At 42.5% G+C, this 115,343-nt stretch carries 101 protein-coding genes and 1 tRNA gene (1 of these 102 running past the window's edge); 75 read left to right on the forward strand and 27 right to left on the reverse strand.

Annotation, left to right across the window (positions count from 1 at the left end; translation table 11 throughout):
* Both A3774_RS06505 and A3774_RS06510 read left to right on the forward strand, forming a co-directional pair.
* Window positions 1–560: chemotaxis protein CheW (locus A3774_RS06505; RefSeq protein WP_331709316.1), on the forward strand; the 560-nt coding region annotated here is incomplete at its 5' end.
* A 36-nt stretch (window positions 561–596) separates the two neighbouring features.
* A complete protein-coding gene (locus A3774_RS06510; protein ID WP_231867957.1) occupies window positions 597–998 on the forward strand; it encodes a DUF2802 domain-containing protein in 402 nt (133 codons plus the stop codon).
* A 9-nt stretch (window positions 999–1,007) separates the two neighbouring features.
* Here the strand turns inward: A3774_RS06510 and A3774_RS06515 are convergent, their stop codons facing one another.
* Window positions 1,008–1,337 (reverse strand): EscU/YscU/HrcU family type III secretion system export apparatus switch protein, encoded by a 330-nt coding sequence (locus A3774_RS06515; protein WP_067865005.1) that lies wholly within the window; start codon window positions 1,335–1,337, stop codon window positions 1,008–1,010.
* Window positions 1,334–3,190 (reverse strand): flagellar hook-length control protein FliK, encoded by a 1,857-nt coding sequence (locus A3774_RS06520; RefSeq protein WP_067865008.1) that lies wholly within the window; start codon window positions 3,188–3,190, stop codon window positions 1,334–1,336. Before A3774_RS06520 ends, A3774_RS06515 begins: the two co-directional genes overlap by 4 nt.
* Window positions 3,191–3,422: 232 nt before the next feature.
* Between A3774_RS06520 and ccmA the strand changes: the two genes are divergently transcribed.
* From ccmA to A3774_RS06590, 14 genes are all read left to right on the forward strand, one after another.
* The gene (ccmA, locus tag A3774_RS06525; protein ID WP_067865365.1) at window positions 3,423–4,058 is read left to right on the forward strand and encodes a cytochrome c biogenesis heme-transporting ATPase CcmA; all 636 of its coding nucleotides are present in this window, start codon (window positions 3,423–3,425) and stop codon (window positions 4,056–4,058) included.
* A complete protein-coding gene (gene ccmB / locus A3774_RS06530) occupies window positions 4,058–4,777 on the forward strand; it encodes a heme exporter protein CcmB (protein ID WP_067865012.1) in 720 nt (239 codons plus the stop codon). The genes ccmA and ccmB overlap by 1 nt, the downstream gene beginning before the upstream one ends.
* 12 nt (window positions 4,778–4,789) lie before the next feature.
* Window positions 4,790–5,548 (forward strand): heme ABC transporter permease, encoded by a 759-nt coding sequence (locus A3774_RS06535; RefSeq protein ID WP_067865015.1) that lies wholly within the window; start codon window positions 4,790–4,792, stop codon window positions 5,546–5,548.
* A gap of 10 nt (window positions 5,549–5,558) precedes the next feature.
* On the forward strand, window positions 5,559–5,738 hold the full coding sequence (gene ccmD / locus A3774_RS06540; protein WP_067865018.1) for a heme exporter protein CcmD: 180 nt from the start codon (window positions 5,559–5,561) through the stop codon (window positions 5,736–5,738).
* On the forward strand, window positions 5,735–6,196 hold the full coding sequence (gene ccmE, locus A3774_RS06545) for a cytochrome c maturation protein CcmE (protein WP_067865021.1): 462 nt from the start codon (window positions 5,735–5,737) through the stop codon (window positions 6,194–6,196). Before ccmD ends, ccmE begins: the two co-directional genes overlap by 4 nt.
* Window positions 6,193–8,148 carry a heme lyase CcmF/NrfE family subunit gene (locus A3774_RS06550; protein WP_067865023.1) on the forward strand — a complete coding sequence of 652 codons (1,956 nt, stop codon included), beginning with the start codon at window positions 6,193–6,195 and terminating at the stop codon, window positions 8,146–8,148. The genes ccmE and A3774_RS06550 overlap by 4 nt, the downstream gene beginning before the upstream one ends.
* Window positions 8,149–8,192: 44 nt before the next feature.
* Window positions 8,193–8,738 (forward strand): DsbE family thiol:disulfide interchange protein, encoded by a 546-nt coding sequence (locus tag A3774_RS06555; protein WP_067865026.1) that lies wholly within the window; start codon window positions 8,193–8,195, stop codon window positions 8,736–8,738.
* A complete protein-coding gene (locus tag A3774_RS06560; RefSeq protein WP_067865028.1) occupies window positions 8,735–9,208 on the forward strand; it encodes a cytochrome c-type biogenesis protein in 474 nt (157 codons plus the stop codon). The genes A3774_RS06555 and A3774_RS06560 overlap by 4 nt, the downstream gene beginning before the upstream one ends.
* Window positions 9,205–10,452: a c-type cytochrome biogenesis protein CcmI gene (gene ccmI, locus A3774_RS06565; RefSeq protein WP_067865036.1), complete on the forward strand. Its 1,248-nt coding sequence runs from the start codon at window positions 9,205–9,207 to the stop codon at window positions 10,450–10,452. The genes A3774_RS06560 and ccmI overlap by 4 nt, the downstream gene beginning before the upstream one ends.
* A 64-nt stretch (window positions 10,453–10,516) precedes the next feature.
* Window positions 10,517–12,352 (forward strand): cell division protein ZipA, encoded by a 1,836-nt coding sequence (gene zipA / locus A3774_RS16595; protein ID WP_067865039.1) that lies wholly within the window; start codon window positions 10,517–10,519, stop codon window positions 12,350–12,352.
* Between the two features lie 35 nt (window positions 12,353–12,387).
* A complete protein-coding gene (ligA, locus tag A3774_RS06575; RefSeq protein ID WP_082792377.1) occupies window positions 12,388–14,427 on the forward strand; it encodes an NAD-dependent DNA ligase LigA in 2,040 nt (679 codons plus the stop codon).
* Entirely contained in the window at window positions 14,424–14,987 is a 564-nt protein-coding gene (locus A3774_RS06580) for a transglycosylase SLT domain-containing protein (protein ID WP_067865053.1), read from the forward strand. Before ligA ends, A3774_RS06580 begins: the two co-directional genes overlap by 4 nt.
* Before the next feature lie 17 nt (window positions 14,988–15,004).
* Window positions 15,005–15,217, forward strand: coding sequence for a YheU family protein (locus A3774_RS06585; RefSeq protein WP_067865067.1), 213 nt, complete (start codon window positions 15,005–15,007; stop codon window positions 15,215–15,217).
* 57 nt (window positions 15,218–15,274) lie between these two features.
* The gene (locus tag A3774_RS06590; protein WP_067865069.1) at window positions 15,275–15,949 is read left to right on the forward strand and encodes a DUF4126 domain-containing protein; all 675 of its coding nucleotides are present in this window, start codon (window positions 15,275–15,277) and stop codon (window positions 15,947–15,949) included.
* Here the strand turns inward: A3774_RS06590 and A3774_RS06595 are convergent.
* Both A3774_RS06595 and mnmC read right to left on the reverse strand, forming a co-directional pair.
* Complete coding sequence (locus A3774_RS06595) at window positions 15,918–16,559, reverse strand: CBS domain-containing protein (RefSeq protein WP_067865071.1); 642 nt, start codon at window positions 16,557–16,559, stop codon at window positions 15,918–15,920. The genes A3774_RS06590 and A3774_RS06595 overlap by 32 nt on opposite strands.
* A gap of 73 nt (window positions 16,560–16,632) precedes the next feature.
* On the reverse strand, window positions 16,633–18,585 hold the full coding sequence (mnmC, locus tag A3774_RS06600; protein ID WP_197468021.1) for a bifunctional tRNA (5-methylaminomethyl-2-thiouridine)(34)-methyltransferase MnmD/FAD-dependent 5-carboxymethylaminomethyl-2-thiouridine(34) oxidoreductase MnmC: 1,953 nt from the start codon (window positions 18,583–18,585) through the stop codon (window positions 16,633–16,635).
* Window positions 18,586–18,843: 258 nt separating this feature from the next.
* On the opposite strand from mnmC, the gene tviB reads away from it, so the two are divergent.
* From tviB to A3774_RS06715, 23 genes are all read left to right on the forward strand, one after another.
* The gene (gene tviB, locus A3774_RS06605; RefSeq protein WP_067865077.1) at window positions 18,844–20,121 is read left to right on the forward strand and encodes a Vi polysaccharide biosynthesis UDP-N-acetylglucosamine C-6 dehydrogenase TviB; all 1,278 of its coding nucleotides are present in this window, start codon (window positions 18,844–18,846) and stop codon (window positions 20,119–20,121) included.
* A 23-nt stretch (window positions 20,122–20,144) separates the two neighbouring features.
* Window positions 20,145–21,089: a Gfo/Idh/MocA family protein gene (locus A3774_RS06610; protein ID WP_067865080.1), complete on the forward strand. Its 945-nt coding sequence runs from the start codon at window positions 20,145–20,147 to the stop codon at window positions 21,087–21,089.
* Between the two features lies 1 nt (window position 21,090).
* On the forward strand, window positions 21,091–21,672 hold the full coding sequence (gene wbpD / locus A3774_RS06615) for a UDP-2-acetamido-3-amino-2,3-dideoxy-D-glucuronate N-acetyltransferase (protein ID WP_067865082.1): 582 nt from the start codon (window positions 21,091–21,093) through the stop codon (window positions 21,670–21,672).
* Window positions 21,672–22,754, forward strand: coding sequence for a DegT/DnrJ/EryC1/StrS family aminotransferase (locus A3774_RS06620; protein WP_067865084.1), 1,083 nt, complete (start codon window positions 21,672–21,674; stop codon window positions 22,752–22,754). The genes wbpD and A3774_RS06620 overlap by 1 nt, the downstream gene beginning before the upstream one ends.
* A gap of 15 nt (window positions 22,755–22,769) precedes the next feature.
* A complete protein-coding gene (locus A3774_RS06625; protein WP_067865086.1) occupies window positions 22,770–23,738 on the forward strand; it encodes an NAD-dependent epimerase/dehydratase family protein in 969 nt (322 codons plus the stop codon).
* Window positions 23,731–24,918 (forward strand): DegT/DnrJ/EryC1/StrS family aminotransferase, encoded by a 1,188-nt coding sequence (locus A3774_RS06630; RefSeq protein WP_197468022.1) that lies wholly within the window; start codon window positions 23,731–23,733, stop codon window positions 24,916–24,918. Before A3774_RS06625 ends, A3774_RS06630 begins: the two co-directional genes overlap by 8 nt.
* Window positions 24,918–26,795, forward strand: coding sequence for an asparagine synthase (glutamine-hydrolyzing) (gene asnB, locus A3774_RS06635; RefSeq protein WP_067865088.1), 1,878 nt, complete (start codon window positions 24,918–24,920; stop codon window positions 26,793–26,795). The genes A3774_RS06630 and asnB overlap by 1 nt, the downstream gene beginning before the upstream one ends.
* Window positions 26,796–26,864: 69 nt before the next feature.
* Window positions 26,865–27,506, forward strand: coding sequence for an LbetaH domain-containing protein (locus A3774_RS06640; protein WP_067865091.1), 642 nt, complete (start codon window positions 26,865–26,867; stop codon window positions 27,504–27,506).
* Window positions 27,503–28,099, forward strand: a complete 597-nt coding sequence (locus tag A3774_RS06645; RefSeq protein ID WP_067865093.1) for a hypothetical protein — start codon at window positions 27,503–27,505, stop codon at window positions 28,097–28,099. Before A3774_RS06640 ends, A3774_RS06645 begins: the two co-directional genes overlap by 4 nt.
* Window positions 28,096–29,028, forward strand: a complete 933-nt coding sequence (locus tag A3774_RS06650; protein WP_067865095.1) for a ketoacyl-ACP synthase III — start codon at window positions 28,096–28,098, stop codon at window positions 29,026–29,028. Before A3774_RS06645 ends, A3774_RS06650 begins: the two co-directional genes overlap by 4 nt.
* 29 nt (window positions 29,029–29,057) lie before the next feature.
* A complete protein-coding gene (locus A3774_RS06655) occupies window positions 29,058–29,282 on the forward strand; it encodes an acyl carrier protein (RefSeq protein WP_067865097.1) in 225 nt (74 codons plus the stop codon).
* A 36-nt stretch (window positions 29,283–29,318) separates the two neighbouring features.
* Entirely contained in the window at window positions 29,319–30,395 is a 1,077-nt protein-coding gene (locus tag A3774_RS06660) for a glycosyltransferase (RefSeq protein WP_067865099.1), read from the forward strand.
* On the forward strand, window positions 30,388–31,800 hold the full coding sequence (locus A3774_RS06665) for an oligosaccharide flippase family protein (RefSeq protein ID WP_067865102.1): 1,413 nt from the start codon (window positions 30,388–30,390) through the stop codon (window positions 31,798–31,800). Before A3774_RS06660 ends, A3774_RS06665 begins: the two co-directional genes overlap by 8 nt.
* Before the next feature lie 124 nt (window positions 31,801–31,924).
* Window positions 31,925–32,326, forward strand: coding sequence for a polysaccharide deacetylase family protein (locus A3774_RS06670; RefSeq protein ID WP_067865105.1), 402 nt, complete (start codon window positions 31,925–31,927; stop codon window positions 32,324–32,326).
* Window positions 32,327–32,431: 105 nt separating this feature from the next.
* Window positions 32,432–33,550 (forward strand): glycosyltransferase, encoded by a 1,119-nt coding sequence (locus tag A3774_RS06675; protein WP_067865108.1) that lies wholly within the window; start codon window positions 32,432–32,434, stop codon window positions 33,548–33,550.
* Window positions 33,540–33,728 (forward strand): hypothetical protein, encoded by a 189-nt coding sequence (locus A3774_RS16760; protein ID WP_067865114.1) that lies wholly within the window; start codon window positions 33,540–33,542, stop codon window positions 33,726–33,728. The genes A3774_RS06675 and A3774_RS16760 overlap by 11 nt, the downstream gene beginning before the upstream one ends.
* 65 nt (window positions 33,729–33,793) lie before the next feature.
* On the forward strand, window positions 33,794–34,759 hold the full coding sequence (locus A3774_RS06685; protein ID WP_067865117.1) for a glycosyltransferase family protein: 966 nt from the start codon (window positions 33,794–33,796) through the stop codon (window positions 34,757–34,759).
* A complete protein-coding gene (locus A3774_RS06690; RefSeq protein WP_067865119.1) occupies window positions 34,756–35,838 on the forward strand; it encodes a glycosyltransferase in 1,083 nt (360 codons plus the stop codon). The genes A3774_RS06685 and A3774_RS06690 overlap by 4 nt, the downstream gene beginning before the upstream one ends.
* A gap of 63 nt (window positions 35,839–35,901) precedes the next feature.
* Window positions 35,902–36,990, forward strand: coding sequence for a non-hydrolyzing UDP-N-acetylglucosamine 2-epimerase (gene wecB / locus A3774_RS06695; protein WP_197468023.1), 1,089 nt, complete (start codon window positions 35,902–35,904; stop codon window positions 36,988–36,990).
* Entirely contained in the window at window positions 36,983–38,221 is a 1,239-nt protein-coding gene (locus tag A3774_RS06700; RefSeq protein WP_067865124.1) for a glycosyltransferase family 4 protein, read from the forward strand. The genes wecB and A3774_RS06700 overlap by 8 nt, the downstream gene beginning before the upstream one ends.
* 445 nt (window positions 38,222–38,666) lie before the next feature.
* Complete coding sequence (locus A3774_RS06705; protein WP_067865127.1) at window positions 38,667–39,635, forward strand: NAD-dependent epimerase/dehydratase family protein; 969 nt, start codon at window positions 38,667–38,669, stop codon at window positions 39,633–39,635.
* 7 nt (window positions 39,636–39,642) lie between these two features.
* Window positions 39,643–40,191, forward strand: a complete 549-nt coding sequence (locus tag A3774_RS06710) for a sugar transferase (RefSeq protein ID WP_067865130.1) — start codon at window positions 39,643–39,645, stop codon at window positions 40,189–40,191.
* 34 nt (window positions 40,192–40,225) lie between these two features.
* Window positions 40,226–42,139 carry a polysaccharide biosynthesis protein gene (locus A3774_RS06715; RefSeq protein WP_067865133.1) on the forward strand — a complete coding sequence of 638 codons (1,914 nt, stop codon included), beginning with the start codon at window positions 40,226–40,228 and terminating at the stop codon, window positions 42,137–42,139.
* 90 nt (window positions 42,140–42,229) lie between these two features.
* Here A3774_RS06715 and A3774_RS06720 read toward each other — a convergent pair whose 3' ends face one another.
* Window positions 42,230–43,585, reverse strand: coding sequence for a sensor histidine kinase (locus A3774_RS06720; RefSeq protein WP_067865136.1), 1,356 nt, complete (start codon window positions 43,583–43,585; stop codon window positions 42,230–42,232).
* Entirely contained in the window at window positions 43,582–44,241 is a 660-nt protein-coding gene (locus A3774_RS06725; protein ID WP_067865139.1) for a response regulator transcription factor, read from the reverse strand. The genes A3774_RS06720 and A3774_RS06725 overlap by 4 nt, the downstream gene beginning before the upstream one ends.
* A gap of 211 nt (window positions 44,242–44,452) precedes the next feature.
* Here A3774_RS06725 and A3774_RS06730 point away from each other — a divergent pair, with 211 nt between their 5' ends.
* The 10 genes from A3774_RS06730 (at window position 44,453) to A3774_RS06775 (ending at window position 53,526) form a co-directional block, all read left to right on the forward strand.
* Window positions 44,453–45,787 (forward strand): ferredoxin reductase family protein, encoded by a 1,335-nt coding sequence (locus A3774_RS06730; RefSeq protein ID WP_067865145.1) that lies wholly within the window; start codon window positions 44,453–44,455, stop codon window positions 45,785–45,787.
* Between the two features lie 79 nt (window positions 45,788–45,866).
* Window positions 45,867–46,256 (forward strand): PepSY domain-containing protein, encoded by a 390-nt coding sequence (locus A3774_RS06735; protein ID WP_075107922.1) that lies wholly within the window; start codon window positions 45,867–45,869, stop codon window positions 46,254–46,256.
* Between the two features lie 13 nt (window positions 46,257–46,269).
* Window positions 46,270–46,740 (forward strand): DUF2271 domain-containing protein, encoded by a 471-nt coding sequence (locus A3774_RS06740; protein ID WP_067865148.1) that lies wholly within the window; start codon window positions 46,270–46,272, stop codon window positions 46,738–46,740.
* A 22-nt stretch (window positions 46,741–46,762) separates the two neighbouring features.
* A complete protein-coding gene (locus A3774_RS06745; RefSeq protein WP_067865151.1) occupies window positions 46,763–48,985 on the forward strand; it encodes a PepSY domain-containing protein in 2,223 nt (740 codons plus the stop codon).
* A gap of 432 nt (window positions 48,986–49,417) precedes the next feature.
* Window positions 49,418–50,614 carry a tyrosine-type recombinase/integrase gene (locus A3774_RS06750; RefSeq protein ID WP_067865153.1) on the forward strand — a complete coding sequence of 399 codons (1,197 nt, stop codon included), beginning with the start codon at window positions 49,418–49,420 and terminating at the stop codon, window positions 50,612–50,614.
* Window positions 50,615–50,660: 46 nt separating this feature from the next.
* Window positions 50,661–50,921, forward strand: a complete 261-nt coding sequence (locus tag A3774_RS06755) for a hypothetical protein (protein WP_067865155.1) — start codon at window positions 50,661–50,663, stop codon at window positions 50,919–50,921.
* A complete protein-coding gene (trbJ, locus tag A3774_RS06760; protein WP_067865157.1) occupies window positions 50,921–51,703 on the forward strand; it encodes a P-type conjugative transfer protein TrbJ in 783 nt (260 codons plus the stop codon). Before A3774_RS06755 ends, trbJ begins: the two co-directional genes overlap by 1 nt.
* Before the next feature lie 2 nt (window positions 51,704–51,705).
* Window positions 51,706–51,921: a hypothetical protein gene (locus A3774_RS06765; RefSeq protein WP_067865158.1), complete on the forward strand. Its 216-nt coding sequence runs from the start codon at window positions 51,706–51,708 to the stop codon at window positions 51,919–51,921.
* 1 nt (window position 51,922) lies between these two features.
* Window positions 51,923–53,173 (forward strand): P-type conjugative transfer protein TrbL, encoded by a 1,251-nt coding sequence (gene trbL / locus A3774_RS06770; protein WP_067865159.1) that lies wholly within the window; start codon window positions 51,923–51,925, stop codon window positions 53,171–53,173.
* A 26-nt stretch (window positions 53,174–53,199) separates the two neighbouring features.
* Window positions 53,200–53,526 (forward strand): plasmid mobilization protein, encoded by a 327-nt coding sequence (locus A3774_RS06775; RefSeq protein ID WP_067865161.1) that lies wholly within the window; start codon window positions 53,200–53,202, stop codon window positions 53,524–53,526.
* Between the two features lie 392 nt (window positions 53,527–53,918).
* Here A3774_RS06775 and A3774_RS06780 read toward each other — a convergent pair whose 3' ends face one another.
* The 4 genes from A3774_RS06780 to A3774_RS16365 all read right to left on the reverse strand — a co-directional run bounded on the left by A3774_RS06780 (window position 53,919) and on the right by A3774_RS16365 (window position 59,782).
* Window positions 53,919–54,557 (reverse strand): hypothetical protein, encoded by a 639-nt coding sequence (locus tag A3774_RS06780; RefSeq protein ID WP_067865168.1) that lies wholly within the window; start codon window positions 54,555–54,557, stop codon window positions 53,919–53,921.
* A gap of 9 nt (window positions 54,558–54,566) precedes the next feature.
* Window positions 54,567–57,626: an HsdM family class I SAM-dependent methyltransferase gene (locus A3774_RS06785; RefSeq protein ID WP_067865170.1), complete on the reverse strand. Its 3,060-nt coding sequence runs from the start codon at window positions 57,624–57,626 to the stop codon at window positions 54,567–54,569.
* A gap of 1,048 nt (window positions 57,627–58,674) precedes the next feature.
* Window positions 58,675–59,463, reverse strand: a complete 789-nt coding sequence (locus A3774_RS06795; RefSeq protein ID WP_197468024.1) for a replication protein RepA — start codon at window positions 59,461–59,463, stop codon at window positions 58,675–58,677.
* 118 nt (window positions 59,464–59,581) lie between these two features.
* Complete coding sequence (locus A3774_RS16365) at window positions 59,582–59,782, reverse strand: helix-turn-helix domain-containing protein (protein ID WP_075107923.1); 201 nt, start codon at window positions 59,780–59,782, stop codon at window positions 59,582–59,584.
* 115 nt (window positions 59,783–59,897) lie between these two features.
* Between A3774_RS16365 and A3774_RS06800 the strand changes: the two genes are divergently transcribed.
* Window positions 59,898–60,905 (forward strand): hypothetical protein, encoded by a 1,008-nt coding sequence (locus A3774_RS06800; RefSeq protein WP_067865182.1) that lies wholly within the window; start codon window positions 59,898–59,900, stop codon window positions 60,903–60,905.
* A 515-nt stretch (window positions 60,906–61,420) separates the two neighbouring features.
* On the opposite strand, the gene A3774_RS06805 is transcribed toward A3774_RS06800, so the two are convergent.
* The 6 genes from A3774_RS06805 to rpsU all read right to left on the reverse strand — a co-directional run bounded on the left by A3774_RS06805 (window position 61,421) and on the right by rpsU (window position 67,572).
* Window positions 61,421–62,356, reverse strand: coding sequence for a type II toxin-antitoxin system PemK/MazF family toxin (locus A3774_RS06805; protein ID WP_082792379.1), 936 nt, complete (start codon window positions 62,354–62,356; stop codon window positions 61,421–61,423).
* A gap of 207 nt (window positions 62,357–62,563) precedes the next feature.
* Window positions 62,564–62,640, reverse strand: a tRNA-Ile gene (locus tag A3774_RS06810).
* 216 nt (window positions 62,641–62,856) lie between these two features.
* On the reverse strand, window positions 62,857–64,665 hold the full coding sequence (gene rpoD / locus A3774_RS06815; RefSeq protein ID WP_067865189.1) for an RNA polymerase sigma factor RpoD: 1,809 nt from the start codon (window positions 64,663–64,665) through the stop codon (window positions 62,857–62,859).
* 203 nt (window positions 64,666–64,868) lie between these two features.
* The gene (gene dnaG / locus A3774_RS06820) at window positions 64,869–66,827 is read right to left on the reverse strand and encodes a DNA primase (RefSeq protein ID WP_067865192.1); all 1,959 of its coding nucleotides are present in this window, start codon (window positions 66,825–66,827) and stop codon (window positions 64,869–64,871) included.
* A 32-nt stretch (window positions 66,828–66,859) separates the two neighbouring features.
* Window positions 66,860–67,309, reverse strand: a complete 450-nt coding sequence (locus A3774_RS06825; RefSeq protein ID WP_067865195.1) for a GatB/YqeY domain-containing protein — start codon at window positions 67,307–67,309, stop codon at window positions 66,860–66,862.
* Window positions 67,310–67,356: 47 nt separating this feature from the next.
* Complete coding sequence (gene rpsU, locus A3774_RS06830; protein WP_067865199.1) at window positions 67,357–67,572, reverse strand: 30S ribosomal protein S21; 216 nt, start codon at window positions 67,570–67,572, stop codon at window positions 67,357–67,359.
* Window positions 67,573–67,781: 209 nt separating this feature from the next.
* Here rpsU and tsaD point away from each other — a divergent pair, with 209 nt between their 5' ends.
* Window positions 67,782–68,810, forward strand: coding sequence for a tRNA (adenosine(37)-N6)-threonylcarbamoyltransferase complex transferase subunit TsaD (gene tsaD / locus A3774_RS06835; protein WP_067865202.1), 1,029 nt, complete (start codon window positions 67,782–67,784; stop codon window positions 68,808–68,810).
* Window positions 68,811–68,829: 19 nt separating this feature from the next.
* On the opposite strand, the gene plsY is transcribed toward tsaD, so the two are convergent.
* Window positions 68,830–69,417, reverse strand: coding sequence for a glycerol-3-phosphate 1-O-acyltransferase PlsY (gene plsY, locus A3774_RS06840; protein ID WP_067865205.1), 588 nt, complete (start codon window positions 69,415–69,417; stop codon window positions 68,830–68,832).
* 21 nt (window positions 69,418–69,438) lie between these two features.
* Here plsY and folB point away from each other — a divergent pair, with 21 nt between their 5' ends.
* Together folB and folK are read left to right on the forward strand one after the other, a co-directional pair.
* Window positions 69,439–69,795: a dihydroneopterin aldolase gene (folB, locus tag A3774_RS06845; protein ID WP_067865222.1), complete on the forward strand. Its 357-nt coding sequence runs from the start codon at window positions 69,439–69,441 to the stop codon at window positions 69,793–69,795.
* A complete protein-coding gene (gene folK / locus A3774_RS06850; RefSeq protein WP_067865225.1) occupies window positions 69,795–70,307 on the forward strand; it encodes a 2-amino-4-hydroxy-6-hydroxymethyldihydropteridine diphosphokinase in 513 nt (170 codons plus the stop codon). Before folB ends, folK begins: the two co-directional genes overlap by 1 nt.
* Window positions 70,308–70,315: 8 nt before the next feature.
* On the opposite strand, the gene A3774_RS06855 is transcribed toward folK, so the two are convergent.
* From A3774_RS06855 to lptD, 9 genes are read right to left on the reverse strand one after another with little or no spacing between them, the layout of a single operon-like run.
* Entirely contained in the window at window positions 70,316–71,047 is a 732-nt protein-coding gene (locus A3774_RS06855; protein WP_067865228.1) for a pteridine reductase, read from the reverse strand.
* On the reverse strand, window positions 71,047–72,147 hold the full coding sequence (locus A3774_RS17160) for a hypothetical protein (RefSeq protein WP_067865231.1): 1,101 nt from the start codon (window positions 72,145–72,147) through the stop codon (window positions 71,047–71,049). Before A3774_RS17160 ends, A3774_RS06855 begins: the two co-directional genes overlap by 1 nt.
* Window positions 72,147–72,467 (reverse strand): thiosulfate sulfurtransferase GlpE, encoded by a 321-nt coding sequence (glpE, locus tag A3774_RS06865; protein ID WP_067865234.1) that lies wholly within the window; start codon window positions 72,465–72,467, stop codon window positions 72,147–72,149. The genes A3774_RS17160 and glpE overlap by 1 nt, the downstream gene beginning before the upstream one ends.
* The gene (locus A3774_RS06870) at window positions 72,464–73,327 is read right to left on the reverse strand and encodes a symmetrical bis(5'-nucleosyl)-tetraphosphatase (RefSeq protein ID WP_067865236.1); all 864 of its coding nucleotides are present in this window, start codon (window positions 73,325–73,327) and stop codon (window positions 72,464–72,466) included. Before A3774_RS06870 ends, glpE begins: the two co-directional genes overlap by 4 nt.
* Window positions 73,328–73,351: 24 nt before the next feature.
* Complete coding sequence (gene apaG, locus A3774_RS06875) at window positions 73,352–73,738, reverse strand: Co2+/Mg2+ efflux protein ApaG (RefSeq protein WP_067865239.1); 387 nt, start codon at window positions 73,736–73,738, stop codon at window positions 73,352–73,354.
* Window positions 73,731–74,555, reverse strand: coding sequence for a 16S rRNA (adenine(1518)-N(6)/adenine(1519)-N(6))-dimethyltransferase RsmA (gene rsmA, locus A3774_RS06880; protein WP_067865243.1), 825 nt, complete (start codon window positions 74,553–74,555; stop codon window positions 73,731–73,733). Before rsmA ends, apaG begins: the two co-directional genes overlap by 8 nt.
* 3 nt (window positions 74,556–74,558) lie before the next feature.
* Window positions 74,559–75,557 (reverse strand): 4-hydroxythreonine-4-phosphate dehydrogenase PdxA, encoded by a 999-nt coding sequence (pdxA, locus tag A3774_RS06885; RefSeq protein WP_067865246.1) that lies wholly within the window; start codon window positions 75,555–75,557, stop codon window positions 74,559–74,561.
* A 5-nt stretch (window positions 75,558–75,562) separates the two neighbouring features.
* Entirely contained in the window at window positions 75,563–76,855 is a 1,293-nt protein-coding gene (locus A3774_RS06890) for a peptidylprolyl isomerase (protein WP_067865249.1), read from the reverse strand.
* The gene (lptD, locus tag A3774_RS06895) at window positions 76,845–79,724 is read right to left on the reverse strand and encodes an LPS-assembly protein LptD (RefSeq protein ID WP_067865252.1); all 2,880 of its coding nucleotides are present in this window, start codon (window positions 79,722–79,724) and stop codon (window positions 76,845–76,847) included. The genes A3774_RS06890 and lptD overlap by 11 nt, the downstream gene beginning before the upstream one ends.
* A 241-nt stretch (window positions 79,725–79,965) precedes the next feature.
* Here lptD and A3774_RS06900 point away from each other — a divergent pair, with 241 nt between their 5' ends.
* From A3774_RS06900 to djlA, 3 genes are read left to right on the forward strand one after another with little or no spacing between them, the layout of a single operon-like run.
* Entirely contained in the window at window positions 79,966–81,009 is a 1,044-nt protein-coding gene (locus A3774_RS06900; protein ID WP_067865255.1) for an aminoglycoside phosphotransferase family protein, read from the forward strand.
* On the forward strand, window positions 81,006–81,695 hold the full coding sequence (gene murU, locus A3774_RS06905) for an N-acetylmuramate alpha-1-phosphate uridylyltransferase MurU (protein WP_067865260.1): 690 nt from the start codon (window positions 81,006–81,008) through the stop codon (window positions 81,693–81,695). Before A3774_RS06900 ends, murU begins: the two co-directional genes overlap by 4 nt.
* Window positions 81,685–82,509 (forward strand): co-chaperone DjlA, encoded by an 825-nt coding sequence (djlA, locus tag A3774_RS06910; RefSeq protein WP_067865262.1) that lies wholly within the window; start codon window positions 81,685–81,687, stop codon window positions 82,507–82,509. Before murU ends, djlA begins: the two co-directional genes overlap by 11 nt.
* 39 nt (window positions 82,510–82,548) lie before the next feature.
* Here the strand turns inward: djlA and A3774_RS06915 are convergent, their stop codons facing one another.
* Complete coding sequence (locus A3774_RS06915; protein WP_067865265.1) at window positions 82,549–83,643, reverse strand: DUF3530 family protein; 1,095 nt, start codon at window positions 83,641–83,643, stop codon at window positions 82,549–82,551.
* Window positions 83,644–83,730: 87 nt separating this feature from the next.
* Here A3774_RS06915 and rpe point away from each other — a divergent pair, with 87 nt between their 5' ends.
* From rpe to A3774_RS07010, 19 genes are all read left to right on the forward strand, one after another.
* Complete coding sequence (rpe, locus tag A3774_RS06920) at window positions 83,731–84,405, forward strand: ribulose-phosphate 3-epimerase (RefSeq protein ID WP_067865268.1); 675 nt, start codon at window positions 83,731–83,733, stop codon at window positions 84,403–84,405.
* Between the two features lie 2 nt (window positions 84,406–84,407).
* Complete coding sequence (locus A3774_RS06925) at window positions 84,408–85,082, forward strand: phosphoglycolate phosphatase (protein WP_067865271.1); 675 nt, start codon at window positions 84,408–84,410, stop codon at window positions 85,080–85,082.
* A 628-nt stretch (window positions 85,083–85,710) separates the two neighbouring features.
* Entirely contained in the window at window positions 85,711–87,210 is a 1,500-nt protein-coding gene (gene trpE, locus A3774_RS06930; protein WP_067865273.1) for an anthranilate synthase component I, read from the forward strand.
* A gap of 693 nt (window positions 87,211–87,903) precedes the next feature.
* Window positions 87,904–96,072 carry a type I polyketide synthase gene (locus A3774_RS06935; RefSeq protein ID WP_067865276.1) on the forward strand — a complete coding sequence of 2,723 codons (8,169 nt, stop codon included), beginning with the start codon at window positions 87,904–87,906 and terminating at the stop codon, window positions 96,070–96,072.
* A gap of 138 nt (window positions 96,073–96,210) precedes the next feature.
* Window positions 96,211–97,572, forward strand: coding sequence for a beta-ketoacyl synthase N-terminal-like domain-containing protein (locus A3774_RS06940; RefSeq protein ID WP_067865279.1), 1,362 nt, complete (start codon window positions 96,211–96,213; stop codon window positions 97,570–97,572).
* Complete coding sequence (locus A3774_RS06945; RefSeq protein ID WP_067865293.1) at window positions 97,509–100,967, forward strand: acyltransferase domain-containing protein; 3,459 nt, start codon at window positions 97,509–97,511, stop codon at window positions 100,965–100,967. The genes A3774_RS06940 and A3774_RS06945 overlap by 64 nt, the downstream gene beginning before the upstream one ends.
* Before the next feature lie 48 nt (window positions 100,968–101,015).
* Window positions 101,016–102,080, forward strand: coding sequence for an alpha/beta fold hydrolase (locus A3774_RS06950; RefSeq protein WP_067865296.1), 1,065 nt, complete (start codon window positions 101,016–101,018; stop codon window positions 102,078–102,080).
* Window positions 102,077–103,525: a hypothetical protein gene (locus tag A3774_RS06955; protein WP_067865299.1), complete on the forward strand. Its 1,449-nt coding sequence runs from the start codon at window positions 102,077–102,079 to the stop codon at window positions 103,523–103,525. Before A3774_RS06950 ends, A3774_RS06955 begins: the two co-directional genes overlap by 4 nt.
* A 70-nt stretch (window positions 103,526–103,595) precedes the next feature.
* Complete coding sequence (locus tag A3774_RS06960) at window positions 103,596–105,998, forward strand: HlyD family secretion protein (RefSeq protein WP_075107924.1); 2,403 nt, start codon at window positions 103,596–103,598, stop codon at window positions 105,996–105,998.
* Between the two features lie 111 nt (window positions 105,999–106,109).
* Window positions 106,110–107,018: a sulfotransferase family protein gene (locus A3774_RS06965; protein ID WP_067865305.1), complete on the forward strand. Its 909-nt coding sequence runs from the start codon at window positions 106,110–106,112 to the stop codon at window positions 107,016–107,018.
* Window positions 107,019–107,043: 25 nt separating this feature from the next.
* Complete coding sequence (locus A3774_RS06970; protein WP_067865308.1) at window positions 107,044–107,463, forward strand: hypothetical protein; 420 nt, start codon at window positions 107,044–107,046, stop codon at window positions 107,461–107,463.
* A gap of 8 nt (window positions 107,464–107,471) precedes the next feature.
* Window positions 107,472–108,344, forward strand: coding sequence for an alpha/beta hydrolase family esterase (locus A3774_RS06975; protein ID WP_067865311.1), 873 nt, complete (start codon window positions 107,472–107,474; stop codon window positions 108,342–108,344).
* A gap of 64 nt (window positions 108,345–108,408) precedes the next feature.
* Window positions 108,409–109,920 (forward strand): efflux transporter outer membrane subunit, encoded by a 1,512-nt coding sequence (locus tag A3774_RS06980; RefSeq protein WP_197468025.1) that lies wholly within the window; start codon window positions 108,409–108,411, stop codon window positions 109,918–109,920.
* A gap of 56 nt (window positions 109,921–109,976) precedes the next feature.
* Complete coding sequence (locus A3774_RS16765; RefSeq protein WP_067865316.1) at window positions 109,977–111,281, forward strand: sulfotransferase; 1,305 nt, start codon at window positions 109,977–109,979, stop codon at window positions 111,279–111,281.
* A 252-nt stretch (window positions 111,282–111,533) separates the two neighbouring features.
* Complete coding sequence (locus A3774_RS06990) at window positions 111,534–112,118, forward strand: anthranilate synthase component II (RefSeq protein WP_067865319.1); 585 nt, start codon at window positions 111,534–111,536, stop codon at window positions 112,116–112,118.
* A 23-nt stretch (window positions 112,119–112,141) separates the two neighbouring features.
* Window positions 112,142–113,164, forward strand: a complete 1,023-nt coding sequence (gene trpD, locus A3774_RS06995) for an anthranilate phosphoribosyltransferase (protein ID WP_067865322.1) — start codon at window positions 112,142–112,144, stop codon at window positions 113,162–113,164.
* A gap of 3 nt (window positions 113,165–113,167) precedes the next feature.
* Complete coding sequence (gene trpC, locus A3774_RS07000) at window positions 113,168–113,977, forward strand: indole-3-glycerol phosphate synthase TrpC (RefSeq protein ID WP_067865325.1); 810 nt, start codon at window positions 113,168–113,170, stop codon at window positions 113,975–113,977.
* Between the two features lie 18 nt (window positions 113,978–113,995).
* Window positions 113,996–114,406 (forward strand): OsmC family protein, encoded by a 411-nt coding sequence (locus A3774_RS07005; protein ID WP_067865372.1) that lies wholly within the window; start codon window positions 113,996–113,998, stop codon window positions 114,404–114,406.
* A gap of 198 nt (window positions 114,407–114,604) precedes the next feature.
* A protein-coding gene (locus A3774_RS07010) for a cache domain-containing protein (RefSeq protein ID WP_067865329.1) crosses the window boundary here: on the forward strand, window positions 114,605–115,343 show its 5' portion. It continues 905 nt past the right edge of the window; only the first 739 of its 1,644 coding nucleotides appear in the window; it begins with the start codon at window positions 114,605–114,607; its stop codon lies beyond the right edge, outside the window.

Consider the following 115,343-nt stretch of genomic DNA (forward strand, 5'->3'; position numbering starts at 1 on the left):
AGCCAGAGCCAGAGCCAGAGCCAGAGCCAGAGCCAGAGCCAGAGCCAGAGCCAGAGCCAGAGCCAGAGCCAGAGCCAGAGCCACAAGCCGCAGCACGAGCACCGGAACATGCAGGTCTATCGGGTGCGACTAGCAGAGAGATCAACTGTGTCTTGGTGAAAATGCATGGGCTTAATTTGGCAATACCTTTTGATCATATAGAAGGTGCGGTGCATTTAAGTTCAGTAGCGCTGACTTTAGATGGTACTCATGATTGGTGTTTAGGACGTTTTGGTGGTGGCTTATCTGTTGAAACTAATGTTATAGATACTGCATTGTGGCTAATTCCGGAGCGCTACAAGCCGGAAATGGCAAAATACAGTGAGCTGATTATTTTACGAGGACGCCATTGGGCGCTAGCATGTGATGAACTGGTGAAGTCGGTTCGTATACCTGCAGATAAAGTGTCTTGGGCAAGTAGTGATAATCCACGCGCTTGGTTATGGGGAACATATATGGAAGAGCGTTGCGCTATTCTTGATATTCCAGAGCTTATGAAACAGTTTGATCAATCCTTTTGAATTGATAGTTAAAACAATGTTAGGGAAGCAATTAAAGTGTCTTGGTTGAGTATAGCGTCATTGATTGTTGCTATGGGAGCTTCTGCTGCCTGTTTCGTTTTATTTCGCCGTTTGCAGCAGCATGAACGTCGGCATCAAGCCCTTATTAATGTGCTCAGAAATGAGATACAAGCGATGACAAACAGCTCGATTGGTATGGGTCGCCGCTTAATTGGTGTCGAGCAGAAGCTTAATCTTACAGCGGATAAACAGCTAGAATTAGAGAATCGGGATCCAACCGCTTTAGCTTATAATCAAGCTACCCGTTTGATGGAGATGGGGGCTGATGTCGATGATCTCGTGCAGAATTGTGGTATTGGACGTCCAGAGGCTGAGTTAATGGCTCTTTTACATAAAGAGCTACACACTCCCCATCAATCTCTAGGGCGTGATGATTAGGTCCTAGGTTTATTTAATGTTCTGTTGAATTGCTTTGTTTATCATCTCTTGGTTGCCATGTTTTAGGCTGTAGGCAAATGCAATGACTTCAGCTATGGCGCGATACAGTGATTCAGGAATTTCATCTCCTAGTTCTAGCCTAATAAGAACTTCAACTAGCTCTGGGCTTTCGTGAATATGAATGTCGTTTTCTTCGGCTAATTTTATAATTTGTTCGGCAATATCTCCCATCCCTTTGGCAACGATGAGAGGGGCCTTTCCCGCACTTTGGTCATACTTTAGAGCGATGGCCTTCTTACGGTTTGTTTCGGAGTATTGATCGGACTTAGAAAATTTCATGTGTGTAGGTCCACAAGCTGTTTGTGGATAGTCTGTTTTTGTTCTGGCGCTGTTCCTTCGTGCCAGGTTACCTCTGTATTATCAAAACCACATTGGCGTAGGCGTGTAGAGAATTCTTCTGAGCGTTCGCGTAATTTGTCAGCAGTTTCTTTTAACTCACACCAAAATAGGGTGCTGATTTCATGGCCATCAGTTAGCCGTATCTCTGCATCCACTCCACCTTGCTCCTCTAAATCGAAATGTAAGCGTACGCGCCATACGGATATCATCTCTCCAGCTGCGTTGGTGCCTCCTTCTCTACTTAAACGCAACTCTAAATTATCCCACTGCTCCCCATTTTTGATCGGTAGGTCCAGTTGTAGTACACGTTCAAACCCACCATCCGGCATCTCTCGCCACTGCTGTAGGGAGTGGAGTTGTTGGCTGGTTACACGTGAATGTACACCCTGGAGTAACTGTTCTAAACGTTCTTTTTGCTCGGCAGGTAAAGAGTCCGCTAGCTTTTGAAGCTGTTGCAGTTGGCTTTTCATATCTTGAGGTTGCGGTGCTAAGCCTTTGCTTAAATTGTGCTCTGTGGATAACCCACCTAACTCAATGTTTTGTCTGATTTGATATGGCGCTTCTTGGCTTCCAGGTCGAACACCAAATAGCTGTAGCATCGATTGAACCACGCTGCTGATCTGTGTGGCTTGGCTTCCCTGTGCTTGGGCAGCGACTTGAGATAACTGGCTAAAAGCATCCGCTGTGGCTATTTGAGCAGGTAGAGCATTGCGTAAAGTCTCTTGTATTGCTGGTTTTTCTAAAGCGGAAGCGGGTGTGTTTTGTGGTTCTCTTATCTGCAATACTTGAGCTTCATTATTTGAAGTCTTAAATAATTGAAGTTGCGTGCCTTGTGGTAATGGACGGGGGGAAGTTAATTCCATCTTAGTACCGTCTGGCAGGGCGAGAGTTAATATGTGGTGTGATACAGATCCGGCTGAGCGGGTGATGTTATTAGCATTATTGGCAGATTTGGCATCAGAAGGAGCAACCGCTGTTTGTACCTCTTTAGGCGAATTTGGGTTTGTGCTTTTGTTATCTATAGGCAGTGGTGTTACTTGTGGTTCAATTTTACCAGATGTAACACCTACCGGTGGGGCTGTTTGAGTTGCAGTGTTTCCTTGAATAACTTGTTTAGGGCTCGTTGGGGGTGTATTCGTTGGGGTAGTATTTGTTGTGGCAGTATTGACGAGAGTTGATGTAGAGGCGTTTTGTGTTGTATTTGTCGCTACACTTTTTTGTCCTGCTATCTCTACGGTTTGGGTGTTCGCCGATAAGGTTGGTGTTAAGAGGGGCCCGCCGGTTGTTGGTTTAGGTACGCTATTGGCTGTCGTTGTTTGAGTGTTTTGCCCGTTATCGGTGTAAATAGGACGGCTACTAATCACCGCAGCAAGGGTTTTTATATCTACAGGCAGTTTTGCGCTGTTCTCTGGTGTTTGTATATTTAGCTTAAGGAGTTGCTCGTTTAAGCCTTTTTGTTGGGTGTTTGAGTTGGTTGAATTTATGTTTGCTTGATCTTGCTTGCTTGTGGTGTTTGGTTGATTGGGCAGTGTTATCTGAATTTGGCCATCGCTTTGGCGATTTACATTAATTTTCTGGCCGATAGGCAGTGCTTGAAATACTCCCATCTGAATTAATCGGTTGTTGACCTCTAACTTTAAACGAAAAATCTCAGGTTGAGTTTGATCTTTACTTACTGCAACAACAGTTGCGCTGACATTCCGGCCGACTGGCAAAAGCGTATTCAGATTACGGGATGAATCTGAACTAGCTTCGGTTGTTTGTAGCGGAATACCTGACAATTGAGGAAGCAAATTATAACCTATCTAAGTAATGGGCCGTCACATGATGAGCGTTAGGTATCAGAGTACATCTAAATGAGGAAGTGTTTCCAACTTTTAGAAAGCAATACAACAGTGCAGAGCTGTCTGATAATCGTATATAATCACTCGCTTATTAATCGGCCGATTTCAGTAAAAGTATAGTTTAAGGTGAAAATTTGCTCTGAAGTTTGGCTGTAGGTTGTTTATTATTTTGGAGAACGGTTTGAGTACAGCGCTGTTACATGTAGACAAACTTTATTGCGAGCGCGATGACCGTATTCTATTTGAGGATCTTAGCTTTTCAATTAATGCGGGCGAAGTGATCCAGGTCGAAGGGCAAAATGGTAGTGGGAAAACGACTCTTTTAAGAATTTTAAGTGGTCTTTCTAATCATTATGAAGGTGATATTTTTTGGAAAGGCGCTTTACTCTCAACAGTACAAGACGATTTTAGACGCGAAATCTTATATTTTGGACATCACCCAGGTGTTAAGGCCGTTCTAACGCCAGAAGAAAATCTTCATTGGTATGCGGCAATGCATCCATCTATTGATGGTAAAAAGATTGCTATGGCATTGGAGCAAGTAGGCTTAAGAGGGTTTGAAGACTCGCCTTGTCATACATTGTCTGCAGGGCAAAATAGACGGGTCAGTTTAGCTCGGTTGTATCTGACCTCTGCAAAATTGTGGATTTTAGATGAGCCTTTTACTGCAATTGATAAAAAAGGTGTCGCACAGAAAGAACAATTGATCTTGGACCATGCAGCTAATGGTGGATCTGTTATTTTAACAACCCACCATGAATTAGCGATTAGCGAAAAGGTTCGTCGTTTTAATCTTGATGAATTAGCGGGAACTTAATGGGAATAATTGTGACAAATGAAAGCGCTAATTCTGAGGGTAGTTCTGTCTTGAGTCTTTTTGGGGCGGTTTTAAAGCGGGATTTAATGTTGGCCTATCGCAAGAAAAGCGATTTGTTTAACCCATTGATATTTTTTCTAATGGTGGCGACTTTATTCCCTCTCGGTGTAAGTCCTGAGCCAGACTTTCTTGCTCAGATTGCTCCTGGCGTTGTATGGGTCGCCGCATTATTAGCGACGTTACTCTCTATGGAGAGCGTGTTTAAGTCGGATTTTGAGGATGGGACATTAGAGCAAACGCTTTTAAGCCCTCAGCCTTTATTTGTTATTGTATTAGCTAAAGTGTTAGCCCATTGGATGATGAGTGGCTTACCATTAACATTATTAGCACCGTTATTGGCAGTAATGTTGTTTTTGCCTGCAGAGGGTATGTCGGGCTTGATGTTAAGTCTCTTGATAGGTACGCCCACGTTGAGCTTAGTGGGCGCTATTGGTGCTGCGTTAACGGTAGGGTTACGTAAAGGTGGGGTGTTGATCTCGTTGTTGGTTTTACCGCTTTATATTCCTGTACTGATTTTTGGTACGAGCGCGGTTCAAGCAGCGGTTACCGGATTGCCATTGGCAGGTTTCTTTGCTTTGTTGGGGGCTATATTAGCACTAGGTTTGGTTTTGGCACCTTTAGCTATTAGCGCAGCATTACGAATTTCCGTGAGTGGATAAGTTAAGGTTCTTATGAGTGAGAAAAAGAATTGGATGCCTCGTTGGTTCTATCAACTTGCATCACCACGTTGGTCTTATGAAATCATGGGTAAGCTATTACCTGGATTTGCGATAGCCGCATTCCTGCTTCTTATTGCAGGAACCGTTTGGGCGTTGCTGTTTGCACCATCCGATTATCAGCAAGGCAATAGTTTTCGCATAATTTATATTCATGTACCTTCCGCTCTTTTGGCCCAATCGTGCTATATGATGATGGCGATTGCGGGCGCCATTGGTTTGATTTGGAAAATGAAAGTGGCTGATATGGTGGCCAAATCTTGTGCTCCTATAGGTGCCACTATGGCTGTGTTAGCACTAGCAACAGGGGCTATTTGGGGTAAGCCTACCTGGGGATCTTGGTGGGTTTGGGATGCACGTTTAACCTCTATGTTGATTCTTCTTTTTCTTTATTTAGGTGTTATTGCTCTTTATTCAGCTATTGAGAATGAGGCCATGGCTGCAAAATCTGCGGCGGTGTTAGCGTTAGTTGGATTGGTGAATATCCCTATTATTAAATATTCAGTGGACTGGTGGAATACACTCCATCAGCCTGCCACGTTTAAATTAACAGAACGCCCAGCAATGGCCCCAGAGATGTGGCTGCCTTTATTGGTAATGGTAATCGGTTTTTACTGTTTTTTTGCTGTTTCGTTGATGATGAGAACGCGGAACGAAATTCTTGTACGTGAACGTCGTGCAAGTTGGGTAAAAGAATTAGTTGAAAAGCAGTGAGGAAAATTAAGTGAGTTTTGATAGCTTTTCGGATTTCATTGCGATGGGAGGGCACGGTTTTTATGTTTGGCTGAGTTATGCCATCGCATTAGTTGTAGTTGTAATTAATATTGTTAATCCGGCACTACAGAAGAAGAAAATTGTTTCTAATCTTGTACGTCGCCTGCGCAGGGAGAACAAATCTTTATGAACCCTAAACGCAAACAACGTTTGATCATTGTTTTGTTTATTGTATTTGGTGTTGGTATTGCTGTGGGGTTAACTATGTTTGCTCTCAGCCAAAATATTAACTTGTTTTATTCACCTACCCAGATTGCGGCAGGGGAAGCGCCTCATAATACTCGTATTCGCGCCGGTGGTATGGTGGTCGATGGTAGCGTCAATAGAGATCAGCAGAGCCTGAATGTCACGTTTGATATTACTGATTATGATCAAACAGTGACTGTTCATTATAACGGCATTTTGCCTGATCTTTTTCGTGAAGGTCAGGGCATTGTTGCACAAGGTGAACTTGATTCTAATAACGTATTGCAGGCATCAGAAGTGTTAGCTAAGCATGATGAAAACTATATGCCTCCTGAAGTGGCTGAAGCATTAGAGAAAAGTGGCAATATGCCTAAGCCTGAAGCCGAGGTTTATAACAAATGATTCCTGAATTAGGTCAATATGCACTTATTCTTGCTTTATGTATGTCAGCGTTACTGGCGGTTGTCCCTATTCTAGGAACCTATAGTAATAATGCGTTATGGATGGGCTACGCTCGGCCGCTTGCTACAGGGATGTTTGCGTTCTTATTAGTGAGCTTGATTTGCTTAGGTTATGCTTTTGTAACCGATGACTTTTCGGTCGTTTATGTTGCTACCAATTCAAATACGGCATTGCCGATTTATTATAAAGTGAGCGCGATCTGGGGGGGGCACGAAGGGTCTCTTCTACTTTGGGTCTTTATTCTTGGCGGTTGGACTTGGGCGGTTGCACTGAAAAGTGATAATTTGCCTCAGGATATCGTAGCTCGAGTGTTAGGTATAATGGGTATTATTGGGGTTGGTTTTATCCTCTTTACCTTGATGACCTCTAGTCCATTTGAACGTTATTTGCCAGACTACCCTGTGGAAGGTGGTGATCTTAACCCTCTATTACAAGATATTGGTCTGATTATTCATCCGCCTATGCTTTATATGGGTTATGTGGGATTCTCTGTTGCTTTTGCTTTCGCTATAGCTGCGCTATTAAGTGGTCGTTTAGATGCTGCTTGGGCACGTTGGTCCCGACCTTGGACTGTTGTGGCTTGGGCTTTTTTAACTTTAGGTATCGCGTTAGGTAGCTGGTGGGCATATTACGAGCTTGGTTGGGGCGGCTGGTGGTTCTGGGATCCTGTTGAGAATGCATCATTTATGCCTTGGTTAGTGGGCACTGCGCTTATTCATAGCTTGGCTGTAACAGAAAAGCGTGGTGTGTTTAAAAGCTGGACGGTGTTATTAGCTATTTTTGCTTTTTCGCTCAGTTTATTAGGCACGTTTTTGGTTCGTTCGGGGGTTTTGACGTCGGTTCATGCTTTTGCGACAGATCCTGAACGCGGTTACTTTATCTTAGCGTTATTGGCGATCACTATTGGTGGGTCTCTTTTACTTTATGCAATTAAAGCTGCCCATGTAAAAAGTGAATCACGTTTTGAGCTGATTTCCCGAGAAACATTGTTGTTAGGCAATAATATCCTATTGGTTATTGTGGCTTTGATGGTGTTGCTGGGCACGCTTTATCCTTTGTTGATTGATGCATTAGGCAAGGGGAAAATATCCGTAGGACCTCCTTACTTTAATGCTTTATTTGTTCCGTTAATGTCTGCTTTAGTGGTGTTAATGGGCGCAGGTATAGTGTCTCGCTGGAGACAAACTAAAGGCAGCTATATTGCCAAGCAATTACTGATCCCTATGCTGGTTAGTGTTGTCTTAGGTGCCAGTTTTTCTGTTGTCTATGGTGATCAGTTTGATTGGAGTGTGACGCTGGGAATGGTGCTTTCCTTCTGGGTTGTTTGTGTTTCCGTCAAAGATATTTGGAATAAGGTGTCTCATAAGGCTAACCCTTTCAAGGGGTTAAGAAATCTTTCAAGAAGTTATTATGCGATGGTTCTGGCACACATTGGTGTGGCTGTAGCTATTGTCGGGATGACCTTGGTGACGGTTTATAACGAGGAACGTGATTTAAGAATGGCACCTGGTGATACTTTAACCTTTAAACAGTATGAGTTTATCTTTGATGGTGCTCAGGTTGTTCAAGGGCCTAACTATCAGGCCGATCAAGCGCAGATTCGTGTACTTAAAAATGGCGAACCTTATGGTGCTTTACACCCTGAGAAGCGTTTTTATAAAGCGCGTGGCAATGTCATGACTGAAGCAGATATAGATCCAGGTTTAACTAGAGATCTCTATGTCGCATTGGGTGAGCCTTTAGATGGTGGAGCTTGGGCTGTCCGAATTCAGCATAAACCTTTTGTCCGTTGGTTATGGTTAGGTGGGTTGTTGATGACAGCCGGTGGTTTGTTGGCAGCTACAGATCCTCGATATCGTAAACAAGCTAAACGTAAAGTTAAAACTGTTTAATCGTTGGTTAGGGTTTTTATACCTGCGCTGTTTGGAGATTCATTGTGCGTCGATTTATTTTATTTATTCCGCTTGCCATTTTTGTTGGTATGGGGCTGTTTTTATGGAAGGGACTTCAGCTAGATCCTACTGAATTGCCGTCGGCGTTGCTTGATAAGCCACTGCCTGTCTTTGAATTGCCTTCGCTTTTAGATCCGGAGCGCAAAGTTACAGAAGCTGACCTGAAAGGCGAAGTTGCTTTGGTGAATGTGTGGGCGACTTGGTGTCCTTCATGTAAGGCGGAGCATGCGCAATTGAATCGTATTAAGGCAGAAGGTTATAAAGTTATTGGTATCAATTATAAGGATGAGCGTGAAAAAGCGGATACTTGGTTAAAGAAATACCTTAATCCATATGCCCTAAACATTTTTGATGATAAAGGTAGCTTAGGCTTAGATTTGGGGGTTTATGGTGCACCCGAAACTTATGTTATAGATGCTAATGGCATCATTCGATATAAGCATGTGGGTGTTGTAGATCAGCAGGTCTGGGGGACTTTAAAAGCCATTATGGATCAGCTTAAAAGCGATAAGCAGGTATTGTCACAATGAGATATATAGTAGCGCTGATCGTTATTTTTATTCCTCTAAGTGTGTTTGCGGCTATAGATACATTTGAGTTTAAAGATGATGCAACCCGAGATCGTTTTAATGAGTTAACCTTTGAACTGCGTTGCCCTAAGTGTCAGAACCAAAACCTTCAAGATTCTAACTCGCCGATTGCTGCCGACCTTAGAAATGAAGTTTATAAAATGGTTCAGGATGGTAAAGGTAATAATGAAATCAAAGATTTCTTAGTTGCCCGTTATGGGGAGTTTGTTCTTTATAACCCTCCTGTAAATGAGACAACTTACATTTTGTGGTATGGCCCATTTGGCTTAGTCGTCATCGGTATTATTGTTTTAATCGCTGTTTCGAGAAAGCGTAAGCGTAGTGATCAAAAGGATGACTCAGAAACTCACCTTAATAATGACGAGGCAGAAAGGTTGAACGATATTCTAGGTAAAGGTGAGCAAAAATGATCGAGTTATGGGGTGGAATTGCGGTTTTAACGGTAATTGCGGTCGCATTCGTTTTTCTTCCTTTTATTCGTGCTAAGCGCGTTGTAGAGGTTGAATCGGCAGAGAATCGCGGTCAACAGAATATAGAAATATTTCGTGAGCGCTTATCTGAGCTGGAAAATGAAAAGTCTGCTGGCAATCTAGATGAAACTGATTTTGTTACTTTAAAAACGGAATTAGAGAGAAATTTGTTGTCTGATGTGGAAGACGCAGGTTCAAGAGCCGGTAAGTTACAGCTGACAACTCAAACATTAGTGACGGTTACACTGCTCGCTATGTTGATTCCGGTGGCTGGCCTCGGTTTGTACTCTGTCTATGGTCGTTCAGCGGATTTAGATATAGCTTTGCATCAACCTAACGATCCTTTCAATGGGGAAAAACCTACTCTTGAGCAAGCCGTTGCTCAATTAGAGAGAGAGTTGCAGCAAAATCCTGATAATCCTGAAGGGTGGTTTTTACTATCGACTACCTATATGAACCAAGGGCGATACGCAGAAGGAGCGGAAGGTTTTAAAAAGATATTAGAGCTTCTACCGTCTGATGCGCCCCAGTATTCCAGCGTTAATGGTCAATATGCACAAGCATTGTTTTTTGCTGCTGATAGTAAAATAACAGATGAAGTTAGAGCGCAAATTGATAAAACATTAGCTATTGAACCATTGGAAATAACGGCTTTGGGGCTTTTGGGTATCGAAGCCTACGAAAAACAAGATTTCGAAGCGGCCATGGAGTATTGGTTGACGGCCCTACGAAACGCTGAAGGCGCTACAGCGGAATCTCTTCGTTCTGGTGTTCGTAAGGCTCGGGATGAATTGATTGCTCAAGGTAAAAACGTCCCCGATATTCCGGAGCTGCAAATTGCATCTGTGACCTTACAGGTTGATCTAAGCCCAGAGTTCAAAGAGCAAGTAACACCAGAGCAAACGATTTTTGTGTTTGCGAAAGAGATTGGTGGGCGAATACCATTGGCAGCGGTTAAGCTAATGGTGTCTGATCTACCTACTCAGGTAGTATTAGATGATACAATGGCAATGAATCCTCAAGTAACTTTATCATCGGTTGCTGAAGTTGAAGTGTCGGCCAGAATTTCTTTATCAGGTCAGCCGCAAGCTCAAAAGGGTGATTTGTACGGTATTATCTCGCCTGTAGAGGTGAGAGGGGGGGAACTACCATTGATGTTGGTTATCGATAAGGTTGTCGAATAAAACCAGCTCTTTTATAGTTGTATGATTATCGATAATTACAAAAGAAAGGGGCGCGACTAGGCACATGGAAATCGGTCTGCGTGAATGGCTGATTGTTGGCGGAGTAATATTAATCCTGCTGATAATTATAGACGGATGGCGACGCATGCAAAGCGGGCGTAATCGTCTAAAAATGAACATCGATAAAAACTTTGTTGATGCTCCTCCTGTTGAACCGCAGTCGTTTAATCCGGAGTTGCCTGGTGGTGGGGCTCGTCGGGTTTCATTAGACAGCGATCCTCTTTTTTCTGATCACCGGCCTGAACTTGCACCTGATAAGGATGGTGCATTTTCTGCACATACCGAAAATAATTCACCGCTCGATAAAAATGATCCCTGGGATGATAGCTTATCTTTAGATGAAGGGATTGTTAGCCCTGCAAGAAAAGTAGAATCAGAGCCGGTTGATGATATCAGTCTTCCAAATGATTTTATGGAGGAGGGCGTCTCTACTGTTGAAAATGAGTCGTCAGACTTTGGTGCTTCTGATGATGGAATTTTAGGCCCTGCACGAGTGGTACCTGCACCCTCTATTGAACCAGAACCAGAACCAGAACCAGAACCAGAACCAGAACCAGAACCAGAACCACCGTTATTAGTGGTAGATAGAGAACCTTCTGATTATGCAGAGGTCGTATCTGAAGATGAAGACACAGACGCAAATGCTGTCGAGGCTTTTGATGTTGAAAAATTAGAGCAAAAGCCTGAACTTTTTGATGTTATTGACCAATTGGTGGAAGGCATTAAAACTGTTAAGCCAGAGCCAGAGCCAGAGCCAGAGCCAGAGCCAGAGCCAGAGCCAGAGCCAGAGCCAGAGCCAGAGCCAGAGCCAGAGCCAGAGCCAGAGCCAGAGCCAGAGCTGAAGAAAACCGAATGGCAACCTACGCTTATCCCTGAAGTAGCGGAAGAAGAGATTGATTTTGAAAAACCTATCACTGTCCTTATGACAGAGATAGGAGATGAAACTAATTTGGATCACAAAGATGAGCATCAGGAACCGGATGCTTTTCCAGAGCTCGATTTAGCCGGTGTTGAGGATACAACGCCAGTAGAGAGCGATGCTGGCGAACAAGCAACACTGACATTTGAATTTCCCGAAGAGGCACCTGAAGCGCCAACTGATCCGTTTGCGGGTTTAACCTTAGGTTCTGCTTTAGATGATGGTTTAACAGAGCCTTCAGTGACTGAGGATAAGGGTACTTCTGTTAAGAATGAGCCGTCTGTTACTGATGTGCCTCAAACGGAATCTCAACGCGAGAAAGCAGAGCCCATTGAAAAGAGCAGTGCTGAAGAATCCCAACTTGATAAGGATCTTGCGTCAGTAGATCTACCTGAAAAAGAAGGGCCTTGGGAGTCGACTCCTATAGTTGGTCAGCCAGTTAAAGAGGCGCCTTCTAGACGCAAAGTATTAGAAAAAGAGCCGGATCCCGAAAATGTATTAATCATATCGGTTATTGCTAAATCGACAGATCAGTTTGATGGTGTTGTATTACAAAAGATCATCGATGCTTGTGGAATGAGTTTCGGTGAGATGTCTATCTATCATCGTTTTGAAGATGAGGAAGGGCTAAGTGCGGTTCAGTTTAGTATGGCTAATGCTTTACCGCCAGGTACCTTTGATCCTGATGATGCGCAGAGTTTAAGTACTAAGGCCGTGATGTTCTTTATGTCTATGGAAGAACCCCGAGATGTCATGGATGCTTTTGAGTGCATGTTGGCAACAGCAGAGACAGTCGCTAAGCATTTAGGAGGGGAGATGCTCGATGAAAATCGATCGGTCTTGCGGACCCAAACTATGGAACATTATCGCCAGCGTGTACGTGATTTTGAAATGAAAAATCTTAAAAAACGCGGCCGATAAGCCGCGTTTCTTCTTTCTTGAGTCGAGTTTTCATCGTGTCTATTGAGCAGCAGATAAAGCAGTTGCGAGAGCAGCTAAATAATCATAACTATCGCTATTATGTGCTAGATGATCCAGAAGTTCCTGATGCGGAATATGATCGCTTGTTTCAACAGCTCAAATCATTAGAAGCTGAAAATCCTAATTTAATTACTCCTGAATCCCCTACTCAAAGAGTAGGGGGTGCGCCTTTGGCTGCATTTAATCAAGTTAAGCATGAGTTACCTATGCTGTCTTTAGATAATGCGTTTAATGCTGAAGATATGGAGGAATTTAACCGTCGAATTGTTGAGCGATTAAATTACCCCGCTGATACAGAGATTGGCTATGCCTGTGAGCCTAAGTTAGATGGAATCGCCATTAGTTTGCTCTATGAAAACGGTTTGCTTATTAGAGGTTTGACGCGTGGAGACGGCTCAACGGGAGAAGATATCACTCTCAATGTGCGGACTATACCTACAATTCCTCTTAAACTCTCAGGATCTGATTATCCTCAGCGACTAGAAGTACGTGGAGAAATCTACATGCCAAAGGCGGGTTTTAACGCTTTAAATACCCGTGCAGAGCAGCGAGGGGAGAAGCCTTTTGTTAACCCCCGTAATGCAGCCGCTGGCAGTTTACGTCAGTTAAATCCGAGAATAACCGCATCACGCCCTTTAGAGATGTGCAGTTATAGCGTAGGGGTTGTTGAAGGGGGTGAGCTTGCAGATGGCCATGCAGCTATCCTACGTCAGCTAAAAACTTGGGGGTTTAAGTTAAATCCGCTGCTTGAAGAAGTTAAAGGCGTTCAGGGATGTCTAGATTACTACACTCGAGTAGCGGCGTTGCGAGACTCGCTTCCTTATGAGATCGATGGCGTTGTTTTTAAAGTCAATGATTTGGCATTACAGAAAACCTTAGGTTTTGTTTCTCGCGCGCCTCGTTGGGCGATCGCGCATAAGTTTCCTGCCCAAGAAGAGTTGACGGTTGTTCGAGCAATTGAGTTTCAGGTCGGTCGTACAGGTGCTGTGACACCTGTTGCTCGCCTTCAGCCCGTTTTTGTGGGTGGTGTTACAGTTTCTAATGCTACCTTGCACAATATGGATGAAGTTGAGCGCTTAGATGTGCGTGTAGGCGATAGTGTTATTATTCGTCGTGCCGGTGATGTGATTCCTCAGGTGGTTCGTGTGATCGAGGAAAGACGGCCTGATGACACAGTGCCTGTTGCTGCTCCAGAGGCTTGCCCTGTTTGTGGCTCTGATGTTGAACGTCTCGAAGGTGAAGCAGTAGCACGCTGTACCGGTGGGCTGTATTGCGCTGCTCAGCGGAAGGAAGCGTTGAAGCATTTTGCCTCCCGTAAAGCGATGGATATAGATGGCTTAGGTGATAAATTGATTGAGATGTTAGTCGATTTAGATCTGCTCCATAATCCCGCAGGGCTATATCAACTGAAGGTGGAGCAGTTATCAACACTTGAGCGGATGGGACCAAAGTCAGCTGAGAATTTAGTAAAAGCCATAAGTGCGAGTAAAGATACAGAGTTTTCCCGTTTTCTTTATTCGCTAGGTATTCGTGAAGTTGGCGAGGCTACCGCTAGAGCATTAGCAATGCATTTTGGTGATTTAGATCCTTTGATGGCTGCAACTGAAGAGGCGCTATTGGAAGTGTCTGATGTAGGCCCTATTGTTGCGAAACATATTATCGGCTTTTTTGCTGAACCTCATAATCGAGAGGTGATCGCAGATCTACTGGATAAAGAAAAAGCGGGGGTTCATTGGGATCCTATTGAGCCGATGGAACTGGAAGCGCTACCTTTAGCGGGTAAAACATGGGTATTAACTGGTAAGCTTGAACAGATGGGACGCAGTGATGCTAAAAAATATCTACTGGCATTAGGCGCAAAAGTGGCGGGCAGTGTTTCTGCTAAAACGGATTGTGTTGTTGCGGGTCCTGGGGCTGGTTCTAAATTAAAGAAAGCATCTGAATTGGGTATTGAAACAATGGATGAAGAGCAGTTTGTCGCCTTTCTCAAGCAACATGGAGTGGTTGAAGTATGATGATCTCTAAGAAGGCATTATTGACTCTGCCTATTTTAGTGTTTCTATTGAGTGGTTGCTTTGGTGCTTCGACTCAACCTGTACTAATGATTTGTGATGAGCTGGATGATAATGATGAGTGGGTCGAGCCTGCTGTACTGGCTGAGCAGAAATATGGCACGCCTATTTCTCTCTCCTTGGCGCTGCTCGAATTGCCTTTGTCTGATCTGGATAAAAAACATGTAAGGCCACGCAGTGCTGATTGGGAAGAGTATCGTATACGGAGTGAGCACTGGGATGCTTCGCCACAGATCCCTGATGATGCAGTTGATTTTATCGGTTGGTTCACTCAGCAAAGTGTCAAACGAAACCATATTGGCTGGCAAGATGCTGGTGAGCATTATCTTGCATTAAGGTTAGGGCATGGTGGTTATCATCGTTTTGAAGCCGATAAATATCCAGAGCTCGCACAGCAAGCTATAGGTATTCAGCTAAGGGCGCAACGTTGGTCAAATGAGTTACAAGCATGTAAAGGGCAGTGGCAAGGTGAAAGCTGGTTTAACAAGTTAAAACTTTGGTAACTGTGGATAAGTCCTTAATGATCATTCCTTATGAGCAGCTTGAACCCGATACGCTCAATGCTTTAATTGAAGAGTTTGTTAGCCGTGATGGCACTGATTATGGTGATAATGAGATATCCCTGTCAGCTAAAGTGGAGCAAGTTAGAGGTAAGTTGCGTTCAGGTGATGCCGTGATTTTGTTCAGCGAGAGTAAAGGCCTTTGTAATATAGTTCATAAAGATATGTTATGAACTGGGCCGGCCTGTAATAGTTTTTTCTGCTGAGCCTAATCAAAAAGAGGTCGTCAAATGGATCAGCTTGAGCAAACTATTAGCCTTATTGCACTGACAATGGGGGTTGGCTGGGCAAGTGGTATTAATCTTTATGCAACCATATTTATGTTGGGCATGCTCAATAATATGGGGCATATCGCATTGCCTGAAGAGCTACAAGTTGTTTCTGATCCGTTAGTTTTAATGGCTGCGGGTTTTATGTATTTTGTCGAGTTTTTTGCCGATAAGATTCCTGGCGTTGATACGGGTTGGGATGGGCTACATACCTTTATCCGAATACCTGCGGGGGCTGTACTAGCAGCGGGTGCTGTAGGTGATATGTCTGTACCTGTCGAATTAGCAGCAGCCCTTGTCGGTGGGACGTTAGCGGCGGGAAGCCATGCCGCTAAGGCGGGAAGTCGTGTTTTGATAAATACCTCTCCCGAACCTGTAACTAATTGGACTGCGTCTATAAGTGAAGATTTATTAGTGCTGGGTGGTTTATGGGCAGCACTTAATCATCCTATTTTGTTCTTGTTAGGGTTGGTCGTATTTGTCATCTTATTGATTTGGTTGTTGCCAAAACTTTGGCGAGGTATCAAAAAAGTATTCCGCTTTATAGCAGGGTTGTTTGGCGGTGGTAAAGATAAGGAGCAACCGCCTTTAACGTCCTTTCCGACTAAACCCAGCGCTCCAAATGAGCTCCGCTGACCAGGAGCCTTAATAAATCTGTGCGGCAAACAATGCCCACTATCTCATCGTTATTATTTACAACAGGAATAGAGTTTATTTCGTTGTCGATAAAGTTAATGGCAACACTTTGAACTAAGGTTTCAGGTGTTGCAGCGATCAGTTGTTTAGAATAAATGTCACTAATAAGAGTGAGCGAATCGGTTCCCGCCTCGATTAAATCTGTCTTCGATATTAAGCCTAATGGCCGTTTATCCTCTTCGGCAACGACTAAGTGGCTAATCTCTAAGCTGATCATCCTTTTCCATGCGGTACTGACGGTTACATTGGGAGATATTGTATGTACTGGGGATACCATAATTGTTGATACGGTAAGCTGAGCACTTTCGTTCTGGGGTTCAGCTTCTTCAGCATTAGCTGTATATGCAAGGGTGGCTGGATCTTTGTTTTGATTGGGTTTTCCGGGGCCGGGGATAATAAACTTTTCACCATCGGAGTGTAGCCGATCTTCCTTGTCTGCAGTTCGATGTATATGGCGGCTTTTCGATAGAGAGTCGACACCTTGTTTAGGAAAGAGGGCTTCCTTTGGTGTTTGTATGCGATAGCCGTGGTCGTATACATAAAGTGTCATAACCGCTCCACATCTGTGTTTGTTCAAATACTAACCGATCTGTGCTTTTTAGCTTAACATACATGCTCTTTACTTATATCGCCCGTCTTATCAAGTTCTTGATAATAAACCGCGCTGGGTTCACTGCATCTATTAGAGTCTTGGGGAGAGGTAAAGGTTCATTACAGATCATAGACGCTAATAGTTCAGCTGAGATCGGACAAGTAATTAGCCCTTTTGAGCCATGGCCGGTATTTAAGTATAGATTAGGGTGATGGTTAGCAGTGCAGCCGTCAAAACGCCAATTTTTATCTTTTCTCAGACGACCGAAGGTTTCAACAAAATCGCTATAGATTGGCGCTGGACCAACAACGGGCATGTAGTCTGGTGTGCTACAGCGAAAGGCTGTTCTTCCTGTGAGCAGCTCATTTTTACCGATAAGCGCGTTATGAAATTCTGGTAGAGCATCCTTCAGTTTTTCTAGATTCCTATTATGGTCGTATTGAGTAACGTCACGTTGTTTGCCCTTCAGATCGAATGTAGCGCCAAAGCAATATTTTCCTCCCTGTGCTGGAGAGATATAGCCTTCGCCACAAACAACCGTCCTTAGTTGCGGTAAATCTGCACTATCTTCAGTAATTGATACTTGTCCGCGAATAGCTTTTAACGGCAGATGTTCAGTTTGTTTAAATTGATTAGCTAATTCCGCATTGCAGATAATTAAGTGAGAGCAATGTAAGTGCTTACTATTGTTGGTGGTTAGATTCCATAAGTGATCGACCTGTTCGATATTTGTTATATCGTGTTGCTCAATAGAGATATTAGGGTGGGCGGCTAATAGATGACAGAAGTCTACAGGTGACACCCAGCCTGCTGTAGGAAAAAATAAACCGCTACTGGATACAACAGAACCACTAATCTCCGATAATTCGATGTCTGATTTATGTTGTACTAGGGAATCAGGATAATGGCCGTTATCAATTAATTCCTGTTGTCGTTTATTTTCGTTTTCTTTAGTCGCTAGTTGCGCTACGCCACACTGAGACCAAAAGGATTGCTCGGGGTCTTTCCGTTTAAGTAGATTAACCGTATGTAAAAAACCGGTTAGATGCAGTTCGCCTTGTTTCGTAGGGCTGACAGGTAGCTTGGCATAAAGCGCCCCTTGCCGATTACCCGATCCTGCTGTTGCTAAATGCTGCTCTTTCTCAATGAGTCTTACCTTAATCCCTCTCTGTGCAAGAGAGTAGGCAGAGGAGCAGCCAGAAAGCCCCCCGCCAATAATAGTAACTTCAGTCGGCTGTTCAGGTTTAGGGATTGAAAACCAAGGTTTTGTATCGACTTGAGGAGCGTTGTTTTTGATAAAAGTGCCTAAACACATTTCACGCTTTTTCCCAAATCCAGGTTGTTTTTTTACCTCAAAACCTACCGCTTTTAACCCTCTTCTGACAATGCCGGCGGAGGTGAAGGTTGAGAAGGTTGTGCCGGGTTTGCTTAAACGTGCAATTTCTCGAAAAAGTTCGGGGCTCCACATATCGGGGTTTTTCGATGGTGAAAACCCATCTAAATACCAGGCATCAATAGAGGCTTCGAGTTGTTTATAGCTATCTAAAGCATCTCCAAAAATCAGAGTTAATGTGATTCGTTCATCAGGAAAGGAAAGTCGATGGAAGCCTTGGCATGCTAAGGGGTATTGGTTTAATAGCTTTGATGATAAAGGTTCAAAGTCTTTCCATTGATGAAGGGCGCGTTTTAAATCGTTATGGCTTAGTGGTTGCTTTTCCACGGAGATAAAATGAAGTTGTTGTCCATTAGAGCTTTTATTCAACCATTGCTGCGCAGTAAGTAGAAAATTTAGCCCCGTTCCAAACCCTGTTTCAGCGATGGTGAGTAGCTTCTGCTTTGAGCTGATGCGTGCCGGTATTTGATTGGCATTGACGTAAACATACAAGCTATCTTCATGGCTTTGTTCTGTGTTGAAGTAGAAATCATCAAAGCCTGTTGAATAAGGGGTGTCGTTTTTCCAAAAGATGTCAGCGCAAGTAATCACAATCGTAAGTTTAGGCTATAGGTAGTTATTAGGTTTGGGTGGCTGAATATGCCGTATTTATACTGTAAGTCTAGAGGTTAGTAGGGCTATAAGCTACAATTTGCTCTCGGATAGTTACAGTGTGTTTTATGGGATTGAGATAATTTATTTTATTGGTTAATTATCTCGTTACTTACCAAATAGACTGCGATTGAATTCTTTCCGTTTTAAGGTCGAATTGCAAAATTCCAAAATAATTCTTCTTACTGTAGGTCGATAATGAAAGAGCTTAAAGATATCAAATTGGCGGTTATTGGACTGGGCTATGTCGGATTGCCTTTAGCTGTAGAGTTTGGTAAGTACAGGGATGTTATCGGTTTTGATATTAATAAAGCAAGAGTTACAGAGCTAGAAAATGGACATGATTCTACATTAGAAGTAGAGGATGAAATGCTTAGGTTAGCAAGTCGTCTTTCTTATTCATCGGATGTGCCCGCGCTTAAAGAGTGTAATACCTATATAGTTACTGTTCCAACGCCAATCGATGATGCTAACGCACCTGATTTGTCTCCTCTAGAAAAAGCCTCAGAAATGTTAGGCGCTGTGATCAAGCAAGGTGATCTCGTGATCTTTGAATCTACGGTTTACCCCGGTGCAACAGAGGAAATTTGCGTCCCTATTATTGAGAGAAGCTCAGGATTAGTTTTTAACCACGGTTTTTTTGTTGGTTATAGCCCAGAGCGTATAAATCCTGGTGATAAAGTTAATACGCTGACTAAAATTTTAAAAATCACCTCCGGTTCTACACCTGAAATAGCAGATCTCGTTGATGATCTATATGACAGTATCATTACGGCTGGAACCCATAAAGCAAGCTCTATAAAAGTCGCTGAAGCGGCTAAAGTCATCGAAAATACTCAGCGTGATTTGAATATAGCGATCATTAACGAGTTTGCGAAAATATTTAATCGCTTGGATATTGATACTCAAGAGGTGCTAAACGCTGCTGGTACTAAATGGAACTTTTTACCTTTCAAACCAGGTTTGGTGGGAGGGCACTGTATAAGTGTTGACCCCTACTATTTAACCTATAAAGCTAAAGAGGTTGGTTATCAACCAGAAGTTATTTTAGCTGGGCGAAGAATTAATGACGGTATGGGAGCTTATGTTGCGACTGAGTTAGTTAAGGCCGTTAGTAAGAAAAAGATTCATATCGATGAGGCGCGAGTGTTAGTGCTTGGATTTACATTTAAAGGCGATTGCCCTGATGTACGTAACACTAAAATTATCGATATGATTAATGAACTGAAAAGTTTCAATATGCAAGTTGATGTCTATGATGATTGGGCTGATGCGGATGAGGTTAAACATGAATACGGTGTGGAATTAACTGCCACACTTGATAACGGTGTATACGATGCGATTGTTTTGGCTGTTGATCATCAGGAATTTAAATTGTGGGGTGAGGAAAAAATTCGAGCACTCGGCAAGAAAAATCATGTTCTTTATGATGTGAAATATGTGTTGCCAATTGGTTGTTCAGATTTACGTTTGTAATTACGATCTACAAAGAGGTAGTGATGAAAAGATTTGGATTAATTGGCGCAGCAGGTTATATCGCTCCTCGCCATCTTAAAGCTATTAAAGAAACAGGTAACGAGCTTGTCGTTGCAATGGATGTAAATGATTCAGTGGGGATAATGGATAGTCATTTCCCTGAGGCTGAGTTTTTTACTGAGTTTGAGCAGTTTTCAGGATTTGTAGAAGATTTAAAACTACAAGGAGAGGGTTTAGATTATATTACCGTTTGTTCTCCTAACTATCTTCATTTGCCTCATATGAAGTTTGCGTTGCAAAACGGTATTGATGTTATTTGTGAAAAACCATTAGTTTTAAATACGTCAGATCTGTCTGTGTTGCATCGATATGAAAAGGAATATGGAGCAAAAGTAAATTCCATTCTACAGCTTCGGTTGCACCCCTCCATTATAGCGCTTAAAGAAAAAGTAAATGCCGCGCCTGCTGATAAAGTGTTTGATGTCGATCTTACTTACCTTACATCTCGCGGTAAGTGGTACTTAAAATCTTGGAAAGGATTTGATGAAAAATCAGGTGGTGTTGCAACAAATATAGGGGTGCATTTTTACGACATGCTGCACTTTATTTTTGGGGATATTAAGCATAACGAAGTGCATTACCGTGATGAAAAAACATCGTCAGGTTTTTTGCAGTATGAACGTGCAAATGTGCGCTGGTTTTTATCAATAGATGCCAATCATCTACCGGAAAATGCCGTGCAAGGTGAAAAGCTCACATATCGTAGTATTGATGTAGAAGGTGAAGAGCTAGAATTTTCTGGAGGTTTTACCGATCTTCATACACAAAGTTATGATCGGATTTTATCAGGTCAAGGTTATGGGGTGGAGGATAACCGTGCAGCTATTCAGACTGTTGATGTGATGCGTAAATCCCCGATAGTCGAAAACCCCACCGCACCGCATCCTTTATTATCAAAGGTTAAGTAGCATGACTTTTTATCAGCATGATAGCGCTATTGTAGATGATGGAGCTCAAATAGGTGATGAGTCTCGTGTTTGGCACTTTGTACATGTCTGCGGGGGCGCCAAAATAGGCAAGGGAGTATCCCTAGGCCAAAATGTATTTGTGGGTAATAAAGTTACTATTGGTGATAAATGTAAGATACAAAATAATGTATCTGTCTACGATAATGTACACCTTGAAGAAGGCGTATTTTGTGGCCCTAGTATGGTTTTTACCAATGTTTATAATCCTCGTTCGTTAATTGAGCGCAAAGATGAGTATCGAGATACGTTGGTAAAAAAAGGGGCAACCTTAGGCGCTAATTGTACCATTGTGTGTGGGGTAATCATTGGTGAATTCGCATTTGTAGGCGCGGGTGCTGTGGTGAATAAAGATGTACCGGCTTATGCGCTTATGGTGGGGGTGCCAGCGAAGCAAGTCGGTTGGATGAGCGAATATGGAGAACAGTTGGATTTACCTATATCAGGTCATGGTGAGGCTGTTTGTGCTCAAACTGGTGATAAATATCATTTAGATGGTATTGTCTTGCAGAAGGGTGCTAGGTAATGGAGTTTATAGATCTTGCAGCCCAACAGGCTTTAATAAAAGAACAGATTGATTCTGCTATTCAAAGGGTTTTAGTACATGGTAAATATATTCTAGGACCCGAAGTTGGTGAGCTTGAAGAACGTTTAGCTGATTTTGTGGGGGTTAAACACTGTATTACCTGTGCTAATGGGACTGATGCATTGCAAATTGCTCAGATGGCGCTAGGAGTTAGGCCGGGAGATGAGGTGATAACGCCTGGGTTTACCTATATAGCAACAGCTGAAACAGTTGCTATATTAGGGGCTAAGCCTGTTTATGTTGATATAGATCCGCGTACTTATAACCTTGATCCTCAGAAATTAGAGCAAGCTATAACGGCCAAGACAAAAGCAATCATTCCCGTCTCGTTATATGGCCAGTGTGCAGATTTTGATGCCATTAATAGTATTGCGAATAAATACAATATCCCTGTCATTGAAGATGGCGCTCAAAGCTTTGGTGCTACATATAAAGGCCGCAAATCAGGATGCTTATCAACAATAGCTACAACCTCATTTTTCCCCAGTAAACCATTGGGTTGTTACGGTGATGGAGGAGCGATGTTTACTGATGATGATGAGCTTGCCATTGTGTTAAGGCAGATTGCTCGTCATGGCCAAGACCGCCGCTATCATCATGTTAGAGTTGGAATGAATAGTCGTTTAGATACAATTCAAGCGGCCATTTTGCTGCAAAAACTTGATATTTTTCCTGAAGAAATCAATTTAAGAAATAAGGCTGCGGATTGTTACAACCGATTACTAAAAGAGGCTGGAATAACGAATACGCCCTATATTGAACCATACAATAAAAGTGTTTGGGCACAATATACAGTTAAAGTTGAGAAGCGAGAGGAACTCCAGAAGAACTTGCATTCTTTAGGAATTCCTACTGCAATTCATTATCCTATTCCCTTGAATAAGCAGCCTGCTGTTGCGGACGAAACCGTTAAGCTGCCTCATGGTGATCAGGTATCAAATGAAGTAATGAGCTTGCCAATGCACCCGTATTTAAGTTTTGAAAGTCAAGAACAAGTTATAAAGGCACTTGCTGCACTGTAAATAATTGGAGATGAAATGAATAGTTTGACAAAAGCTAAAGTACTCGTAACAGGTGGTGCTGGATTTATAGGTAGTCATGTTGTTGGCGAATTGCTAAAAACCGATGTGGGTGAAGTTGTTATTTACGATAACTTAGCTCGAGGGGAGCAATCTTACGTTGAGGAATATTTGAAGGATAAACGTTGCTCTTTAGTCAAAGCAGATCTACGTGAAATAGATGTATTAAATCACTCAATGGTTGGTTGTGATTATGTTATTCATTTAGCTGCTATGTGGTTGTTGCATTGTAAAGATTTCCCAAGAACTGCTTTCGATGTAAATATTGAAGGTACATTCAATGTGCTTGAGGCATGTGTAAAGAATGATGTTAAGCGCCTTGTGTATTCATCATCTGCTTCAGTGTACGGTGATGCAGTTGAAGTCCCGATGACAGAAGATCATCCTTTTAATAACCGTAATTTCTATGGCGCTAGTAAAATTGCTTGTGAGTCAATGTGTAGAGCATTCTTTGACCGATATGGATTAGATTATGTTGGCCTTCGCTATATGAATGTTTATGGGCCTCATCAGGATCAGACTGCTGCATATACTGGTGTTGTACCAATAATGCTTAATAAAATTGATGCAAATGAGTCTCCAGTTATTAATGGTGATGGTACTCAGGCATATGATTTTATTTATGTTGAAGATGTTGCAAGGTGTAATGTATTGGCATTACAGGCATCCTCAGCGGATGAATTTTACAATGTTGGTTCTGGAGTTCAGACTAGTATTAAGGAGCTTTGTAACCTTATTTTAGAGCTCAAAGAATCAGATCTCACAGTGAGTTATAACCCTTATAGTGAGGATGATGCGAGGCGTATGGTGCAAAATCGTATAGGTTGCCCAAAGAAGGCTGACTCAGAACTTGGTTTCAAATACACCTATAGTTTGAAAGAAGGATTACTGAAATTAATTCAATGGCGTGAAGAAAACAATGGGTGATATTAAAAGCCATATGGATATTCCAATAGCACGAACTAATTTGCTGGATAATGAAATTCAAAGTGTATTAGAACCATTAAAGAATGGCTGGTTAGTTCAGGGCCCCAAAACAAAAGAGTTTGAAGATAAGTGGTCTGTTTTTACCGGTGCGAAGCATTCGATTGCGGTAACCTCATGTACAACTGGTCTTCACCTCTCCCTAGCAGCATCAGGCTTCGGTCCGGGCGATGAGGCAATTGTTCCTGCATTTACTTGGATAGCTACTGCTAATATTGTTGAGCATTTAGGTGGGAAAGTGGTTTTCTGTGATATTGATTCTGAAACATTCAATATCGATCTATCGAAAGTGGAAAGTTTGATTACAGAAAATACTAAGGCAATTTTACCCGTGCACCTCTTTGGTCTAGCTGCTGATATGGATGCTGTAAATCAGATTGCAGAGAAAAACAATCTGTTTGTGGTTGAGGATGCCGCCTGTGGTTTCGGGAGTTATTACAATGGGAAACATGTCGGAACATTAGGGCATACAGGAGCTTTTAGTTTTCACCCCCGTAAGGCTATCACAACAGGTGAAGGGGGGATGATTACAACCAACGATGATGAATTAGCAAGGAAAATTCGTCGTTTACGTGATCATGGTGCAGAAATGACTGACCTTCAGCGTCATTTGGGTGCAAGGCCTTATTTACTAGCAGATCACCCAGATGCTGGTTATAACCAAAGGATGACAGATATTCAGGGGGCTTTGGGGTCGGCGCAAATGGATAGAGCGGATGACATCGTTGCAGAGCGTCAAAGATTAGCTGAACGATATGATAGTGCATTTGCTGATTTAGAATGGTTAAAGGTGCCAGTGCATATGGACGGCTATGTTCATGGTTACCAAAGCTACCCATGCATATTTTGTCCTAAGGTTCTTACGGTAGATAATGCTGGACATATTAATAAGATGCGTAATGAATGGATGGATTGTTTGCAAAAAGTTGGTATATCAACAAGGCCTGCTACTCATGCGGTGCATATGCTGACGTTCTATAGAGAAAAATATGGTCTAGCCAAAACTGATTTTCCTAATGCATTCATTGCGAATGATTGTAGCATTTCCTTGCCTTTATTTCATGGAATGACTGATGAAGAACAGGATTATGTTATACAGCATGTAAGGGAAAGCTTTCAGTAATGTGTGGGGTTGCCGGTATTGTTAATTTGACACAGGACGCTGTGTCTCCTGTGGTCCTTAAAAAAATGACCGACGCTATTGCTCACCGCGGGCCTGATGGTGAAGGACAATGGATTGAGAACAACGTAGGATTAGGTCATCGCAGGTTAGCTATATTAGATTTGAGCCCTTCCGGTCATCAGCCTATGGCGTCTCAGAATCAGAGATATGTTCTGAGTTATAATGGAGAAGTTTATAATTTTCGTGAGTTAAGAGCGGAATTAGAATCACTCGGCTACCAGTTTCGTTCTCAAACGGATAGTGAGGTTGTATTAAACGCTCTTGCTGAATGGGGTGTTTCAGCGTTAAGTCGGTTTAACGGTATGTTTGGTTTGGCTCTATGGGATAGACAAGAGAAAACTATGTTGCTAGCTCGAGATAGGTATGGTGTTAAGCCTCTATATTACTCGATGCAAGGTAATAAACTGTTATTTGGCTCAGAGCAAAAAGCAATACTAGCAATCCCAAGCTTCAAGCGAGAAGTAGATAAAGAGGCTTTGCTCGAGTACTTTACTTTTCAAAATATTTTTACAGATAAAACGCTTGTTGATGGAGTCAAAATTCTATCTGCCGGACATTATGCTATTCTTGATCTGAAGAAAATTAAACCGGTTCTTAACATTACCCAATATTGGGATTTTGACTTTAAAGAACCCACTACTAAGTCTGATGATGAAGAATATCGTCAAGAATTAGATCGATTATTCAAACAAGCAGTCAATCGACAACTAGTGACAGATGTGGAATTAGGCTGTTACCTTAGTGGTGGAATGGATTCAGGGTCCATTACTGCTGTTGCGTCTCAGTCATACCCATATATGAAAACTTTTACCTGCGGCTTTGATTTAAATTCTGCCTCAGGATTGGAGTTGGCATATGATGAACGTGCTAAAGCAGAATACATGTCTTACTTTTTTAAGACTGAACACTATGAAATGGTATTGAAATCCGGTGATATGGAAAGGGCTTTGCCTTCATTGACGTATCACTTGGAAGAACCTCGTGTTGGGCAAAGTTATCCAAATTACTATGCAGCAAAATTGGCCTCAAAGTTTGGAAAGGTAGTGTTATCGGGAACCGGTGGCGATGAACTGTTTGGGGGGTATCCGTGGCGATATTATCGAGCGGTGGTTAATGATGACTTTGATCATTATATAGATAAGTATTACCAGTTTTGGCAAAGGCTTATACCTAATAGTCAAATCAAGGAAGTATTTGCGCCTATATGGGATGATGTAAAGCATGTTTGGACTCGAGATATCTTTAAAGATGTTTTCAAACATCATGCAGAAAAATTATATACACCAGAGGACTACATTAATCATTCACTTTACTTCGAAGCGAAAACTTTTCTTCATGGATTGCTTGTGGTCGAAGATAAGCTGAGTATGGCGCATAGTCTTGAGAGCAGAGTTCCTTTTCTCGATAATGATCTTGTAAATTTTGCCATGCAATGTCCGGTTCACCTAAAATTGAATAACCTGTCTGATGTTGTTCGAATTAATGAGAATGAGATTGGAAATAAAACGAATAAATATTATCAAAAAACAAAAGATGGCAAGCAGATATTACGGGATAGTATGAGACAATATATCCCTGATGATATTTCTAAAGCTGAAAAACAAGGGTTTTCAGCACCGGATGCAAGTTGGTTTAAAGGTGAAAGTATTGATTATGTTAAAGATAAGTTACTGAATAAAAATGCAAGAATATATGATTATATGGATCCACAAGTTGCACAGTCGTTAATCAATGAACATATAAATGGTAAGGCAAACAGACGATTACTGATTTGGTCTTTGTTAAATGTAGAAGAGTGGTGTAATCAGTTTTTATAGGCCCTTGGTGGTGAGTAGGGTTAGATGATCATATTGTGTGAATTATGAAGGTAATTAAGGGAGGATAATGTGCAAAGCATCGTTTTGATTGGTGGTTATGGTGATGGGTTGGTTGCTGCGCAGATTATAGCCGATATGAGAAGCGCTGGCTGTTCAGTCAGCCTTTTAGGTTTTTTGAATGATGCTCTAAAAGTAGGTGATACTATCAACTGTTGGCCTGTTTTAGGGAAAATTAAGGACTGGGAAGGATTAAGCGAGGATATTCAATTTCACATCTGCTTGCATAAAGTAGGGATGATGGACGCAAGAATCAAGCTAATAGAGTCGCTTTGCATACCTGAGTCTCGGTTAATTTCTTTGGTTCATCCAGCGGCTTGTATTGCTGACGACGTGATTGTTGGTAAAGGATCTATGATTTGTCAGCATGTTACCTGCCAGCCTGGGAGTGTTATAGGTAATATTACAACAATCAGAGCAGGCGCCAATGTAGGTCATGACGCTAAACTTGGAAATTACTGTTATCTAGGCCCTAATGCATCGTTATGTGGCCGGTCAGAGGTAAAAACGGGGGCCCACGTAGGGCCGAATGCTGTAGTAGTTGATGCCGTTGTTCTTGAGCAGTTTTCGATTGCTGGCGCTGGTGCAGTAATCTTTAAGTCTACGCCCAAATACAGTACTTGGATTGGTAATCCTGCGCGGAGAGCTAAATGAATCTTGAGTTATCGTTTAAAGGCACACGGAAGTATTTGCATGGAAGTGATTTTTATAACTCGATTAATGATTTATGTGAATCGAAATACTCAAAGGACTCTTTTGTTTCAAAAATATCTTTTCGATCACTTGCTTCTAAGCAGTGTGTGGTTTTATTTGAAACGCCTTCAGTAAATGAGAAGTTGATTGGTAATGGGCTTATATCTGTTTCTAGTGCGGAAATGAATTCCATACCTTTCTGGTTAGTTGAGTCTGATAAAAAAGTAAGCGGTCGTTATCCTTTCGATGAAGATGCTTTAGTCGGGAATAGTCTTTTGAATTTGACTAATAAAAGTATAACTATTCAACCAAATGGAGAATACACAGTTATTGAAGAGATTATAGTACTTACTAAAGAGTTAAATAACCAAGTATGTAGTGTTGATGGTAAATGGCTTTTTGGACAACTCGATTTAAAAACGAAGCTACCTGATTCTGCTGATGAAATTGCTGTTGTGCTAAGTAAAATGATCTCAGGGAGATTCAGTGTTAATGATATATATATCAATAATATTCCTATGGGTAAAATACAGTTTATAGTGGGAAAAGCATGAGTATTGGGTTGAAATCTATAGGAAGTTATATTCCTGCTGCATCGATTGATAATATCAAACAGGCCAATAAATTTGGAGAAACAGAGGAGTTTATTAAAAGTAAGATTGGCGCTGTAACTCTTGCAAGAAAAGATGATAGGGAAGAAACATCCGACTTGGCTGTTAAAGCGATAAAGGCTTTAGATGAGGAAAATGAAGCGTTTTCTTTGTTGGCTATAGAAGCGTTGGTTGTTGTTACACAGAACCCTGATGGTAGCGGGCTTCCGCACACATCTGCAATTGTGCAGAATAAACTGGGTTTGCCCACAAATATAGCTGCTTTTGATGTGTCTCTTGGCTGTTCTGGTTATGTGTATGGTCTATATATACTGAAAGGGTTTATGGAAGCTTCTGGTCTAAAAAATGGTCTTTTGGTAACAGTTGATCCTTATTCAAAAATTGTTGACCCTGATGATCGAGTCACAGCCTTGTTATTTGGTGATGCAGCTACTGCTTCCTGGCTGGGTGAAGATTCTGAACTGAATATTAAAACTGTAAAATATGGTACTGATGGGAGCGGCGCAGAACATTTAACCTCTTTTAATGGAAGGTTACATATGAACGGTCGTCAGGTGTTTAATTTTGCAGCGCTTAGGGTTCCACCGCAAATTAAAAGTGTTTTATCTAATAGTAATTTAGAGCTTAGTGATATTGACTTATTTTGTATTCATCAGGGTAGTAATGCGATAGTTGATGCCATCTCAAGACGATTTGGTGATTCTGCTGATAAATTTTTAAAAGATATCGAGCATACTGGTAATACTATCTCCTCTTCTATTCCCTTATTGTTGAAGGATCAGGTCCATGATAATAAGGTACAAAATATATTAATTAGTGGGTTTGGTGTTGGCTTGTCTTGGGCAAGTGCATTATTAAGTAGAAGTTTATAATTTATTATATTAGGGCAAGGTTGGTATTTATGTTTGATGTGGAGTTTGTTGTTGATATTATTAATAAATCGGGATCAAGTGTTGAAGTTAAACTGGATGATCAGGCTAAAAAATTTTCTCAGATAGGACTAGATAGTCTTGATATGTTTAATGTTTTTATTGAACTTCAGGATGCAACAGGGAAAGAATTTTCAGATGATATTGTAGAAAATCTAGTATCTATTTCTACAATAGTTGAATTTTTAAATAGCTAATTTATACATATGATTTTTCTTTACTAGGATGCCTCTATGCGAATATACCACGGTCCAGTGAATATTGCTGGTATAGGTGCGGTTCTTGCTGATTATCAGCGAAAAAAAGGTTATGAATCTTGCTTTGATGTATGGGTAGGTAATAGTTTTTTTAAAAATCATGATGTGGAAATATTCAATGGTACCGAAAATCGTTGGCTTAAGCAGTTAGTAAGATTGAAATATTTTTATAACTCATTATTTAGGTTTGATATCTATAGTTTTTATTTCGGGCAAACCCTTTTACCATATTCTTTAGATCTTCCTTTATTGAAATTATTGGGGAAGAAAATAGTCATGACTTATTGTGGTAGCGATATTCGATTATCTGAGGTTGAGAAAGAAAGGAACCCCTACTGGGAAATCATAGTTGAAAATTTTTCAGGAGGTCTGAATGATCCAAAAAAAGATAATACTAAGAAGATTAAAATGTTATGGCAGGGGATTTGGGTTGATAAGTTTATTGCCCCGAGAAATTTATATCATAGCGCTTCCCTTTATATACCTAGATATAAGATAATTAAAGATGTTTGGGTTCATAATTTAAGTTTTAGTGAGTTTTTGAATGATTATTCAGCCGCACCTCTTGTTAAGAAGAACGCTTTAAATGAAAGTATAGTCATTGTTCATGCTCCAACCTCGCCTGCAATAAAAGGGACAAAATATTTTAATACGGTAATAAGTAATTTAATACGTGATGGTTATGATATTGAATATATTGAGCTCACTAATATGGATCATAAGGATGTGGTTCATGAGCTATATAAAGCGGATATAGTACTGGATCAGATTCTTTTAGGTGGGTTTGGCTCTCTTTCAGTGGAAGCTATGGCGTTTGGAAAACCGGTTATTTGTTATTTAATTGAAAGCGTAAAAGAAAAACATTACCCAGAGTGTCCAATTGTTAATGCTAATATTTCTAATATCGAAGATAAAATAAAAGAATTAGTCTCGAATAAAGAATATAGAGATCTATTGTCGCAGAAAGGGGTTGGATTTGTGCGTGATAATTTTGATTATATTAAAATAAATGAGCAGGTTATTGATATCTATAATGAACTAATTGATGATTAAGTTATTTTTTTCTAATGCAGCGGTATATTTTTTATCAACAATTCTCAGTCGAGGGATTTCTCTATTAATGATGCCGCTTTACACTTCAGTTTTATCGCCGGCTGAATATGGAATCCTGGATTATTTGTCAATTATAGGGTCTTTTGTTTTAGTTGTTGTTGCATTAGAAATTTCTCAGGCAGCAGCTCGATTTGTGTCAGAGTATAGAGCTGACTCCCAGCTTAGGAAATATTATTTTTCATCAGCTTTTTTGTTTTCTATTTTCTGTAATTTGTTGTTTGTAATTTGTTGTTTGTTTTTTTCTGATGCGATTGTTGTTTTCTTTTTTGATGATTTAAGCTTTTTGGATGTTTTTTTTGTCGCAGTTTTTGGGTATTCTGCAACATCTATTTTTAGGCTTGTTTCTAATCACCTTAGGTTTACACTTAAAGTTCAGCTGGAAGCAGTGCTCAATATTATTTATTCGTTAGTTGTTGTCTTATTATCATATTTTTTGATGTATAAAGCTGGTATGGGGGTTCTAGGCGGGGTTGTTTCCTTGCTAGTTGGCTCGTTTTTTGGGATTGTAATAGGTTTGTTTTTTGTTAGAGAGGATCTTTGTTTTTGTAAAAAATATATTTTTGAAATGATCTCGTTTTCTTGGCCTTTTGTTTTTTCTAGTTTAGGTGTTGTTTTATCTGGATTGATTGATCGCTTATTTGTTAAAGAAATGCTTGGGTATGAGGATTTAGGTATTTATGGAGTGGCTTTTCGGATAGCTTCGATAGCCTCTGTTCTGATTTTTGTTTTTCATAAAGCGTTATCACCATTAATCTATAGTAATTATAAAGAAATTGATTTTGGTGAAAACCTTAACTCTATTTTTAGGTATTTTTCTGCTTTTTTTATATGTGTTTTCATTGTTTTGTCAGTTAATTCGGATTTCTTTGTTAAAATTCTTACTAATGAGCAATATAATGCTGCCTCTGACGTGATACCTTTTCTTGTGTTGTCATTTGTTTTTTCAGGGATGTATTTTTTTGCGCCGGGCATGGGGATAAAAAAGAAGACTAAACTCCTTGCGCTGATTAATATATTGGGCGTTTTTTTTAATACTGGTTTGAATTTTTTTATGGTTCCTTTATATGGGGCGATAGGTGCTGCTATTGCAACAGCAGTATCTTCTTTTTTTGTTTTTTGTATTTTATTTTTATCCTCTCAGAAGCTGTTCTTTATTCCTTATGAATGGTTGAGAGTTTTGCTTTGTGTTTTTTTCGTTGCTGTAAGTGTTTTTTTGTTTTATTTGCATGGTGATTTTTCTATTGTTTATAAACTTATTGTGATGTTTGTTTCGATTTCTTTTATTTTTGTTTTTGGGGTTTTTCGTGTTCTTGATTTTAAAGTAGGGCTTAAGTTTTTTAGTTGATTTTTTGGGATATTGATCGTATGTTTTTTAATTTTTCTTGCTTGAGATTAAAAGCTAATGTTTTAAATAATTCTTGACCTTTTTATTAAAAACTTTATATTTTATTTATATTGTAAGCTAGTAGGTGTCAATAAAGCTATACGGATTAGTCGGTATTATTTTTTTACGCTGGGAGCAGCCAACGACGTTGCGAGCTTGGGCACAGGCAGGCATGAGTTATGACTCTACAATGGGGTATGCTGATTATCCAGGTTTTCGATGTGGTACTTGCTACGAATATCCTGCATTTGACCCGTGTTCTTCGATACCCCTCCAGTTACGTATTAGACCGTTAATTGTTATGGAATGTTCGGTGATAGATGATGCTTATTTGGGGTTGGGTTGTACTGATGGGGCAAGGGAAAAAATTTTAAAGCTGAAAGCCACTTGTCGAAAAGTTAATGGTCGGTTTGGATTGCTTTGGCATAATTCGTACCTTAAAAGCCCACAGTTAAAGCGCTTATATAAAAGTGTTTTAGAGGACTGATAACTATTAGTCTTTTGTTTTTGTAGAATCGAGTGGTTTTATATATGAAATCATGCTGTTTTTCTTGTTGGGATTGTTTAAATTTAATTTTTTTTTTGGTTTTTTATGAAGAAAGTTGCAAATATTGTTCTTAATGACTTTGTTAATGATAGCCGTGTTTTGAAAACATCAAAGTCCCTTTCTGTTTTGGGCTATGAAACTGTGGTTGTTGCTATGCATAATAAAGGTTTGTGTGAAAAAGAAATAGTAAGCAATGTTTCTGTAGAACGTATTAATCTGGCATCAAGATACTGGCCTAAAATTAAAATAATACAATTTATTAAATATTTTGAATTTATATGTAGAGCGTTTTTTCGGTTCCGTAAGTTTGATGTGATTCATTGCAATGATCTTAATGCATTGCCAATTGGTATTTTAATTAAGCTATTTTATAAAGATGTTAAAGTTGTATATGATTGCCATGAGTATGAGACAGAGCGGGGGGGAGCTAACAGAGTATCAAAATGGTTAATGAAATTTTTTGAAAAAAATCTGATGCGGTATGTTGATAGTATAATTACAGTTAGTGATTCTATTGCCGCTTGTTATTCAAAAGATTATGGAATAGTAAAACCTCATTTGGTGTTGAATTGCCCATCATACACTGAGCAAGAAAAGCTTGATTTATTTCGTCAAAATCTAAATATAAAAACTAATCAAACCATTTTTTTGTATCAAGGTGGTTTAAGTTCTGGTCGAGGTATTGAATTATTGCTTGAAGCTTTTTTAGGTATTGATGATAAAAATGTGCTCGTTTTTATGGGGTACGGTCCACTAGAAGAGTTAATTAGAGAAAAAACTGAAACGTCTTATAATATATTTTTTCATCCCGCTGTTAGTCCAGATGAACTTTTGAAGTATACCAGTTCAGCAGATTACGGTATTTCCTTCATAGAAGATTCATGTTTGAGTTATCGTTATTGTCTACCTAATAAATTTTTTGAATATTTAATGGCTGGTCTCCCTGTTATTACATCGAATCTTCATGAAATGAAACGCTTAGTTGAATCTGAGGGTGTGGGAATAGTGGCGGAGGCTAATACTGTTGATGGTTTTAGGGCAGCTATTTCTGCTTCGCTAAGCCAAGATTATGAAGAAATACAAAGTAATGTGTTTGAGGCTAGAAAAAAATACTGTTGGGAAGAACAAGAAAAAGTCATTAAGGAAATTTATAATGCGCTCTAATATTAAAGTAGCCCATCTTACTTCTGCGCATCCTCGCTATGATACTCGTATTTTTTTGAAAGAATGCGTTTCGCTTGTAAGACATGGTTTGTTTGTTTCGTTGATTGTTGATGATACTGAGAAATATGGTGTTTATGTAGGCAAGAATAAAGCCGAAACCATCAAGATGAGAAATTAGTATTTTTGGCTTTATTTGCCTATGTTAGATTGTTATATGTTTTATTAATATGCCTAGGATTTTATATGAAGTTTATTGTTTTTGTGAATTCTAATCTTGAAAAGGGTCAACCTATTTATTCAAGAATTAAATCTTTTAGTGACTATTTTTTATCTAAAGGGTTCGGAATTGATTTTTCATTCAAAACTATTTTACTAGATAATACTAATTATCTTTTCATATCTATGCCTCCCTTTCGAAATTTTTGGCTTTTTTTTATACCAGGTTTAAATATTATCCTAGATATTCGTGATGGATGGTCTATAGCTCAAGAAACTGGCTATGGTGGTATCGTAAGAAAAAAAGCCTTTAAAGCAAAAATATCACGCTTAATCGAGCGATTCGCTATTAGACGTTCTTATCTTGCCATTACTTGTACTCCTGGATTACAAAAATACCTTTCTCAAATTTCAAATCGTGAATTGGTTTTAGTTCCTAATGGTATTAACGATAATGACTTGGATTTAATTAACCAGCTAAAAATTAAGAGTAAAAAGGAAAAAGATAATAATACAGTTTTTTTCTGCTGTGGAGGTAAGTTTTCTGAGTACGGACAAGATAAAGTAAAAAAATTACTTCGAATTATTGCTTCTAGGTATCGAGGTAAAAAACTAGTTATTCTGCTAATTGGATGTAATAAAAATGCTAATTATTGGGTGGAAAGTTTTTTTAGTCAATTGACCTCAGGTAATAGTGAGGTGAAAATTATTCCACGAATGCATAAAAAAGAACTTTATATCACTATGCTTAATTCTGATTATGGGTTATCTATTATACGTGATCCAGACTATGAATTAGGTACAAAAGTGTATGACTATATTGCTTTAGGTTTACCTATTGTTAATTACTTCGATGAGCCTAATAATTTTACAAACTATTTTGATGCTTGCTTAGATGTTTCTTTTAATAAATGTGCAAAAATTCCAGAAATTCGTAGAAGCATCTTGATTAAGTCAGTTTTAGATGGCTTTTTTGATAAGGATTATCAGTGAAAGTTGTTCTTTTATCCGCTGCATTTTCGATTCATACAGCACGTTGGGCTAATGGTCTTGTGTCGCGTGGTGTTGAGGTGCATCTTATTTCGCTGCATGAGAATGCCCATGTGCTTGATTCTAAGGTATATCTGTACAAGCTTAAAAATAAAGCGCCGCTTGGTTATTTTTCGGCGGTGTTTGAAGTACGGAAATTATTAAAAGAAATTCAGCCTGATTTAGTGAACGCACATTATGCGACGGGTTATGGCTTGTTAGCGCGTTTAGTCGCGTTTAAACCCGTTTTACTTTCGGTGTGGGGAAGTGATGTTTACGACTTTCCTGAAAAGTCTGTTGTACATCGCTGGTTGTTAAAAGGCAATTTAAAATCGGCCACCTCTATTGCGTCCACTAGCCATTGTATGTCCAGCAAGACTGGAGAAACATTTAAGCATAGTAAAGTATTTATCACGCCTTTTGGAATCGACGAGTCGTTGTTTAAACCTTTACCTGCACTAGAGGGTAGAGGCTCTAATAAAATTGTTCTTGGTACTGTGAAGACTCTTAAAAGAAAGTACGGGATTGATATTTTAATTAAGGCGTTTGCAAAAACCTGGTATGAGCTTGATAAAAATAGGGATCTATTTTTAGAAATTTCAGGAGGTGGGCCAGATTTGAATGCTTTGCAACAGCTAGCCAAATCTTTAGGTGTTGATAAGCAAGTTGTTTTTCATGGACAGGTTGATCATGCTGATGTTCCTAATATATTAAACCGGTTAGATATATACTGCGCGTTTAGTCGCATGGATAGTGAAAGCTTTGGTGTGGCTATATTAGAGGCGAGTGCTTGTGGAAAACCTGTAATAGTGTCAGATGCTGATGGCCCAGCTGAAGTGACTTTGGATGGGAAAACAGGTTTAGTTGTGCCTAAAGAGGATGTGGTTGCTTCTGCTGAGGCAATGATTCAATTGATTGAAAACGAGCAGCTTAGAAAAAAAATGGGCGACGCCGGTCGTCAACATGTTTTAGAGCATTATACTTGGGAAAAGTCTTTAGACTTGATGGTTGAGGCTTACCGGCAAACAATGTCCATGCGCTAGCATATATAGTGCAACTTGGTAGTGCTGGTTAGCGGAATCCTTGGATGATTATAAGAGTTTATCATGAAAATAATTACTATTTTAGGCGCCCGCCCGCAGTTTATTAAAGCGGGTTCGGTCAGCCGTGAAATCATCTGTAAACGAGAAGCTGGTTGTAATATTCAAGAAGTAATTGTCCATACGGGTCAGCATTATGATGCCAATATGAGCGATGTTTTTTTCGAGGAAATGCATATTTCTAAGCCGGATTACTTTCTTGGCATTGGTGGTAAAACGCACGGTGCTATGACGGGGCAAATGATTGAAAAGATCGAAAGTATTTTGGTGAAAGAAGAGCCGGATTGGGTGATGGTCTATGGTGATACCAATTCTACCTTGGCGGGGGCGATTGCAGCGTCTAAACTGCATATAAAAATAGCACATGTGGAAGCAGGTTTACGCTCGTTTAATATGCGTATGCCGGAAGAAGTGAATCGCATATTAACTGATCGCATTAGTTCGGTACTTTTTTGCCCCACTCAAGCTGCAGTGGACAACTTAACGAAGGAAGGAGTGGATAGTTGGCAAACGGATACCAGCGTGGTGTTATCGGGTGATGTAATGCAAGATGGTGCATTGTTTTATAAAGGCTTAGCACAAAAACCATCTAACCTGAATATTGCAGGTGATTGTGTGTTGTGCACTATTCATCGTGCTGAAAATACCGATGATCCGCAGCGTCTAAAACAAATTATTTCTGCATTGAATGAAATAGCGCAAACTCAGCAAGTGATTTTGCCGTTGCACCCACGGACGAAGAAGCTTCTGGAAATGGGCGAGTACGATACATCTAATCTCTCCATTATTGATCCAGTAGGTTATTTAAATATGGTCTGGTTGATTGATAATTGCAGTCTTGTAATGACTGATAGCGGGGGACTACAAAAAGAAGCCTATTTCTTTGGGGTACCCTGTATCACTATGCGAGATGAGACTGAGTGGGTGGAGCTGGTTGAGGCTGGCGCAAATGTGCTAGTAGGTGCAGATAAAAAGAGAATCCTAGACGCTTACCATAATACGAAAAGTTCTTCTGTGGTCGAAACACATAGTGAAGATTTGTACGGTGGTGGTAAAGCGAGTAAGCGAATTGTCAAGGTGTTGCTTAATGGCTGACGAAAACTCGAAAAAAACGTATTGGTTAATTAATCAATATGCGTCTACCCCGGAAAGTGGCATGGGGGGAAGGCATTACTATTTAGCTAAGGAGCTAGCAAAGCAAGGACATCGCGTTTATTTGATTGGTGCAGGCTTTACACATTTGTTACGTCAACCACCAAGGCTGGTAGAAGAGTTTACTGTGGAGCCTATTGCAGAAGGTTTTAATTTTGTTTGGATTAAAGTGCCTGAGTATTCAGGTGCCCATGATAAAAAACGGGTTTTAAATTGGATAAGGTTCGCGTGGAAGTTGCTTACACTTCCCAAAGTGATTGCCGATAAACCGGATGCTATTTTATATAGCTCTCCTGCTTTAATTCCCTTTCTTGGGGCTCAGCGTTTGGCTAAAAAGTTTAAAGCTAAACTGGCTTTTGAAGTGCGCGATATTTGGCCTTTATCTTTGGTTGAACTTGGCGGTTTTTCTAAGAAGCATCCTTTTATTCTATTGATGCAATGGATTGAATATTTTGCCTATGGCTCTGCTGATAAGGTTGTTTCAAACCTGAAGAATTCTGTAGAGCATATGGTTGAGCATGGAATGCGACGTCAGAAGTTTGTTTGGGTTCCAAATGGTTTTGCTATTTCTGAGGCTGAAAACAAAGAAGCATTGAATGCAGCTGTAAAAAGTAAACTACCTGACGGTAAATTTATAATTGGTTACACGGGGAGTATTGGTGTAGCAAATGCATTAAGTAATATTATTCAGGCAGCTGATATGCTTTCTGATCATGCTGATGTAGCTTTTGTTATTGTTGGCGGTGGGCAGGAGAGGGAGGCGTTAGAGAAATTGACAGCTGAGCTTCGATTGCAGAATGTTTTCTTTGTTAACCCAATACCTAAGAAGCAAATACAGTCGATGCTTGCTGTGTTTGATGTTTGTTTTATTGGTCTGACTAAAGATCCATTATTTCGATTTGGTGTGTCTCCTAATAAGTTATTTGATTATTTTTATTCAGGTAAGCCTTTATTATATGCAATTGAATCGGGTGAATATCATCCTGTTGATGATGCTGGTGCAGGAATTGAAGTGGCCGCTGAAGATCCGCAAGCTATTGCAGACGCAATTTTGAGTATTAAAAGCCTTACACCGGGTGAGCGCGAACAGATGGGCAAAAATGGTAGAGCTTATGCACTCGAACATCATGACTATGCAAAGCTCGCTAAAAAACTTGAACAGGCTTTGTCATAATATTTAAGTGATTTTCGCGTAATTTATGAGAAATATAATTGTTCCGGAGGCTGTTAATTACTCCCAACTAAATTAAGGTCAATGTTATCGGATGCAGGCAGCAGAACTTGAGCTGATCTTTTAGATAAAGTGGGAGTGCCATTGATTAGAAAAATACAAGGGTCTCGATTATGTCTTAAATTACTGAAGACAGTCGAATCTGCGTAGACAGTCTCCAGAGCCTTTTGGTTTTCTATCATGTCAGTTAACATCCTGTTTCGTGGAATAAGCCTAGCAGTGCAGCCTATACTTGGGTTCTGTATCAAGTTACTTCCCTCCAGTTGTCTATGGGTTATTTTAGCCTGCTATGCCGTTGGTGGTGTGTTAACATCCAATTTTTAAAAAGCTACTAGAGTGTTAGATTTTATACCTTAGTTTTTTGGGCTATGGGCTATCGTTGGTTATTATGACTAAGACTGTTAAGAATATTCTTGTTACCGGTGCTACTGGTTTTGTTGGCTCTTCTTTACTGAATCAATTAGCGAATGATGAACGCTTTTCTACCACCGCTATTACTAGAAGAAAGAAACTGAAAATTAGTGATAAAGTTCTTTTCAAGAAGTTAGATAATATAAATGGTTTGACTGACTGGAGTGGTTTTTTTGATGGCATTGATTGTATCCTTCATGTCGCGGGCGTTGCGCATGCTCAGGAACAGGAACAGCCTTCGCCTGACTCTATTGACCCTTTCAATGATGTGAATGTTGCTGGTACATTAAATTTAGCGAAGCAGGCAGCTGAATACGGAGTAAGTCGATTCGTATTTGTCAGTTCTATTGGTGTTTATGGTAGAAATAGTACAGCGCCTTTATCAGAAGAAAGTAGCCTATCTCCTCATTCCAAGTATGCCCAATCAAAAATTGATGCTGAAGTAGGGTTAAGGCAGCTTGCTCGGGATCTGTGTTTTGATTTAGTTATTATTAGACCTGTTTTGGTATATGGTCTGGGTGCCCCTGGAAGTTTTGGCAAGTTGACTAAGCTCGTTGATAAAACTCCTATGTTGCCTTTTGGACTCTGCCATAACCTTCGTAGCTTTATTTCTGTAGATAATCTGGCTGATTTCCTGTTGCTTTGTGCGGTGCATCCCTTAGCAGCCAATCAGGACTTTGTGATTTCTGATGGTGAAGATATTTCAATAAAGCAGTTTACAAACGAGATTGCTAGGGGGTTAGGTAAAAGCTTGATACAGCTACCTATTCCTCATTCACTTATGCGCTTAGTTGCTAGGCTGTTACGCAAAGATAAGTTAGCGGAACAAGTATTAGGAGACCTTCAGGTCGACTGTTCAAAAGCAAAAACGTTATTGGGCTGGCAGCCGTTAGAGACGATGAGCCAAGCTATGGCTAAGTTGGATTCTTCAAATTTTTGTAAGTGATTTAATTATGTATAGATTGTTAGATCTAGTTATCTCTTGTATAGCTTTATGTTGTTTATGGCCTTTAATGCTGATTGTTATTGGGATAGGGCTGTTTGATACTGGGGCGCCAGTTTTTATGCAGGAAAGGGTAGGTAAAAATCAAAAGAAATTTGTATTAATTAAATTTAGAACGATGTCAGTTGATACCAAGTCAGTGGCTTCTCATTTAGCTAGCTCGTCTTCCATTACGTGCTTTGGGCGATTTCTTCGTAAATCTAAAATAGATGAGCTACCTCAACTAATTAATGTGCTTAAAGGGGATATGAGCTTGGTAGGGCCTAGACCTTGTCTTTTTAATCAGCAAGAGTTGATTAAAGAGCGTCAGGCTAAAGGTGTGTTTGATGTTCTTCCTGGCATAACTGGTCTTGCGCAAATTAATGCAATTGATATGTCTACTCCAGTGCTCTTGGCTGAATATGATCGAGAAATGATCCGGACAATGTCACTTGGAAAATACTTTAGGTATCTTATTTTAACTGGTTTGGGCAAAGGCGCTGGCGATCGTGTGGGATAACTGTTGTTCAACTATACTTCAAGGGGCTTTGTAATTGCTTAATCTGTTAATAGGTTCATCTCGTCGGTCGAAGAAAATATTCTTTCTAGTTTTTGACGCGATTGTGTTGCCTTTATGCTGTTGGTTGAGCTTTGCCCTTCGTTATGAGGATTTCACAGCAAAAAACTTTGCACATTGGCCTGCATACCTTTTAGCTCCTGCTGTTGCTATTCCGATATTTATTAAGCTTGGATTGTATAGGGCTGTTATTCGATATATTGGCTACAAAGCTCAATGGACTGTTATTAAAGCGGTCTCTTTTACCTTGTTGATTTGGGTATTATGTACATATTTATTGGGCCTTGAGCAAAGTACACCGCGCTCAGTTATCTTTATTTTTTGGTTTATTGCAGTGTTCGCTGTTGGCGGGAGCCGCATGATTGCGCGCTGGGTTGTGTTGCACCAGTTTCCCGGTGGGGAACAGAAGGCAAAAGCGGAAGCGCGTCGGGTTATCATATATGGAGCAGGCTCTTCTGGTCGGCAACTAGCTGATGCGTTATATCACTCTATCGAATTTAGCCCGGTTGCTTATGTTGATGATGATTTACGCCTTCAAGGTTTGGATATCAATGGTACGCGTGTTTATGGTGCTAATAAAATTGATGAGTTAATTGAACGGTTTGATGTTGATTCCATCTTGTTGGCTATTCCGTCGGCACCGACTCAGCGTAAAAAGGAAATCATTGATGAGCTATCGATCCATGAATTAAAGGTTATGACGCTACCAGGCTTATCGGATCTGGCTGATGGTAAGGTCAGTATTAGTGACGTTAGAGAAGTAGATATTGCGGACTTATTAGGGCGTGATGAAGTTGCACCTAATAAAGAGCTATTAGGCTCTTGTATCAAAGCTCAGTCCGTAATGGTCACTGGCGCAGGAGGATCCATCGGTTCTGAGTTGTGTCGACAGATTATCAAACAGCAGCCAAATGTTTTGGTGCTTTTTGAGTTGTCAGAGTTTTCGCTTTATAGCATAGAGAAAGAGTTATTAGCCTTGGGGGCTGGACAGACAGTAATTATTCCAGTTTTAGGCAGTGTGACAGATAAGGCTCACCTAGAAAAAATACTTCAATCTTACCGCGTTGATACTGTGTATCATGCGGCGGCTTATAAGCATGTACCTATAGTTGAGTCCAATAATATAGCTGGCTTACAAAATAATATTTTGGGTACTTGGCAATGTGCCGAAGCTGCTATTTCTGCTGGTGTGAGAAATTTTGTTTTAATCTCGACAGACAAAGCGGTGCGACCCACTAATGTGATGGGGGCGAGCAAGCGTTTTGCTGAATTAGTGCTTCAAGGGCTTAGCAAGAGGGAGGAACATTGTTCTGATATCCGTTTTGCAATTGTTCGTTTTGGTAATGTGTTGGGCTCTTCGGGCTCGGTTATTCCTTTGTTTAAGGAACAAATTAGTCAGGGAGGACCTGTAACCGTTACCGATCCTGAGATTACGCGCTATTTTATGACGATTCCTGAGGCGGCCTCTTTGGTGATACAAGCAGGTTCTATGGGCGCTTCAGGGGATGTTTTTGTGCTAGATATGGGTGAACCAGTCAAAATTTTCGATTTAGCAAAACAGATGATTAATCTTACAGGATTGTCTGTTAGAAATGCTCAAAACCCATCAGGTGATATTGAGATTAATTTCACTGGGTTGAGAAATGGTGAAAAGTTATATGAAGAGTTACTAATTGGGGATGATGTTTTAAAAACGGATCACCCTATGATTATGCGTGCTCAAGAGGTGATGCTTCCTTGGGATCAGCTAGAACTTGTATTAGATAATTTGCAAATTGCATTAGAGTCATTTGATTATGATGCCATACGTGAGATTTTATTGCAGAATGTGAATGGCTATAATCCGCAGCATGAAATTCGTGATCTGTTGTATAATGCAAACGCGGTGTAAGCATTAGGTTTTGTTGGGTTGATACTGCGCAGAGCAGGCCTCTATTCCGCAGTCTCCTTAATTAGCCTAATTTATACGACGACCTTGGTTTTATAATTTACTGCTGATGATCGAAAAATCAACGCTGACTTCAAAGCCATCTTCTCGTCCCGTCGCGGGGGAGTTAAATGTCATCGTTGCGCCCACGCCCGTAACGATGGCATCGACAATGGCTAAGCCAAGCCCTAAGCCTTGCGCCTTGGTCTCTGATCTAACAAAACGCTGCTGCAGTCGTGCAAGCGTTTCGGCAGGAATCACCTGGGTATCATTAACAATATTTAATACCCCGTTGGCAGAAAAATTAACCTCGATCAGTTGGTTTGGGTTCCCATGTTTTATGGCATTGTCGATTAAATTGCGCACCAAAATAGCAAAGGCATCGGGATCTATAGTCGATTTAAATTCGCTGGGCGGTAGAGTTACCCTAATAGTTGCCGGGGGATTCGATCGCTGGCTGTCATCAATAATCAGCTGCAATAGATTTATGAGATCAGTCTGCTGCGTTGATAACAGACCGCCCCCTTCCGCCTTAGCTAACTGCATCAGTTTTTCTGACAAGCTGGATAAACCTTTTATGGTTGTTTCCACTTTCTGCACTTTATCTTTAAGGGGGCCTGCCGTGACGTCCTGTTGTAGATATTGAATCTGGGCCAGCGCCGTTGCAATGGGCGTACGTAACTCGTGGGCACTATTGGCGGTAAAGGATCGTTCCGATTCTAAAGCTCGGCGTAAGCGTTCCAATAAGTCATTTACCGAGGTAGCGATTGTGTGAAGCTCGGTTGGCAGGTCTTTGGTTTCGATCGGTGAAAGATCACCACTACCACGGGATTCAATGGCTTTTCTATAAACCAGTAGGTGACGCAAACTGTAACGCACAAAGGCCCAGGTCCCGATAAAGCAGAGCGGGATCAACAAGAGGAGTGGCCAGAGTAAGCTAGCGGCCATTGCAAAGATGGCTTTTCGCCTTTGAGTTAGAGGCTCGGCAACCTCGATGTGTAATGTATTTTGTACTGCCCACGCCCCATAGAATCGGTGATTTTCCGATGAACTAAAACCTTTTAATAACGTTTTATTGAACATCAGCGGATCCGCATTATGGGATTGCAATAAAATCGTGCCTGACGCATCACGTACAAGGTATACCAGCGGTTCATCGTGGGTTTCGAATGACATGATTTGTTGTAATTGCCCTGGCTCCTCTCGGTTGGTTATCTCAACTACCGCAAGGGGCATAATACGTTGAGCGGTTTCGGCCAATGCGCTATCGAAGAGGGTATTCAGTTTATTCTGTGATACATAAACGGTGCTCAATAGCGCCAATAACCAGAGTAAAGTCACACCCACGGTTAAGCCAATACCTAAGGTTTTTTGGAGGCTTTTTGGTGCCTTTATCTGCGTTGATCTCATGAGGACCTCATGCGATAGCCTAGTCCGCGCACCGTTTCTAACTGACCTTTATCCAGTTTTTTCCGTAGCCGACTGACATAAACTTCAATGGTATTACTTTCGATCTCGGCGCCAAAAGCATAAAGGTGGTCTTCCAGTTGTGACTTCGAGAGGACGTTGCCAGGATGTTGAATAAAGGCCTCAAACAACGCCCACTCACGGGCCGTTAAATTGATGGCCACACCCTCACGAGAAATAAAGTGCTTGTTGAGATCGACGTCTAATGTGCCAACCTTAATGATAGGATTCGGGTTGCCACTGTAACGCCGAGACACTGCCGCGATACGCGCGGAAAGCTCGGATAGATCAAAGGGTTTTACCAGATAATCATCTGCGCCGGCATTTAATCCTTCGATGCGATCAGATAGCTGATCTCGGGCGGTTAAAATAATAACGGGGGTCGTATCGCCTGATTCGCGTATCTTTTTTAACAGGTCAATACCGTTGCCATCCGGCAGCATTAGATCAAGTAGAATCAAATCATATTGAGTGACCTGTAAGCTAGCATCCGCATATGAAAGGTTTTTAACCCAATCGACCGCATGACCTTCATCGCTAATCTGATCCCGTATGACTTCGCCTAACCCCGCCGCATCCTCTACCAGTAATAATCGCATCTCTCATCCTTAGATCTTCGCAGCCTGACTAATCATAACCAAAAAACCTGACAATAAACTGAAAGCCCCCGTGATGAATGATATCAACACATAAACTCGCTTACAGCTTACGCCTTCCTGATTTATCGCGCCTATTGATTAATCAGGCTTTCAGCTGATTGTCAGAATTAGACAATAACATATGGGCTAAATGCAGCACTGGATAGTTAAGATGAAACCTAAAAAACTCAGCATTACCCTAGCACTGATCACCACCGTCACTCTTATTATCTGGGGCTGGAGCTATCAGATGAGCACGACAGTAAAGGCGTCACTCGCTTGGGAAATTTATGACAACGGCCTCTATCTGAGCGGTTTGTTATCCATCGCATTCATGTCAGTGACGATGATGCTGGCTACTCGTCCAGCTTGGTTAGAAACACCCTTTAATGGTCTCGATCAAATTTATCGCCTGCATAAATGGGCCGGTATTCTAGCGGTTGTTTTTGCCCTATCTCACTGGTTAATTGAGATGGGTGATGATCTCGTTAAAGCGCTCTTTGGCCGAGCAGGACGTTTGCCTGAGCAAGACTTTTCAGGTTTTACCCATATGATGAGAGAAGCGGCAGAAGGAATTGGCGAATGGGGTGTCTATCTGGTATTTGCCATGCTGATACTGACGCTCTGGAAACGCTTTCCTTACAATCTCTGGCACTCTATACACCGTGCTATGCCGTTTATTTATCTAGCACTCGTTTTCCATGCGGTCTGGCTAGCGCCTTTGGTTTGGTGGCAACAACCGATCGGTTGGCTGATGGGAGTATTACTCACAGGCGGAAGTGTCGCTAGCCTGTTATCGATCAAAGGGCAGATAGGAAAATCACGCCAGGTGCAGGGCACCATCACTTCCATCGTAACTTCAGCCATGGGTATCACCGAAGTGAAGTGTCAGTTGGAACGCCCATGGCAAGGTCACCGTGCCGGCCAGTTTGCGTTTGTGACCTTTGAGCCTAGCGAGGGTGCCCACCCTTTTACCATTGCCAGTGCGGATCATGGTAATGGTCAGATCACCTTTCACATTAAAGGGCTGGGCGACTATACGCGGCAGTTGGGTTATCGGTTAGCAATCGGCCACCCCATTACCGTTGAAGGGCCTTATGGTGAATTTAACTTCAAACAGCGGAAGCACAATGCAACACAAGTTTGGATCGCTGGCGGAATTGGCATCACCCCTTTTTTAGCATGGCTTGAAGTACTGCAAAATCAGCGGGAAGACTCTCTCGAAGCTGAACTGCATTATTCCACCCATGATGGCGCGACAGATCCTTTTGTTAAGCGACTAAAGGCAGCCTGTAACGGTTTAAGCGGCATCCAGCTGCAGATACATGACAGCAGTCAGGGCCACAAACTCACAGCGGAGCAGCTCCTCACGCTGCATCCGAAGGAAAAGGCGATGGAGGTCTGGTTTTGTGGTCCCTCAAGCTGGGCCAATACCTTAGAAAAAGAGCTACGGGAAAATTTACAAGGGTCTCTGTCGTTCCGACAGGAAGCATTTGAACTGCGCTAAACCTATAACACTGACCGCCTTCAGCTGAATGTCAGGAAAGCGGTTTAGGATAAACAATGAAGTCATTAGGAGGTACAACATGAAAAATACACTAATTACTGCCTTTTTAAGCACCTGTTTGATCAGTGGTGCCGCGCTAGCCAGCGATGATTGCACCGACCCTACCGTCGACTGGCAGCCAAAGGAGCGCCTTCGCCAAATGATGATAGACCATGGCTGGAAGGTAAAGCGCATCAAAGTAGACGATGGCTGTTATGAGCTCAAAGGAAGAGATCGCAAAGGTCATCGAGTTGAAGCGAAATTCTCACCCGCTTCACTAAGGATTATCGAACTTGAAATAAAATTTGATGATTCAGATGACGCATCCGACTACCTGAACTTAGGTAATCAAGCCCAACCATCATCAACTAGCGACTTAAACTCCGGTAGTAACACGCCAACAAACAAACCTAAAGTCACAATCGAATAAGGGAGATAAAACCATGAAACGTTTCGCAATAACCCTGTGTTTGATGGCTGCAGCTTTACTATCCTCGCAATCCTATGCACGTGACATCACCCTCACCACCGAGTTAAAAAATTATGGCGGTGATGGTGCCTATCTCGCTATTTATTTAACCAATGTTGGAGGTCAGTATCAAAAAACCTTATGGGTGGCAGGCAAGAAGTCAAAATATTACAAACACTTGAGCGGTTGGGCACGGGGGAGTGGTCAACGTAAAAGTGAATACGATGGACTGTCCGGTGCCAGCGTTACAGAGGGTAAGACATTAACGGTCACCCTTGATCTAGCCGACACCTATATTGATGCAGGATTTCAGCTCCACATTGATACCGCTGTCGAAGATATGCGAGACAACCGTAATGATGTTGTCGTGCCATTAACCAGTGAAGGGGTCGATAAACCCAATAATGGCCGCGGTTATGTCAAAACGTTCACCTACTCGTTTTAAATAACTGCCTAGGAATCCCGTCATGTTACGTCAGTTTCACTCCCTGTCTGGCTTGATAGCAACACTGTTCGTTGTATTGCTCACCATTTCCGGTGCTGTGCTCTCGCTTGATCCGATTTTAGAGCGCTCACAGGCTAAAATAGCGGGCACATCATCAATCAGCGTGGCGGAGCTAGCGGGTAAGCTTATCACTCGCTACCCTGGCACCGAGCAAATACAACGACATCCGTCAGGCAGTATCATTGTTTACTTTACTGACGGCGACCAAACAGGTGCGGATCTAATCAACCCGCTAACGGGGGCAACGATTGGCGCCTATTCCAGCTCACCCATTATGGTATGGATAAAAAACTTGCACCGTTCTTATCTGTTGGGGACTCCTGGACGAGTGGTGGCTGGGGTTGCCGCTTTCTTTATGCTGCTGTTAACCTTTTCCGGTGCCTCCATGTTGATCAATCGCCTCGGCGGTTGGCGCCATATTTTTCGACCGATTCAAGGGCCCTTTAAGCAACGACTACATACCGAAGTCGGTCGAGTGGCGGTACTGGGCCTGATATTATCAGCTTCTACCGGCCTGTATATGTCAGCCATGACTTTTGAGTTGATACCCGACTACTCATCGACTGAGCCCGATTTTCCAACCCATGTCGATGGCGGTGTGCCTGCACCCATTGATACCCTTTCGGCATTAAAAGCGATCCCGATTACCGAGTTCAGAGAGCTGGTTTATCCCTATCCAAACGACCTAATGGGCGTTTACTCAATTACCACCGATCAAGGAAGCGGCTTTGTTGATCAAGCAACCGGTGAGTGGCTCTCTTATCAAGCTTACGGTAACCCACAAAAACTCTATGAGTTTATCTACATGCTACACACCGGCGAAGGGTTATGGTGGCTTGGACTACTGCTTGGTCTAAGTGCGCTCACTGTGCCATTGATGGCATGGACCGGCATCCAGATCTGGTGGAAGCGTAAACAATCCGCCACAACCATTAACCATAATAGCGCTGCTCGCGTTGCCGATACCATCATTCTGGTTGGCAGTGAAAGTAACAGTACTTGGGGCTTTGCCAAAACCCTGCATGACGCCCTTTATCGCTTAGGATTTCAGGTTCACACCGCATCCATGAATCAGGTTGGCAACCATTATCCACAGGCAAAACGGATGTTTATGCTGACCGCCACCTATGGGGATGGTGACGCTCCGGCATCGGCGAATCATTTTCTGACACGACTGGCGAAAATGTCGAAGACACCCGATGTTCCTGTTGCCGTATTAGGTTTTGGTGATCGACAGTTCCCTGAGTTCTGCCAGTTTGCCAAAGAGGTTGAGGCCGCGCTCATCACCAAGGGCTGGCCGCAACTACTACCACTCGACACTATTCATCGACAATCGCCACAGGAGTTTGCCCGCTGGGGCCATGCTGTGGATAGCGTCATCAATAGGGAATTAACACTCGAGCATATCCCGGTTCATCCCGCTAGCACGACGTTAACGCTTGTCGAACGCGTCGATTACGGTGCAGCGGTGCAAGCACCAACGGCGGTATTACGCTTCAAGTCATCGGTAGAGCGTAATAACGGTCTGTTAAATCGTTTACTGAGACGCACCGGTTTACCGCATTTTGATGCAGGTGATCTTGTGGGTATCTTAGCCCCAGGCAGCAGTGTGCCGCGGTTTTATTCGTTAGCATCCGCATCGAAGAATGGCGTGCTCGAGATCTGCGTTCGTCATCATCCAGACGGTTTATGCTCAGGTTTTCTTCATGGATTATCCGTTGGTGACACCATTGAGGCTTTCATTAAGCTTAATCCGAGCTTTCGCCCAGCATCGGGCAAAGCACCGATAATACTGATCGGCGCGGGCACCGGCATTGGGCCGTTAGTCGGTTTTATCCGTAACAATAAAGCACATCACCCGATACACCTTTATTGGGGCGGTCGCTCTCCACAGTCTGATTTTCTCTATGAGACAGAGCTTAAGCGCTACTTAAAAGATCAGCGGTTAACTAAATTAAATCCGGTTTTCTCCCGTATCAGCCAAGGCGCATATGTGCAGAATAAGATTACTGAAGATGACGTGGTGCTGCGTCAATTGATCGAGGAGGGGGCGCAGTTTTTAATATGTGGCGGTCGTAACATGGCGAGTAGCGTAGCGGCGGCACTGGACAAGGTAATTGCCCCGCTGGGGATCGATGTGGCGACACTGAAAGCTCAGGGACGTTATCGTGAAGATGTTTATTAGCTGATTTATTGAGTGGGTCACTAAGCCAAGAATTCTCTGGCTAGGTCCTTTTTTTAGGAGATTAGTCGGGTGGAAAAAGAATATTTTTCTATATCTAAGGAAGCTGTATTAACTATTAAGTATTAGTTATGTGTCTAAATGAAAAAGAGGAGGTTCTGAATAGATAGATTAAGCAGAACGCAGCCGAGTTATTTTAGATCGCTGCTTAACTGGTAAGAAATTGATTTAATTAAATAAAATGGTGGGCCTAGCAGGACTCGAACCTGCGACCGATCGATTATGAGTCAAAAACAAACATATAATTCGGTGTCACATAGTATAACGCTATGTAACTAAGTTATTGATATGTAAGGTTTTATGTGTACTTTGAGATCATTCTCAGTAATATAGAATCTTCATGTGATGTAACCCTAGTGTGACCCCGGAGAATGTGTGACTAGACAATTCAACTTCACTAAGCAGGCTATAGAAAGCTTGCCTCTTCCTGAAAGCCGTATCGAATATCGTGACGATAAAATACCTGAATTACGGCTTCGTGTTACTCCAAAGGGCATCAAAAGCTTTTCTGTCTTCAAACGTATCTCTGGCGGCCATCCAGTTCGTGTGACTTTGGGGAAATATCCAGTTTTAACTCCAGTGAAAGCAAGGTCTCTAGCGCTTCAGCATTTAGCAGACCTATGTGGCGGTGTTAATCCTAATGAAAAAAGGCGTGTAGACGCTTTAGCCGAGATTACTTTACTTGAGGTTTTTGATGCTTATAAAAAAAGCAGAAGCCTGAAGAAAACCACGCTGACGGGGTATGAAGGCGTTGTAAGAAACCACCTAGCTCGTCAGCTGAATAGGCCCTTAAAAACTATAGACCGCAAAATTGTTGCTGATATTCACTCCAAAATAGGATCTAAGGCACAAGCAGATCTCACAATGAGAGTTTTGCGAGCTTTGTTCAATTTCGCAAAGTATGAATACTGCTATCAGGATGGCAGCTCAATTTTCTCTGAAAATCCTGTAGAGATCCTTTCCCACCGTAAGCAATGGAACAACGTCAGGCGTAGACAAACACATCTACGTCCCGGTGAATTGTCACTTTTCTATCGCGCCCTACAGTCTGTGAAAGCTACCGAGACACCAACAGGGAAATCAATATGTGACGCGATGCTGTTTGCTCTTTTCACAGGCTTAAGACGAGGCGAAATCTTCAATCTGCAATGGAGAAATGTAGATGAGAGAGCAAAAATTTTTACTGTAATGGACACTAAAAATGGTTTGCCTTTAGAGCTCCCAATTACAGATACGATCCAAGATGTTTTCTCAAGACAATCTAAGGCTTTCGGATCTATGTATGTTTTCGCTGCCGAGAATTCTTATGGGCAGATCAGGGAGCCCAAAAAAGTTGTAGCTAAGGTGAAGCAGCTTTCATCAACTAGCTGTGACTTTCACGATCTACGCAGAACATTCGCAACCTCTGCAGAACACTTGGATATTGGAAGCTATAAGCTCAAACGGCTTATGAATCATGCAACTGGTAGGGACGATGTTACAGCCGGATATGTGATTCTGACCGCCGAAACGTTAAGGCATTCAGCAGAGAAAATTCAGAAATATTTTATGGAGCGGATTTTACCGGAATAGCTCCTCCCTTCTCAAAGTAACTCAAGAAATCATAAGGATGGTGTATATGGATAACGTTGTATCGCTCCCTTTCGTAGAGAGAGAGTCTAAAGAGCTTCAATCATTGCTCTTTAAGAGTTTCGATAACCTGGCGCGTCAGGCTGGGTTTCAGTCATCTCGACTGGTTGGACAGCAGCCTATTAGAATCCCTGAGCTGTTTGATTCGTTGAAGCAGATCAAAGCTCTAGTAGATTCAATAGAAAACCAAACTGCTCTGATTTGCTGGTATTCAGAGGGTGGTAATTTAGAAAGAGGGAGGACGGATTAATGATTAACTCTGTTCAAAAGAGGATTTTTTTACTGATCCTTAGCCTCTCTTCCATCGAGGTTTATGCCGGAGGCGGCGGTTTAACTGGCGGCGCGACTGAGATAACTCAGATCGCAAATAACGCTGAGTTGGGCGCGGTTCTTAGCCAGGAAACTCGACAGGTTTCCAACCAGTTGACCCAGATTCAGAACCAAATCCAGCAGTATCAGCAACTTGTGAATCAGTACAACAACATGGTTCAGAACACGCTTAATCTGCCTAACCATATCTGGGGTAATGCAACCCAGCATTTGCAGCAGTTAGCGAACATTGTGCAGACCGGCGAAGCCTTGGCCTACTCCGGAACCAACCTAGATTCTCAGTTTCAGGCTAAGTTTCGGTCATATGACGATCACCTGGTGCGTGACTACAACCGCGCTAACTTCAAATCTGAATATCGTGACTGGTCTGAAACCAACCGTGATTCGATCCGCTCGGCACTACGTGCCGCGGGCTTGCAGTCTGAGCAGTTCGCAGATGAAAACAGCACTCTCCGTCAGATTGAGTTGCTATCTCAATCGTCTACTGGACGGCTTCAGGCGATACAAGCCGGCTCTCTGATAGCTGCCCAGCAGGTACGCCAAACGCAAAAACTGAGACAGTTAATCATGTCTCAAATTCAGCTCAGTGTTGCGGCAGAGACATCGATCCAGACTGAAAAGGATCGCGACCAGGCTATCCGTGAAAGCTACTTCACCAACGGTCTGAAAGACCTGGATGTTAACGATGGACAGGGGTTCTAAGCATGAACAGGACAGTGATTATAAATATCGTTTTAGCGGTGGTTTTAGGTGGGGCCGGCTACGGCATTACACAGTTCAATTTGAGTAACGACGTGACGGTCATCGAGCAGGAAAAGTGCGATGCAGAATGCCTTGCGGGCAGAGAGCGAGAGAACCGTAAGAGGTACTTCACCAACGGCCTGAAAGACTTAGACGTTAATGACGGTAAGGGGTTTTAGCATGCGAAATTTTCTATCGATACCAGTGCTGGCCATCTTCGTTTTTGCGCTTCTTCCTGGTGAAGCGATGGCCGCTATCAATCAAAATAACATCTTGGACGGTTTGCTCACTACGTTTCGATCTGAAGCAGCGAGTTGGGAAACACTGATAACTGATTACGCCACGCGCTTATTCTGGATTCTGGCCGTGATCGAACTGACTTGGGTTGGCATTACTCTTGGGCTTGGCCGCAATGAGCTGGATAACGCTTTAGGGACTATCGTCCGTACGATCCTAGTCATTGGGTTCTTCTGGGTGCTGGTTGTAAACGGTTTCGACTGGGCCGGTGATATTATCGCAAGTCTTCGCCAGGTCGGACAGGACGCTGCGACCGCAGCAGGAGCGCAGACTCAGCTGTACCCTTCTGCGATTGTTGAGCTGGGGCTGATCATCACAGGTCGCATATTCTCTGAGATAGGTGTTACTTCTCCTTCCTCCTGGATACTGCTGATCCCTGCTTTGATTATCATGGTTTGCTTCTGTGTGATCACTGCCGAGATGGTGCTGATCCTGGTTGAAAGTTACCTGGTAACAATTGGAGGTATTATCTTCCTTGGCTTTGGTGCCTCTCGCTTCACCAATAACTTTGCTGTGAACTACTTCAAGTACGCTCTTAGTGTTGGCGTTAAACTCATGCTGCTCCAGTTCCTGATAGCCTTATCCTGGGGAACGTTGTTCCAGTGGCAGGTTGATGTTGAGCTAACAGAAGATCAGATCCTCACGCTTACAGCGGCATCAATCGTGATCGCTATTCTGGTAAGCCGTTTACCTGGTGTTGCGGCTGCTATGATCAATGGTTCCGCCTTTGGCGGAGGTTTAACTCCAAGTAGTGCAGCGTCTGCATTCATGGGTGCTGCGACCGGTGCGGCAGCAGGTACAGCGGCTGGAGCTAAAACGGCCACTGGTGGCGGCATGGCAGTAGCGGAGGCTGCTAAACTTGCCTCAGCTCAAGGTGCGACAGGGATGGAAGCCGTTACCCAAGCTGCTAAGAACCTCGCTTCACATACTGGTTCCGATATTGCCGGAAAGCTCGCTGGAAACCTGCAAAACCAGCATGGTGTTATGGGCGCGCGAGTAGCAGACAGTATGAGATCAGAGCGTCTATCTAGCGTCAGCTCAAATAACTCGATATCTGCTGGGAATTCGGAATCGTCTACAGGTGATGCTGCATATATTTCACCAGCAGCGAACATCAATCCTGAATCGAAGTGATAAGCCATATTAGGGGAGGAACTACAATGCGTTCAAAACGGATTTTTATAAGAGTTAGTGATGAGGAAAAGGCTGAGATTGCAGAAAGTGCCGATGGCTGTTCTATTAGCTCTGGAGCATATCTGAGGGCCTTAGGAATTGGGCATCAAGTAAAGAGTACTTTGGATCAGCAGATGATACTGAAGATTCTGAGAATAAATGCGGATCAAGGCAGGCTTGGGGGATTATTGAAGCTCTGGTTATCTGGTGCTGAAAAAGGTACAGAGGGCATGTCTTTGGATATTCGTGACTTGTTGAGGCAGATAGAAAATACACAGAAGGAATTGAAAGAGTGTGTTGGATCTTTGAAATAGCCTAAAGCTTGTTTCGGAGTTATGTGTCTCTAGGTGGGATGCTCAGTTGAAGAATGAAAACTTCAACTGAGCATCCCAGGCATTCTAGAAAGAGGGGTTTAAATACATGGCTGAAAAACTTACACGATATTATCCTGCTAATGCCTTGATTGACTCGGAAACAAGGGCTGTTTTTCTCCAAGATGCTTTAGAAACGAGAGATTTTGGCTATATATTTCGGGTGAAAAAAAAGTCCTAGAAACCGTAGACAATACGGGCCAATCTAAGCAAATAATTAAAGTGCTAGAGAAAGGCTAGTTCAACTCAGTAACTCACTTCGAGCATATATATTTAGAGCTCGTAAGCTAATTGAAAGCCTTACACCTTACATTACATAGCTTGAAGTATGAGTGTTAAACCATCGGAAGCAATCTGTGGCGTATTGTAAATGGAGAGCCACAAGTATGTCTCTTGTGATGAGTCTCAAACACTGGGAAAAACTCCTTTTTCAAAATTATTGGGCTACTTTGTAGATTAGTTAGAGATTGTCTTTTTATTAAAGCCGAATTTAGTTGTTGGAATGCAAAGTCGTGATCACCATCCATCACATAACCGAGCATGCATCCATATGGTAATTTTTCCGCGTATTTAGCTGTGACATAGCGCACAACCCCTTGTTCGACATAATCACCAGCTAGAGAGGCTTTTCTCTTATCTTGATCAGAAAGGATATTTAGCTTTTTGCATTCATACGCAATGTATTTTTCATGATCTTGGTCCAGAAAAAGGGCCATGTCCAAAATGCCTTTGGTTGTATAGTCTCCAACGGTATCTCTTTCGCGTAATTTAAAATGAATATCAAGAAAGCCATATTGGGTTATCGCTCGATCATCGCGTAGATGATCTACAAGCCGTTGTGTAATATCGTCCTCACGCTCTCTTTGACTTAACCTACTTACTACATCAGGCCAAACGCGCTCTACACATTTGATTACTAGCTTGTCTATATCTATCAGACGGTTTCGCCAGGCCGAAGAACTTCCTATTATCATTGATTATCCTTAATCTGCCAGACTAAATAAATCTGAAGCTATAGTATCTGCGTCAGCCATTGCTGTTGATTTTAACCAAAACCTTTTTTTTCTAGGCTTAACCATATAAAGAACATCATCGATAAATACTCTAAGATCAGGTATTAATTGGAAATTACTTGATATTCCTTCTGGTAAGGATTTCCAAATACTCTGTAATATGGTGTCCAGCTCACCATTATTTCTAGTAGTAAATATTTTCTTGCTTTGGTCTTCTGTGATGTTAACACCGAGGATTACGAGGTCAGCTGAGTATCCTACAAGTTCTGCTCTAGCCTGGTATGGTTTTTCAAGCCACTTTGAGAGTGCAATGGATAGGCTTTCAGAATATGACTGCCAATCTTCAATGTACGTATCTGTCCATAGTTTAGGCAAAGTCTTTGATCGTGCATTTGGCTGCATGCTAGGAATTATTTGACTTAGAGTTTCCTCAATTAAGCTAACTTCTACTTCAGACAAACCAAAGTATTTGTATATTATTTGGTCAATATCATTTCTATAGGATGTTATGTCACTTCTTAAGAGGTCGTCTTTTTGGCATAAAAGCATGTCCATAAAGTCATTGGCCATATTAAAAGCTTGTTCTGCAGCAAAACTGTCGGCTAGCTCTTCTATTGAAGGAAAAGGGATATCGAGAAGTTGTTCTTGATGTACCTTATCTCGTTCCATACCAGTATTAGAACTATGATGAAATAAGAACCATGCAGTCAATGAACTGTTTAAGAGGACTGTCAAAAACTTAGCGTTTTGCGTATCTTCTTTTTCAAAATGAATCGCTTGTATTGAATCCCTGAAGCTAAGATCTTGATTCGAAAAGCTGGCTCGAAGTCTTCCTTGTGTGCTCTCAACACCTTGAGGTATGAGAACATGCGGTGCTTTAAAGCCTTCTTCATAGCCTTTCCTATATACAATATCAGTGCTCCACGAGCCTGATTCGATCTCTGGAAGCACTAATGGTTGAAATCGCTTTGTTTCTAAATGCGGGACCTTTGTGACAATACTTGATTTGGCTGTTTTATAGGAAATATCCTCTAATTTATGCTCCTGAGCTGGTATAAAACCCTGACCAATAATCCATTTTCCATGCCCTGCGTTAACTTTTTTCTTTGATTCTTGATAAGTAATTAATCTGTTTGTTAATGAGGGTAGCCTATTTAAATACTGAAATAATTTGGCCTCTGGAGTCGTCATCCACATGCGACGTTTCATAAGAAGCTGATCTTCAATTACTTGATTAATAGAGAGTTTAGCTTGATCGTTTCGACTCAGCGTAATCATTCTCTTTGTTTTTAAGTTTAAGTCGGCTTTAGGTGTCCAGTATTCAAACTTATAATCGCTGATTTTATTTTTGGGCTTAAAGATCATTAATGCAGTTGGAGCATCGCCGCCATCAAATAGCTGAAAACGCATATCGGCAAAGTTAATTACTCGAAGGAGGTGAATGTTATTCAGCCACTCTCTTCGTGCTTTTGTTACAGTGTTGCTATGATTTGTTAGAAAACTGGTTGCTTTCAACAGAAGGGCAATAACACCTTCTTGGTTTGTGTGTTGTATTGTTTTCCAGGCAAATCCCCAAGCAACTTCCCTTGCTGGCATTCCACATTGATTGTCTTTACACCACTTTTCTGCATTTACCTGTTCACCACGACGACTCACCCATGGTGGATTACCGATGATTAAATCATATTGCTCTGTACCTTTTGGAACTTCAAAAAAATCTACTGAGCGTAATGTTTTTCCGAATAGTTTTGGTAATAATCGTCCTTTTTCCATTAAGGATAATATTTCTGTCGGTCGAGTGTTTTCTAATAACGCGATATATAGCGAGAAAGAGGCGACACGAATAGACTCTTTTTTGATATCGAAACCATGTAGGCGGTTAAGCATAGATAGCAACGCTGGCCAAGTAGGTCGGTCACTACGATGGTTTATACGCCAATCATCGATCATTTTCTCAAGCAGTCTAACAAGGAAAATACCAGATCCACACGAAGGGTCTACGTAATTTCCTTTTGCTTTTTGCTTCTTAGAAAGCTGTTCCCAAGCTTGTTCAGTTACCAGGTCAGCCAAGAACATTGGTGTATAGTATGCACCGGAAGCCCGCTTGCTAGTGGGATTGAATCCTAGGAAACGATCGTAAACTGCACTGATTAAGTCAATAGGGATGAACTTAAAATCATATGGCCAGAACTGAAGTTGACCTGATGAAATACTAATATTTCCTGCTCGAAAATCAGATAATATTTTTACGTGTTTTGTCGAGATATGCTCCACTCGGTCATTTTCATCAAATGAGCAAGGAGCAACGAATAGATCGCCATTAAAATGATGTTTCAATAAATTGAATAATTGGTTGAAATCAGAAACATCACCTTCATTTAATAGAGTTCTCAGGGATTTTATATGAGGGCTATTAGTCGCGGTTTGGAAGTAATCGTCTGTGATAATTTCCTTATCTTCGAGATAGGCAATGAACATTACTTGCATGAGCAATGCTTGTGCAGATTCTAGTGATATTCCATTATCAATTAAACGTTTAACAGTGACTTCAAGATTGCTTAATAATACCTGGTCAACTCTGTGCTTTGAATCAAACTTTTCTTCATTGCTTGCAATGAATCGTCCAGATTCAACTCCTAAAATAAAGTCTTTTAACTCTAGAGCATCATCAATAAGACCAAAAACTTTAACTAATTTATCAGACTGATGACTAGCAGTTTCCGGCAGTTGGGCTAATGAATAGACTCTTAGTGTATCTCTAGATATCACAAGAAGAATGGTCGCTAGACCTTGATTCCAGAGAGCTTTATGAACAGCATCTATTTCTGGTTGGTTAAGTTCATCTTGGACAAGAATGGCAATGGAAGGCACACCAGAAATGCAGTGGATTGCAGCTATGTTTAGTTCTTCAAATGCTTTACGGATAACTGAGCTATGCGGGATACCACTTAAGTTATCACCAGATCGGATAAACTCAGGTGATTTACGATCTTCTAGCCGTAATGTTTTTAACCATCTTGCTGAGATCATATTAGTTCACTTTCACTAAGCCCAGTTGCAGTTGGGCTTGTTGTTGGTCAGATATGCCAAGGTATTTATAAACCTTAGCTTGTGGAGACTGCAGATCAACGAGAATTCCTTCTCGCGTAACCTCTTCAGGAATTATTCTGGAGCATCTGCATGTGTTTATGCTTATAAATAAATAAGGCGTTGTATCTGGATCCTGAGGTTCCCTAATAGAGGTATAAAGTGATTCGGAGAACCTGCTAATAAACTGAATGGAAATACCTAGTGAATCATGTATATGCTTTACTGTTGCAAAAAAAAGCAGATCCCCAAAATCATATCTTGTAGCGGATCTTTCCTTCGTTTCTCGCCTAGCATACGGGGCCAGTGTATCAGTCCACGATCTGAGTTGATGGCGACCGAGCTCCAAAGCTACACATATATCTTTAGTTGTTATTTTAATACTTTCCGACATGTCAGAATCCTTTCCAGAACTGTGCTTAGTTTAGCTCAGTTCTGTAACAAAGGACACTAAATGCAGTGCTTTAAACTAAGATATTATGTTTCACCTGATCGGAAGAGGGGCAGTATAGATGGTGATTTGGCCTCAATTTAGCGGTAGCTCTTTGTTGTCGAAGACCAGGATTCGTTGAGCTAGAAAGAGCGAATAAGATTAAGTGAAAGTGTACAGAAAACTTGTTTTGTGCGCACACTCACACATCCTGCCATCCAGTGTAATTGTAATCTAGTGAATTTTACTTAATTCAGCAGATTAGCGAGGGAGAGAAGGAGGGAATCCGGTAGAATTTGGTTAAATTTGGTTAATTTTACTTAAATCTGTTTAATTTTATTTAATTAAGCAGCTAGGGCCCACTTCATACCAAGAGAGTGCGCTGATTCTACTATTTGTCCACTTTTAGATGGGGGAGGAAAGGGGTCTGGAGCTAACTTTCTACTCTTGGTCCACTTTTGGTAGCGGTCAATATTCGGTGTTTGAGAGCTGCTTAGCGGCCCTTCTCAGATATTTTAGGGATTTAGAAGGATAAATGTATGGATAGAAACAGATAGAGCCCTACTGATCGTAGAGAGGCTTAGCATCTAACAGCCACTTTTGAGGATTTCTTTTCACAGGTACATGAGTCTTACTGGGATTCAGGATAAGGTGTTCACCAGTTACTTCAAACTTTGCTTCAGGATACAAAACAGCTACTTCTCGTATTTTTCGCAGGAAGTGACGGCGAAATTGACGAAGCTCCATATGGCTTGTCCCAAACTGTTCGGCTATTGAACTCCAAGAAATGCGCGTTGAGTGTTTCATTTTGAAATATCTATGAGTTAGCCAGCAGTATATGTCCAGGGCTAATGGGGACTGCTTTAATGTTCTAATTACGGTTAAGTCTAGCGGTACAGCGTTCTTAACTGCTTCATGAAAGAATGCAGCAGATAACGTGACAGTTAAAGGGGTATTTGATCTTTCAGTCGAGTGCTCCCACCACACTGAATGTTCATCTGCAACACGATATCCGCGCTCAGTAGATTTTTCCTTGCTGCTCGAATGGAATGACACTGTTGAACTAAAAAGTTGTTGTGCGTGTTTTCGTATACGGGGCAAGCTGCCATTCGTTCCGCCAGTTGCTTTACCTAACCCTGCTTGTTGCATGAAGTTATTAAAGCTGCGGCCTAGTTGTATTTCCCGGCTACCTGTTTTCTTTGCCTCTGTTGTTATCCAGCAGATAATTAGGCGAGGAATACTTCCCCATGGTAAGCCTATCTCAGAGGGGGTAAGAATCGATAGTATGTGATTCCCGTTGATTCGCTTGTATTCTGAACCATCGATTTGTCTATGAGGAAGAGTTGTCATAATTAACTCTCTAGGCATGAAGCACACTTCTCCACTCATCCATGGGTCTCGTTCTTGGATGTACACACTCGCCTTAATTAGCTTTCGATCGCACGGTCTCATGTGGTTTCTTAAACCTCTACTGAGAGTGCAGGTTTTGATGATTTTGGCTGTGCTTTCTCTGTTCAATCCAAATCTTGAAATCTTCTTCAGGAAATAAGCGTCTACGTCCAACTTTGACTGAAGGAGGCATCGGCTCTCCTCTGCATATACGGTTTCTAATAGTGCCGACAGTCATATGTAATTGTTCTGCAATTTGGTCAATTGTATAGAAATTCATTTTAATTAATCCGAATAAATGAGTTATGAATTGATATTCATAATTACATAGAGTTATCCTGTTATTAATTTTGTGAAACTGTATTATTTTAATAATTAATCCGAATGGAATTTCTATGAAAAGGAAAGTAGGTCGCCCGAGAAAAGAGGAGCGAAATCGTCCTACTCAGAAGCTCAGGACAATGCTATGGGCAAGGGAATTAAAGAGTGTTGTTATTGATGATGCAGATATGCATAGGCCGCAAGGAGAGAAGGTTGAAAATGAAATTCAAGATAAGTTCGGTGTAAGTATCTCAGCGACACAATTCTTTTATTGGTGGAAAGGAGCTCAAGATCCTTCTATAACAACGGTAAAGCAGCTTGAGAATAATGGATTTAAACGTGATTTTTTGTACGCTGAAAAATCAATATTCTGTTGTGAGGGGCGGCATTTCTCAGTTCTAGATGCTTGGGCTGATACTAAAAACCAGAAAGCCGGTAGTACTTCTATCGAAGATATTCACACCATTCTTTTCAGGCTCGATACTGAGTGGAGTCCATGTCATGGAAGGCTTGGTGTCCTTGAGCGTTATCAATTTGGATCTGATGATCTTTTTAGTGATTGTTTTGGATTAGATCGCTCAGATGGTGCTCTAAAGGAGCATTATTCAAGAATGGGATGGAATAAGCAGGGTCTATACCCAGGGCCGAAAATTGATGATCGCTTCTATCGGTATTATGACCCATATAATCTATCCAGTTTATTGGTCTGGCTAATTTCAGTTTCACCGATTTACGTCGATTTTGGGGGTAAGGAGTTTGAAAGGCTAGCTTTAGACTTAGCTACTGCCACTCTCTGCTTCCTGCTTATCAGAAATACTCTTTCTGGAGATATGATGTTTTACCGCTCATCTGGCTTAGCTCAGTTGATAGTTGCGCTTACTGAACTATTTTTTAGCCCGGATATATCAGATGAAACGTTAATCGATATTTTAACTTATGAAAAAACTGATTGGCCTGTTAGATCGTCAGAGGATAATTCTGAGGTTGTTATGATCAAGGTTGTTACTTCCCTGAGATCTTTTTACCACGACTGGCTAGAGCGATGCGGCTATTCTTTAAAGGAAATAAGGGCCTTGCTGTAGTCTGATTGCTCCCGATTTTTTCGCATGCGAAATTTTATGAACTACTTAATAACTACAGGGCCATATCTATATATGGTTATTAAAGGTGTATATAGGGGGGTTGTTTAACTTATTGAAATGCAAGAGTTATATTAGCATTGGTGTGTACGTTTATGCATAGATTCGTGTATGTTTATGCGTAAAACCGTGTACGTTTATGCGTGGAAATCAATTCATGAGCGTGTACGTTTATGCGTGGATAAGTGAGTTGCTAACAGCTAATATCCAGGTTTTGGACACTTTTTCTACAGGGTTGAAAGAAAGTGTTGTTTGGAAGGGATTAGAAATAAAAAAGCCACCTGAATGAGGTGGCTTTTAGAACTTCTTTATGCAGCGGGCCGTTTCCGGCAGAAGCCTCAGTCTAAGCTGCTTTGACCAAGGTCATATCTCTTACTAGGTGCGCTTTCGCGCTCAGGTATAATCTAAGCCATTTTATGGTTTATTGCAAGTAATAGGCTAGCCTAATGGGTATTAGTCTAGGCTAACTCTTCTTCCTCTACTGGAGGAGTGGTAGCTGCCTCTAGATCATCCCACAGCTGTTGATTAGCCTTTCTAAGCTCCTCTATTTCTAGCTCAAGTACTTGTTTACTGGCCTCTAGAGTCTTTACTTCTGACTGGGTCCTATCAAGGTCGTATAGAAAGTTGTTACCACCAACAGCTTTTAAGGCAGCTTTTTTGATTTCAACAACATCGTCATTGCTTAGTTTTTTTTCCAGCCGCTTGTCATACACTTTTCTCTGCCCATTGTAATACCGAAGTGGGAAAAGCCTGTGCCCAGAAACTAGAGTTATACTGGCTGCTTTGGCAAAGCAGACAGGTTCTGAGAACGCAACTAGATCTCCTGGAAGGCTATTGATTTCCACTACCGTGTTCGAATCTTTGGCTTTAGATTTTGTGCTTAACGGTACTACTAATGCAGGGTCTTGTTTGCTTGATAGTATGACTACCATTCTTCTCTTAACCATTTCGAATGGAAGAGGTGAATTGAAATCTTTTATGACCTTTGATCTATTTAATGAGTGGTTTACTTCTTGGTCAAAATATCCAAAGTCGCACTCAGCAATTCTGCCCCTTATCAACTTTGAGCCGTTGGAACCATGTCGTTCTGATATGGATTCTGTGGAATATGTGACAGGTTCTAGAAAGACTTTGCATAGCGTTTTGGTAGTAGACTGATTTGTTATGTCTATTGAAACAACTTTCCAAGATTCAGCGCTCTCACTAGTAAACTTTTTCCTGATGAAAATATTCTTATCAGTAGGGTCGTGAGGCAATTTTATGGTGTCTGAATTGCTAACGATTTCTTTGCTTAGTCTTTTGGAATTAACATTGTTTATGTACTCCGTTACAAATATCGGCATGCTTTTCCTTACCATTGTGCTGAGGCTTAATTTCTTAGATATTAACTGCATATATTACAGCACAGTTGATCTATTTCTATCTCTGTATTCTGTAGACGAATGTAACCCTAGAGTAACCCAGAGAAAGAGTTAGTTTAGCTTAAGGAGAGGTGTCTGATCTGAGAGGGAGCTGTAAGCTATAGGGTTACTGCTTTTGTAACCCTATGTTTTAGTATTAATGCGGTTTTTTTCTGTAATGTGCTGATTTTAAAGAGAAAATGGTGGGCCTAGCAGGACTCGAACCTGCGACCGATCGATTATGAGTCGAGCGCTCTAACCAACTGAGCTATAGGCCCATTTTCACTTTTTTCTGTAGCCCTATTGATTATGAGTCGAGCGCTCTAACCAACTGAGCTATAGGCCCTCAGATGCAAGAATTCTCTTGCGAAACCAATACGATATTTATCAAAACTGAGTTTGTATCGTTCGGTTTGAGGTTCTCCTAAAAGGAGAGGGCGCCAATAATACCTAGTCAGAATCATTGGCGCAATAGTTTGATTTAAAAGAATTTACTACTCGTCAATAAAGCCGCGTAGATGTTCTGAACGGCTTGGATGACGAAGCTTACGAAGTGCTTTGGCTTCGATCTGACGAATACGTTCACGGGTTACATCAAACTGTTTACCAACCTCTTCAAGGGTGTGATCGGTATTCATCTCAATGCCGAAACGCATGCGCAGTACTTTAGATTCACGTACAGTAAGTCCAGCAAGTACTTCGCGGGTTGCTTCACGTAGCCCTTCGCCAGTTGCGGAGTCTACAGGTGAAGAGATGGTGATATCTTCAATGAAATCACCTAGGCTTGAGTCTTCGTCGTCACCGATCGGTGTTTCCATTGAGATTGGCTCTTTAGCAATCTTCAATACTTTGCGTACTTTATCTTCAGGCATCTCCATGCGTTCTGCGAGTTCTTCAGGTGTCGCTTCACGACCCATCTCTTGTAGCATCTGGCGGGAAATACGGTTCAGTTTATTGATCGTTTCGATCATATGAACTGGAATACGAATAGTACGCGCTTGGTCGGCAATCGATCGCGTAATCGCCTGACGAATCCACCAAGTCGCATAGGTTGAGAACTTATAACCGCGGCGATATTCAAATTTATCAACTGCTTTCATAAGACCGATGTTACCTTCTTGAATGAGATCCAAGAACTGTAAGCCACGGTTGGTGTATTTTTTGGCGATGGAGATTACAAGACGAAGGTTAGCTTCAACCATCTCTTTTTTCGCGCGGCGAGCACGTGCTTCGCCAATAGACATAGCGCGGTTGATCTCTTTGATCTCGGTTAAACTAATACCTGTTTCGTTTTCAGTTTGAATCAGTTTGCGTTGCGCGCGTTTAAGTTCAATCAAGTTTGTTTTGATTGCACGTGCATAGTCATTTGATGACTCAATAACAGAGGTGAACCATTCAGGGTTCGTTTCGTTACCTGGGAATTCTTTTATAAACATTTTACGCGGCATTTTTGCGCGCTGTGTACAGATGCGCATAATGATGCGTTCTTGTCGGCGTACATTTTCTATTGTGGAGCGTACTCTATCAACAAGGGCTTCATAGTATCGAGGCGATAGCTTGATAGGTGAAAAGACTTCACCTAATGCGTCTTGCGCTTTACGGTACTCTTTAGTGCCACGACCATGTTTTTCTACTACATCTTTTAAGGTGATAAGGTGTTCACGAACCAAACTAAAGCGACGTGCGGCTTCTTCTGGATCTGGGCCTTTTTCTTTCTCTTCCTCATCGTCGTCATCGTCTTCACTTGATGCAACAGGGCCTGGTGGAGGTATAACATCATCGTCATCAGCATCTATATAGCCACTAAAGATATCGCTTAGGCGACCTTCTTCGGCAATAGTTAAGTCATAGGCTTCGATAATTGCATCAACGGTGCCGGGGAAGCATGCTACAGCAGACATAACTTCGCGCAGGCCTTCCTCGATGCGTTTTGCAATGCTGATCTCGCCTTCTCGGGTCAGCAGCTCAACAGTACCCATTTCACGCATGTACATGCGGACGGGATCTGTTGTGCGGCCAGCGTCTGATTCTACGGCTGCTAATGCTGCAACGGCTTCTTCATCGGCTTCTACCTCGGCCGAATCGCCCTCGGTCATTAGAAGTGTTTCTGCATCCGGAGCTTCTTCTGACACGGAGATACCCATGTCATTAATCATACGGATGATATCTTCTACTTGATCCGGATCGGCAATGTCCTGAGGTAGGTGGTCATTGACTTCAGAGTAGGTAAGGTAGCCTTGTTCCTTACCACGCGCGATCAATTCCTTGAGGCGAGACTGCTGTTGCTGAGAAGTATCGGACATAAGACCCTGTGACTTGAAAAAATGGATGAAAATTTGAGCAGGCCATTATAACGATGAAGTATCTAATTTGCTAGGGGAAAGGCCATGCTTGTTTTATTGAATTACCTGTTAAAAATAGACTATATTCAGCAACTTGCTGTAAAAATCCTGTAATTCGTTAACTAATATGGTGCCGGTGAGAGGTTTTTTCAAGGGCGGTGGGGTTAATCTTTTACGATATTTTTCAACTGATGAGTCTTTTGTAGCTTCTGCGCGAGTAGTAGTTTTTCTTCTTTGCTGAGCTGGTGTTTTTTCTGGATGGCTGAGATCTCAAGTTCCAGTGCCTTTAGCTCTAATCCGTGTTGAGAGTCCTTTAAGTATAGACGTGCATCGTTTTCTGAATGTATTTCTAAAGAGGTAGATATCTCGTAAAGGTTGATGATGGTTTGTGAGAGCTTCTCATCTTCTCGCCAGTCCACGGCTAATTGCCCAAGTGTGGCGTTTGGGTTGGAAGAGTAGTAGTCGATAAGCTGAATCAGTAGTTTTATATCTTGTTCTTCAGATAGTTTTAACCCTTCGGGGAACTGGTGAGCGCTGGCAAGTTGTGGGTAATGTAGCAGTAGAGCAATTAATTTAGCAGCAAAAGATAGCTCGGTGTTACTTGGACGTTGTTGATATGGCCTTAAGCTTTTTTTAACGTTATTGCCGTTGAATTCATCCCTGTTATGGGGTGAGTAAGTATTTACTGTATCGTAATCATGCCTTTCGCTATCGGCGTAGTGTGCATGATCGTTTGGCTGATAGTCATATTCACTGTATGTATTTTCAGTCTGAGCTGACGGGCTTGCTTGAGGGGTGTTGGGTGTGATGGCTTCATGGAAGTTGACGGTTGTTTGCAGCTGTTCCAGGGATAAGTTAGTCAGTTCACATATTTTGTCGAGCATCATCTGTTGTAATAAGCTAGGGCGCATGGCGTTGATTGCTGGTAGTACTTCGGTACTAAATCGCGCGCGCCCATCCATGCTATCTAAATCCGCATTTTCTGAGTAGCTTTTAAAAAAGAATTCCGACAAAGGTTGTGCTTTTGAGAGTCTCTCGCTAAATGCAACTTCACCTTCCTGCCTGACTAAGCTATCAGGGTCTTCACCTTCAGGTAAGAAGAGAAAACGAGCCTCTTTGCCATCTTCGATTACGGGCATAGTTGTTTTAAGTGCGCGTACTGCAGCTTCACGCCCTGCGTTATCCCCATCAAAGCAAAAGATGATTTCGGGGACAATTTTAAAGAGTCGCTCTAGGTGTTGATCCGTTGTTGCTGTGCCTAGAGTCGCTACGGCATAGTGGATCCCATATTGTGCTAAGCCGACAACATCCATGTAACCTTCAACAATGATCAGTCTATCTAGTTTGCTGTTATGTTTTCGAGCTTCATAAAGACCGTAAAGCTCTCGGCTTTTATGGAAGGTTGGTGTCTCGGGTGAGTTAAGGTATTTAGGTTTATCATCTCCGAGTACGCGTCCACCAAAACCGATTGTTCTGCCCCGTTGATCTCTAATTGGGAACATAATGCGATTGCGGAATCGATCGTAGCGGCTATCTCTCTCCTCATTGTGGATAAGCATGCCGGCTTCTTCTAGCCGCTTTGCTTTCTCTAAATCGCCATCGGTTAGGTGGGTAAGTAGATTATCCCAACCGGAAGGTGCGAAGCCGATAGAAAAGGCTTTGGCTGCTTGTCCGCTTAGTCCGCGAGATTTGAGGTAGTTTACTGCATCTGTGCGGGTGTCGTTGTTGCGGAGCTGTTCTTCATAATAGGTGGTAGCAGCGTCAAGAAGTGTGTATAGCGTTTTTAGTTGCTGGTCTTTTTCCCGTTGGTGGGGAGAATCGTCGCGGGGTACTTCCATTCCGGCGGTTTTTGCGAGTTCTTCAACCGCTTCTGGGAAACTGATGTTCTCGTAATCCATAAGAAACCCAAGGGCGTTGCCGCCTGCGCCACAGCCAAAACAGTAGTAAAACTGTTTTTCTTGATTGGCTGAAAAGGAGGGGGTTTTTTCTTTATGGAATGGACAAAGTCCTGAGTAGTTTTTTCCAGCTCGTTTTAGCTTTTGAACACGTCCATCTAGCACGTCAATGATGTTAACGCGTGCTAAAAGGTCATCAATAAAACTTTGTGGAATGCGTCCGGCCATATTATTAGCTGCTGAATATATTCAGCGGCAGTTTAGCTGGATAATTGCGATTTGACGAGCTTGGAGATAATTCCCATATCGGCGCGACCTTGTACCTGAGGCTTGATGAGCCCCATTACTTTACCCATGTCTTGCATGGATTGTGCGCCAGATTCTTCCGCAGCTTTTTTGACAATAGCTGCTACTTCTTCTTCGGTAAGCGGTTGCGGCAGGAAAGTTTTAATCACCTCCAACTCCCGTCGCTCAGCATCTACAAGATCCATGCGTGCCGCTTCTTCAAATTGCGAGATAGAGTCGCGGCGCTGTTTAGACATTTTGTCTAGCACCGTAAGAACTCGGGTATCATCCAGCTCAATGCGTTCATCAATTTCGATGCGTTTGAGTTCGGCTAACATCATGCGAATAGTGCTTAAGCGTTCCTTATCTTTGGCACGCATTGCAGCTTTCATCTCGGTAGTGATTTGCTGCTTAAGCTCTGACATGACTCACCTCTAATTACCTGAATGGGATCTAATGTATATCTCGTGTATTAGTACAAGCGTACGCGACGTGCGTTTTCGCGAGATACTTTTTTAGCGTGACGTTTAACAGCTGCTGCTGCTTTACGTTTACGTACAGATGTTGGCTTCTCGTAGAATTCACGACGACGAACTTCAGCTAATACACCTGCTTTTTCGCAAGAACGTTTGAAGCGACGTAGAGCTACATCAAATGGCTCGTTTTCTTTAACTTTTACAGCTGGCATGTTTTAACAAACCCTATAAATTGTTGAGTTAAATGCAATAAAACTTGCCATAAAACAGACGGTTTTATGGCAAGGCGCAAAATTCTATTCCTTTCGCTAAGTTAAGTAAAGCAGTTAATGCCGCTTTGCGCTATTTTATGTGCAGGTCGTGGATGGCAAGGGTATAATGCGCGCAAACCTCTATTGGTCTTAAGGTGAGTGAGTCCAGAATGCGCGTATTGGGAATTGAAACATCTTGTGATGAAACGGGTGTTGCTATTTATGATAGTGAACAAGGGTTGTTAGGAGATGTCTTATATAGCCAAGTAAAAATGCATGCTGAGTATGGTGGTGTAGTACCTGAATTGGCGTCCCGGGATCATGTGCGTAAGCTGTTACCTCTACTTGATGAAGTGTTTCAAAAAGCGGGCGTAAAAAAAGGCGATGTTGATGCAATTGCTTATACATCAGGTCCTGGGCTGATCGGAGCACTGATGGTAGGGGCATCAACAGGACGAGCTTTGGCGTTGGCTTGGGGTATACCTGCTATAGGTGTACATCATATGGAAGGGCACCTGTTGGCGCCTATGCTTGAAGAAACGCCACCATCTTTTCCTTTTGTAGCTTTGCTCGTGTCAGGAGGCCATACCCAACTAGTTCAAGTGGATGGTATAGGTCAATACTCCCTGCTTGGAGAGTCTTTAGATGATGCTGCCGGTGAGGCTTTTGATAAGGCAGCTAAAATGCTTGGACTTGATTATCCTGGTGGCCCTTTGGTTGCCAAGCATGCCTTGCGGGGTGACCGCACGCGTTTTCGTTTTCCCCGACCAATGGTTGATCGCCCCGGTATGGATATGAGTTTTTCAGGACTTAAAACGTATACGTTGAATACCAGTAATGATCATCGCGATGAGAATGGATATATTGACGAACAAACTATCTGTGATATTGCATCAGCTTTTGAAGAGGCAGTGGTCGATACGTTAGCGATTAAATGTAAACGGGCTCTGCAGCATACGGGCTTTAAACAACTGATTATTGCGGGTGGTGTTAGTGCTAATCAGCGATTGCGTGAACGACTGGAAGAGATGGTGCTGAAAGAACGAGCTGAATTATTTTATGCGCGTCCTGAGTTTTGTACTGATAATGGTGCGATGATCGCTTATGCAGGTTGTCAACGATTAATGGCAGGACAGCAGAGTGGCTTGGAAATAATTACCAAACCCCGTTGGCCATTAGATACGCTTGCTGCGTTATAGGTAGGATCTTAGCTTGCACCTAAAAACGAGGTTCTTTACCTTGTAGCAAGTTTCTTATATTTCTTCGGTGACTGAGTAAAAGTAAGACTGAGATCACTAATATCACGGGAAGGTAGGCTGGTGCGGCCAGCCAAACGAGTATAGGGGTGACTAGGACGGTAGCAATTGACCCCATTGAGGCTGTTCGGCTTAGAGCGAAAATGAGGCACCACACGAATGTTTGCAGTATGGCGATTGGCCAAAATAGGCTTACGCATACCCCAAGTGCTGTGGCTATGCCTTTGCCTCCCCGAAATGAAGAAAACAAAGGGAATAGGTGCCCTATTACAGCGGCTAGGGCACATAATGATTGTTCAGTGCTAGGTAGTTGTAAAATGGAGCAAGGTAAAAGTGCTAAGATGCCTTTGCCTACGTCGCCTGCAAGAGTGGCGAGTGCCCCTTTACGTGAGCCTATACGGAGTACATTGGTTGTTCCAGGATTGCCTGAGCCCTGTTTTCGAGGGTCGGAAATATTTAATGCGTGACAAACAAGTACGGCTGTGGGGATAGAGCCCCAAAGATAGGCTAAAAAAACTAGTCCAATGGTGATTAAGCCAGTATCGGTCATTATCAGTCCAAGAGTAGAGTTATGGATTTAGTGTACATTCGAGAGTTAGAAGTGGAAACAGTTATAGGTATTTATGACTGGGAGCGCGAAATTCGTCAGCGAGTTAATCTCGATTTGGAGATGGGCACGGATATCCGTCAAGCAGCGAATACCGAGGATGTAGAGAATACGCTTAACTATAAATCGGTTTCTGATCGTTTGATTGAGTTTATTGAGCAAAGTGAATTTTTGCTGGTTGAAACTATGGCAGAACAGATTGCAGACATTGTGATCAATGAATTTTCTGTAAAATGGTTGCGTTTGCGCTTAGGTAAGCCGGGAGCTGTACCGAAAGCTGCTGATGTAGGTGTAATTATTGAGCGTGGAGAGCGGTTTTAATGGCTCAGGTTTTTGTGAGTGTTGGTAGTAATACTGATAGAGAGCGTTACACCCGTTCTGCGCTGGATGCGCTTCAACAGCACTTTGGATCATTGTTAATCTCCTCTGTTTATGAAAGTGAAGCGGTTGGTTTTGAGGGGGATAACTTTCTTAATCTTGTCGCTGAATTTAAAACGGAGCTCTCCGTTTCTGAATTATCTAAGCGATTGAAGCGTATTGAAGATGATAATGGGCGCTGCCGAAAAGGGCCGAAGTTTAGTGGTCGTACTTTAGATATTGATATTTTAACTTATGATCAATATGTTGGAGTGTTTTCGGGTGTTCAGTTACCTAGGGACGAAGTGACAAAAAATGCATTTGTGTTGCAGCCGTTAGCAGAGATTGCACCCGATATAAAACACCCTGAATTAGATATGACCTATGCTGAGTTATGGGGTTCTTCTCAAAACCAGCAGAAGCTTTGGACGGTTGAGTTTGAGTGGGCAGGGCATCAGCTTCCTTGTCGTACTTAAACTCAGAATTAATGGCTATAAAGTGATTTTCCACCGTCTACTGCGAGTATTTGGCCGGTAATATAGTCTGCATTGGCTAAAAAGTAGACGGCTTCTGCTAGATCTTCTGCATCACCTGTTTTTCCTAGTAATGTTTTATCTAAAATAGCCGTTTGTTGTGCCTGAGATAAGCCTACATCGGGCCATAAAATAGCCCCGGGTGATACGCCGTTAACGCGAACTTCTGGCCCCAGTTCTTTGGCAAGGCTTTTAGTCATCATCTCTAGTCCTGCTTTGGCAATCGAATAAATAGGATGACCTGGTAGCCCTCGTTGTGCGTGTATATCAATCATATTGATAATGCAGCCGTTGTTTTGACGAAGGGTTTGGCTTAATGCGGCGCTTAGAAAGTAGGGTGCGCGTAAATTGGAGTTTACTAGATTATCCCACTGCTCTTGTGTACTTGTGTTTAGAGGTGTGGGATAGAAGGCTGATGCGTTGTTGATTAGTAGATTAATGCGTCCCCATTTATTAAGACTGCTATTTGCTAGTTGCTCGACCTCGTGCATTATATTTAGGTCAGCTTGAAGTATGTCAGCGCTATCTGGGCGGATATTATTGAGCTTGTTTGCAAGAGCCTCTGCTTCATTAAGGGATGCGTTGTAATGAATTATAACTGAGTAGCCTTGGGCGTGAAGGTGTGCGGCGATAGTTGAGCCAACTCTTTTGGCTGCACCTGTAATTAAGGCTACTTTATTCATTATGTCTCCTGATTGAATTGTTGGCAGATAGATAGGCGGCGGTTGTTGATCGCTTCTCCCAATGCGGGCCCCGTAAATCCTTCAGCCATAAGTTGCTTAGGTTGAATTAGGGCTATCTGCTCTAGAATAGGGGGCAGGCTATCGAGCTGTACGGTATCGTGGAGCGTATCTAAGCACAGACGTAATTGCGGCAGACGCTGTGGGCGTCGAATCAGATCTAATTGCAGCAAAGTGTTTAGCTTTGTTTGTGCATCTAGGTGATCGAATTGGGCGAGCTGCTGGTGGTGTTTTTTGCATTGCAGAGCAAGGTCTTTGTAACTGTTAGGTGCGCGTAAACGATCACAAAAACTTAGGGTGTTGATGTTTTTTGCTAAGGACAGTAGGCCGGCGAAACGAATAATAGCGCTCTCATTTTTATGGCAGAGCGTGGCAAAGTTCTTGCAAAAATCAGGGTCATTAAGGGTGTCTGTGAACTCAGGCAGTACTTTTGTGATGGCGCCCGCTTGATGCAGCACCTGCAAAAAAATTTCCGGTGATCGTTCAGTTAATGCACGCTCAAATTCCTTCCAGACTCGTTCTGCGGTCAGATGTTCTAATTCATCCGTTTGTGACAACTGGTGCATAAGTGTCAGAGTTTCATCTGCGACACTGAAGCCTAAGTGGGCGTACCGTGCGGCGAAGCGGGCTACGCGTAGTACTCTTAATGGATCTTCTGAAAATGCAGGTGATACATGGCGTAGTAACTTTTTTTGTAGATCTTCTTGGCCATTGTAGGGGTCAATCAGTTGCTTATCTGGGCCTAATGCCATTGCATTAATTGTTAAATCTCGCCTGAGTAGATCCTCTTCTAGTGTCACAGAGGGATCGGCATGATAGTTGAAGCCGGTATAACCTTTGCCAGACTTACGTTCTGTTCTGGCAAGTGCATATTCTTCGCCAGTGTCGGGGTGGATGAATACAGGGAAATCTTGACCTACCGGCTGATAGCCCTGAGATAGCATCTCTTCTGCCGTAGCACCGACAACAACCCAGTCTTTATCAAATGCAGGGTAACCTAAGAGGTGATCTCTAACCGCACCACCTACCAGATAAATTTGCATTAGCTTTGCTCACATAGCGTTGGCTGTTCTGCGCGCCATGCTTCATAACCGCCGTTGATGCTGTAAACGCGGTCAAATCCTTGTTCAGCTAAGAACTGGGCAGCGGATTGGCTACTGATACCATGGTAGCAACAGACTAATAAGGGTTTATCCATGTCGGCATCATGCATGAATTGGTGCATGTTTTCATTGCTAAGGTTGAACGAGCCTGAAATGTGGCCTTGTGTAAAGCTTTGAGGGTCACGTATATCAACGACTTCTGCGCCGTCTTCTAGCAGAGCAACTGCTTGGGTGGAGTCTATACATTGGAATTCACTCATTCGGTTACCTTTGTATCGTTATTGGTTTCAGGTGAAAGTGGTTTTGCCGTGATGGAAGGTGTACTAAATAACTGCATATCATCTAAACGTAATGTTGTGAGTTTTCCACCCCACACGCACCCTGTATCTAAGGCAAAGACATTCTTGGCGTTTGCCTCCCCTTCTAATGCAGCCCAGTGACCAAAAAGAATACGTATATCTTGCTCATTTGGATCTTTGCGCGGAAATTGAAACCAAGGTTTATGGCCGTGAGGCTGCGAATCTAAATCACCTTTTGCTGAAAAGTCTAATTTACCCTCTACTGTACAGAAACGCATGCGTGTAAAGTAATTAGTAATGAGTCTTAAGCGGTTCCAGCCTTGATGATGGGGTGACCAGGTATTAGGTTGGTTACCATACATGTGGTTAAAAAATTCACCTGCAAGCGTGCTGTCAAGTACTTTTTCGACTTCCTTTGCGCGTTTTTGTGCTTTGCTAATGCTCCAGCATGGGGGGATGCCGGCATGGACCATAGCGACCTTTGCATGTTTATCGTAAACCATGAGTTTTTGTTTACGTAGCCATGTGAGCAATTCGTGTTTATCGGGCGCTTGAAGAATGGGTGTCAGTGTATCGCTACGTTTATGATGGGTTGCACCAAAATACACGGCTAAAAGGTGTAGATCATGATTGCCCAGTACGCAGGTGGCTCTAGGTCCTAAGGCTTTGATAAACCTTAAGGTTTCTAAAGACTGGGGGCCGCGATTAACTAAGTCGCCTGCGACCCATAGTTGGTCACTCTCGGAGAATTGAACTTGTTGTAAGAGAAGTCTGAGCTCTTGATAACAGCCCTGGATATCCCCAACCGCATATATAGCCATAAAGTGCGACTCTGATCGTGTTAATTAGTGTAATGCGTTTGGACTGGCTAAAGTAAATGGGGTGATGGGCGCTTTAAACAGTTCGCCTTCATCGGTGCTCATTTCATAATGTCCTTGCATGCTTCCTACGCTAGTGGTGAGCACTGAACCACTAGTATAAGTGTAGCTTGAGTTGGGCTCTATAACAGGCTGTTCACCTACGACACCTTCCCCTTGGACTTCTTGAATGTGTTGATTTCCATCGGTAATTAACCAATATCTATTTAGAAGCTGTACTGGAATGGGATTGTGATTGGTAATTGTAATTTGGTAAGAAAACACGTAACGCTTGCTATCGGGGTCAGATTGCTTATCCAGATAGGCTGTGTTGACTTCTATAGTTATTTTATCCCCAAGCGACATATTATCCATTAATTTTTTCTTTGCCTTTGTGTTGAGTAAGGTAGTTGCTTATAGTGACAAAATCAGCAACTGATAATCGTTCTGGACGTAGTGTTGGATCAATTCCAATGCTCTCGAGTGCTTCGGCACTGAGTAATGGCTTTAGATTGTTACGTAAAGTTTTGCGGCGCATATTGAATGCAGTTCTTACGACCACTTGGAATTGCTCGATATCTTCGGCGGTATAGGGTAATTCATGATATGGCGTTAAGCGTATGATCGCTGAATCTACTTTTGGGGCAGGGTTAAAAGCACCGGGTGGTACTTTAAATAGCGATTCCACATTACAGTAATATTGCGCCATAATTCCCAGTCGACCGTAGTTATTTTCACCAGGCCCAGCGGCCATTCTATCAACCACCTCTTTTTGTAGCATAAAGTGCATGTCTTCCACATTGTCTGAATGGCTAAGTAGGTGGAAGATTAATTGGGTTGATATGTTATAAGGTAGGTTTCCGACTATACGTAGGCGCTTTTCGTTTTTGCGAAGTTGTGAGAAATCAAATTTCATTGCATCCGCTTCATGAATGCGGAATTTGTCCCCATACATAAAAAATTTAGTGCGTAAGATAGGTGGAAGGTCTCTATCGAGCTCTACTGCATCTAACTCTCCTGCTTCAGATAACAGTTCTTCAGTTAAGGCGCCTAACCCGGGTCCAATTTCAACAATTTGGTCTGATTCATGAGGTGAAATTGCACGGATAATACGGCGAATAACGCCGTGATCATGCAGGAAGTTTTGCCCAAAACGTTTTCGGGCTTTATGTGCTATTGGTTTTTTGCTCATGAATTAGTTCGCGAGTTGGCTGCGATGGCGAGACATTTCGCCAGCATAATCTATTGCTGTTAATAGGCTTCCTAGATCTGCAGTTCCTGTGCCTGCTAAATCGAGTGCTGTGCCATGATCGACCGACGTACGGATAATGGGCATGCCTAAGGTAATATTTACTGCTTTGCCGAAACCTTTGTATTTTAGCACGGGAAGGCCTTGGTCGTGGTACATAGCTAATACGGCATCAGCGGTTTGTAGGTATTTCTCGGTAAATAAGGTATCGGCGGGGAGGGGGCCGATTAGATTAATCCCTTTAGCTTTTAATTTTCCCAGAGTAGGTTCAATAACTTCAATCTCTTCCATACCTAAATGGCCGCCTTCGCCTGCATGGGGATTAAGACCTGTGACCAATATTTTAGGCGACTTAATTCCAAAACTGGATTTTAGATCCTGATTGAGGACTTCAATCACTTCGGTCAGTAGGGCGGGTGTGATCGCATCGGCTATTTCTCGAAGTGGTAAATGGGTGGTGGCTAAAGCAACACGTAGCCCTTCGGTTGCTAACATCATGACCACTTTACTTGTCTTTGTTAATGCTTCGAGAAATTCTGTGTGGCCACTGAAGGGTATGCCGGCGTCATTGATTACACCTTTATGAACCGGTGCTGTAATAAGTGCAGAGAAAGTACCATCTAAGCAGCCGTTAGCTGCTAGGGATAATGTAGCTAAAACATATTCCGCATTTGCGGTATTGAGCTTTCCGGGGATGGCGTCTGCTTTCAGCGGAACGGGAATTACTTTTAATGTTCTGGCTGGTGTTGGTGATGCGGGTTGAGTGGGGTCGAATTGCTCAATGTTGAGCGGAAGTTGCAATTGCTTCGCCCGTTGACGAAGAAGCTCTGGGTCAGCAATGACAACTAACTCATCAATGTGCCCTAACTGTGCAATTTGAATGCACAAGTCAGGGCCAATTCCCGAAGGTTCACCTGGTGTAATGACAAGGCGGTTCGTCCCCAAGCTGATTACTCCTTGATGTCTACATAAGCTTGTGAACGTATCTCGCGTAACCAATTAGTTAGTTCTTCATTGAACTTACGTTTTTGGATAACGGCTCGTGCACGGTTTTCTTGCATCTCTTCGCCTAGATCTTGGGTGCGTTTATCTAGGACGGTTAGGATATGCCAGCCAAAGCGTGATTCAAAAGGTGCTGATACTTGCCCTGTAGGTGTATTGTTCATCACCTCTTCAAATTCAGGGACCATCTGTCCATCTTGAGTCCAGCCGAGAGACCCGCCTTCTGAACCGCTCGCAGGATCATCACTAAACTCTTTTGCTAATGATGCAAATGATTCGCCGTTATCGATTCGTTTTTTGATATCCATTATTTGTTGTTGCGCCTGAGCGGACGTTCTAATTTCACTTGGTTTAAGTAATATGTGGCTTACAAGGCGTTGCTCTACTAATTGTACTGAACCGCCGCGTTTATCCTTCATTAGAATGATATGGAAGCCGCTTGATGAGCGTATAGGTTTGCTGAATTCTGAGGGGGAAAGTTGGCGCGCTGCATTCCCTAAAGTTTCAGGTAATTCTGCGGCCTTTCTCCAGCCTAGGTCGCCACCATTAAGTGCGTTAGGTGCGTTGGAAAATTCCACGGCGAGCTTGGAGAAGTCCTCTCCATTTTCGAGTTTAGTGTGAATATCTTTAGCAATTCTTTCTGCTCGTTGAATCATCTCTGGTGATGCTTGAGAGGGGGTAGCAATCAAAATATGCCCTAAGGAATATTCTGCAGACAGCTGGCTTTGGCCTGTTTCGGATTTCAAAAAGTTGTCGAGCTCTTGTTCTGATACGCGAATACGTCGGTTGACCATATTTTGCTGGACACTGTTAAGTAGTAATTCGCCGCGAATTTGCTCTCTGACTTGGGCGTAGTTCCGTCCTTCGGCGATCAATGCTTCGCGGAACTGCTCTAATGATAAGCCGTTTTGTGAGGCGATGCCGTTTAAGGTGTTGTTGAGCTGGCTATCAGAGATACGAATCCCTTGCTGTAGAGCAAGCTGTTTTTGAATGCTTTCCAATATTAATCGATCTAGAACCTGCTTGCGGAAGATATTATCGGGAGGTAACTTTGTGTTGCGGGCGGATAGCTGTTCACGAGTTATGGCAACGCGTTGATCAAGTTCGCTCTGCATAACAATACCGTCATTGACCACGGCAACGACTTGGTCAAGGGGTACTGCGTCCGCCAGTGCTGAGTGGGTAGGAATTAGCAGAGTTAGTGCTGCGATTGAAAATATTTTTCTGAGCTTAGTCTTCATTTTGCTCTTCACGCTCTTCATAGCCGATTATGTCATCCATGAAGCTGCTATCGCCGCTTCCGAATGAGCCGAGTCCTTTAAGGGTAAATTTAAGGAAAATGCCTGTATCAAATTCATCTGTGTCATCAAGCCAGCGGCGCCCTGCAAAGCTAACTTTCCAACAGCAGCTTTCATACTCGACACCCAGGGCTGTTTCAAGACTGTCGCTGTCTTGGATGTCATATAACCAACGTCCCATACCTGTCCAGTTATTGGCAAGTGGCCAGATGAATGATAAATCAGTTTGTTCCCTTGTTGTATCTTTGAAGCGATAACTAAAGTTGAATCGATGATTGGAGTCGCTGTTATAACGTAATCTGGCGCTAGATTCTGAAACTTTGTAATCGCTGTTATCTAAAATGGTATCTAAGCTGACCCTAAAATTGGGAGATAAGTTCCAGGCGGCTTGTGTTGCTATATCGCTTTGACCGCTAGTTTCGTCGGGGTCGGTGTTATCGAGTTGGATTTTTCTGTCAGCAAAATAGTAGGCCTGGCCTATGCTGAAACTTGCTTGTTCAAAGCCGCTTTCTGTGTGAATCCTAGTGGTAATACCTAGTGATAGTTGCTCGGCATCTCCGATTCGGTCTGAACCACTGAAACGATTGGTGCGGAATAGTGAGCTGTAATCAAATGTTAGCTCAGAGGTGTCGAAGTTGGGTATGCTGTCTTGATCTTCTTCAGGTACATATAAAGCGAAGAACCTTGGTTCTAAGGTTTGGGTGCCGCCATTAGACATGGCGCGTTCAAAAAAGAGTCCACTATCTATGCTGAGGATCGGAACGTTAATATTCGGATCTGAGTCATATCCTGAAACTTGATTTTCCAATGAATATGAAGAGCTCCAAAGTCCTAACTGAGGTTTTAAATACCCCCAAGAGTTTTGCCATCTATAATTTAAAGTGGGGTGTATAAATCGTCGTTCACCTATTATCCGGTCACTTCCAGTGAGCCCCGTTAAATTACGATCAAACTGGGTGTATTCAGTTAAGTACTTAAATTCCCCACCCGTGCCGAAGTTTTCTATGCCAGTAAGTCTTAACTGAGGCAGGCGTTTATAAGGTGATTTACTACTCTGATCTATTGTCTGATAGTCATGAACTCTAGCTCTAAATTGCCAGTTTTCTTTAATATAGGAGATATCGGCCCGCTTATCTAAATGGTTCTGGCGAGATATTTCCAAATTGGTATCTAGGTCATCGAAGTAATCGTCATCACTTACTGCGGTGTAATCTACATTTGTGTGCCAGTTATCAGCAAAGTGGCCAGTGTGCTCTATACCTAGTAGCCAGCGGTTGTCATCGATAACATCGTCGTTATTAATGTAAGCTGTATTGATGGTGTTTTTTGACCAACTATTCATATATCGGAGCTCGTTTTCTAGCATAAGCCCGCGATCCGTTATTAGCCTAGTCGTTAATGTGTCATCTAGATTTGGTGCAATGTTGAAATAATAAGGTACAGAAACATCGAAACCACTGTCGCCGCTATAGCCTAGGCTGGGCGATAAGAAACCTGATTTGCGACGATCATCAATAGGGAAGGTAAAGTAGGGGGTGTAAAATATAGGGACACCAGCGACGCGTAGTACAGCATCCTCTGCTTCACCGTATCCCTCTTGTTTGTTAATAACTATGCTATCTGCATGGAGTTGCCACGCTTCGCTGTAAGGAGGGCAGTAGGTGTAATCGCCATTTTCCATACGCAAGCGCTCATCTTCTAAACGGATAATCCGATCTGCGCTACCTCTTAGTCCTTCCTCATGCATAACATAGTGAGTATTACTGAAGATAGCTTCAGAAGTGACTGTATCAACTTGAGCATTGTCGCTGAGTAGTAGTAAGCCAGGCTCTCTATATTGTACGTTGCCATCAAAGCGGGCTTTGTTGGTTACTTGATCGAGTTCAGCATTACTTGAATTTAAGCGTCGTTGGCCCTGTCGCATTTGAACGCCGCCTGATAGTTGGCTTAGTCCACCAATAATGGTAGAGGATTGGTCAGCTTCAAAGTATAACGGCGGATTATCGAGCCTTTCATCACCAGTGATAGGGTATTCCGGTTCTAAATAACGTCCTGCACACTGTTGCCCAACAGGGTTTCTATAGTAGGCCCAATCTAAGTGTGAGTATGGGTTTTCTGTAATGTAAGCCGGAGTTGATGGGCCTTTGTTTGTGTGTCCGCTAGGGACTGAAAGAGCGTGGATATTTACCTTGCTACAATCCCAATCGCCACTGGCGGATGTGCTACATTGCCACTCATTACCGATAACTTCAGCCGTTGTTATTGGTTGTGTGTTTACTGCAGCTGGTGCGGTTTGTACTGGTTTTGGTTGGGCGTTTTTAATTGCTGGTTGGGATGCGATCGCTTGAGTGCTTCCTTCCTCTCCATTACATACCCACTCACCTGCTTGGTTCGCTACGCAATCCCAAACACCATTTGATGTTGGCTTGACCGCAACAGCAGGTGGTTTTGTAATTGGTTCTTTTTTCTTATTCTGCGAGTTTGTTTGTTGAGGTTTCTCGGGACGGACTGTTGTAATGGGTGCAGCAATGGCTGTTGGTGCCGGCTGAATGTCAACCGAATCTGCTGCTTTGCTAGTGTCTTGAGCTGTATTTGATGTTGTTTCAGATCTACTTTGTACCGGCTCTGCTTCTTCAGCAGTGTTGACGGCTTCTTCGTCAGCGGAGCAATCCCATTCACCATCTTTAGTCATATTACAGCTCCAGGCCATCTCTTGGTCTGGAGTCGTCGCTTCCGCAGCTGCATAGCTAGAAAGTAATGCAGCACTGATAGCAATTGTTAGCGTATATGTTGAACGTTTGGCGAAGGGCATCTATTAACTAAATCCGTTTCAGCAGTTTCCGGAGAATCCGGTAATTGCCCGAACCTCTGTTAAACAAAGTATAAAGCGGAGAATGATAAATCATTCTCCGCGGCGAGTGTAGCATTCGCTTGTTTTTTATGTGGATTGTTCGGTTCTTTATACTTATATCGAGTGATGTTGTACCCATTTAAGGGGGTGGAGTGTAATAATAGGCGAAAAATAAGCTTAAGATATAGGGCGAAACAGTTTAATGGATCAGCGATATACGCAGTTGAAGCAATGGTTAGGGCGTGAGCTATTGGCGTTCAATCTGTTTGATGTTAGTGAATGGCAACTACTACCTGTCTCTGGAGATGCGAGTTTTCGACGTTATTTTCGTGCAAAATCTAATGGTGCGAGTTGGATCGCTGTGGATGCACCACCGGAAAAAGAAGATAGCCGCCCTTTTGTCTCAATTGCTGCTGAGTTGGAAAAAATAGCTGTTTCAGTACCTCACGTGCATAGATATGATTTGCAGCAAGGCTTTATGCTGTTGGAGGATTTTGGCGATGATCTTTATTTAAATAAATTAAATAAGTCTTCTGTTGAGCAGCTTTATGCTGATGCATTAGATAGTTTATTGATTATACAAAGCTGCAAGCCTGCGGTACTACCTCTTTATGACCGCACCCTTCTGGATAGAGAGGTGGAGTTGTTCCGAGAGTGGTTTTTACAGAAGCTTTTAGGGATTGAATTAGATGTCGATGAACAGCAGATGCTTAGGTTTCTATTTAACTATGTGATCGATTCTGCGCTAGAGCAGCCATTAGTGTTTGTGCATAGAGATTTCCATTCTAGGAACTTAATGTGCCGAGAGGGTAAAGCACCCGGTGTAATTGATTTTCAAGATGCGGTTGAGGGGCCGGTCACTTACGATCTTGCTTCTATATTGCGTGATTGCTATATCAGCTGGCCTGATGATCAGGTGTATCGTTGGGTAGAACAGTATCGCCTAAGCTTGATTGAGAACGGGCAGATGATGCCAGATCAGGCTCATTTTGTTCGCTGGTTTGATCTTATGGGTGCTCAGCGTCATTTAAAAGCCATTGGGATTTTTGCTCGATTAAATATCCGTGATGGTAAATCAGGTTATTTGTCTGATATTCCTCGTACTATGAACTATTTGATTGCAGTGGCAGCAAAAACAGAAGAACTGAAGCCCATTGCTGGCTGGTTAGTGCAAAAAGTGGTGCCTCGTATGCAGAAAAGTCAGTATTTTGATGCTGATGTATTGAATAATTGGGTTGTTGAATGAAAGCAATGATTTTGGCTGCTGGTATGGGGAAACGGATGAGACCGCTTACGCTGACAACCCCTAAGCCTCTTTTGGAAATAGCTGGCGTTCCTTTGATTGAATATCATGTTCGGCGTTTAGTGGCTGCAGGCTTTAGTGATATTGTCGTTAATCACGCCTGGTTAGGTGATCAGATTGAAGCTTATCTAGGTGATGGCAGACGGTTTGGTGCTAATATCGTCTTCTCTCGAGAAGCGGAGCCATTAGAAACTGCGGGTGGTATTAGAAAAGCGTTGCCGCTGCTTGAATCTAAAGATGAAACCTCATTTATCTTAGTTAATGGTGATGTTTTTACGGACTTTCCTTATTCTTCGCTCAATCAGTTGGCTGATAAATCACCTTATTTGGTGCTAGTGCCTAATCCGGCCCATAATCCAGAAGGGGATTTTTGTTTGAATGAAGGGCGGTTGTATGCGGATCGTGGGGAGAAATACACTTTTAGTGGTGTTAGTGTATTGCCACTAGAGATGTTTGCCGATTTGGTGGAGGGGGAGGTTGCTGCGTTGGGACCTATTCTGCGAGAAGCTATTGTCAAAGGCGAGGCTCGTGGGGCTGTGTATGACGGTTTTTGGGCCGATGTCGGCACTCCGGAGCGCTTGCGACAGATTGATTATTTAGTACAGGAGCAAAAAATAGATGGCTTTTGATCCACAGCAAAAAGGCGCAGAGCTGGGCTCAGTCTTTAAAAAGTATTCTACGTCAATCCTGTTGGGGGCGGCGGTTGGTTTGTTTACCGGCGGATTGTGGGGGATAGTTTTTGGCGGTTTTGTAGGCTTTTTGGTTGGTAGAGCCCTTAAAGGTGCGGCGGCTGCAGTGAACCCTCAGGAGGCTTTTTTTAAAGCAACCTTTATCGTAATGGGGAGGATAGCGAAGGCAGATGGTCGAGTGACTGAAGATGAAATTCAGTACGCACGAAATGTAATGGTTCAGATGCGTTTGGATGAGTCTCGTAAATTGCAGGCGATGTCTTTCTTTTCAGAAGGGAAAGATCCTGAGTTCGATTTAAGTAAAGTCCTTAAGCCTCTATCTATTATGCTGAGATCTAGGCCCACCGTAAAACTCATGTTCGTAGAGATTCAGCTGCAAGCTGCTATGGCTGATGGTGAAGTGAGTGAAGCTGAGCTTAAGGTAATTGATGCTGTGTGTCAGTTGTTGGATTTTGGTGTTGATTCCGTAGAAGAAGTAATATCACGGGTTAAAGCAGAACGTGATTTCTATCGTCATGGGCATGATGGTGTCGATAGTGGTGTGATGCTTGAAGATGCTTACGCTGTTTTGGGTGTTCGTAGTGATGCAAGTGATGCGGAAGTGAAGAAGGCTTATCGCCGTCATATGAGTCAGCATCACCCAGATAAGCTAGTTTCTAAGGGCTTACCTGAAGAGATGATTGAGATAGCTAAAGAAAAGTGCCAAGAGATTCAGGCAGCTTATGAACGGATTAAAAATGCACGTGATTCGTAACACCTGATCTCTTGTTATGTTGATTGAGGCTTAAAGGAATTATTGCCCAGGAGCTTGTTCGTTGCTGGGTATTTTGTTATTGAGTTTTATGGCGCGCTCAGCTTCTTCAGCTTTTATTACATAAGTGTTTATTGTGCCGCGTACATGTTTTAGCAGCCAAGAGCTATTTCGTTTCCAATTATCAGTCATGGCAGGCATTCTGCTCTGATGGAAATTATTCATTTTATTATGGCGAGCTAGCCGTAATCGGCTGTTCGTGGCGTTTTGTGTTAGGTTTATCGCGGATGATCTGGGTGAGCTGTGGTGCAGGTCAATAATTGTATCTTTGATCTCCGGAAGTATGGTAGAGAGGCTGGGTAGCGAGCTGTCTGCTGGAGACTTAGCGTCAACCATTAGAAGTCTAAGATCTTGCTCCTCTTGAAATTTATTAACGTACTGTGCGGCCCAAGTGGCTCCGGTTCCTACGCCAATAATGATGAATCGGTCTAAATTCTCGCGGCTTTCCATGTAGCTAATAGCTGTTTTACCTAGGCGGAAAATAGTCTCTTCGTAGGGCTCTTTCGGAGTATCGGTAGCTTCGTCTTTTGGGGTGTCTGTCGTCGGGGTGGAGGTTATCTCTTTGGCTGAAGGTGCATTATTGGCTGGTTCCGAGTCTTCACTTTCCCTCGAAGGGTTTGTTGGGGTGAGGTTGGATAATGTAGGTAGTGTTCTTTCTGGAATGGGTAGTCTTGCTGGTTGCGGTAGATAGATAGCTAATGTATACCATCCAAATTCAGATAATCCTTCACTTAGGTATTTTAGGTTGTCTGGCCATGCCATATGAGTGTTCTGGTCAGGAAATATAATAATACCGCCTTGAGTGATACCGCTACCTTCCGTGCGGTAAAAACCAATAAGTTTTTCGTCGGCTTTGCCTGTATCTAATTGAAGTAGTTCTGTTTCTTCAGGTGTGTTCTTTACTAATTCTTGAATTCTATTTTCATCTAAACTAGGTTCGATTCGAGATTTTTGAGCCGCTGGGGATAGCGGTGCTGTGGCCTCCGGTGGGGCAGCGGTCGAATCCTCATTGTCAGCCGCGTAACTGAGTGAGGTGAATGTAAATAGAGAGGCTAAAATAGGCAGTATAAGTTTCATATTTCTGATTATGAGTAAGATGTAGGCTGACAGCAAGATGCTTGCTCCGTTAAAATGGGTTAACTCTATACTTTTTGGATCAAAAATATGCCTGATTTTAAGATCGCCCCTTCGATATTGTCTGCTGATTTCGCGCGTTTAGGTGAAGAGGTTGAGAATGTATTAACTGCGGGGGCGGATATTGTTCATTTTGATGTTATGGATAATCACTACGTACCTAATCTTACAATTGGGCCAATGGTGTGTAGCGCATTACGTAAACACGGTATTAAAGCGCCTATAGATGTGCATTTGATGGTAAAGCCTGTTGATCGTCTTATTGGTGACTTTATTGAAGCAGGCGCGAGTTATATCACTTTTCATCCTGAAGGTTCAGAGCATGTGGATCGTTCTCTGCAGATGATTAAAGATGCGGGCTGTAAGTCGGGCCTTGTATTTAACCCTGCGACGCCGTTGAGTCATTTAGAGTATGTTCTGGATAAGGTTGATATGGTGTTGCTGATGTCGGTTAATCCAGGTTTTGGTGGACAAAAGTTTATTCCAAGAACACTGGATAAGCTTCGTCAGGCACGTGAAATTATTGATAAAAGTGGTTTAGATATTCGTTTAGAGGTTGATGGGGGCGTTGGTGTGGGTAACATCAGAGAGATTGCTGAAGCAGGCGCAGACACTTTTGTGGCAGGGTCTGCCATCTTTAATACGGATGATTATGCGGCAACGATTCAGCAAATGCGTGAACAATTAGCATTGGTAGGTCGTTGATTGTGCGTCAGCTTTTTGGTGGGCAGTATCCGGATCTTGTTATGTTTGATTTGGATGGGACGCTAGTTGATAGTGTTCCCGATCTCGCTTGTGCTATTGATAAAATGCTACTTGCTCTAGGTTTGCCTGAAGCCGGTGTGGATAAAGTGATTGGTTGGGTAGGTAAAGGTGCCGCGGCTCTAGTACGACGTGCTTTGCTGGATGCTTCTCATGCTGCGATGGTTGATGAAAGCTTATTTGAGCAGGCGTATGCTTTATTTTTGCGTTTTTACGGTGAAGCTACTGCGGACCAAAGTCAGCTCTATCCCGGTGCTCTGGAATGTTTAGAAGGCTTAGTGGAGCAAGATATTAAGCTAGGCCTTGTAACGAATAAGCCGATAGACTTTACCCACTCAATGTTAACTGGATTTGGGTTGGAGCGGTTTTTTAGTGTCGTATTAGGGGGCGATAGCTTGGCTAAGAAAAAGCCAGATCCTTTGCCGTTGTTGGATGCTATGCGTCGATGTGATGTCGCAGCTGAAAATTCATTAATGGTGGGCGATTCTATTAATGATGTTAGCGCAGCAAGAGCTGCAGGTTGTCCTGTTGTATGCGTGCCTTATGGTTATAACCATGGCGAAGCTATATCTCTCGCTAAGCCGGATTTGATTGTGGATAGGTTAGATCTGCTTTTGTGAGTGTGTTGTGGAAACGTTTCGTAAAAAGTGATTGTTCTTGATATTAAAGTCGACTTTTTTGTTGTTTTTTGATTGGGTAGCATAGGCGTACTTTCAAGCTGTAGGCGGTTTTTTGGCTTGGAGTTTTAGTTTTTTATTGTTCGAGACCTAAGTTAGAAACAAGGCTAGATTTTATCACAGCACTTATTTATGCCTCGGTTATCCGAGGCTTTTTTTTGCTACTTCCTTAATAACCTTGCTGGTGATTCTCGCGGCTGCTGGTATAGAAAAACTGATTTAGTTATATTTCCTGCTGATGGTGGTTGATTCAAATTAGTTGCTGCTATATGGTTTATCTCTCTTTAACTTAAATCTAAGCCTGACGTAATGTTACTTACTACAGCTATGCTAATGAAAATTACGGTACGTGTTTATTTCGCTGCTCTTCGAGAGTCATGGCGATGGCGTGTCTGAAGTTTTTACATAAGCAGACGTTAGTTTAGGCAGGCTTGATATCCTTTAATCTCAACTTTATATATCAAACAGAGTTGTGGATTTCATATCCCAGTTTTATTACTGTACCTACCTCTATATTGTGCTGCTCAGTACGTCTTAAAATACAGTTTATCGGCATTGTGAGAGACCTATCATGACACCAGAACAGTTCGCGGAACTGTCCGCGCAGAATTTTAATCGTATCCCTGTTACGCGTGAGGTATTGGCGGACTTAGATACCCCTCTTTCTACTTACAAAAAGTTAGCGAATGCACCTTATAGCTATTTGCTGGAGTCTGTTGAGGGCGGTGAGACGTGGGGGCGTTATTCTATTATTGGTCTGCCTAGTCGAACAGTTTTAAAGATATTCGGTGAGAATGTTTCTATTTTTGAGGAGGATGAGCTAATCGAGAGCCATCAAGTAGATGATCCGCTCGATTTTGTAGAAAGTTTTCAGGCACGTTATCGCGTTCCTGAAATAGAGGGTTTACCTCGCTTTAACGGTGGCCTAGTTGGGTACTTTGGTTATGACTGTGTTCGGTATGTGGAAAAACGTTTAAAAGATAGTTGTCCTGAGGATGTTTTAGGTACGCCTGATATTCTTTTAATGCTTTCAGATGAGTTGGTTGTATTTGATAATCTTGCTGGGAAATTAGTGCTGATTTGTCATGCTGATCCTGCAGAAGCTAATGCATATGAGAAAGCGCAGAGTCGCCTTGATGAGCTTGTACTCCAGCTAAGGTCCGCAACACCTTATGGTGATAAGTCGTCTGGGCAGCAACGAATTGTCAATGAATCCGAATTTAAATCTAGTTTCGGAGAGCAGGCATTTATCGAAGCTGTGGATAAAATTAAAGAATACGTTTTGGATGGTGACATTATGCAGTGTGTCATTTCCCAACGTATGTCCATTCCTTTTAGTAGTAAACCGTTGGATCTATATCGAGCATTGCGGTGTTTAAATCCTTCACCGTATATGTATGTTCTTAATCTGGATGATTTTCATGTTGTGGGGTCGTCACCAGAAATTCTTGCTCGAGTTGAAGATGGGCAGGTAAGTGTGCGTCCTATTGCTGGAACGCGTAAGAGAGGAGCGACTCCGGAAGAAGATCTTGCTATGGAGAAGGAGCTGCTTGCCGATCCTAAAGAGATTGCTGAACATCTAATGTTAATCGATTTAGGGCGCAATGATGTAGGTCGAGTTGCTGAGATCGGTGCGGTAGAGCTTACCGATAAGATGGTGATTGAACGTTACTCCCATGTTATGCATATAGTCTCCAATGTGAATGCAAAGTTGAAACCTGATGTGTCAGCGATGGATGTTTTGCGTGCAACGTTGCCTGCAGGTACGTTGAGTGGCGCGCCTAAAGTACGGGCTATGGAAATTATTGATGAGATGGAATCGGTTAAGCGCGGTGTTTATGGTGGTGCGGTAGGGTATCTATCTTGGAATGGCAATATGGATACGGCTATAGCGATCAGAACTGCTGTTATTAAAGATAATGTATTGCATATTCAGGCAGGTGCTGGAATTGTGGCTGATTCAGTTCCGCGACTAGAGTGGAAAGAAACAATGAATAAGGGGCGGGCTATCTTTAGTGCCGTGGCTATGGTTGAGCGGGGTTTAGATAATCTGGCCAATTCCGAAACCTAGAAGCTAGGTATTGCTTATTGAAACACTCGATGACAATGTCGAGTGTTTTTTATTTTTTGTTGAGAGGAAAATGTTTAGAAGCTGTTATCCGTGTTTGATAAGCCCTTTGTTAAATGCCTTTCTGTTCCATATTGCGCGATTCTTTGTTTTACCTTCCCTTGTTTGGCTTTTTATAGCTAAAACCTCTATATCATCTCTGCTTTTTTATCTAACGTTTCCTTTGGAGAGCGTTATTTAATCTCTTTAATTTTTAATCGCGTCAGCTAAAGTTTTTTAACTTTAAGGGCTGTTATATTGCGTGAGATTAATTTTCTGCTCTTTTTTAGTGCAGTATTTGAACTATTGTTCTGTCTCTTGAATGTCATACTTTTCAGTTAATATTTTTTTGCTGCGCTGCAAAAGGCTTGTTGTGTATGTTTGTTGTTTTTATTAAACTGCAGAGAGCTATAATTTTTTGTTGTATATTTTGCCTTGTTTTTATTGATTTTTATCTTGATTGATTATAAAAAACAGCGCTAGTGAAATTTCGATAAAATTTTAATAAAATTTAAGGTAGATGTGTTTGTTTGTGGGAATGCACTATCTTATAGATAAAACCTCTATTGATGAATGGATTAATTGTAGTGCTTTGATGGCATTGATTTTGCTGTTTGGTTTAGATTGCTAGCTTAAATTTGAGGCAGGGAAGATTGCATGAACGAATTCAAGAAATTTGTATACACTCCAGCGGGATATAATGATGCTTCGTTGGCTATAGCTGCTTGCAGGGCTGGAGGTATAGGGATATTAAATGCTGAATTGAGTTCAGATGCTGACAAATTACTTGAACAGTTCGCACTACTGTCTGTACATGCTAAAAACTCATACGGTATCAAAGTTGATACTCCTCAGTCAGAGCTTATTGCGTTTGCGGCCACTAAAGTTGATCAAGGTTTTAGTTATCTTATAGTTGATGAATTGTTGCTGGCTACGCTAGCGGCAGATATCAAAAAAATGCGTAAGCTAGGGGTCACAGTCCTAGTTGAAGTGACGGATGCACATACCGATGCAGCGGCGCTTGAAAAACAGATCGATGGTTTTATGATTAAAGGTCATGAAGCCGGTGGTTTTGTTGGTGAAGGCAGTAGCTTTATTTTGTTACAAAAGTGGTCTTCAAAAACAAATCTACCTATTTTTGTTCGAGGTGGTATTACTCCTCATGTTGCTGCTGCCTGTCATGCTGTTGGCGCAAAAGGTGGTGTGCTTGAAAGCCAAGTTTTATTGTTAAAAGACTCACCTTTATCGGATAGTTTATTCTCATTTGTAGGAAACTTGTCAGGTAATGAAACTGTAGCTGTTGGTGATGAAGAACTGGGTTCTTATTTTAGGGTATTGGTTCGCCCGGGTTACAGAGAAGCTCAAGCATTTAATTCTAAAGTGTCGGGCCAGTTGGTTAAGCCTGAAGATGTCTTAGGTAAGATAGATTGGGATTCGCCGCAAAAAGGATTGTTGCCTTTAGGGCAGGATGTTTGTTTTGCCAAAGCTTGGCGTGAAAAATATGGTTACCTTTCTGATGTTTTTTCAGCCATTGATCAAACTATCCATGACTCGATTCAAGCTGCTATTCAACATAAACCTCTAGCTGAAAATGCTCCATTGGCTAAAGCGCTAGGTGTGCGTTTTCCATTGGTCCAAGGTCCGATGAGTCGTGTTTCTGACAGTGCTGAGTTCGCTGGAGCAGTGGCTGATGGTGGTGCGCTACCTATGCTGGCTTTTGCTTTATTGAAAGGCGCCGCGTTAGATAAATTGCTTGCTGATACAGATGAACGCCTTGGTGATAAACCTTGGGGGATTGGTTTGTTGGGCTTTGCGCCGCAGTCACTGTTGGATGAACAGATTGCACTGGCTCAAAAGTATAAACCGCCTTATGCGATTATTGCTGGTGGACGACCAGATCAGGCCGTTAAATTAGAGCAAGAGGGTATTAAGTCTTTCTTGCATGTTCCATCCGCCAACTTGATTCCGCTTTTTCTGCAAGAGGGTGCGCGTCGTTTTATTTTTGAAGGGCGTGAGTGCGGTGGTCATATAGGGCCTTTGAGTAGTTTCGTTTTATGGAGCTCAATGGTTGATCGGCTTCTGGAAGAGTTGGAATCAGGAAAAACTAAAGGCGAAGGTATACAGTTATTATTCGCTGGTGGGATACATGATGCTGCATCTGCAGCTATGGTTCAGGTGTTGGCTGCGCCTCTATTGGATAAAGGTGTTCAAGTCGGCGCGTTGATGGGGAGTAGTTACCTCTTCACCAAGGAGATAGTTGAATCAGGGGCTATTGTTCCAGCATTTCAGAAAGAAGTGGTTGAATGTGAACATACGGTTAGCCTGGAGTCCGGCCCAGGTCATGCGAGTCGTTGCGCTTATACGCCATTTGCGAAGATGTTTTTTAATAAACGTCGAGAGATGATAGAGCAGGGGGTACCTGTTGATGAAGCTCGGGCTACCTTGGATGACCTTATTATGGGGCGGCTTCGCATTGCTTCCAAAGGGTGTGCACGACTAGGTGAAAATGCAAAATTAACGGCGCTAGATGAAGCAACACAGCATGCTGATGGTATGTATATGTTAGGTCAAGTTGCTACTTTGCGTACTGAGCTTATTGATGTTGAGACTCTGCATGCTCAAGTAACTGAAGATAGCCATGCTTTATTAATTGCGAATTCGATGGATTTAGCTCAGGAGGATGAAGCTGATTCCGCACCTGTTGATATAGCTATTGTTGGTATATCAGGTCTATTCCCTCAAGCGAATTCAACTGAAGAGTATTGGTCAAATATATTAGATAAAGTTGATGCGATTACTGAAATTCCATCCCATCGGTGGGACTGGAGGTTGTATTTTGATGAGGATCGTTACTCCAAAGATAAAATTTACTCCCGTTGGGGTGGCTTTATTGATGATTTGGTATTTGATCCAACGAAATATGGGATGCCGCCTAAGTCGGTAGAAGCTGTAGATCCAATGCAACTGATGGCATTGGAGGTGGCATCAAGAACTTTAGCTGATGCGGGCTATGATAAACGTGATTTTGATCGTGAAAATGCTTCTGTAATCATCGGTGCCAGTGGTGGTGCGGGTGATGTAGGTATGCAATATGGCTTGCGTGCAGAAATGCCGCGTTTTAAAGGTGATCTACCTGATCATATAGCGGATATTTTGCCGGAATGGACGGAAGACTCATTTGCTGGCATTTTGATTAACGTAATGGCTGGACGTATTGCCAATAGGTTAAACTTCGGCGGTGTTAATTTTACGACTGATGCCGCCTGTGCATCCTCTCTAACGGCTATCTATCAAGGTATTTCTGAGCTTTCTGCTGGGCGCAGTAATATGGTGCTGGCAGGTGGTGTAGATACGGTTCAGGGGCCTTTTGGCTACCTCTGCTTTAGTAAAACCCAAGCTCTTTCTCCACGTGGACGCTGCCGGACGTTTGATGCTTCTGGTGACGGTATCGTGATTTCTGAAGGAATAGCGATGGTTGCTATGAAACGACTTGCTGATGCAGAGCGTGATGGCGATCAAATTTATGCAGTAATCAAAGGTGCCGGTGGTAGCAGTGATGGTAAGGCGAAAGGTTTAACCGCGCCTCTACCTCAAGGGCAGCTTCGTGCTATGCGTCGAGCTTACAAGCAGGCGGGCTTTGGTCCTGAAACTGTAGGTTTGTTTGAGGCTCATGGTACAGGTACTGTGGCAGGAGATACTGCTGAGCTGGAAAGTACCATAAGCTTATTGAAAGAGGCTGGAGCAGGTGCGCATCAGGCCGTAGTTGGATCAGTTAAAACAATGGTTGGCCATACGAAAGCGGCGGCTGGTGTAGCGGGTCTTATTAAGGCTTGTTTAGCATTAAAACATCAGACTTTGCCACCCCATTATGGCGTGACGCAGCCTAATAATGTACTGATGGGTGAAGATTGCCCGCTATATTTGGTGGATGAAGCTCGGCCTTGGATTAAAAATGACCAGCCTAGACGTGCAGCTTGTAGTGCATTTGGTTTTGGTGGAACCAACTTCCATATTGTTATGGAGGAGTATCAAGGTGAGTATCGCCCTTGGATGAAAAAAGCGGTAAGAGCAAGCGGCCCTGCGGAACTTCTGATCTGGAGTGAGGAAACGACAGAAAAGTTAATCGCTAAACTTTCGAATACAGCCAAAGAGTTGGCGTCAGTTACAGATTTGGATCTTAAAAAGCTCTCTTTTAATCTGATTAATAAGCGCAAAAAAGATATGGCGACAGTTGTTCTTGTTGTGCGAGATCAAGCTGATTTTGCTGAGAAACTTGTTGGTACGCTTGGTTATTTAAAAGATGAAATATCTGCTTTGCCTGAAGGTGCTTATTATGGTGATGGTCAGAAAGCAGAAGGTAAAGTGGCAGCTATCTTCCCAGGGCAGGGTGCACAATATACTCAGATGGCTCGAGAGTTAGCTTATACCTACCCTGTTGTAGGTGATGCTTTGGCAGAAGCTGATGGCTTATTAAAAGAGGCTTTTGGTAAGAGGTTTTCGGGCCGCAGGTTAAGTGATTTTATCTATCCGCGTGGTGTCTATACGTCGGAGCAGAAAGCAGAGGCTAGTCAAGCGTTAACAAGTACTGATGTTACTCAGCCAGCATTAGGGGCAGTGGAGACCGGTTTGTGGCGTATGCTGAAAACGCTTGGGTTTAATGCAGATATGTTTGCTGGCCATAGCTACGGTGAGTTTGTTGCATTACATGCTGCTGGAGTATTTGATTATGAAACCTTGGTGTCTTTATCAGAAGCGCGTGGCCGCTTTATTGTCGATGAGGCAAAGAATGCCGGAGATGAGCTAGGCACAATGGCTGCGGTGCAAGCCACTCGCGATAAAGTTGAGGATGCTATTAAAAGTATCGATGGGGTTATCGTTGCAAATCATAATGCGCCAATGCAATGTATTATTTCAGGCTCTAAGGCTGGTATAGCGCAAGCGATTGAAGCGTTATCTAAGTCGGATATTATGGCAACTCCAATACCTGTTGCCGCTGCGTTCCACTCAGCTTTTGTGAAACCTGCACAGTCTCATTTGTCTAAACTGATTGATAGTACTCAATGGACATCTCCTGAATTATCTGTTTATTCCAATAGTGCCGGTGATGTGCATGATGCTGAAGTTGCTCAGCTTAAATCCTCTATGGCTGCTCATCTAGTTAAACCGGTCGAATTTGTTGCTGAAATTGAGGCAATGTATAGAGATGGCGCGCGGGTGTTTGTTGAAATTGGACCTAAATCAATTCTTTCTCGTTTAACTAAGCAGATTTTAGGCGACCGTCCGCATACAACAATTACTCTAGATAACGATCAAGAAGGCGTTTATGGCCTTTTAAGTGCCTTAGCTAATTTGGTTAGCGAAGGTGTGGAGCTTGATTTATTACCATTGCTGGCAGGTATTCAGAGTGAAATAGTGTCGTCTGATGCGCTAACTAGTTACGAAAGTGCTGAGCCTATTTCAAAACATGCTTGGATTCTTAATGGTAGTGGCGCAAGACGCTCTTCTGAGCCTGTTCGACAGATTGGGGTCACGCTTGAGCAAGTGATCGCACAAAATAGTGTCACGACAACTGTATTGAAAGAGGAGGGAGTTATGACAACTCCTTCGTCGCAATTAAACACAAATATTTCTTATGATGGACATCATTTTAAGCATAACAAGGAGCGAAAGATGGATGGGCGCAGGCAAGCACCAAATGCTGGTGGTCCGGCAGTAATGGCAGAATACTTTGATATGATGCGTCAATTCCTGGAAAGTCAGGAAAATGTTATGTCAATGTATCTAGGTGGTACTTCGGTACCCCGTTCAGGTGAAACGCGACCACAGCGTCTCCCTAAAGCAGCCCCTCAAATGGCTGAATTATCGATGGAAGTTCCTGCCGTCGCCGCACCTGTTGCTGCGCCTGCTGTTGCTCCTGTTTCGGCCCCAGCACCAGCACCTGCTCCGGTAGCTGCTGTTGCTCCAGTAGCGGCGCCAGAACCTACTGCGCCAGCCGCACCGGTTGCTGCGGTTGAATCTGCCGCAAGTGATACGCTTGATCGCGACAAAATTACGCAGATGTTGCTGGAGATTGTCGAAGATAAAACAGGTTATCCGAGTGATATGGTTGGCCTTGATCAAAAACTTGAGGCTGATTTGGGTATCGATTCCATTAAGCGTATCGAGATTGTTGGTTCGTTATTAAAAACGCTTCCTGCAGCTTATGGTGATGCTTTAGGTGAAAACCGTGGTGAGCTGAATACACAGGAAAATCTGACGGGTATGTTAGATCTTTTATGTGATTTGCCGGTGGGAGCGGCGACAAGCCCTTTTAAAGTAGCCGGGATGGGAACTGAGGTTTCGAACAAGTTTTCGGACTCCTCATTCCGGCATATAGTTGTACCTTCACCTGCTCCGATTGAGGTGAATGCTAAACGTGCTCTAAATATTGGGCATTATGTTATTACTCGAGATGCAGCAGATATAGCAGGTCAATTGGCTACACTGCTGACAGATCGAGGTTGCACTGTGCAGATTGTTGAGCCATCCATTCTGGAAAGCGAAGAACAGATACTCAATTTTTCTGCAAAAGTGTGTGCAGAAAAAACCGATCTAGCGGGCGTTGTTCACTTAGCTGAGATCGGTAGTCCTGCCTTAATGAGTGAGAGTTCTGTTGTTGATTTTAAAGCTGTATTAAACAGTAATGAAAAGTCATTTTTTCTCTTGCTTAAAGGATTAAGTCCTGTGTTTTCTGAAGCGGCACATATAGTTGCTGCCAGTGGACTCGGTGGAACTTTTGGCCGTACGAATGCAGTTTTTAATGGTTTGTCTTTACAATCAGGCTTTGTTGGTTGCTTAAAATCGGTATCTGAAGAACGCCCTGCGCTACGCATTAAGGCAATTGATCTGGATGCTGAGCAATCAGTAGCCGATCTGGCGAGTATTCTGCTGGACGAAATGATGCTTTGCGGTGGTCGTCAAGAGGTAGGCTATCCAGCAGGTAAGCGAACAATATTTAAAACGGTTGCGGAGTTGTCTCCTCAGTCGTCTGAGAATGCTACGTTAGAAGGTTTAACCATATTGGCTACAGGCGGCTTGCGTGGGATTACAGCTGAAGTTTTACGCGAAGTTGCGTTACCCGGTAATACCTTATTGTTAACTGGGCGTAGTCCTTTGCCTGAAGCTGAAACGGCTGATACTGCGACATTGAAAACTGAGGCAGAACTAAGACAGTTCTTTATAACTCAGGTGCGTGATGGCGTCCTTTCTCTGACTCCAGCTGAGGTTATGAAAAAAGTTGCTGGCGTTGTTGGTGCTCGAGAGATGTTGAGTAATCTTCAGGATTTTCAGCAGCGTGGTGCTAAGGTTGAATATTTTGCTGTTGATGTAACCGATGAAAGTTCAATGAAAGGGCTTTTAGATACAATCTACGATAAATATGGCGCGCTGCATGGCGTAGTTCATGGCGCAGGAATTATTGAAGATAAACTCTTACAAGACAAAACAAGTGAAAGCTGGTCACGTGTTGTGGAAACTAAAGTCCTTGGCTTGTTCCATATCCAAAAATATCTAAGACCTGAATCCTTGCGTTTTCTAACAGTTTTCAGTTCGGTAGCTGGTCGATACGGTAATAGTGGTCAGTTAGATTACGCTACAGCTAATGAATTGCTAAACCGTCTATGTAGTCAGTTAAATCAGCTATGGAAAAATAAAGTAGTTGTCCGCTCTCTTTGCTGGGGGCCTTGGGGGCCTACAGCGTTTGGTGAAGGTATGGTGACTGCTGAAACTGAGGCTAAATTTGCCGAAAAAGGCGTGGCTTTGGTAACCGCTGAAGCGGGCCGAAAGGTGTTCCGTGAGGAGATTCTACAGCAGCCATCAGAAAACGTTGAGGTGATCTGCGGTGTTGGTCCTTGGGAAAAGCATGAGGCAACGATTGGTCGTGTTGAGTTTGATGAGAGTATCCCTCGTGTAACGGGTGCTTTGTTAGATAATGCGAGCGTTACTGCGATGCCTAAAGGGGATCAGGTGGTCGAATTCTATCTTAGTGATCGCCATGAATACCTACAACAACACCGTATCGATAATATTCCCGTGTTGCCCGCTGCGGTTGCTTTGGAAATTATGTCGGAAACTGCAACCGCGCTATGGCCAGGATGGCATGTAGTAGAAGCTCGTGACAGTCGTTTACTGAAAGGATTGCAATTAGATGATCTTAATCAGAAGTTGAAAGTGGTTGTAAATCCACCACCTTATGGCAGTAGTGATGGCTTCGACGTAACGGTAAGTCTTCAATCGGAAAAACGGATGCACTACAAGGTTGTTTTACGTTTGGAGCAAACTTATCCGGATAGTTTTTCTTATGAGCCTGAGAAGCATTCAGATAAAGAGTTGTCAGTCGAAACTGCTTATAACGAATGGTTGTTTCATGGGCCCTGTTTTCAAGTAATCAAGAATATCTCTGGTTTGTCTCAGCAAGGTTCAGTCTCTGATGTTGAAACGAGTAACCCTGCAGGGTGGTTAAGTACGACAGAGGTAGGTGATGGCTGGATTTTTGATCCTGCTATGACCGATGCAGCAGCTCAAATGGCTCTTCTCTGGGGGCGTACGTTTAATGATCAATCTGCTTTGCCTGCGCGTTTTGGTAAGGTGATGAGGTTTCAAGAGAAACTACCGAAAAAACTCAAAATGTGTTTTGCACGTAAAGACAGTGAGCAGCCAAATATGATTGTCTCTGATGTTTATTTTATTGATGAACAAAATAATGTTGTGTTGTTAATTGAAGACCTTGAGTGTATTTCTAGTATGGAATTGAACCGTCTTGGTGGAACAGAAAAGCTGGCTAATTAAATGATAGTTGTGGGCGGAAATAGCAGTGGAGATTCGCTGTTTTTGAAGGCTGAAAATCTATTTCTAGTATGGAACTGGACCGTTTAGGCGGAACAGAAAAACTTGCCCTTTGAGTGGTAGTTAAGGACGGAATCAGTAGTGAAGAGTAAAAGAGAAAGCTCAGAACCTATTGCTATAATAGGTATGGCCTGTGTGTTTCCTGAAGCACCTGACCTTAAAACGTTTTGGCAGAATATTATTCAGTGTGTAGATGCTGTCGGTGAGCCGCAAGCAGCATGGGAAGCCGAACGTTATTTGGAATCGGGCCGTATCAATACTCCTTATGGTGGTTACTTAAAAGATCTGTTCTGTTTTGACCCTCGTGAGTTTGGTATTATGCCAAACTCGGTGGATGGTGGGGAGCCTGATCAGTTTCTAGCGCTACGCGTTGCTCGTGATGCGCTGCTTGATGCTGGCTATTTAGATGATGGATATGATCATACTAATACCGGCATTATTCTAGGTCATAGTACTTATCTTCATAGAGGTCAGGGTAACCATGTACAGCACCATATTGTGCTGGATCAGACCATGGAGATCCTTGCTGCGGTTTCACCCTCTTTATCGGATGATAAGCTCACTCAAATACGCAAACTACTGACAGATAAACTACCTCAATCTAATGCAGATATAGCTGCGGGCTTAGTACCTAATGTTATGACGGGGCGTATTGCGAACCGTCTTAATTTGAAAGGTCCAAACTATATTCTTGATGCGGCGTGTTCATCCTCTTTGCTTGCGGTTGGTGCCGCGATGGATGAACTGCGTAATCATCGCAGTAATTTAATGTTAGCAGGGGGGGTGAATGCATCACTACCTGCTGAAGTATCGGTCATTTTTACCCAGCTTGGTGCTTTAAGTGAACGAGGTAAAGTACGTCCTTTCTCTAAAGGCAGCGATGGAACATTATTAGGTGAAGGTTTAGGTACGGTTGTGCTTAAACGATTATCTGATGCTGAAGCTGACGGTGATAAGATTTATGCGGTGATCCGCGGAATCGGACAAGCGAGTGATGGTCGTGGGCATGGTTTATTAGCGCCAAGCTCTGAGGGTGAAGCCTTAGCTATTCAACGTGCTTATGAAGATAGTGGTGTTGATCCATCGACTATTGGGTTGATCGAAGCTCATGGTACAGGTATCCCACTGGGTGATCAGACCGAAGTTTCTGCTTTAGGGTCGGTATTTGGTGAGCGACAAGGACAGCTAGGGAATGTGGCTTTAGGCTCTGTGAAGTCAATGATTAGTCATTGTATTCCAGCTGCTGGTATAGCGGGTTTAATAAAAACGTCACTGGCGTTGCACCATAAAGTATTACCGCCAACGTTATGTGATGAAGTTAATCCAGATTTAGCAATTGAAAAAACACCGCTTTACGGCCTTGGTTTACATCAAAAGATGTGCCACGTCGTGCGGGTGTTAACTCGTTTGGTTTTGGTGGTATCAATACCCATGCGATTTTAGAAGAAGCTCCCTCCCAAGCTAAAAAACCGTTGTATTACAGTAATCGTCCAGCAGAGCTTTTTGTACTTTCGGCAGATTCTAAAACTGCATTAGCCGATAAAATTCGCCAACTACAACCATTGGCTGAAGCTGAAAATTACAGTATCGCTGAGATCGCGGCTGAAGTGTGTCGTCAAGATAAAGCTGAAGAGCAACGTATCGCCTTTGTTGTAAAAGATCATAGGGATTTGGCGAAGAAGCTAGCGCAGTCGCTTAAAAAATTAGAAGCAGATAAAAAAGGCCGTTGGTCTACACGTAATGGTGTTGCCTTTAGTGATGAGCCTCTGCCGGGTAAATTAGCGTTTATCTTCCCTGGAGAAGGGTCGCAATATCTTAGCATGCTTGAAGAGTTGTCTTTAAACTTCCCGGAAGTGCGTGGATGGTTTGATTTTTGGCGAGGTTTGTATGGCGATGATCAGCAGGGTAGCAGTCGAACTGATTTAGTTTTTCCGCCAGAAATAGAGTTAACGCCAGAGATTAAAAAGTCTTTAGAACTACGTCTACATGATATGGATATAGGCTCTGAAGCCGTATTTGTTGGTAGTCAGGCCATGAACGGCTTATTAAAAGCCTTTGGTGTTGAGCCGGATGCCATGTTAGGCCATAGTACAGGAGAATCGTCCGCATTAGTGGCCTCAGGAGCTATTGATAATGCCGATTTGGATCAGTTAGCTAAGTTTATTCGTGAACTGAATTTAGTTTATCAGCAGGTATTAGAGAGTGGTGGTATTCATACTGGCGCCCTACTGACCGTTGGTGCTTTAGATTCCGCTATTATTGATCAGCATATTGCTGAACTTTCGTCCACTGTGTATGTGGCAATGGATAATTGTGCTAATCAGAAAGTTCTCTTTGGTGATAAAGAGGCGATCGCTAGTCTGCAAAAATCCTTAAGCGAGGCGGGCGGTATTTGTGTGCCATTGCCTTTTGATCGTGGTTATCACACGCCTTTATTTTCTGCTGTGACCACAGCATTCCAGAAGTACTATGCGGATGTAGGTATTAAAAAGCCTCAGTTGCCTCTTTATTCCTGTGCTTCTGCCGGACTTTTCCCAGCTAAGCAAGCGGACGTTGTTGACTTGGCTGCAAGTCAGTGGTCAAAAACAGTTCGTTTTGCCGATACCATCACAGCTATGCATGATGATGGCATTCAATACTTTATTGAAGTTGGGCCTTCAGGCAATCTTACTGCGTTTGTAAATGAGATATTGTCGGATAAAGAGTACTTATCCATCGCGAGTAATATCCGTAAAAAGAGCAGCGTAGAACAATTTTTGATATTACTTGGTCAGTTATATGTCAATCAGAAAACGGTAGATATAGGACGATTGTTTGTCGGTAGAACTCTAGACTCGGTTGATTTGAGTAGTTCTGCACCCCGTCGAGTTTCGGGTATGTTGCTTGATAATACGATGCCCGTATTACATTTAACGGATGATGATCGAACATTATTGCAAGCAATGGCTCCGATTCATACAGATGCCGCACCGGGAATAAAAAATGAGCCAATTCAAGCACAACCTGAGCCTACTGACTCAGAAGGGGTTGCGCTTTATGCTGAGACCAAACAGCCTGAAGCCGTGAGTGATGGAGTCATGGCTGACTATTTTGATTTGATGCGAGGTTTTTTGTCGCAGCAAGAAACTTTATTCTCATCGACAGCTCTTGCTGAATCTCAGTTGGAGGGAGCAAATGAATATACTGAAGCAGCACCTTTTCCGTTTCTGAGCGAGATTCTTGAGCATACGGAACAGTTTCTACGCGCCCGTTGTGACTTGAATGTATATCAAGATAGATTTTTACAAGATCACATCCTGTCAGGTACGGTCTCAGAACAAGATCCAGAACGTATGGGCTTGTCTTGCGTACCTATGATGGTTAGCTTGGAAATTATGGCTGAAGCCGTTGCAGCACTGGCCGGTAACGTTTCGATAACCACTATTGAAAATGTTAAGTCATATGATTGGATTGCTCTGGATGATATGTCTATTGAACTGGATGTATCTGCGAAAGCTCTAGAAGGATATAGCGGACGCTTTAGTGCAGCTATCCACAGTAAGGGGACGCTAATTGTTGAAGCTGAACTTACGTTAGCGGCAGCAATGACTCAGTCTCGTTTACCTGATTTGGAAGCTGTAAATGCGTACCGCTGGGGTAATGATGAGCTCTATAGTACAGGTATGTTCCATGGTCCCATTTTCCAAAGTATGCGTGGCATTGATGGTTGGAACGAGCAAGGGATTGATGCGGTACTTAGTGATGTTAGCTTGCAAGGCTTTTTTACTGAGGGGGAGCGTGCCAATTTAGTTCTCAACCCTGTTTTATTGGATGCTTTAGGTCAGTTGGCCGCTTATTGGATTGCACAGCAAGTAGGTACTGATTTTAATAGCTTCCCTTCATCAATAGAAAAAATTGAGTTCCCTGTTACCTGCCCAGAAGGATTACCTGAACTACGATTACGTGGGCGTCAGCATCCTGTGGACCCGAAAGCGAGCTCTGTTGAGAGTCCCCGTGCTTGGCAGTTTGAGTGTGTTGATGCAGCAGGGCAAGTTTTGTTAAGTGCTCGTAACTTAGTGAACATTTTTTTCCCAGTCCCGAACCGTTTTTATAATGTTAGACGGGATCCTTTAAATGGGTGGTTAGGATCAGGATCCGTTATCTCTGATAAGAATGTGCTTCTATGGCATCTCCCTCATTTTGATGAAGCTTTCTGCGCTCAGTCCGGTGGTGTCTTCATGCGGATATTAGCTCATATATTACTGAGTTATGACGAGCTGAATGAGTGGCGCGCATTGACTGGAAATGTTCGATATAAACGTCAATGGCTGTTGGGACGTGGGGCTTTGAAAGAGGCCGTGCGGTACTGGATTTACCAGCAAACCTCAACGCTATTATATCCCGCTGATATTGATGTTGTGCATGATGAATTAGGTGCGCCTTATGTGACGGGTTGGTGGGTTGATAGTTTAATTCCTGCACCAGCCGTATCATTGAGTCATGATAATCAGCAGAGCGTTGCTGCGGTTTCAGCAGAGTCCCCATCTATTGGTCTAGATATAGAGCAGCAAGTTAGTAATAAAGATTATGACTTTTTACTTGCTGTGTTATCCCCGGGAGAAAAGGCTGTATTGGAACAGTTTCCAGAACAGGCTAAGCATGATTATTTACTCCACACTTGGTGCGCTAAAGAAGCCGCTGCGAAATGTTTGCGTGTAGGTCTACAGGGCCAACCTGAACTATTTGAAGTCTCCTTCTTAGATCAATCTTTAGCGCAGGCAGATGTCCTCTATCAGGGACATAGAGTAGAAATTAAGTTATTAAATAATAATGACCTAATTACGGCACTGGCTTTTTAAGGCATATGAATGGAATGGTGATTTTATTGAGTAGTATGGAGATCGGCAATGCCTGCAGTTGAGGTAAACGGCACTAAGATAAATTACCTGCAATTAGATAGTGATGCAGGACCTGATGCAGAACATCTGGTGATGGTGCACGGTCTCGCCACAAATATGGCTTTTTGGTATATCCGTCATGCACCTGAGTTTGCAAAACGCTATCAAGTTACTTTATTTGATTTGCGTGGACATGGCCGTTCACGTGTGACACCAGATGGTTATACCCCGGCAAATATGGCTGCTGATATGTTGGGTTTGATGGACCATCTGGCTATACCTAAAGCGCACTTAATGGCGCATAGTTTTGGTGGTGTAGTTGCGTTAAATTTTGCTTGTAGTGCACCAGAAAGAGTTGAGAGCTTGATGTTAATTGACTCGCATATCAGCGCAATTCGTAAACTCGAGAAAGTTGAGGGCTGGGATTACGGTGATAAATTACAAGTGCTTCTACATGATCAAGGTATAGATATTAATGTTAGGGAACCCTATTTTGGCTATCGTCTTTTAGCTGAAGTCGCTCTATTGCAAGAACAAAAGGTTGAGATATCACCTGAACTGAAAGAGATTGTTACACCTATTGTAGGTAACTACGGTAATCGTACCGCTAAATTATGGTTGAAATTACTTAATACGACAGCAGCAGAGAAAGAGTTGATGGGGGATGATGGTTTAGCACTGGATATGCTAAAGCAACTTAAATTTCCTATTTTGGCCGTGTACGGCGAGTATTCTCAATCGATGCTGACGGGTAGGCATTTACTTGAAGTATGGCCTCATGCTGATTTCAGGAAAATGTTGCGCGCAGGGCATTTTTTCCCAACTACACGCCCTGAAGAACTTATATCGACGTGTGAACAGTTTTGGCATGGTGCGATGGTGTCAGGTGTTAGTACACGGGATGGGGATAAAAAGCGTCATTTCCGTAGTGAACGGTTTTCGCAGCGGGATGATGGTTGGTATTTTTCTACCAGGGATGGTGAAGAGGGGCCTTTTGAAACAGTTGAAGAAGCTCAAGATATGTTGTCTTTTTATATTACCCAAGCAAAAGACAGTAAGGTGGCCCAAGCGTGAGTGCTAACCGGTTGGGGATCCATAAAGGTCATAATGCGACCGATTTTAAATTGATTGCCAAGGGCGGCTTTGGGGATGGGGTAAACGCCTATGCTCATTCTATGGCATGGTTTAATGGTTATTTATATGTGGCGACTACACGGGGTAACTTTCCATTAATGAAGGCTCGTCTGCCAATTGGTTTAAACCCTTGGCCGGTTGAATGCCCTGAAAATCCGTTTGATCTTGATCTTCATGCTGAAATTTGGCGCTTTGATCCTCGTGAAGAAAGTTGGGAACGTGTTTTTAAAGCTCCCACTATAATTGGCAGTCATGGTAAACCTATACCGCGGGAATTAGGATATAGAGGTATGTTGGTTTACCGACCAGATAACGGCGATGATCCCGTTTTGTTGGTTAGCACATGGTCGCCAGCAAAAGGCCCAGGCCCGCTTATCTTAATGTCTCGTGATGGCCGAACATTTGAACCCTCTTGTGAGCCTGGTTTGATCGGACTACCTGTGACGACCATTAGAACGATGGCTCAGTTTAAAGGTCGTTTATATACTACACCGGCGGGTTCAAGGGGAGGAAACCCTAATGTATCAGCCCACTCTATAGTGTATGAGAGTAAAGACCCGACAAAAGGAGGCTGGGAGCCTGTAAGTGATTTTGGTTTTGGTGACTCCGGTAATAAAACTGTTTTTGAGATGGCCGCTTTTGGCGATCATCTATATGTGGGGACCTTCAATTTAGAAGGATTTCAAATTTGGCGTACAGATGCTGAAGGTGAAGCTCCCTACCATTGGGAACGAGTGATTGAGAAGGGCGCTTATCGTGGCGCCTTTAATCAGAGCGTATTGAGCATGTACCCTTTCAAAGGGGCGCTGTATGTAGGTGGTGCGATTCAAGGTGGTGGTATTGATAGGCAAAATAAAATAGGCCCAGCGCCACCAGAGCTTATTCGTATTTTCCCCGACGGTGATTGGGATCTACTTGTGGGTGAAGCAAGGGATACCCCAGATGGCTTTAAGGCACCTTTGTCAGGTTATTTACCCGGCTTTGATAACTTTTTTAATGGTTACTTTTGGCGCATGTGTGAACATGATGGCTGGTTATATGTCTCCACGTTTGATTGGAGCACCATCATTGGATATGCACAGCAGAGTACTTGGCCCGAAGCATTTAAAAATATTGTGGGTGAGCTGGGTGCACAGTTTGTAATGGATAATCACGGCGGTTGTGACTTGTATCGCAGTTATGATGGCGAGAACTGGGTACCTGTTACAACAAGTGGAATGGGTAACCCATACAATATTGGTATGCGTACTATGGCGTCTACGCCTTATGGGTTTTTTATCGGTACTGCTAACCCATTTGGTCCAAAAGTAATACCAATTGGTGGGGATCGTTATATCCCTAACCCTAGAGGCGGCTGTGAAGTCTTTTTCGCGCCTGATGTTTAACAGTTTGTCGTTTGTATAGCATGAGTTAATTCAAACGAACATTAGAATACTATGGATGGAGAAGACCACAGTGAGTAATGAGGCCCAAAAGGTTGCGCTACCTGCATTTTTAAAGAAGAGGCTGCATGCCTTTCGCATTGGGCAGGGCGCTGAGCAGTCCTATCTGATTAAAGACCCTCAAGAGGATCAAGTTCATCAGTTGGAAACTTGGCAGTTTTTCCTGCTTGAAGTTCTTCCTGGCTGTGAAGATATGCCCAAGCTTAGAGGCGTTTTTGAGGATCGTTTTGGTCATCCTATTACGGATGAGCAGATTGAAGAGTTATTCACGTTAATTGCCGATAAAAGCTTATTTGGCATTACCGCGCTCTCCAACCCTATTCTTAAAGCGTTTCAGAAAAAGCGTGCGGCAGAAGGTAAAGGACGCGCTGCACCTAAGGCAGAAGCCACAGCACAGGTTGAAGAAAAATCGAATGTTAAGGAGCCACTACCACCCGGGATTGAAGATGTTATTGGGCTTGATACGTCCATTAAACAGGCCGGCTGGAAGTTATTTAATCCTAAACGGTTGATTAAGTTTACTAGTCCTATTGTTAAACCGATTAGTTATTTGATGTATGCGATACCGCTGATGCTTATTGCAGCATTATTTCTGCTGGGTCGATATTTCACTGTAATGGAAGAAGATATAACGCTTTTGTTATCAGGTGTGAGCATTATTGAACATGCATTGTTCAGTATGTTAACGGTTAATCTATCTGTTACCTTTCTTATTATGTACGTGGCTCATTCGTTTAGGGCCAGTGTTAATGGATTAGGGATTGTTTTTTATCTAGGATTTTTCCCTAGATTTTGTCCGTTTATTGGAAACTTGGATCAACTGTCTCGCCGTGAACGGATGTGGCTGCATGCAGCACCGTTGATTTTTAGATTAGGTTTGTTTAGTACCGCGATTCTAATGTGGTTTAACACACGTGATATGGGTGGGGTGATCGCTCCTTTCTCTCTTGTGGTGGCCGTAGCGAGTGCATTGTCGTTCCTGATAACAGTTAACCCACTAGTTAAAAGTAGTGGTTATCACTTAGTTGCTACTATTTTGGATGAACCTCAGCTACGTAAGAAAGCTTACGGTGCGCTGATGAACAAGCTGAAAGGGGATAGATACAAAGAAGCCAACGGTCGTTTGTTAGCAGCATATGCATTAGCTTCAACTGTTTTCATGATTGTTCTTTTTGGATTAATTTTACTGCTATTAGGCAAGTTCTTGAAAATCCATCTAGGTGGTGCGGGTGTTATTCTGACATTTTTTGTCGCTGCAATTTTTGCGTATCGAATGTTCGTTAGTTTTGCTCGTATTAATCAATCTTATGATCGTGCATCTCAGTTCAAAAAATGGCGCGACCGTACGTTGGTTTCAAAAGAGACTGAGGAACAACAGGGATCAGAGGCCGCCCCTAAAAAAGGAAGCTATGTTCGTCGTGCTCTTTTAATCATACTTGTGGGTGGTCTATTTTTGCCTTATGCCTATGAACCCGGTGGCTCGTTTGTCTTGCTGCCAAACCAGCAGCAGGAGATTACCTCTGATCTATCAGGACTGGTTGATTGGGTTAAATATGATGGCGGTGAAGAACTTAAAAAAGGCGAAGCAATTGCCGCCTTATGGCAGGGTGATTACAGCGCTAAAGTAAAAGTCTATGAAGCATTAATGAAAGAGCAGCAAGCGGTTATTGACGAGCTTGAATCTAGGCCGAGAAAGGAAGATGTAATACTTGCTGAACGTGCACTTGAGACTGAAGAAACACGTACCCAATTTAGTTTGTCTAAGTTGAGCCGTTTAGAAAAACTCTACAAGTCACGTACAGTTTCTTATGAAGAGTTAGATGATGCTCGCCGTGAGTACCGTATTGATCTGGCTCAAGTCGCAGAAAGTAAAGCTGATCTTGAAGTGACTAAGCTGGGTGCGACGCCAGATCAGATCGCTGCTGCGCAAGCGAAGCTTGAAGGTTATGAGGAAGAGTATAAGTACTATAGCGAGAAGGTGAAATTATCAACCTTGCATATGCCATTTGATGGTCGTTTAGTCTCTATGCATCTACGCCAGAAGGTTGGTAGCTACCTTGCACCAGGTGAGCCGTTTGCAATTGCAGAAAATACATCCAAGGTACTCGCAGAGATCGAGATCCCTGAGGCGGATATTCCTTATGTTAAAAAAGGAGCGTCAGTTAGGGTTCGTCCGCAAGCGTATCACTCAGCCGATTTTATAGGCACCGTGTTATCGATTGATTCTAATGTAACGGAAGAGCGTTACGGACGTGTTATCAAGGTAATCACTATTTTGGATAACGGTGACCAGCGTTTGAAAACTGGGATGACGGGCTATGCAAAAATTGAAAGTGAAACTTTACCTGTATGGGAAGTGCTTTCAATGGCAATAGTGCGTTTTGTTGAAGTCGAAGTGTGGTCATGGTTGCCTTAATTTGTTAACGATTTATCAGCCTGATTAGAGACTGATTGGGATCAATTAAGGCTGATAAAGATACAAGTTGAAGTGTATTGTCTTGAAATACTGAAAATCAGATAGTGATATATGGCAGCTCCACTGTTCTTATTAGCACCACCGAGATCGTATACATCACTGATCAACGCAATGATTGGTCAGCACCCCGAAGCATTCGGTTTGCCAGAATTGAATTTGTTCAATGTTCAGCAGACTAAGGATCTTTGGCGAAATGTATCTGATGATATCGGAGACGATAACAACCGCAGACAAGGCTTGCTTCGTGCTGTTGCAGAAATATATGCCGGCGAGCAAACCCGTGATGCAGTTGTGATGGCCCAACACTGGGCTTCCGCCCGTGAAAACATGATGACGGGTGATGTGTTTATTGAGCTTGTGAACAAAATTGATCCATTGATAGCCGTGGAAAAAAGCCCCGCTTATACGATCTCTGTTGATCGTATGAAACGTATTTATGAGGCATTTCCTGATGCTAAGTTTATTCACTTAGTGAGGCATCCAATACCGCAAAGTAAATCGGTTATGGGATTGAACGATGGGATTTTTGCATTGTTTGTTAATGCGATTGACTTTCAGACAGATCGAGCCATTCTGGATCCACAAATCGCATGGCATGATATTAATATCAATATCTTGAACTTTTTAGATATTGTGCCTGCTAAAAATCAAATGCGTATTCGTGGTGAATTGATAATGGAGAATCCCCGCGAAGAGTTAGCAGGCATTTGCCGTTGGCTAGGTATACGTGATGATGAAGAGGCGGTGGATGATATGATGCACCCCGAAGCATCTCCGTTTGCTTGTTTCGGGCCAGTAAATGCACTGTTTGGGAATGACCCTAATTTTCTTCGTGGCTCTAAATTTCGCCCGCATAAACCGAGACTTCCAGAAATGGATGCAGAGTTACCTTGGCGAGATGATGGTGTGAGATTGCGACCTGAAGTTGTAGCGCTTGCTAGAGAGTTTGGATACGAATGAGTATGAATATAATTGAGGTACTTCTGTGAGCCAGGATAGTGAAAAGAATAAACCGGGAAGCAGAAAAGGTATTGGCCAAGTTACGACCGAGCCGAAAAGTATCAAATCTGAACCGCCAGAACTAACGCCTCAGCAACAGGCGTTACGCCAAGCGGTTATTACTGAATTTAGATCTAAGAAAATTAAAGCTTTTGTTGCGAAGCAAGTTAAGCATATTAATGCGAATAGACAAGTTGCTGATGGCATTCGCTTTCTGTTTGATGAGAATGGTTTACCTCCTGCGAACGCGCCCTTAGAGGATATTATTTCAGAGCGCAAAAAAATTGAGTCTGAAATTCGTTGGTTCGAGGCGATGGCAAACGAGATGCGAGGTCGTTTAGTGCAGATCAAAGAGATTGAAGAACTTGCGTTAGAGATGATTGAAAATCCGCCGGTTGATGAATAGGTAAGTTAATGAACATAGCTAAGTATCTTAAAAAACGGTTATTTTGGGCTATGTTTCCAGTTGCCTTTTCAACGCTGTTGTTTGCAGCTAATGAAGAGGTTGAGCATCAAATTCTTATAAGCGGTGATAAGCGTACGGCCTTAATTCACTTTCCTTTGATGCATGACACTGACAAGTTACCTGCTCTGATTGTGTTACACGGTGGATTAGGCAATGCTGAACATGTTCAAGACACAACAGGCATAGATGCTTTAGGGGAAACCGAAGGTTTTTTAACCGTATACCCTAATGGTACAGGTTTACGCTTTTTTAAAAATCGTAGAACTTGGAATGCAGGGCGTTGTTGCGGGCCTGCGGCTAAAAAGACTGTAGATGATGTCGGCTTTCTAAGTCAATTGATTGATGATCTTGTATCGGATTATCAGGCAGACCCTAAAAAGATTTATATAACAGGTTTTTCGAATGGAGCCATGATGGCATACCGCTTAGCCTGTGAAATACCTGAAAAAATAGCAGCTATTGTGCCTGTTTCAGGCACTTTAGCTGTGGATAATTGCCAATCTGCTACAGCGGTACCTGTGCTGCATATACATGGTGAAGCGGATGATAATGTTCCCGTTCTAGGTGGGGAAGGTTCACGTAGTGTTGCCGGTGTTAAACATCGATCAGTACAAGATTCACTCAATATTATGATGAGGGAACGCAACTGTGGCACCGCTCAGAAAGAGCCGTTTGCTAATTATGAAAGGGTAACTTATGTCTGCACGAAAGGTGCAAACGTACAGTTCATCATGATTAAGAACAGCGGGCATGTTTGGCCTGAAAAGATTCAAGCTAATCGAACTGTTTGGAGTTTCGTTAGCCAGTTTGTAAAGAAATAAGGGGATGGAGATTAAGCTTCGGCGGGAACTCCAATTAAATTTTTAAAATCACAGGTCAATGGATGTGATAGCTTCTAAACGAAAAATTCAGTATACAGCCGGTTTACGAAAAGTATCCCAAAAGGCAACACTTGTGGCTTGTTTGCTTAGCTTAGCAGGGTGTTCCTCTGTTGAGGTTTTTCAGCCACCCGAGGTTGAAATTAAGCAGAGCTGGCGAGTGGATTATGACTCATCCGTAGAGCTTGCAAATACGGCATGGTGGGAATCGTTCAATGACCCTGTATTGAATAGCCTTATTGAAACTGCGCTTCAGAATAATAATGACCTGATGTTAGCTGCTGCACGAATTGATGAAGTTGCAGGCCGGTATAAAATTCAACGCTCTAACCTTTACCCTCAAATTGGTTATGGTGCGAATGCGGGTGGATCTCAGCGTAGTTATGAGCAGCCTTTATCATTTCCTAATTTGGGCGAACGAACCAATGAAGAGTATAGCGTTGGATTGAATATTGGTTGGGAATTAGATCTTTGGGGGCGTTTGGCTCAAGCAAACGACGCCGCTAGAGCTGATCTTATGGCTGCAGAGGAAAATCGTCAGGCTGTAATTATGTCGCTGGTGTCTGCGGTTGCAGTGGAATACATAGAGTTACTTAATATAGATAAAAAGTTACATATAGCTAAATTAACTTTGGAAGAGCGAAGAGACTCTGTTGATCTATTTGAAAAGAAATTTAAAGGTGGGCAGATATCTGAATTAGAACTGGCTCAGGTTCGTTCTGCCTATCAACAGGCGGCCTCACAAATACCTGTGATTGAGCTAGATGCGCTCTTACAAGAAAATAGACTGTCATTATTGTTGGGTAAAAATCCAGGCCCAATTAAACGTAGTGCAAACATAGAGTCTTTAACTATGTTGCAGCTGCCCTCAGGTTTGCCTTCGGATCTTCTTGTACGCAGACCTGATATTCGTCAAGCAGTACAGAAGCTAGCATCCGCTAATGCTAAGGTTAATATAGCTGAAACAGAATATTTACCTAGTATCTCTTTGACGGGCTTACTTGGGTACGCAAGTGATAATATCTCTAATCTGTTTGATGGCTCTGCTGGATTATGGGAAGCTGCGCTCGGTGCTGCAGGCCCAATTTTTACAGGTGGTCGAATTGAAGGTAATGAGCAGCAGGCTGAAGCGATCAGGCAACAGTTGGTTTTTGAGTATAAAAATACTGTTCAACGGGCTCTTAAAGAAGTCGATGATGGCTTAGTGACCCTAGAGAAATTAAGAGTTTTGCAGAAGATTCAAGAGCGCCATGTTGCTGTATTAGAAGACTATGTCGAATATGCAATCAGTAGACATGATGCAGGCTACTCCCGTTATATGGAAGTACTGGATGCGCAACGTAATCTGTATGCTACTCAGATTAATCTAGCGACAACAGAGAAAAGTATTTTTACCACCTTGGTTGATATATACAAAGCAATGGGCGGTGGTTGGGTCCAGTTAGCAGATGAAAAATATGCTAAGCCTCTCATGCAGCTAGAGCCAGCAACACCATCAGCTGTAGTAGATGAATCATAACTATTCGTTAAAAATTTAAATTGTAATCCGGTCATGGAATATTGAAGGTTTTTCAGATGCCTATAGAACAAACGGAAGTCCAAGCTAAGATTATGCAGGTTTTAGACACCATCACTGAAGAGTGGGATGACGACCTGGATGAAGAAGTAACGTTAACATCTAAGCTAGTTGAAGATGTTGGCTTTGCCTCCATAGACTTTGTACAGTTTGCAGTGGCAATTGAATCTGAATTTAAACAAAAACTGGGTTTCCAGGCTTTGTTAATGCAGGATGGCGCCTACGTAGATGATCTAAGTTTGCAGCAAGTTGTTGATTTTGTTTTTACTCGCCTTAATGCTGATCCTGTTGCGGAAGCACCAGTACCAAATGCAGCGCCAAAAGAGAGTAATGTTCAGCGTATTGAATCTGTTGAGGATCCAGTCACTGCTGAAATGGTCGAAGAGTTTCGTAAAATCATCCGTCCTTGCGCGCCTCACAGTGTACCGAGTAAGAAGAATAAGCCGGCTGTTTTTATTCTCTCTCCTCCACGTTCTGGTTCAACGCTGTTACGTATAATGCTGGCGGGCTGTCCAGAGCTGTTTGTGCCGCCAGAGTTACATTTGTTGTCATACGTCGATATGAAAGAGCGTTTGGCTGCACTGGATGATGAGCATAACCGTCACCTCCTGGAAGGCACCATCCGTGCGCTTATGCAGTTGAAAAACTGGTCAGGTGAGGAGGCACGAAAGTTTTCCAAAGCCTGCGAAGAAAATGGCATGAGCTGTCAGGCATTTTATAATATTTTACAAATCGCAGCGGGTGATCGTTTATTAGTCGATAAAACACCCACCTATGCGGTGAATTTAGATATTCTTAAAAATGCAGAAAACGATTTTGAAAATGCTAAGTATATCCACTTACAGCGTCACCCTTGTGGCACTATTCGTTCATACGAAGAGTCAAAGTTGACACGCATGATGCCGTTGATGAAAGATAGTGAGTTTTCTAGCCGCGCCTTGGCGGAGATGACGTGGCTCACTTGTCATCAAAATACATTGAAATTTGCTGAACAGGTACCTTCAGATCGAATCCTTGCGGTTCAATATGAAAATTTAGTTAAACAGCCTGAAGTTGAGATGCGTCGGATTTGTGAGTTTTTGGGTGTGGATTTCAATCCAGAGATGCTTAATCCTTATAAAGATCAGGATCAACGAATGACAGATGGGGTGGATGTGGCGTCTAAAATGAGTGGTGATCTTAAATTTCATCTACATCAGAATATTGATCCAGCAGCTGCAGATCGTTGGCGTCAGTTTTATTCTGAAGAGATTTTAGGTGATGTGACTAAAGACGTTGCTAAGCGTTGTGGTTACGATATCTAATTTTTGAAATGCGGCGTAACAAAACGGAGGTTGTGTTTCACGCCTCCGTTTTTTTATATCTAAACGGCTTTAAACTGAATATAGATATTAGACGTTTACTTAGCCAGCGGAACATTTCTTCTAGTCTATAGATCTCAGCTATGGGGTGGGTTTAGAAAAGTATGATAGGATCACAACCTGATATTATTATGCTATTCCGGTATGCGCAGGGCACATTTTCGGTAAAAACATCAAGAATGGAACGGACATTTTATGTTACTAATGATCGATAACTACGACTCTTTTACTTACAACGTAGTGCAGTACTTCGGTGAGCTGGGTGCAGATGTCCAAGTCTATCGTAATGATGAAATTACGGTGGAGGAGGTTGAAGCATTGAATCCTGACCATCTTGTAATCTCACCAGGTCCTTGTACACCGAATGAAGCAGGCGTGTCGGTCGCTGCCATTAACTACTTTAAAGGCAAGTTACCTATTTTGGGTATTTGTTTAGGGCATCAAAGTATTGGCCAAGCGTTTGGCGGTAGCATAGTACGTGCTAAGCAAGTGATGCATGGAAAAATTTCACCTGTTTATCATAATGATATTGGTGTATTTGTAGGATTAAATAACCCAGTCGAGGTGACTCGTTATCATTCCTTGGTTATTGATCACAAAACATTGCCAGATTGTTTAGAAGTAACCTCATGGACCCAAGATGAAGAAGGTCACCTTGATGAAATTATGGGTGTTCGTCATAAAGAGTTTGATATTGAAGGCGTACAATTTCACCCGGAATCAATTTTGAGCGATCAGGGTCATGAGTTATTGGCTAACTTTTTAAAACGAACTAAATAACTGGTGCTATTAAGGATACTTCTATGGATATAAAACAAGCACTGGCTGTAATTGTTGAGCGCCAGAATCTATTAGAATCAGAAATGCAGTCAGTGATGAAACAGATCATGACAGGCAATGCGACAGATGCACAAATTGGTGGCCTATTGATTGCGCTGCGAATGAAAGGCGAAAGTGTTGCTGAGATTATTGGTGCTGCCAATGTGATGCGTGAATTAATGATCCCTGTTTCGATATCCAAGCCTAATGCTGTTGATATCGTTGGAACCGGTGGTGACAGTGCCAATCTTTTTAATGTCTCAAGTGCTTGTTCTTTTGTTGTGGCAGCCGCTGGTGGAACTGTAGCGAAACATGGTAATCGGTCGGTTTCTTCTAACACGGGTTCTGCTGATTTGTTAGAAACAGCGGGTATTAATTTAGAACTAAACCCAGAGCAGATTGCGCAGTGTATTGAGCAGATCGGACTTGGTTTTATGTTTGCCCCTCAGCATCATACAGCGATGAAATATGCAGTTGGGCCTCGTAAGGAAATGGGTTTGCGCACGTTGTTTAATATCGTAGGGCCGCTCACAAATCCCGCAGGCGTAAAACATTATTTGCTCGGTGTTTTTGATAAGACCTTATGTAAACCGATGGTTGAGGCGTTGAAATCTTTAGGTGCTGTACACGCCATGGTTGTTCATGCCGCGGAAGGTTTAGATGAAATTAGCTTGGCAGGTGACACTTTTGTCGCTGAGCTGAAAGATGGTGAAATTTCAGAATATACGATTACAGCGGAAGATGCAGGTTTAAATATCCAATCCCTTGAAGGTCTGCAAGTGGCTAATTCGACGGAAAGCTTAGCGTTAATTGAATCTGCCTTTAGCGGTCAGAATGAGAAAGCAATTGATATGATCTCCCTTAATGCTGGAGCAGCACTCTACGTTGCGGAACAGGCGCCAGATCTTAAAGCGGGCGTTGCTATGGCTAAGCAGGCTATTTTAAATGGTGGTGCTGCTGCTAAAGTTAAAGAATTGGCCGATTTTAGCCAAGCATTTAAGGGATAACTGATGTCTGATACTCCAACAGTTTTAAAGAAAATTTTGGCGCGTAAAGTCGAAGAGGTGGCTGAACGCCAGCCTAAAGTTTCTATTAGTGATTTGCAAAGTAAAATTGCTGATCAGAAAGGCTCTGACTTTGACCCTCGAGGCTTTGTCGCTCATATGGCTCAGAGTATTGCGGATGGCAGGTCAGCCGTCATTGCTGAGGCTAAACGTCATAGTCCGTCTAAAGGTTTGCTGCGTGATCCATTTGTGCCTGCGGAAATAGCTAAGTCTTATGAACTTGGCGGTGCAAGTTGTCTATCAGTCTTAACAGATAAAGACTATTTTCAGGGCTGCGAAGACTATTTAATGCAAGCTAGAGCTGCGTGCTCGTTACCTGTTATCCGTAAAGATTTTATTGTAGATCCTTACCAAGTTTATGAAGCAAGAGCCATAGGCGCCGATTGTATTTTATTGATTGCAGCTGCATTGAGCGATCAGCAGATCGCTGATCTCAATGGGCTGGCCCATGAATTAGGTATGGATGTGCTTATTGAGGTTCACGGTGAAGAGGAGTTACATAGAGTCTTGCCTTTAAATACTCGATTGATTGGTATCAATAACCGTAATTTACATACTTTCGAAGTGACGTTGAATAATACCTATGATCTTTTAGATGCTATTCCTGATGATAGAATCGTTGTTACTGAAAGTGGTATCCATTGCATTGACGATGTACACGCCATGCGTGAACATAATGTACATGCTTTTCTCGTGGGAGAAGCATTTATGCGTGCTGAAAACCCAGGTCAAAAGCTTAAAGAATTGTTTGTATAAGGTAGTGGCTGAATGAGTATGAGCGCCAAAGTTAAATGGGACGGTGATGTCCGTTTTAAAGGTACAACCGGTTCCGGTTTTGATGTGATGATTGATGGTGAGCTTCAGAAAGGACCTCGCCCTATGGAATTAATCTTATTAGGGTTAGGTGGTTGTACTAGTTATGATGTTGTTGGCATATTGAAGAAAACACGCCAAGACGTTATCGATTGTGTGGCTGAAATTGAGGCCGAAAGAGCTGAAACGGTTCCATCTGTATTTACCAAAATTCATGTTAAGTTTGTGGTGAGTGGACGTGGCCTCAATGCTAAAAAAGTAGAGCGTGCCGTGAGTTTGTCTGCTGAACAGTATTGCTCCGCTTCTATTATGCTGGAAAAGGGTGGAGTTGAGATAACCCACAGTTTTGAAATTATTGAAGTAACAGAATGATGAACGGTTTTGTTGCATGACGGATAACGGGCGCTCTCAAAGGTGCTCGTTTTTTGGTTTAAAGCTGGAGTAAAATTAAATATAAGATATAGTGTGTGGCAATTAGTTACTGCTTACTTATTGATTTTATTGAATGTTTGTTCGGTATTTCATGGGTTTTATAAGAGAGGCTAAAAACAAATAAGGATGATGGAATAGATGCGCTTATCAATATCAAAAGCATTGGCACTAGGGATTGTTGCGCTGCAAGTGATCACTGTTTGCGTTATTTTAGCCTCCTCATACTTAAGCACTGAACAAGTCCTAATAGGACATGCCCAGCAACTGATGAGAAATCTCTCTCGAGAAGTGATTGATCGATCAGAAGAGTTTTTAGCTCCTGCCCGTTCGGCGGTTAGTTTGACTGGACGCTTAGCTCATCATCAGGTTGTTAGTTCTGAAAAACCGGATGAAATGGAGCAGTATTTCTTTGATCAGTTGATTTTGCACCCTCATATAGCTGGTATTTATTATGGTAACTTAGAGGGTGGCTTCCATTTTGTTCGTCGCTCTACCGATGAGGCTGCATATCAGATTAAAAGGGTGGTGGAAGGCCCACAAGGGCGTTTGGTTTCAAATCGCTGGTTCGGAGATGACCATCGTTTAATAAAAGCAGAGGAAGATCCAAGTGACCTTTACGACCCCCGTACGCGCCCTTGGTTTAAAAAAGCGATAGCTGAACGACAACAGATTTGGACAGACCCTTACCTCTTTTTTACGTCAAATACCCCAGGCATTACTGTAGCGAGTCCAGTCATTTCCAAAAATGGCGAAATGCTCGGTGTCGTGGGTGTTGATATAGACCTTTCTGCACTTTCCGATTTTCTAGGTTTCCTTGAGTTAAGCGAGCATGCGTCTGCATTAATTTTAAATAACAATGGTGACGTGATTGCGCATC

Source organism: Neptuniibacter marinus, from assembly GCF_001597725.1.
Lineage (GTDB): Bacteria > Pseudomonadota > Gammaproteobacteria > Pseudomonadales > Balneatricaceae > Neptuniibacter > Neptuniibacter marinus.

What these genes read in the sequence shown, in the direction of transcription:
- A3774_RS06780 (WP_067865168.1), bottom strand. Translation starts at nt 54,557, where the DNA reads ATGATAATAGGAAGTTCTTCGGCCTGGCGAAACCGTCTGATAGATATA.
- murU (WP_067865260.1), top strand. Translation starts at nt 81,006, where the DNA reads ATGAAAGCAATGATTTTGGCTGCTGGTATGGGGAAACGGATGAGACCG.
- A3774_RS06890 (WP_067865249.1), bottom strand. Translation starts at nt 76,855, where the DNA reads ATGAAGACTAAGCTCAGAAAAATATTTTCAATCGCAGCACTAACTCTG.
- A3774_RS06705 (WP_067865127.1), top strand. Translation starts at nt 38,667, where the DNA reads ATGACTAAGACTGTTAAGAATATTCTTGTTACCGGTGCTACTGGTTTT.
- tviB (WP_067865077.1), top strand. Translation starts at nt 18,844, where the DNA reads ATGAAAGAGCTTAAAGATATCAAATTGGCGGTTATTGGACTGGGCTAT.
- A3774_RS06595 (WP_067865071.1), bottom strand. Translation starts at nt 16,559, where the DNA reads ATGACACTTTATGTATACGACCACGGCTATCGCATACAAACACCAAAG.
- trpD (WP_067865322.1), top strand. Translation starts at nt 112,142, where the DNA reads ATGGATATAAAACAAGCACTGGCTGTAATTGTTGAGCGCCAGAATCTA.
- A3774_RS07005 (WP_067865372.1), top strand. Translation starts at nt 113,996, where the DNA reads ATGAGCGCCAAAGTTAAATGGGACGGTGATGTCCGTTTTAAAGGTACA.
- A3774_RS06745 (WP_067865151.1), top strand. Translation starts at nt 46,763, where the DNA reads ATGTTACGTCAGTTTCACTCCCTGTCTGGCTTGATAGCAACACTGTTC.
- trbL (WP_067865159.1), top strand. Translation starts at nt 51,923, where the DNA reads ATGCGAAATTTTCTATCGATACCAGTGCTGGCCATCTTCGTTTTTGCG.
- lptD (WP_067865252.1), bottom strand. Translation starts at nt 79,724, where the DNA reads ATGCCCTTCGCCAAACGTTCAACATATACGCTAACAATTGCTATCAGT.
- A3774_RS06855 (WP_067865228.1), bottom strand. Translation starts at nt 71,047, where the DNA reads ATGAATAAAGTAGCCTTAATTACAGGTGCAGCCAAAAGAGTTGGCTCA.
- A3774_RS06685 (WP_067865117.1), top strand. Translation starts at nt 33,794, where the DNA reads ATGAAGTTTATTGTTTTTGTGAATTCTAATCTTGAAAAGGGTCAACCT.
- A3774_RS06795 (WP_197468024.1), bottom strand. Translation starts at nt 59,463, where the DNA reads ATGACAACTCTTCCTCATAGACAAATCGATGGTTCAGAATACAAGCGA.
- plsY (WP_067865205.1), bottom strand. Translation starts at nt 69,417, where the DNA reads ATGACCGATACTGGCTTAATCACCATTGGACTAGTTTTTTTAGCCTAT.
- A3774_RS06735 (WP_075107922.1), top strand. Translation starts at nt 45,867, where the DNA reads ATGAAAAATACACTAATTACTGCCTTTTTAAGCACCTGTTTGATCAGT.
- apaG (WP_067865239.1), bottom strand. Translation starts at nt 73,738, where the DNA reads ATGGATAATATGTCGCTTGGGGATAAAATAACTATAGAAGTCAACACA.
- A3774_RS06655 (WP_067865097.1), top strand. Translation starts at nt 29,058, where the DNA reads ATGTTTGATGTGGAGTTTGTTGTTGATATTATTAATAAATCGGGATCA.
- A3774_RS06730 (WP_067865145.1), top strand. Translation starts at nt 44,453, where the DNA reads ATGAAACCTAAAAAACTCAGCATTACCCTAGCACTGATCACCACCGTC.
- A3774_RS16765 (WP_067865316.1), top strand. Translation starts at nt 109,977, where the DNA reads ATGCCTATAGAACAAACGGAAGTCCAAGCTAAGATTATGCAGGTTTTA.
- rpsU (WP_067865199.1), bottom strand. Translation starts at nt 67,572, where the DNA reads ATGCCAGCTGTAAAAGTTAAAGAAAACGAGCCATTTGATGTAGCTCTA.
- A3774_RS06935 (WP_067865276.1), top strand. Translation starts at nt 87,904, where the DNA reads ATGAACGAATTCAAGAAATTTGTATACACTCCAGCGGGATATAATGAT.
- A3774_RS06825 (WP_067865195.1), bottom strand. Translation starts at nt 67,309, where the DNA reads ATGTCAGAGCTTAAGCAGCAAATCACTACCGAGATGAAAGCTGCAATG.
- A3774_RS06560 (WP_067865028.1), top strand. Translation starts at nt 8,735, where the DNA reads ATGAGATATATAGTAGCGCTGATCGTTATTTTTATTCCTCTAAGTGTG.
- folK (WP_067865225.1), top strand. Translation starts at nt 69,795, where the DNA reads ATGGCTCAGGTTTTTGTGAGTGTTGGTAGTAATACTGATAGAGAGCGT.
- A3774_RS06900 (WP_067865255.1), top strand. Translation starts at nt 79,966, where the DNA reads ATGGATCAGCGATATACGCAGTTGAAGCAATGGTTAGGGCGTGAGCTA.
- A3774_RS06950 (WP_067865296.1), top strand. Translation starts at nt 101,016, where the DNA reads ATGCCTGCAGTTGAGGTAAACGGCACTAAGATAAATTACCTGCAATTA.
- A3774_RS16760 (WP_067865114.1), top strand. Translation starts at nt 33,540, where the DNA reads ATGCGCTCTAATATTAAAGTAGCCCATCTTACTTCTGCGCATCCTCGC.
- A3774_RS06590 (WP_067865069.1), top strand. Translation starts at nt 15,275, where the DNA reads ATGGATCAGCTTGAGCAAACTATTAGCCTTATTGCACTGACAATGGGG.
- A3774_RS06550 (WP_067865023.1), top strand. Translation starts at nt 6,193, where the DNA reads ATGATTCCTGAATTAGGTCAATATGCACTTATTCTTGCTTTATGTATG.
- glpE (WP_067865234.1), bottom strand. Translation starts at nt 72,467, where the DNA reads ATGAGTGAATTCCAATGTATAGACTCCACCCAAGCAGTTGCTCTGCTA.
- A3774_RS06775 (WP_067865161.1), top strand. Translation starts at nt 53,200, where the DNA reads ATGCGTTCAAAACGGATTTTTATAAGAGTTAGTGATGAGGAAAAGGCT.
- trpE (WP_067865273.1), top strand. Translation starts at nt 85,711, where the DNA reads ATGACACCAGAACAGTTCGCGGAACTGTCCGCGCAGAATTTTAATCGT.
- ccmB (WP_067865012.1), top strand. Translation starts at nt 4,058, where the DNA reads ATGGGAATAATTGTGACAAATGAAAGCGCTAATTCTGAGGGTAGTTCT.
- A3774_RS06990 (WP_067865319.1), top strand. Translation starts at nt 111,534, where the DNA reads ATGTTACTAATGATCGATAACTACGACTCTTTTACTTACAACGTAGTG.
- A3774_RS06660 (WP_067865099.1), top strand. Translation starts at nt 29,319, where the DNA reads ATGCGAATATACCACGGTCCAGTGAATATTGCTGGTATAGGTGCGGTT.
- A3774_RS06585 (WP_067865067.1), top strand. Translation starts at nt 15,005, where the DNA reads ATGATCATTCCTTATGAGCAGCTTGAACCCGATACGCTCAATGCTTTA.
- A3774_RS06610 (WP_067865080.1), top strand. Translation starts at nt 20,145, where the DNA reads ATGAAAAGATTTGGATTAATTGGCGCAGCAGGTTATATCGCTCCTCGC.
- wbpD (WP_067865082.1), top strand. Translation starts at nt 21,091, where the DNA reads ATGACTTTTTATCAGCATGATAGCGCTATTGTAGATGATGGAGCTCAA.
- A3774_RS06535 (WP_067865015.1), top strand. Translation starts at nt 4,790, where the DNA reads ATGAGTGAGAAAAAGAATTGGATGCCTCGTTGGTTCTATCAACTTGCA.
- A3774_RS06625 (WP_067865086.1), top strand. Translation starts at nt 22,770, where the DNA reads ATGAATAGTTTGACAAAAGCTAAAGTACTCGTAACAGGTGGTGCTGGA.
- A3774_RS06650 (WP_067865095.1), top strand. Translation starts at nt 28,096, where the DNA reads ATGAGTATTGGGTTGAAATCTATAGGAAGTTATATTCCTGCTGCATCG.
- wecB (WP_197468023.1), top strand. Translation starts at nt 35,902, where the DNA reads ATGAAAATAATTACTATTTTAGGCGCCCGCCCGCAGTTTATTAAAGCG.
- A3774_RS06800 (WP_067865182.1), top strand. Translation starts at nt 59,898, where the DNA reads ATGAAAAGGAAAGTAGGTCGCCCGAGAAAAGAGGAGCGAAATCGTCCT.
- zipA (WP_067865039.1), top strand. Translation starts at nt 10,517, where the DNA reads ATGGAAATCGGTCTGCGTGAATGGCTGATTGTTGGCGGAGTAATATTA.
- A3774_RS06785 (WP_067865170.1), bottom strand. Translation starts at nt 57,626, where the DNA reads ATGATCTCAGCAAGATGGTTAAAAACATTACGGCTAGAAGATCGTAAA.
- A3774_RS06620 (WP_067865084.1), top strand. Translation starts at nt 21,672, where the DNA reads ATGGAGTTTATAGATCTTGCAGCCCAACAGGCTTTAATAAAAGAACAG.
- A3774_RS06630 (WP_197468022.1), top strand. Translation starts at nt 23,731, where the DNA reads ATGGGTGATATTAAAAGCCATATGGATATTCCAATAGCACGAACTAAT.
- A3774_RS06665 (WP_067865102.1), top strand. Translation starts at nt 30,388, where the DNA reads ATGATTAAGTTATTTTTTTCTAATGCAGCGGTATATTTTTTATCAACA.
- A3774_RS06710 (WP_067865130.1), top strand. Translation starts at nt 39,643, where the DNA reads ATGTATAGATTGTTAGATCTAGTTATCTCTTGTATAGCTTTATGTTGT.
- djlA (WP_067865262.1), top strand. Translation starts at nt 81,685, where the DNA reads ATGGCTTTTGATCCACAGCAAAAAGGCGCAGAGCTGGGCTCAGTCTTT.
- A3774_RS06805 (WP_082792379.1), bottom strand. Translation starts at nt 62,356, where the DNA reads ATGCAGTTAATATCTAAGAAATTAAGCCTCAGCACAATGGTAAGGAAA.
- A3774_RS06645 (WP_067865093.1), top strand. Translation starts at nt 27,503, where the DNA reads ATGAATCTTGAGTTATCGTTTAAAGGCACACGGAAGTATTTGCATGGA.
- folB (WP_067865222.1), top strand. Translation starts at nt 69,439, where the DNA reads ATGGATTTAGTGTACATTCGAGAGTTAGAAGTGGAAACAGTTATAGGT.
- A3774_RS06755 (WP_067865155.1), top strand. Translation starts at nt 50,661, where the DNA reads ATGGATAACGTTGTATCGCTCCCTTTCGTAGAGAGAGAGTCTAAAGAG.
- A3774_RS06580 (WP_067865053.1), top strand. Translation starts at nt 14,424, where the DNA reads ATGATGATCTCTAAGAAGGCATTATTGACTCTGCCTATTTTAGTGTTT.
- ccmI (WP_067865036.1), top strand. Translation starts at nt 9,205, where the DNA reads ATGATCGAGTTATGGGGTGGAATTGCGGTTTTAACGGTAATTGCGGTC.
- A3774_RS06515 (WP_067865005.1), bottom strand. Translation starts at nt 1,337, where the DNA reads ATGAAATTTTCTAAGTCCGATCAATACTCCGAAACAAACCGTAAGAAG.
- A3774_RS06700 (WP_067865124.1), top strand. Translation starts at nt 36,983, where the DNA reads ATGGCTGACGAAAACTCGAAAAAAACGTATTGGTTAATTAATCAATAT.
- asnB (WP_067865088.1), top strand. Translation starts at nt 24,918, where the DNA reads ATGTGTGGGGTTGCCGGTATTGTTAATTTGACACAGGACGCTGTGTCT.
- tsaD (WP_067865202.1), top strand. Translation starts at nt 67,782, where the DNA reads ATGCGCGTATTGGGAATTGAAACATCTTGTGATGAAACGGGTGTTGCT.
- rsmA (WP_067865243.1), bottom strand. Translation starts at nt 74,555, where the DNA reads ATGAGCAAAAAACCAATAGCACATAAAGCCCGAAAACGTTTTGGGCAA.
- dnaG (WP_067865192.1), bottom strand. Translation starts at nt 66,827, where the DNA reads ATGGCCGGACGCATTCCACAAAGTTTTATTGATGACCTTTTAGCACGC.
- A3774_RS06975 (WP_067865311.1), top strand. Translation starts at nt 107,472, where the DNA reads ATGAACATAGCTAAGTATCTTAAAAAACGGTTATTTTGGGCTATGTTT.
- A3774_RS06720 (WP_067865136.1), bottom strand. Translation starts at nt 43,585, where the DNA reads ATGAGATCAACGCAGATAAAGGCACCAAAAAGCCTCCAAAAAACCTTA.
- A3774_RS06765 (WP_067865158.1), top strand. Translation starts at nt 51,706, where the DNA reads ATGAACAGGACAGTGATTATAAATATCGTTTTAGCGGTGGTTTTAGGT.
- A3774_RS06915 (WP_067865265.1), bottom strand. Translation starts at nt 83,643, where the DNA reads ATGAAACTTATACTGCCTATTTTAGCCTCTCTATTTACATTCACCTCA.
- ccmE (WP_067865021.1), top strand. Translation starts at nt 5,735, where the DNA reads ATGAACCCTAAACGCAAACAACGTTTGATCATTGTTTTGTTTATTGTA.
- rpe (WP_067865268.1), top strand. Translation starts at nt 83,731, where the DNA reads ATGCCTGATTTTAAGATCGCCCCTTCGATATTGTCTGCTGATTTCGCG.
- A3774_RS06740 (WP_067865148.1), top strand. Translation starts at nt 46,270, where the DNA reads ATGAAACGTTTCGCAATAACCCTGTGTTTGATGGCTGCAGCTTTACTA.
- A3774_RS06870 (WP_067865236.1), bottom strand. Translation starts at nt 73,327, where the DNA reads ATGGCTATATATGCGGTTGGGGATATCCAGGGCTGTTATCAAGAGCTC.
- A3774_RS16365 (WP_075107923.1), bottom strand. Translation starts at nt 59,782, where the DNA reads ATGAATTTCTATACAATTGACCAAATTGCAGAACAATTACATATGACT.
- A3774_RS06965 (WP_067865305.1), top strand. Translation starts at nt 106,110, where the DNA reads ATGGCAGCTCCACTGTTCTTATTAGCACCACCGAGATCGTATACATCA.
- A3774_RS06675 (WP_067865108.1), top strand. Translation starts at nt 32,432, where the DNA reads ATGAAGAAAGTTGCAAATATTGTTCTTAATGACTTTGTTAATGATAGC.
- trbJ (WP_067865157.1), top strand. Translation starts at nt 50,921, where the DNA reads ATGATTAACTCTGTTCAAAAGAGGATTTTTTTACTGATCCTTAGCCTC.
- trpC (WP_067865325.1), top strand. Translation starts at nt 113,168, where the DNA reads ATGTCTGATACTCCAACAGTTTTAAAGAAAATTTTGGCGCGTAAAGTC.
- A3774_RS17160 (WP_067865231.1), bottom strand. Translation starts at nt 72,147, where the DNA reads ATGCAAATTTATCTGGTAGGTGGTGCGGTTAGAGATCACCTCTTAGGT.
- A3774_RS06725 (WP_067865139.1), bottom strand. Translation starts at nt 44,241, where the DNA reads ATGCGATTATTACTGGTAGAGGATGCGGCGGGGTTAGGCGAAGTCATA.
- rpoD (WP_067865189.1), bottom strand. Translation starts at nt 64,665, where the DNA reads ATGTCCGATACTTCTCAGCAACAGCAGTCTCGCCTCAAGGAATTGATC.